The organism is Microbacterium sp. che218, assembly GCF_040436305.1.
Lineage (GTDB): Bacteria > Actinomycetota > Actinomycetes > Actinomycetales > Microbacteriaceae > Microbacterium > Microbacterium algihabitans.
The window spans coordinates 1137244-1249442 of the sequence record NZ_AP031501.1; the positions used below are offsets into that span (position 1 = coordinate 1137244).

Annotated in this window: 112 protein-coding genes, 1 tRNA gene, 1 pseudogene and 1 riboswitch (2 of these 115 only partly in view); of the genes and pseudogenes, 36 read left to right on the top strand and 78 right to left on the bottom strand. The window is 71.0% G+C overall.

The annotated features are described in order from the left end of the window. The 3 genes from ABXS86_RS05385 to ABXS86_RS05395 form a co-directional block, all read right to left on the bottom strand. On the bottom strand, positions 1–109 hold the 5' portion of the coding sequence (locus ABXS86_RS05385; protein ID WP_353665863.1) for a glycogen/starch/alpha-glucan phosphorylase. 2387 nt of this gene lie to the left of the window's left edge; only the first 109 of its 2496 coding nucleotides appear in the window; it begins with the start codon at positions 107–109; its stop codon lies beyond the left edge, outside the window. 94 nt (positions 110–203) lie between these two features. Then, on the bottom strand, positions 204–2042 hold the full coding sequence (locus ABXS86_RS05390) for a lipase family protein (protein ID WP_353665864.1): 1839 nt from the start codon (positions 2040–2042) through the stop codon (positions 204–206). An 86-nt stretch (positions 2043–2128) separates the two neighbouring features. Continuing rightward, complete coding sequence (locus ABXS86_RS05395) at positions 2129–2932, bottom strand: MerR family transcriptional regulator (protein ID WP_353665865.1); 804 nt, start codon at positions 2930–2932, stop codon at positions 2129–2131. Positions 2933–3035: 103 nt separating this feature from the next. On the opposite strand from ABXS86_RS05395, the gene ABXS86_RS05400 reads away from it, so the two are divergent. Next, complete coding sequence (locus tag ABXS86_RS05400; protein ID WP_353665866.1) at positions 3036–3845, top strand: DUF1206 domain-containing protein; 810 nt, start codon at positions 3036–3038, stop codon at positions 3843–3845. Between the two features lie 9 nt (positions 3846–3854). On the opposite strand, the gene ABXS86_RS05405 is transcribed toward ABXS86_RS05400, so the two are convergent. The 8 genes from ABXS86_RS05405 to ispG all read right to left on the bottom strand — a co-directional run bounded on the left by ABXS86_RS05405 (position 3855) and on the right by ispG (position 12232). Beyond that, positions 3855–4676: an aldo/keto reductase gene (locus ABXS86_RS05405; RefSeq protein ID WP_353665867.1), complete on the bottom strand. Its 822-nt coding sequence runs from the start codon at positions 4674–4676 to the stop codon at positions 3855–3857. A 166-nt stretch (positions 4677–4842) separates the two neighbouring features. Continuing rightward, positions 4843–6639, bottom strand: coding sequence for a proline--tRNA ligase (locus ABXS86_RS05410; RefSeq protein ID WP_307209998.1), 1797 nt, complete (start codon positions 6637–6639; stop codon positions 4843–4845). 18 nt (positions 6640–6657) lie between these two features. After that, complete coding sequence (locus tag ABXS86_RS05415) at positions 6658–7863, bottom strand: hypothetical protein (protein WP_307209997.1); 1206 nt, start codon at positions 7861–7863, stop codon at positions 6658–6660. Continuing rightward, on the bottom strand, positions 7860–8387 hold the full coding sequence (locus ABXS86_RS05420; RefSeq protein ID WP_307209995.1) for an RNA polymerase sigma factor: 528 nt from the start codon (positions 8385–8387) through the stop codon (positions 7860–7862). The genes ABXS86_RS05415 and ABXS86_RS05420 overlap by 4 nt, the downstream gene beginning before the upstream one ends. A gap of 767 nt (positions 8388–9154) precedes the next feature. Further along, complete coding sequence (locus ABXS86_RS05425) at positions 9155–9544, bottom strand: type II toxin-antitoxin system VapC family toxin (protein WP_307209993.1); 390 nt, start codon at positions 9542–9544, stop codon at positions 9155–9157. Further along, positions 9541–9777: a type II toxin-antitoxin system Phd/YefM family antitoxin gene (locus tag ABXS86_RS05430; RefSeq protein ID WP_353665868.1), complete on the bottom strand. Its 237-nt coding sequence runs from the start codon at positions 9775–9777 to the stop codon at positions 9541–9543. Before ABXS86_RS05430 ends, ABXS86_RS05425 begins: the two co-directional genes overlap by 4 nt. A 55-nt stretch (positions 9778–9832) precedes the next feature. Next, positions 9833–11020, bottom strand: a complete 1188-nt coding sequence (locus ABXS86_RS05435) for a benzoate/H(+) symporter BenE family transporter (protein WP_353665869.1) — start codon at positions 11018–11020, stop codon at positions 9833–9835. A gap of 81 nt (positions 11021–11101) precedes the next feature. Continuing rightward, positions 11102–12232: a flavodoxin-dependent (E)-4-hydroxy-3-methylbut-2-enyl-diphosphate synthase gene (gene ispG / locus ABXS86_RS05440; protein WP_144831737.1), complete on the bottom strand. Its 1131-nt coding sequence runs from the start codon at positions 12230–12232 to the stop codon at positions 11102–11104. A gap of 236 nt (positions 12233–12468) precedes the next feature. Between ispG and ABXS86_RS05445 the strand changes: the two genes are divergently transcribed. Further along, complete coding sequence (locus ABXS86_RS05445; RefSeq protein WP_353665870.1) at positions 12469–14364, top strand: anthranilate synthase family protein; 1896 nt, start codon at positions 12469–12471, stop codon at positions 14362–14364. Between the two features lie 360 nt (positions 14365–14724). Here the strand turns inward: ABXS86_RS05445 and ABXS86_RS05450 are convergent, their stop codons facing one another. Continuing rightward, entirely contained in the window at positions 14725–16041 is a 1317-nt protein-coding gene (locus ABXS86_RS05450; protein WP_353665871.1) for a M50 family metallopeptidase, read from the bottom strand. A gap of 87 nt (positions 16042–16128) precedes the next feature. Here ABXS86_RS05450 and ABXS86_RS05455 point away from each other — a divergent pair, with 87 nt between their 5' ends. Further along, positions 16129–17793 carry a Mur ligase family protein gene (locus tag ABXS86_RS05455; RefSeq protein WP_353665872.1) on the top strand — a complete coding sequence of 555 codons (1665 nt, stop codon included), beginning with the start codon at positions 16129–16131 and terminating at the stop codon, positions 17791–17793. 414 nt (positions 17794–18207) lie between these two features. Here ABXS86_RS05455 and dxr read toward each other — a convergent pair whose 3' ends face one another. Then, positions 18208–19290: a 1-deoxy-D-xylulose-5-phosphate reductoisomerase gene (dxr, locus tag ABXS86_RS05460; protein WP_353665873.1), complete on the bottom strand. Its 1083-nt coding sequence runs from the start codon at positions 19288–19290 to the stop codon at positions 18208–18210. Positions 19291–19346: 56 nt separating this feature from the next. Next, complete coding sequence (locus ABXS86_RS05465) at positions 19347–20309, bottom strand: FKBP-type peptidyl-prolyl cis-trans isomerase (protein WP_353665874.1); 963 nt, start codon at positions 20307–20309, stop codon at positions 19347–19349. A 171-nt stretch (positions 20310–20480) separates the two neighbouring features. Here ABXS86_RS05465 and ABXS86_RS05470 point away from each other — a divergent pair, with 171 nt between their 5' ends. From ABXS86_RS05470 to dhaM, 4 genes are all read left to right on the top strand, one after another. Next, the gene (locus ABXS86_RS05470; RefSeq protein WP_230704530.1) at positions 20481–21182 is read left to right on the top strand and encodes a lysophospholipid acyltransferase family protein; all 702 of its coding nucleotides are present in this window, start codon (positions 20481–20483) and stop codon (positions 21180–21182) included. A 102-nt stretch (positions 21183–21284) separates the two neighbouring features. Then, on the top strand, positions 21285–22280 hold the full coding sequence (gene dhaK, locus ABXS86_RS05475) for a dihydroxyacetone kinase subunit DhaK (RefSeq protein ID WP_144828502.1): 996 nt from the start codon (positions 21285–21287) through the stop codon (positions 22278–22280). After that, on the top strand, positions 22277–22912 hold the full coding sequence (gene dhaL / locus ABXS86_RS05480) for a dihydroxyacetone kinase subunit DhaL (protein WP_307209976.1): 636 nt from the start codon (positions 22277–22279) through the stop codon (positions 22910–22912). The genes dhaK and dhaL overlap by 4 nt, the downstream gene beginning before the upstream one ends. Continuing rightward, positions 22909–23643 carry a dihydroxyacetone kinase phosphoryl donor subunit DhaM gene (gene dhaM, locus ABXS86_RS05485; protein WP_353665875.1) on the top strand — a complete coding sequence of 245 codons (735 nt, stop codon included), beginning with the start codon at positions 22909–22911 and terminating at the stop codon, positions 23641–23643. The genes dhaL and dhaM overlap by 4 nt, the downstream gene beginning before the upstream one ends. A gap of 32 nt (positions 23644–23675) precedes the next feature. Here the strand turns inward: dhaM and ABXS86_RS05490 are convergent, their stop codons facing one another. Beyond that, positions 23676–24641: a sugar-binding transcriptional regulator gene (locus ABXS86_RS05490; RefSeq protein ID WP_144828511.1), complete on the bottom strand. Its 966-nt coding sequence runs from the start codon at positions 24639–24641 to the stop codon at positions 23676–23678. Between the two features lie 112 nt (positions 24642–24753). Between ABXS86_RS05490 and ABXS86_RS05495 the strand changes: the two genes are divergently transcribed. The 3 genes from ABXS86_RS05495 to glpK all read left to right on the top strand — a co-directional run bounded on the left by ABXS86_RS05495 (position 24754) and on the right by glpK (position 28937). Next, the gene (locus tag ABXS86_RS05495) at positions 24754–26472 is read left to right on the top strand and encodes a glycerol-3-phosphate dehydrogenase/oxidase (RefSeq protein ID WP_144828514.1); all 1719 of its coding nucleotides are present in this window, start codon (positions 24754–24756) and stop codon (positions 26470–26472) included. A 120-nt stretch (positions 26473–26592) separates the two neighbouring features. Then, on the top strand, positions 26593–27348 hold the full coding sequence (locus ABXS86_RS05500; RefSeq protein ID WP_353665876.1) for an MIP/aquaporin family protein: 756 nt from the start codon (positions 26593–26595) through the stop codon (positions 27346–27348). A 77-nt stretch (positions 27349–27425) separates the two neighbouring features. After that, positions 27426–28937: a glycerol kinase GlpK gene (glpK, locus tag ABXS86_RS05505; protein WP_353665877.1), complete on the top strand. Its 1512-nt coding sequence runs from the start codon at positions 27426–27428 to the stop codon at positions 28935–28937. Positions 28938–29133: 196 nt separating this feature from the next. Here the strand turns inward: glpK and ABXS86_RS05510 are convergent, their stop codons facing one another. Both ABXS86_RS05510 and ABXS86_RS05515 read right to left on the bottom strand, forming a co-directional pair. Next, the gene (locus tag ABXS86_RS05510) at positions 29134–29613 is read right to left on the bottom strand and encodes a hypothetical protein (protein ID WP_251504148.1); all 480 of its coding nucleotides are present in this window, start codon (positions 29611–29613) and stop codon (positions 29134–29136) included. A gap of 15 nt (positions 29614–29628) precedes the next feature. Further along, positions 29629–30099 carry an OsmC family protein gene (locus ABXS86_RS05515; RefSeq protein ID WP_353665878.1) on the bottom strand — a complete coding sequence of 157 codons (471 nt, stop codon included), beginning with the start codon at positions 30097–30099 and terminating at the stop codon, positions 29629–29631. A 135-nt stretch (positions 30100–30234) separates the two neighbouring features. On the opposite strand from ABXS86_RS05515, the gene ABXS86_RS05520 reads away from it, so the two are divergent. Next, entirely contained in the window at positions 30235–31218 is a 984-nt protein-coding gene (locus ABXS86_RS05520) for an asparaginase (protein ID WP_307209963.1), read from the top strand. A 97-nt stretch (positions 31219–31315) separates the two neighbouring features. Here the strand turns inward: ABXS86_RS05520 and ABXS86_RS05525 are convergent, their stop codons facing one another. The 17 genes from ABXS86_RS05525 to prmC form a co-directional block, all read right to left on the bottom strand. After that, on the bottom strand, positions 31316–32848 hold the full coding sequence (locus ABXS86_RS05525; protein WP_353665879.1) for an APC family permease: 1533 nt from the start codon (positions 32846–32848) through the stop codon (positions 31316–31318). A 46-nt stretch (positions 32849–32894) separates the two neighbouring features. Further along, positions 32895–33668, bottom strand: a complete 774-nt coding sequence (locus ABXS86_RS05530) for a PP2C family protein-serine/threonine phosphatase (RefSeq protein WP_251504160.1) — start codon at positions 33666–33668, stop codon at positions 32895–32897. A 131-nt stretch (positions 33669–33799) separates the two neighbouring features. Then, positions 33800–34780 (bottom strand): aldo/keto reductase, encoded by a 981-nt coding sequence (locus ABXS86_RS05535; protein ID WP_353665880.1) that lies wholly within the window; start codon positions 34778–34780, stop codon positions 33800–33802. A gap of 76 nt (positions 34781–34856) precedes the next feature. Continuing rightward, positions 34857–35561, bottom strand: a complete 705-nt coding sequence (locus ABXS86_RS05540; RefSeq protein ID WP_353665881.1) for a DUF5684 domain-containing protein — start codon at positions 35559–35561, stop codon at positions 34857–34859. Positions 35562–35668: 107 nt separating this feature from the next. After that, complete coding sequence (locus ABXS86_RS05545) at positions 35669–36418, bottom strand: YaaA family protein (RefSeq protein WP_353665882.1); 750 nt, start codon at positions 36416–36418, stop codon at positions 35669–35671. A gap of 71 nt (positions 36419–36489) precedes the next feature. Next, a complete protein-coding gene (locus ABXS86_RS05550; protein ID WP_056227136.1) occupies positions 36490–36750 on the bottom strand; it encodes a F0F1 ATP synthase subunit epsilon in 261 nt (86 codons plus the stop codon). Position 36751: 1 nt separating this feature from the next. Continuing rightward, on the bottom strand, positions 36752–38200 hold the full coding sequence (gene atpD, locus ABXS86_RS05555; RefSeq protein ID WP_144828542.1) for a F0F1 ATP synthase subunit beta: 1449 nt from the start codon (positions 38198–38200) through the stop codon (positions 36752–36754). A 22-nt stretch (positions 38201–38222) separates the two neighbouring features. After that, complete coding sequence (locus tag ABXS86_RS05560) at positions 38223–39122, bottom strand: F0F1 ATP synthase subunit gamma (protein ID WP_251504175.1); 900 nt, start codon at positions 39120–39122, stop codon at positions 38223–38225. 26 nt (positions 39123–39148) lie between these two features. Further along, a complete protein-coding gene (atpA, locus tag ABXS86_RS05565; RefSeq protein WP_144828548.1) occupies positions 39149–40780 on the bottom strand; it encodes a F0F1 ATP synthase subunit alpha in 1632 nt (543 codons plus the stop codon). Positions 40781–40841: 61 nt separating this feature from the next. Then, complete coding sequence (locus ABXS86_RS05570) at positions 40842–41630, bottom strand: F0F1 ATP synthase subunit delta (protein ID WP_353665883.1); 789 nt, start codon at positions 41628–41630, stop codon at positions 40842–40844. Then, the gene (locus ABXS86_RS05575; RefSeq protein ID WP_353665884.1) at positions 41630–42211 is read right to left on the bottom strand and encodes a F0F1 ATP synthase subunit B; all 582 of its coding nucleotides are present in this window, start codon (positions 42209–42211) and stop codon (positions 41630–41632) included. The genes ABXS86_RS05570 and ABXS86_RS05575 overlap by 1 nt, the downstream gene beginning before the upstream one ends. A gap of 34 nt (positions 42212–42245) precedes the next feature. Then, positions 42246–42479, bottom strand: a complete 234-nt coding sequence (atpE, locus tag ABXS86_RS05580; RefSeq protein ID WP_043360904.1) for a F0F1 ATP synthase subunit C — start codon at positions 42477–42479, stop codon at positions 42246–42248. A 44-nt stretch (positions 42480–42523) separates the two neighbouring features. Continuing rightward, positions 42524–43354 carry a F0F1 ATP synthase subunit A gene (atpB, locus tag ABXS86_RS05585; RefSeq protein WP_373459211.1) on the bottom strand — a complete coding sequence of 277 codons (831 nt, stop codon included), beginning with the start codon at positions 43352–43354 and terminating at the stop codon, positions 42524–42526. A 211-nt stretch (positions 43355–43565) separates the two neighbouring features. Next, on the bottom strand, positions 43566–44054 hold the full coding sequence (locus ABXS86_RS05590; protein WP_144828560.1) for a hypothetical protein: 489 nt from the start codon (positions 44052–44054) through the stop codon (positions 43566–43568). Next, complete coding sequence (locus ABXS86_RS05595; protein WP_353665885.1) at positions 44051–45226, bottom strand: MraY family glycosyltransferase; 1176 nt, start codon at positions 45224–45226, stop codon at positions 44051–44053. The genes ABXS86_RS05590 and ABXS86_RS05595 overlap by 4 nt, the downstream gene beginning before the upstream one ends. Beyond that, positions 45223–45987: an L-threonylcarbamoyladenylate synthase gene (locus tag ABXS86_RS05600; protein ID WP_251504198.1), complete on the bottom strand. Its 765-nt coding sequence runs from the start codon at positions 45985–45987 to the stop codon at positions 45223–45225. The genes ABXS86_RS05595 and ABXS86_RS05600 overlap by 4 nt, the downstream gene beginning before the upstream one ends. Positions 45988–46036: 49 nt before the next feature. After that, entirely contained in the window at positions 46037–46936 is a 900-nt protein-coding gene (prmC, locus tag ABXS86_RS05605) for a peptide chain release factor N(5)-glutamine methyltransferase (protein ID WP_353665886.1), read from the bottom strand. A 141-nt stretch (positions 46937–47077) separates the two neighbouring features. On the opposite strand from prmC, the gene cysK reads away from it, so the two are divergent. The 3 genes from cysK to ABXS86_RS05620 are packed head-to-tail and all read left to right on the top strand — an operon-like array spanning position 47078 to position 50021. Then, positions 47078–48016 carry a cysteine synthase A gene (gene cysK, locus ABXS86_RS05610; protein ID WP_144828571.1) on the top strand — a complete coding sequence of 313 codons (939 nt, stop codon included), beginning with the start codon at positions 47078–47080 and terminating at the stop codon, positions 48014–48016. A gap of 1 nt (position 48017) precedes the next feature. After that, on the top strand, positions 48018–48587 hold the full coding sequence (epsC, locus tag ABXS86_RS05615; RefSeq protein ID WP_353665887.1) for a serine O-acetyltransferase EpsC: 570 nt from the start codon (positions 48018–48020) through the stop codon (positions 48585–48587). 33 nt (positions 48588–48620) lie between these two features. Further along, positions 48621–50021 (top strand): amidase, encoded by a 1401-nt coding sequence (locus tag ABXS86_RS05620; RefSeq protein WP_353665888.1) that lies wholly within the window; start codon positions 48621–48623, stop codon positions 50019–50021. A 105-nt stretch (positions 50022–50126) separates the two neighbouring features. On the opposite strand, the gene ABXS86_RS05625 is transcribed toward ABXS86_RS05620, so the two are convergent. The 8 genes from ABXS86_RS05625 to ABXS86_RS05660 form a co-directional block, all read right to left on the bottom strand. After that, on the bottom strand, positions 50127–50720 hold the full coding sequence (locus ABXS86_RS05625) for a GrpB family protein (protein WP_353665889.1): 594 nt from the start codon (positions 50718–50720) through the stop codon (positions 50127–50129). A gap of 9 nt (positions 50721–50729) precedes the next feature. Further along, positions 50730–51806, bottom strand: a complete 1077-nt coding sequence (gene prfA, locus ABXS86_RS05630) for a peptide chain release factor 1 (RefSeq protein ID WP_353665890.1) — start codon at positions 51804–51806, stop codon at positions 50730–50732. 32 nt (positions 51807–51838) lie between these two features. Continuing rightward, positions 51839–54058, bottom strand: coding sequence for a transcription termination factor Rho (gene rho / locus ABXS86_RS05635; protein WP_353665891.1), 2220 nt, complete (start codon positions 54056–54058; stop codon positions 51839–51841). Positions 54059–54209: 151 nt separating this feature from the next. Next, positions 54210–55142, bottom strand: coding sequence for a homoserine kinase (gene thrB / locus ABXS86_RS05640; RefSeq protein ID WP_144828588.1), 933 nt, complete (start codon positions 55140–55142; stop codon positions 54210–54212). Next, a complete protein-coding gene (gene thrC, locus ABXS86_RS05645) occupies positions 55139–56221 on the bottom strand; it encodes a threonine synthase (RefSeq protein WP_307209926.1) in 1083 nt (360 codons plus the stop codon). Before thrC ends, thrB begins: the two co-directional genes overlap by 4 nt. A 1-nt stretch (position 56222) precedes the next feature. Beyond that, positions 56223–57590 (bottom strand): homoserine dehydrogenase, encoded by a 1368-nt coding sequence (locus tag ABXS86_RS05650; protein WP_307209923.1) that lies wholly within the window; start codon positions 57588–57590, stop codon positions 56223–56225. Beyond that, positions 57587–59017 carry a diaminopimelate decarboxylase gene (lysA, locus tag ABXS86_RS05655; protein WP_353665892.1) on the bottom strand — a complete coding sequence of 477 codons (1431 nt, stop codon included), beginning with the start codon at positions 59015–59017 and terminating at the stop codon, positions 57587–57589. Before lysA ends, ABXS86_RS05650 begins: the two co-directional genes overlap by 4 nt. 136 nt (positions 59018–59153) lie before the next feature. After that, positions 59154–61445, bottom strand: coding sequence for a M60 family metallopeptidase (locus ABXS86_RS05660; RefSeq protein WP_353665893.1), 2292 nt, complete (start codon positions 61443–61445; stop codon positions 59154–59156). Positions 61446–61665: 220 nt separating this feature from the next. On the opposite strand from ABXS86_RS05660, the gene ABXS86_RS05665 reads away from it, so the two are divergent. Beyond that, entirely contained in the window at positions 61666–62751 is a 1086-nt protein-coding gene (locus ABXS86_RS05665) for an ATP-binding protein (protein WP_353665894.1), read from the top strand. Between the two features lie 25 nt (positions 62752–62776). Here the strand turns inward: ABXS86_RS05665 and ABXS86_RS05670 are convergent, their stop codons facing one another. From ABXS86_RS05670 to ABXS86_RS05695, 6 genes are read right to left on the bottom strand one after another with little or no spacing between them, the layout of a single operon-like run. Continuing rightward, a complete protein-coding gene (locus ABXS86_RS05670; RefSeq protein WP_353665895.1) occupies positions 62777–63559 on the bottom strand; it encodes a DUF2993 domain-containing protein in 783 nt (260 codons plus the stop codon). Positions 63560–63562: 3 nt separating this feature from the next. Next, positions 63563–65227 carry an arginine--tRNA ligase gene (gene argS / locus ABXS86_RS05675; protein ID WP_353665896.1) on the bottom strand — a complete coding sequence of 555 codons (1665 nt, stop codon included), beginning with the start codon at positions 65225–65227 and terminating at the stop codon, positions 63563–63565. Between the two features lie 48 nt (positions 65228–65275). Further along, positions 65276–66079 carry a transglutaminase-like domain-containing protein gene (locus tag ABXS86_RS05680; protein WP_353665897.1) on the bottom strand — a complete coding sequence of 268 codons (804 nt, stop codon included), beginning with the start codon at positions 66077–66079 and terminating at the stop codon, positions 65276–65278. Between the two features lie 54 nt (positions 66080–66133). Next, a complete protein-coding gene (locus ABXS86_RS05685; RefSeq protein ID WP_353665898.1) occupies positions 66134–66628 on the bottom strand; it encodes a hypothetical protein in 495 nt (164 codons plus the stop codon). Next, positions 66625–67782: a serine/threonine-protein kinase gene (locus ABXS86_RS05690; protein ID WP_353665899.1), complete on the bottom strand. Its 1158-nt coding sequence runs from the start codon at positions 67780–67782 to the stop codon at positions 66625–66627. Before ABXS86_RS05690 ends, ABXS86_RS05685 begins: the two co-directional genes overlap by 4 nt. Positions 67783–67813: 31 nt before the next feature. Next, entirely contained in the window at positions 67814–68068 is a 255-nt protein-coding gene (locus tag ABXS86_RS05695; RefSeq protein ID WP_307209905.1) for a DUF6458 family protein, read from the bottom strand. Between the two features lie 109 nt (positions 68069–68177). On the opposite strand from ABXS86_RS05695, the gene ABXS86_RS05700 reads away from it, so the two are divergent. Beyond that, positions 68178–68384 carry a DUF2188 domain-containing protein gene (locus ABXS86_RS05700; protein ID WP_353665900.1) on the top strand — a complete coding sequence of 69 codons (207 nt, stop codon included), beginning with the start codon at positions 68178–68180 and terminating at the stop codon, positions 68382–68384. Between the two features lie 53 nt (positions 68385–68437). On the opposite strand, the gene ABXS86_RS05705 is transcribed toward ABXS86_RS05700, so the two are convergent. From ABXS86_RS05705 to ABXS86_RS05740, 8 genes are all read right to left on the bottom strand, one after another. Beyond that, positions 68438–68510, bottom strand: a tRNA-Arg gene (locus ABXS86_RS05705). A 91-nt stretch (positions 68511–68601) separates the two neighbouring features. Then, complete coding sequence (locus ABXS86_RS05710; RefSeq protein ID WP_186325384.1) at positions 68602–68772, bottom strand: hypothetical protein; 171 nt, start codon at positions 68770–68772, stop codon at positions 68602–68604. 83 nt (positions 68773–68855) lie between these two features. Continuing rightward, positions 68856–69305 (bottom strand): hypothetical protein, encoded by a 450-nt coding sequence (locus ABXS86_RS05715; RefSeq protein WP_144828624.1) that lies wholly within the window; start codon positions 69303–69305, stop codon positions 68856–68858. A gap of 65 nt (positions 69306–69370) precedes the next feature. Further along, positions 69371–69649, bottom strand: a complete 279-nt coding sequence (locus ABXS86_RS05720) for a hypothetical protein (protein WP_307209899.1) — start codon at positions 69647–69649, stop codon at positions 69371–69373. 171 nt (positions 69650–69820) lie between these two features. Further along, positions 69821–70990 (bottom strand): RtcB family protein, encoded by a 1170-nt coding sequence (locus tag ABXS86_RS05725; protein ID WP_307209897.1) that lies wholly within the window; start codon positions 70988–70990, stop codon positions 69821–69823. Positions 70991–71341: 351 nt separating this feature from the next. Further along, the gene (locus ABXS86_RS05730) at positions 71342–71695 is read right to left on the bottom strand and encodes a hypothetical protein (protein ID WP_186325385.1); all 354 of its coding nucleotides are present in this window, start codon (positions 71693–71695) and stop codon (positions 71342–71344) included. Positions 71696–71764: 69 nt separating this feature from the next. After that, positions 71765–71902, bottom strand: a complete 138-nt coding sequence (locus ABXS86_RS05735; protein ID WP_186325386.1) for a hypothetical protein — start codon at positions 71900–71902, stop codon at positions 71765–71767. Between the two features lie 38 nt (positions 71903–71940). Continuing rightward, the gene (locus tag ABXS86_RS05740) at positions 71941–72492 is read right to left on the bottom strand and encodes a MarR family winged helix-turn-helix transcriptional regulator (protein WP_353665901.1); all 552 of its coding nucleotides are present in this window, start codon (positions 72490–72492) and stop codon (positions 71941–71943) included. A 116-nt stretch (positions 72493–72608) separates the two neighbouring features. On the opposite strand from ABXS86_RS05740, the gene ABXS86_RS05745 reads away from it, so the two are divergent. The 3 genes from ABXS86_RS05745 (at position 72609) to ABXS86_RS05755 (ending at position 73657) form a co-directional block, all read left to right on the top strand. Beyond that, complete coding sequence (locus ABXS86_RS05745; RefSeq protein WP_353665902.1) at positions 72609–72989, top strand: hypothetical protein; 381 nt, start codon at positions 72609–72611, stop codon at positions 72987–72989. Position 72990: 1 nt separating this feature from the next. Continuing rightward, on the top strand, positions 72991–73326 hold the full coding sequence (locus ABXS86_RS05750) for a hypothetical protein (protein WP_307209888.1): 336 nt from the start codon (positions 72991–72993) through the stop codon (positions 73324–73326). A gap of 190 nt (positions 73327–73516) precedes the next feature. Next, a complete protein-coding gene (locus ABXS86_RS05755) occupies positions 73517–73657 on the top strand; it encodes a hypothetical protein (RefSeq protein ID WP_307209886.1) in 141 nt (46 codons plus the stop codon). Positions 73658–73673: 16 nt separating this feature from the next. Here the strand turns inward: ABXS86_RS05755 and ABXS86_RS05760 are convergent, their stop codons facing one another. From ABXS86_RS05760 to ABXS86_RS05780, 5 genes are all read right to left on the bottom strand, one after another. Then, positions 73674–74744, bottom strand: coding sequence for a spore photoproduct lyase family protein (locus ABXS86_RS05760; protein WP_307209884.1), 1071 nt, complete (start codon positions 74742–74744; stop codon positions 73674–73676). A gap of 9 nt (positions 74745–74753) precedes the next feature. Then, on the bottom strand, positions 74754–75578 hold the full coding sequence (locus ABXS86_RS05765; RefSeq protein WP_353665903.1) for a DNA-formamidopyrimidine glycosylase family protein: 825 nt from the start codon (positions 75576–75578) through the stop codon (positions 74754–74756). 2 nt (positions 75579–75580) lie between these two features. Further along, positions 75581–77071: a phytoene desaturase family protein gene (locus ABXS86_RS05770; protein WP_353665904.1), complete on the bottom strand. Its 1491-nt coding sequence runs from the start codon at positions 77069–77071 to the stop codon at positions 75581–75583. Beyond that, positions 77068–77571 (bottom strand): SRPBCC family protein, encoded by a 504-nt coding sequence (locus ABXS86_RS05775; RefSeq protein WP_353665905.1) that lies wholly within the window; start codon positions 77569–77571, stop codon positions 77068–77070. Before ABXS86_RS05775 ends, ABXS86_RS05770 begins: the two co-directional genes overlap by 4 nt. A 115-nt stretch (positions 77572–77686) precedes the next feature. Next, positions 77687–78844, bottom strand: coding sequence for a sensor histidine kinase (locus tag ABXS86_RS05780; protein ID WP_307209876.1), 1158 nt, complete (start codon positions 78842–78844; stop codon positions 77687–77689). A gap of 129 nt (positions 78845–78973) precedes the next feature. Between ABXS86_RS05780 and ABXS86_RS05785 the strand changes: the two genes are divergently transcribed. After that, positions 78974–79285 carry a hypothetical protein gene (locus ABXS86_RS05785; protein ID WP_353665906.1) on the top strand — a complete coding sequence of 104 codons (312 nt, stop codon included), beginning with the start codon at positions 78974–78976 and terminating at the stop codon, positions 79283–79285. Positions 79286–79352: 67 nt separating this feature from the next. Here ABXS86_RS05785 and ABXS86_RS05790 read toward each other — a convergent pair whose 3' ends face one another. From ABXS86_RS05790 to ABXS86_RS05810, 5 genes are all read right to left on the bottom strand, one after another. After that, positions 79353–80588, bottom strand: coding sequence for a hypothetical protein (locus ABXS86_RS05790; protein WP_307209872.1), 1236 nt, complete (start codon positions 80586–80588; stop codon positions 79353–79355). 208 nt (positions 80589–80796) lie between these two features. Beyond that, on the bottom strand, positions 80797–81120 hold the full coding sequence (locus ABXS86_RS05795; RefSeq protein WP_353665907.1) for a DMT family transporter: 324 nt from the start codon (positions 81118–81120) through the stop codon (positions 80797–80799). A gap of 10 nt (positions 81121–81130) precedes the next feature. After that, a riboswitch (guanidine-III (ykkC-III) riboswitch) is annotated at positions 81131–81195 on the bottom strand. Between the two features lie 186 nt (positions 81196–81381). After that, positions 81382–82242 (bottom strand): CPBP family intramembrane glutamic endopeptidase, encoded by an 861-nt coding sequence (locus ABXS86_RS05800; RefSeq protein ID WP_307209869.1) that lies wholly within the window; start codon positions 82240–82242, stop codon positions 81382–81384. Continuing rightward, positions 82239–82964 carry a tRNA (guanosine(46)-N7)-methyltransferase TrmB gene (trmB, locus tag ABXS86_RS05805; protein ID WP_353665908.1) on the bottom strand — a complete coding sequence of 242 codons (726 nt, stop codon included), beginning with the start codon at positions 82962–82964 and terminating at the stop codon, positions 82239–82241. Before trmB ends, ABXS86_RS05800 begins: the two co-directional genes overlap by 4 nt. 59 nt (positions 82965–83023) lie before the next feature. Then, positions 83024–83857, bottom strand: coding sequence for a DUF3097 domain-containing protein (locus ABXS86_RS05810; protein ID WP_144828668.1), 834 nt, complete (start codon positions 83855–83857; stop codon positions 83024–83026). 123 nt (positions 83858–83980) lie between these two features. On the opposite strand from ABXS86_RS05810, the gene ABXS86_RS05815 reads away from it, so the two are divergent. From ABXS86_RS05815 to ABXS86_RS05830, 4 genes are all read left to right on the top strand, one after another. Continuing rightward, on the top strand, positions 83981–86086 hold the full coding sequence (locus ABXS86_RS05815; protein ID WP_353665909.1) for a TPM domain-containing protein: 2106 nt from the start codon (positions 83981–83983) through the stop codon (positions 86084–86086). A 93-nt stretch (positions 86087–86179) separates the two neighbouring features. Beyond that, the gene (locus ABXS86_RS05820; RefSeq protein WP_144828671.1) at positions 86180–86935 is read left to right on the top strand and encodes a PspA/IM30 family protein; all 756 of its coding nucleotides are present in this window, start codon (positions 86180–86182) and stop codon (positions 86933–86935) included. Positions 86936–87006: 71 nt separating this feature from the next. Beyond that, the gene (locus tag ABXS86_RS05825) at positions 87007–87819 is read left to right on the top strand and encodes an arginase family protein (RefSeq protein ID WP_353665910.1); all 813 of its coding nucleotides are present in this window, start codon (positions 87007–87009) and stop codon (positions 87817–87819) included. Next, a complete protein-coding gene (locus tag ABXS86_RS05830; RefSeq protein ID WP_353665911.1) occupies positions 87816–88271 on the top strand; it encodes a Fe-S oxidoreductase in 456 nt (151 codons plus the stop codon). Before ABXS86_RS05825 ends, ABXS86_RS05830 begins: the two co-directional genes overlap by 4 nt. A 1357-nt stretch (positions 88272–89628) precedes the next feature. Here ABXS86_RS05830 and ABXS86_RS05835 read toward each other — a convergent pair. The 3 genes from ABXS86_RS05835 to ABXS86_RS05845 form a co-directional block, all read right to left on the bottom strand. Next, positions 89629–90093, bottom strand: coding sequence for an SIP domain-containing protein (locus tag ABXS86_RS05835; protein ID WP_353665912.1), 465 nt, complete (start codon positions 90091–90093; stop codon positions 89629–89631). A gap of 69 nt (positions 90094–90162) precedes the next feature. After that, a complete protein-coding gene (locus ABXS86_RS05840; protein ID WP_353665913.1) occupies positions 90163–90876 on the bottom strand; it encodes a tyrosine-protein phosphatase in 714 nt (237 codons plus the stop codon). Continuing rightward, entirely contained in the window at positions 90873–91379 is a 507-nt protein-coding gene (locus ABXS86_RS05845) for a carboxymuconolactone decarboxylase family protein (RefSeq protein ID WP_307209853.1), read from the bottom strand. The genes ABXS86_RS05840 and ABXS86_RS05845 overlap by 4 nt, the downstream gene beginning before the upstream one ends. A 143-nt stretch (positions 91380–91522) precedes the next feature. Between ABXS86_RS05845 and ABXS86_RS05850 the strand changes: the two genes are divergently transcribed. The 8 genes and pseudogenes from ABXS86_RS05850 (at position 91523) to ABXS86_RS05885 (ending at position 99370) form a co-directional block, all read left to right on the top strand. Further along, entirely contained in the window at positions 91523–92443 is a 921-nt protein-coding gene (locus tag ABXS86_RS05850) for an alpha/beta fold hydrolase (RefSeq protein WP_353665914.1), read from the top strand. A gap of 180 nt (positions 92444–92623) precedes the next feature. Continuing rightward, positions 92624–94135: an ABC transporter substrate-binding protein gene (locus ABXS86_RS05855; protein ID WP_353665915.1), complete on the top strand. Its 1512-nt coding sequence runs from the start codon at positions 92624–92626 to the stop codon at positions 94133–94135. After that, the gene (locus ABXS86_RS05860) at positions 94132–95082 is read left to right on the top strand and encodes an ABC transporter permease (RefSeq protein WP_353665916.1); all 951 of its coding nucleotides are present in this window, start codon (positions 94132–94134) and stop codon (positions 95080–95082) included. Before ABXS86_RS05855 ends, ABXS86_RS05860 begins: the two co-directional genes overlap by 4 nt. Then, positions 95079–95948: an ABC transporter permease gene (locus ABXS86_RS05865; protein WP_144828696.1), complete on the top strand. Its 870-nt coding sequence runs from the start codon at positions 95079–95081 to the stop codon at positions 95946–95948. The genes ABXS86_RS05860 and ABXS86_RS05865 overlap by 4 nt, the downstream gene beginning before the upstream one ends. Beyond that, positions 95945–96721 (top strand): annotated as a pseudogene (locus ABXS86_RS05870) (ATP-binding cassette domain-containing protein); the annotation flags it as partial. The gene ABXS86_RS05865 and the pseudogene ABXS86_RS05870, both read left to right, overlap by 4 nt. Before the next feature lie 215 nt (positions 96722–96936). Continuing rightward, positions 96937–97728 carry an ABC transporter ATP-binding protein gene (locus ABXS86_RS05875; RefSeq protein ID WP_307209844.1) on the top strand — a complete coding sequence of 264 codons (792 nt, stop codon included), beginning with the start codon at positions 96937–96939 and terminating at the stop codon, positions 97726–97728. A 258-nt stretch (positions 97729–97986) separates the two neighbouring features. Then, positions 97987–99045, top strand: a complete 1059-nt coding sequence (locus tag ABXS86_RS05880) for a M4 family metallopeptidase (protein ID WP_353665917.1) — start codon at positions 97987–97989, stop codon at positions 99043–99045. Then, positions 99032–99370 (top strand): protealysin inhibitor emfourin, encoded by a 339-nt coding sequence (locus tag ABXS86_RS05885; RefSeq protein WP_307209842.1) that lies wholly within the window; start codon positions 99032–99034, stop codon positions 99368–99370. Before ABXS86_RS05880 ends, ABXS86_RS05885 begins: the two co-directional genes overlap by 14 nt. Positions 99371–99567: 197 nt before the next feature. Here the strand turns inward: ABXS86_RS05885 and ABXS86_RS05890 are convergent, their stop codons facing one another. The 3 genes from ABXS86_RS05890 to ABXS86_RS05900 form a co-directional block, all read right to left on the bottom strand. Beyond that, positions 99568–100182, bottom strand: a complete 615-nt coding sequence (locus ABXS86_RS05890; protein ID WP_144828708.1) for a GNAT family N-acetyltransferase — start codon at positions 100180–100182, stop codon at positions 99568–99570. Positions 100183–100323: 141 nt separating this feature from the next. Continuing rightward, entirely contained in the window at positions 100324–101010 is a 687-nt protein-coding gene (locus ABXS86_RS05895; RefSeq protein WP_353665918.1) for a uracil-DNA glycosylase, read from the bottom strand. Continuing rightward, positions 101007–101492, bottom strand: a complete 486-nt coding sequence (locus tag ABXS86_RS05900; protein ID WP_307209836.1) for a phosphoribosyltransferase — start codon at positions 101490–101492, stop codon at positions 101007–101009. The genes ABXS86_RS05895 and ABXS86_RS05900 overlap by 4 nt, the downstream gene beginning before the upstream one ends. A gap of 97 nt (positions 101493–101589) precedes the next feature. Between ABXS86_RS05900 and ABXS86_RS05905 the strand changes: the two genes are divergently transcribed. Beyond that, positions 101590–103086: an MFS transporter gene (locus ABXS86_RS05905; protein ID WP_353665919.1), complete on the top strand. Its 1497-nt coding sequence runs from the start codon at positions 101590–101592 to the stop codon at positions 103084–103086. Positions 103087–103118: 32 nt separating this feature from the next. On the opposite strand, the gene ABXS86_RS05910 is transcribed toward ABXS86_RS05905, so the two are convergent. Then, positions 103119–103889, bottom strand: a complete 771-nt coding sequence (locus ABXS86_RS05910; protein ID WP_353665920.1) for an SDR family oxidoreductase — start codon at positions 103887–103889, stop codon at positions 103119–103121. Positions 103890–104045: 156 nt separating this feature from the next. Here ABXS86_RS05910 and ABXS86_RS05915 point away from each other — a divergent pair, with 156 nt between their 5' ends. Then, positions 104046–105368 (top strand): bifunctional o-acetylhomoserine/o-acetylserine sulfhydrylase, encoded by a 1323-nt coding sequence (locus tag ABXS86_RS05915; protein WP_251504379.1) that lies wholly within the window; start codon positions 104046–104048, stop codon positions 105366–105368. Positions 105369–105503: 135 nt separating this feature from the next. On the opposite strand, the gene ABXS86_RS05920 is transcribed toward ABXS86_RS05915, so the two are convergent. Next, entirely contained in the window at positions 105504–106202 is a 699-nt protein-coding gene (locus ABXS86_RS05920) for an SDR family NAD(P)-dependent oxidoreductase (RefSeq protein WP_353665921.1), read from the bottom strand. Between the two features lie 116 nt (positions 106203–106318). On the opposite strand from ABXS86_RS05920, the gene ABXS86_RS05925 reads away from it, so the two are divergent. After that, positions 106319–107524, top strand: coding sequence for a homoserine O-acetyltransferase (locus tag ABXS86_RS05925; protein ID WP_353665922.1), 1206 nt, complete (start codon positions 106319–106321; stop codon positions 107522–107524). A gap of 35 nt (positions 107525–107559) precedes the next feature. Here ABXS86_RS05925 and ABXS86_RS05930 read toward each other — a convergent pair whose 3' ends face one another. From ABXS86_RS05930 to ABXS86_RS05945, 4 genes are all read right to left on the bottom strand, one after another. After that, a complete protein-coding gene (locus ABXS86_RS05930; RefSeq protein WP_353666226.1) occupies positions 107560–108807 on the bottom strand; it encodes an MFS transporter in 1248 nt (415 codons plus the stop codon). A gap of 103 nt (positions 108808–108910) precedes the next feature. Next, positions 108911–109237 carry an MTH1187 family thiamine-binding protein gene (locus ABXS86_RS05935; RefSeq protein WP_353665923.1) on the bottom strand — a complete coding sequence of 109 codons (327 nt, stop codon included), beginning with the start codon at positions 109235–109237 and terminating at the stop codon, positions 108911–108913. A 40-nt stretch (positions 109238–109277) separates the two neighbouring features. Beyond that, a complete protein-coding gene (locus ABXS86_RS05940; protein WP_353665924.1) occupies positions 109278–110585 on the bottom strand; it encodes a glycosyltransferase family 87 protein in 1308 nt (435 codons plus the stop codon). Between the two features lie 79 nt (positions 110586–110664). Continuing rightward, positions 110665–111519, bottom strand: a complete 855-nt coding sequence (locus ABXS86_RS05945; RefSeq protein WP_353665925.1) for an NAD(P)H-hydrate dehydratase — start codon at positions 111517–111519, stop codon at positions 110665–110667. A 29-nt stretch (positions 111520–111548) separates the two neighbouring features. Here ABXS86_RS05945 and ABXS86_RS05950 point away from each other — a divergent pair, with 29 nt between their 5' ends. After that, positions 111549–112199, top strand: partial view of an NADH:flavin oxidoreductase/NADH oxidase gene (locus ABXS86_RS05950; protein WP_353665926.1) — the 5' portion only. It continues 408 nt past the right edge of the window; the window shows 651 of its 1059 coding nt (coding positions 1–651); its start codon is at positions 111549–111551; its stop codon lies beyond the right edge, outside the window.

Consider the following 112199-nt stretch of genomic DNA (forward strand, 5'->3'; position numbering starts at 1 on the left):
GGTTCTGCAGGAACTGCTTCGCGAAGCCGTCGACGGATGCCGCGGGGGCGACGACCGGCGCGATCGCGAGCGGGTGAGTGGGGCGCAGCTCAGCGGTGTTCTCGGGCATTCTCCGACCGTAATGAGTACGGCCCCCTCGCGCCAACGCGGAACGGGAACGACACACGATCTTCACTCCGGCGCCGTATTGAACGGGACGCGTGTCAGCGCAGGCCGCAGCCGTCGATCACCTGGTCTTTGCGCTCGATCAGCTTCTTCGTCCAGTCGTAGAGCACGGGCAGGAAACGCGATTTGGGCAGGATCGGGCGCAGGTGGTCGTAGCCCGCGTAGGTCGCCCAGCGCACGTCCTGACCCTCGGCGCAGAGCTTCGCGACGTAGTCGCGCTGCAGCTTCGGCGGGATCACCTCGTCATCGGCGCCCCAGGCCACCAGCATGGGCGTGCCCAATGGGGCGGTCATCGCGTTCTCGGCCAGTCGCTCGCCGAGTGCTCCGTCGGTGAGGTCGGCGCTGTAGAGCGGCCTGTCCTCCGACACCCCGAGGGCGGCGAGAACCGACACGACCACGCCGGGCTCGCTCGGGCAGCGCTGCGTCATCTCGAGCACGATCGATCGCGAACCTTCGGCGATGTAGTCGTCGAGGCGCACATCGGGGTACGTCTCGGAATAGGGCACCAGCACCCACGACGTGATCACCGACAGCATCGCGTTGGGCGGACCCGACAAGAGCTCCTCGGCGAGCGCGGGCGGATCGGCGACGGGGGCGACCACCGCGGTGCCGAGCACGTCGAGGCCGGGCGCGTAGTCCTTCGCGATCGCGGTGGTCCACAGCGCCGCGTGACCGCCCTGGGAGTGACCCCACACGACGGTGTCGGGCGAGAGGGTCAGGTTGGTGCGCAGTTCGGCGGTCGCGAGCACTGCGTCGAGCGACGAGCGGGCCTCGCCCTCGCCGATCAAGTAGGGATACGCCCCCGGTGCGCCCTGGCCGGAGAAGTCGGATGCCACGACCACCCACCCCGCTTTGAGCGCCTGTTCGAGGGCCGGGATCGACCACTTCGTCGCCGAGGCGTCTCGCAGGCTCGGCGCGCAGCCCTGGGCCACCCCGGTGGTTCCGTGGTTCCACACGATGACGGGTCGGGGGCCGGCGGGTGGGTTCTTGGGCATGATGACGAGCGCGCTGGCCACGGCCGGACGATCGAGCGCGTCGCGCGTGGTGTACAGGATGCGCGAGACGTCGCCGTTCTCGGGGAGTCGGCCGAGATAGGCGTCGGACCGGATGAGGCGACCATGCCCGCTCGGCACCTGCGCGGGCGGGTCGTAGAACGCATCGACCACCGGGGCGCCGTCGTCGAGCCAGTCGTTGAGCCACCATCCGCCCGCCGCCGTCGCCACGAGCACGAGAGACAGGGCGTAGCGGCCGGCCGCGGCCCAGCGGGACCGGATCACCCGTCGGCGCACCGCGCGCTGCGCGTCGAAGGGCTCCTTCCGCTGCCGCGGACGCCGCATGCCGACGACCCCGCGCCAGAACACGCCCAGGCCGAAGACGACCGTGCGCACACCGAAGACGACCGCCAGCACCAGCACCGTGACGTCGGGCCAGGTGAACGACAGCAGTCCGAAAGCGATCTGTGCGACGCCCCACGCGAGCGCGAGGATGCGCGCGCTCGCGGGACCCGCGCCGGTGGCGCGCCCCACCGAGGCGAGACCACCGATCACCAGGAGCACCGCGAGCACGGGCGGAAGGAGCTCGAGGCTGCGGCCGAGCCAGACGAGCACCGCGAGCCCGGCGACGATCCACGCGGCCGAGACCGCGCGCTGCCACCAGCCCGCGGGACGCCCCACGAGCTCGACGATGCCCATGACCACGGCGCTCGCGCCGACGTAGACGCCGAGCAGTACGAGGGAGGTGAGCGGGCGCGAGACGATGAGCACGCCCAGGGCCACCACGATCGCCCCGACCAGCAGCAGCACCCGCGGCGGCGCGTTGCGCACGAGCGCCGGGAGGGCGTTCCACCGGCGCAGGTGCGGTCGGCGGGTCGCGGGCATCAGGCAATGATAAGCATCGCCGCGCGACCCGCCGGGCGGCCTCCGCGTGCGCTACCGGGCACCGTGCCGCGCCCGGCGCCGTACGGTCAGGCGGTCGCGACCGGCTGCTGCAGCTCGGTCACCCAGTCGGATTGATCGTCGGACTCGGCCCGCACGTACAGCTCGCGGCACGGACCCGCGGGAACGAATCCCCGGGCGAGGATCTGGGAGTGGATCGACTGCCAGCTCTCGGAGATCCCGTCCATGGGGCCCAGGTGGATGCCGCAGACCGCCTGATCAACAGCGGGCAGGTCGACGAGGTCGAACCCCTCGCGCGCCGCTCCGCCGTACACGTACCCCGCGACGATCTCGAGCCCGTCCTCGACCGCGGTGTACTGCGCGATCGGGGTCTCGAGTGCGCCGGCGACGCCGCCGATGACCGCCGCGACCTCGTCGAAGGCCGGACCGACGATGTCGGCGACCGCCGCCGACGAGGGGGCGATCGCGCGCCGGGCCGCCAGGCGGACGGCGGGGAGGGGCTTGTTGATGGTCTCGATCTCGCGCATGCGCTTCTCTCTTTCGATCAGATGGAGACGCCGCTCCACGTCGACGAGTCGAGCGGCTGCGATCCGGTGCTCTCGCTCGACCTCTGCGCGACGCGCGTGCAGCAGACCGGCGATGCGGTCGGCATCCACCCCCTGATCGAGGATGAGGGCGACGTCGTCGAGGCCGAAACCGAGCTGGCGCAGAGCCACGATCCGGTGCAGCCTCTCGAGCTGCGACGGGTCGTAGGAGCGGTAGCCGCTGAACTCGTCCACGTGCGCGGGCACGAGCAGACCCGCCGTGTCCCAGTGCCGGAGCATCCGGTGGGTCACCTGGCCGATCTGCGCGAACGCTCCGATGGACAACATGCTCTCCGTTATCCCCCCTCACACGGTGTCAGGGTCAAGCATCGCAGGAGCCGCTCCGCGCAACCGGTGCGGACCGGGGCGCCGCACCACGTACGGTTCGATGGTGTCCACCCCCGCCCGCGCCGCCGCTCGAGATGCGGAGGCCAACCCCGCGTTCCGTGTCGCCGCGCGCGCGGGGTATGCGGCCAACGGCATCCTGCACCTGCTCATCGGCGGCCTGGTGATCGCGGTCGGCCTCGGTGCGAAGGAGGACAGCGATCAGACCGGGGCGTTCCGCGCGGTCGCCGCCGCGCCGCTCGGGGCCGCCGCGCTGTGGGCACTGGCCGTCGGACTCGTGGCCCTCGGCGCCTGGCACCTGCTGCAGGCGTTCGCGCCGCGTCACCTCTCGGTGTGGCGCCGCATCGGCCGGATCTTCACCGAGGCCCCGCAGGGCCTCGTCTTCGTCGCGATCGGGCTCGTGTCGGCATCCGTCGCCCTGGGCGCCCGCCCGCGCGCCGAGCAGGCGGCCGAAGACCTCAGCCAGGGCATGCTGACCTGGCCGATCGGCGGATTCGTGCTCGGCGTGGTCGGTCTCGCGGTGGGCGCGGTCGGCGTCGGCTTCGTCTGGATGGGCCTGCGCCGGTCGTTCCACTCCAAGGTGCGCACGCCCGCGGGCCCCGGCGGCTTCGCCCTCACGGTGCTCGGTGTCGTCGGATTCGTCACGAAGGGCGTGGCCCTGTTGATCGTGGGTGTGCTGGTGGTCGTCGCCGCCGTCACCGTCGAGCCCGACACGGCGGGCGGGCTCGACGGAGCGACCGCCGCTGTCGTGGCGCTGCCCGCCGGTCCTCTGCTCGCCTGCCTCGTCGGTGTGGGATTCCTCGCGTACGGCGTCTTCACGGTCTTCCGCGCGCGCTACGCGCGGCTCGACGCCTGAGCTCGGGCCTCAGTCGAGGTCGGGGTTGCGGCCCGTGCGCTCGCCCGTGTCGAGGGTGGCGATGACGGCGCGGTCGTCGTCGTCGAGCGTGAAGTCGAAGACGTCGCCGTTCTCGCGGATGCGGTCGAGCGACACCGACTTCGGGAACACCACGAGGTCGCGATCGAGGTGCCAGCGGACGACGACCTGGGCCGGCGTCTTGCCGTATTTCTCGGCGATGCGGGCGAGCACGGGCTCGTCGAGCAGGCCGCCGCGCGCGAGCGGCGCCCACGACTCGGTCACGATGCCGTTCGCGACGTGCCAGTCGACCAGCTCGTTCTGCGGGAAGCGCGGGTGCAGCTCGACCTGGTTCACCGCCGGCAGCAGCCCGGTCTCGTCGCGCAGGCGCTCGAGGTGCACGACCGAGAAGTTGCTGACGCCGATCGAGGTCGCCCGTCCCTCCTGCTGCAGGCGCTGGAGCGCCTTCCAGGTGTCCACGTAGCGGTCGGCGCTGGGGATCGGCCAGTGGATGAGGTACAGGTCGACCCGGTCGAGACCGAGCTTCGCGGCGCTGGCGTCGAAGGCTCGCAGCGTCTCATCGAACCCCTGGTCGTCGTTCCACACCTTCGTGGTGACGAACACCTCGTCGCGCTCGAGGCCCGAGGCGCGCAGCCCCTGGCCGACCTCCGTCTCGTTGCCGTAGAGCGCAGCCGTGTCGATGTGGCGGTATCCGGCGGCGAGCGCGCCCTCGACGAGACCGGCGGTGACCTCTGCGGGCACCTTGTACGTGCCGACGCCGAGCTGCGGGATGGTGGAGCCGTCGCTCAGCGACAGACGGGGTGCGGCGATCATGGCATCCACGCTACCGAGTCGTCCGCGCGTGCCCAGGGCCTCTTGACCACCCGCCCCGGCTGCCGCGTCGAAGACCGCGAGACTGCATCTCGCTGACGAGTCGGTTGCGACCTGCAACAGTGTCGTCAGCGAGATGCAGTCTCGCGATGAGGGGCGGGGCGAAGGCTCAGCGGGTCAGCGCCGCCACGGCATCCGCCGTCGACACCGTGTCGCGCACCCCCGTGCGGCGGTCCCAGAGCTCGACCTGACCCTCGGCGGCGCCGCGACCCACGATGAGGATGCGCGGGATGCCGACGAGCTCGGCGTCGCCGAACTTCACGCCGGGCGACACCTTGGGGCGGTCGTCGTAGAGCACGTCGAGGCCGGCTGCCTCGAGCTGGTCGGAGACGGATGCCGCGAGCTCGAACGCCACGGCGTCGCGGCCGGTCGCGACCACGTGCACGTCGAACGGGGCGACGGACTCCGGCCAGATGAGGCCCTTGGCGTCGTTGTTGAGCTCGGCGATGATCGCGAGGATGCGGGTGACGCCGATGCCGTACGAGCCCATCGTGACGGTGGCGAGCTTGCCGTTCTCGTCGAGCACCTTGAGCCCGAGAGCCTCGGCGTACTTGCGGCCGAGCTGGAAGACGTGGCCGATCTCCATGCCGCGGGCCAGCTCCACCGGGCCGGAGCCGTCGGGGGCGGGGTCGCCCGCGCGCACGGTCGAGACCTCGACGACGCCGTCGCCGACGAAGTCGCGGCCGGCGACGAGCGAGTGCACGTGCTTCTGGTCGATGTTGGCGCCCGTGATCCACGCCGTGCCGTCGACCACGCGGGGGTCGAGCACGTAGCGGATGTTCGTCGCCGACTCCTCGCCCAGCACCGGACCGGTCGGCGACCAGGGGCCGATGTAGCCCTTGACCAGCAGCGGGTTCCTGGCGAAGTCGGCCTCGGTGGCCGCTTCGACCTCGGCGGGGGCGAAGGCGACCTCGACGCGCTTGTCGTCGACGTCGCGGTCGCCGGGAAGGCCCACGACGACGAGCTCGCGCGTGCCGTCGAGGTGCGTCAGGGCGAGCACGACGTTCTTGAGCGTGTGCGCGGCCGTCCACTGGGTGGCGTCGGCGGTGGCCGGGCCCGCGATACCGGGCGCGGGGGCTTCGAGGTGCGCGTTCGCGTGGTCGACGAGGGTCGCGATCGTCGGGGTGTTCGGAGAGTCGAAGATCACGGCCTCGGGCTGACCCTCGATCGGCAGCGACTTGGGAACGACGGTCGTGAAGGCCTCGACGTTCGCCGCGTACCCGCCGGCCGAGCGCACGAAGGTGTCTTCGCCGATCGGGGTCGGGTGCAGGAACTCCTCCGACTTCGACCCGCCCATCGCGCCGGCGTCGGCGGCGACGATCACGTACTCGAGACCCAGGCGGGTGAAGATGCGCTCGTAAGCGTCGCGCTGAGCCTGGTACGAGGCGTCGAGACCGGCATCCGTCGCGTCGAACGAGTACGCGTCCTTCATCGTGAACTCGCGGCCGCGCAGGAGGCCGGCGCGGGGACGCGCCTCGTCGCGGTACTTGTCCTGGATCTGGTAGATCGTCAGCGGCAGGTCCTTGTACGACGAGTACAGGTCCTTCACCAGCAGGGTGAACATCTCCTCGTGCGTGGGCGCGAGAAGGTAGTCGGCGCCCTTGCGGTCCTGCAGGCGGAACAGCGCGTCGCCGTACTCCTCCCAGCGTCCCGTGACCTCGTACGGTTCGCGGGGCAGCAGCGCCGGGAAGTGCACCTCGAACGCTCCGGCGTTCGCCATCTCCTCGCGGACGACGGCCTCGATCTTGGCCTTGACCCTCAGACCCAGAGGGAGCCACGCGAAGACGCCCGGGGCGTTGCGACGGATGTAACCGGCGCGCACGAGCAGGCGGTGGCTCGTGACCTCGGCATCCGAGGGATCTTCGCGGAGCGTGCGGAGGAAGTAGTTCGACAGACGGGTGACCACGAGAGACGAGTCTAGGCCTCAGCCGTAGACGCCCTCGAAGAGCAGCTCGGCGATGCTCTTCACCGCCGCGGGACGATCATCCTCCGTCATGGACCAGGGCAGGGCGACGCGCACCCAGTTCCCGTCGACTAGAACGTCCGCGTAGTAGACGGTGCCCCCGCCCAGCGGCCCATCGCTGAGTCGCGCGGCGTCGGTCGTTCGCCCGCCGGTCGCCGAAATCGGCTGGCCGGTGACCGCGGCGTCGAAGGCCCACTCGCCGCCCGGCAGCCAGGTCACGCGAACCGACTCCGTGTCGAGATCGTTCGTGGCACTCGCGGGGTAGTAGTGGCAGAGAGGTGCGTCCCAGTAGCCGTCGAGCATCCATGCCTGCACGCTCCATCCTCCCCACCCGTCTTCGACGGATTTGAGGTCGGGGATGCCGACGATCGGTCCCAACCGTTCCGGAGGAAGGACCGTCGCGCACTCACCCGGGAGCGCCCTCGACCCGGTCGGCGGGACCCATCGCGAGGCGGATGGCGGAGACGCGCGGATGAGATCGCCGATCTGCGAGGCCGCGACCGCGCTCAGCGCGTCGTCCTCGGGCGTTCGCCCGACCTCGCCATCCGAGGTTCCCACGACGGAGAGGAAGGCGCCCTCGATGAGTTCGCACGGGAACTCGGCGCTACAGGTGTCGCCGAGCACGGCACGATGATGCTCCACGACGCCCTCGGCGTCGGGAACGATCGAAACCTCCGCCGAGCGCCCGTTGAGCTCACCGAACTCGCAGTAGAGCGCGCCCGCCTGCTCGAAGGAGTCCTGCATCGGCCCGGGCAGCCAGGCGTTCCCCGTGAGACGCGGAATCGTGGAAGCGATCTCGGGCACCTCCCCACCGAAGAACGACGCGACGAATGGAGCCACGTCGGCGCAGCCGAACGAGAAGCGCGACGCGGGTTGTGCCACGATCCGAGCGGGCGGCGCCGTCGGGGTCGGAGTCGGCGAGGCCGTCGGGGTCGGCACCGGCGCCACGGTGGCCGTGGGGCTGGGCGACGGGGTGTTCGCGATCGGCGGTGCGCTGAGCGTCGTCGTGGCCGCCACTCCCCCGGCGAGCGCGACCACGAGCAGGGCCGCGACGGATCCGGCGATCCAGGCGCCGCGGTGGGCACCCGCGGGCTTGATGTCGCGGGCTCCGCCCACGATGCGGGCGCGCAGGGCGGCGCGCTCGTCGGGTGTCAGCTGGTCGTTCATGCCCGGACCCCTTCCAGCGCGAGCTCGTCGCGCAACTTCGCCTTCGCGCGGGACAGCCGCGACTTCACCGTTCCGGCCGGAATGCCGAGTGCCTGAGCGATCTCGCGCTCGGGGTAGCCCTCCAGCACCGACAGCACCACGACCGCCTGTTCGCGCTCGGGCAACCGCTTGAGCGCCGAGAGCACTCCGCTGTCGTCGTGTCCCGACGTCGCGGTCGCCGCGACCGGTGCGCGATCGAGCAGGGCGCGATACCTTTTGCTCGAGCGCTCGAGGTTCCGCGCGCAGTGGGCGACCGTCGTCAGCAGCCACGGCAGGGGCGACCCGTCGACCAGACGCACCGAGGCGCGCTTGCGCCACAGCTCGAAGAACGCCACGGTCACGGCGTCTTTCGCGTCCTCCCGATGGGTCAGCAGGCGCGACGCGTGTCGGAACAGCCGCGCGTCGTACCGATCGAACAGCGCGGCGAGCGCGAGCTCGTCGCCTTGGCGCACCCGGGTCCACAGCCCGGCGTCGTCGTCATCCACACTCTGTAATGTCCACGATCCGTCGATCGGTTCACGACCGACGCGGCGGTTTTGATAACGAAAAGGTGACGGCTCCGTCGCTCTCGAGACGGCCGTGCTCGCGCGTCACGTGCGATCACGAACGGAGGGGACCGATTCGCCATCGCGCTTCGGCCCCCTCCGTCGCTCCTCTATCGACGCGAGCCGGTCCGTCGTGCGGTCCGCGCCCGGCGAACGGCCATCAGGGTCGCCCCGCCGCCCAGCAATAGCAACGCAGCCGTCACCGGTCCGGCTGGCGCGGCATCCGTTCCCCTGACCGCGAGGGCACCCGCCGGCGATCCCGTGGCCGGGGCGGAGGTCGGCGTGGCCCCTGCCCCACCCGTGCCGGCACCCGCACCGGGACCGGTGCTCGACGACGGGCTCGGCGTGGGCGTCGGGCCCGGCGCGGCTTCCACGGTGAACACGGCGCGCGCCACCTCCGCGCGGCCGGCGCACCAGCGACCCCGTCGACGTCAGCGTCAGGGCGAGGACGACGAGAAGACCGGCTCGGGTGCGGGCCGGGCGTCCGGAGGTCGAGCGGGACATGGAGCCACCTCGGGTGCGGGGGATCGGAAGGAGAGCGACGGCGTGCACCGGGCGTTCGCCGGATCGCCGCGGGCTCATGAAACCACTCGGAGAGAGTCACGCCCTCCGACGAAGCACAGAAGTAGTCGAGCATTCACCAGCTCTCGCGGCAGAATCACCTCCCTGCGCTCGGGCTCACAGGAAAAAGTCCGACCGCTCACGTCTCACCACTGAACGGCGAGGCCCGCCAGCCGAGAGAACGCCTCGTCGCTGCTGAGAAGCGTGAGGGACTCCACCATCGCCTGCGCGGCGAGCATCCGGTCGAACGGGTCACGATGGTCCCACTGCAGGGCTCCAGCGAGGAGCGCGTGCGTCTCATCGATCGGGAGCCTCTCCGCGCCGAGGCGATCGAGATGGCGTGCGTAGCCCCCGACGAGCGCGTCGGCGTGCGGGAGTTTGCCGATCCGCTGCTTCGTCGAGATCTCCCACGCAGAGGCCGCCGACACGACGATCGTCGACGACGGGTCGGCGAGGATCGTCGATGAGGCCGGGCCGAGGCGATCCGGGGCGGTCAGCGCCCAGAGAAGCGTGTGCGTATCGAGCAGATACCTCACGCACCGACCTCCCAGGCGGAGAGCTCCCCTTCGGGCAGGGGGTCGGAGAACGACTCCGGGATCGCATAGGCCACGAAGCCCAACTCCCGCTCTGCCGGCGGCTCGACGGCGACCAGCCGCGCGGCCGGGGTATCACCCCGCGCGATGACGACCTCGTCGCCGCGTTGCACGGAGGCGATGAGGGCGGACAGATGCGTCTTGGCGTATTGCACCTTCACTCGCGACGTCTTCATTCGATCAGGCTCGCACCCACCTCCGACATTGGTCAACCACACTTGGTCAATCGGCTCACGCGTCGCGACGCCGCCCCGCGTGCAGCACGGTGCGCACCACGAGCCCCGCCAGCAGGGCCCAGAACGCCGCGCTGACCCCGACGACGGCGATCCCGGATGCCGCGACGAGGAAGGTCACCACGGCGGGCACCCGCTCGCCGGGATCGTCGATGGCCTGCTGCACGGCCGAGCCGAACGCGCCGAACAGGGCCACGCCGGCCACCGCGGGAATGACTCCCGCGGGGGCGAGCAGCACGATCGCCGCGAACGCCGCCGACAGCGCGCCGAGCACGAGATAGGTGCCCCCGGCCGACACTCCGGCGACCCAGCGCCTCTTCGGGTCGGGGTGCGAGTCGGGACCGGCGGCGATCGCCGCGCTGATCGCGCCGAGGTTCATCACGTGCCCGCCGAAGCCCGCGGCCGCGGCCGAGCCGAGGCCGGTGACGAGCATCGCGGGGCGCCACGGGATCGTGTACCCGAGGCTGCGCATGACCGCGACGCCCGGCACGTTCTGCGACGCCATCGTCACCACGAACAGGGGCAGCCCGATGCCCACCACGGCGCCGAGGGTGAGGGTCGGGGCGGTGAACTCCAGATGCGGCAGCAGGGAGGCGGCATCCGCGTTCACGCCCGTCCGCGCCAGCTCGATCGCGACCACGACGATCGCGGCGACGAATGCCAGCGGCACGGCCCATCGGGGAAGAACCCGCGAGGCGATCAGCCACACGATGAGCACCGGCGCGACGCCCCACGGGTCGTCGACGAGGCCGACGAAGGGCGCGACGCACAGCGGCAGCAGCACCCCCGCGAGCATCGCCTGCGCGATCGAGGGCGGGATGCGTGCGATGAGCGCCCCCAACGGCGGGAACAGCGCCGTGCACAGGATCAGCGCCGCGCACACGAAGAACCCGCCCACCACGGCCGACCAGCCGCCGTCGACCGCACCGGTGGCCGCGAGCAGCGCGACACCCGGCGTCGACCACGCCACGGTGATCGGGATGCGATACCGCGACGCGAGGATCACGCAGCCGACGCCGACCACGAGGGTGATCGCGAGCAGACCGCTCGCCGCCTGCGCGGGCGAGGCGCCCACCGAGCGAAGACCCGTCAGCACGACGGCGAAGGTGCTGGTGAAACCGACCAGGGCGGTGACGACCCCGGCGATGAGGGGACGAGCGAGGGAGGCGGTGGGAGTCTCGGTCATGAGAATCCCGACGCTATCGGACCGCGGGGGTCGCGCCCGGACGCGGGTGCGTTCGGCGGCCGGGCGTCGCGCCCGGGTGAATCAGGCCGTGATGACCTGGGCCGTCCCGGTCGCGGCATCCGGACCCATCTCGGCAGCGAGGCGGTTCGCCTCGGCGATGAGGGTCGCGACGATCTCGCTCTCGGGAACGGTCTTGACGACCTCTCCCTTGACGAAGATCTGGCCCTTGCCGTTGCCGGAGGCCACACCCAGGTCGGCGTCGCGCGCCTCGCCGGGTCCGTTGACGACGCAGCCCATGACGGCCACGCGCAGCGGGACGGTCATGTCCTTGAGACCCTCGGTCACGTCGTCGGCGAGCGTGTACACGTCGACCTGGGCGCGACCGCACGAGGGGCACGAGACGATCTCGAGCTTGCGCTCGCGCAGGTTCAGCGACTGCAGGATCTGGTGGCCGACCTTGACCTCTTCGGCCGGCGGGGCCGACAGCGAGACGCGGATCGTGTCGCCGATGCCCTCGGACAGCAGGATGCCGAAGGCGGTGGCGCTCTTGATCGTGCCCTGGAACGCGGGGCCGGCCTCGGTCACACCGAGGTGCAGGGGCCAGTCCCCCCGCTCGGCGAGCATGCGGTAGGCCTTCACCATGACGACGGGGTCGTTGTGCTTGACCGAGATCTTGAAGTCGTGGAAGTCGTGCTCTTCGAACAGCGAGGCCTCCCACACGGCGCTCTCGACGAGGGCTTCGGGCGTGGCCTTGCCGTACTTCTCGAGCAGGCGACGGTCGAGCGATCCGGCGTTGACGCCGATGCGGAGGGAGACGCCGGCGTCTTTCGCGGCCTTGGCGATCGCGCCGACCTGGTCGTCGAACTTGCGGATGTTGCCCGGGTTCACGCGCACCGCGCCGCATCCGGCGTCGATCGCCTGGAAGACGTACTTCGGCTGGAAGTGGATGTCGGCGATGACCGGGATCTGGCTCTTCTTGGCGATGATGTGCAGCACGTCGGCATCGTCCTGCGAGGGAACGGCGACGCGCACGATCTCGCATCCGGATGCCGTGAGCTCGGCGATCTGCTGCAGCGTGGCGTTGATGTTGGTGGTGGGCGTCGTGGTCATCGACTGGACGCTGACGGGGGCGTCGCCACCGACGAGCACCTTGCCGACCCGGATCTGACGGGTCTTGCGACGAGGCGCGAGGGTCTCCGGCACGCGGGGCATTCCGAGGTTCACAGCAGGCACGGGCTCAGCCTACGCCGCCCGCACCGCACGGGGCCTGAACCGCCGCCGAGAGCCCCCTGTGGTAGGTTCGGCGCCATGCATGCACCCCTGTCTTGGTGGCCCACCGTCTAGGCGGTGAGCACGCATGCGCAGACCGCCCCTCCCCTGGAGATCCGGGCGGTCTTGTTGTTTCCGGCGGCCGCTTTGGACCCACGATCACAGACGGAAGTACCTCGATGACCGGGCCCGACCCCTCCACCCTGCTCGCCGACCTCGCGGCGGAATCCGCCCCCTTCGCCCTCATCGCCCGTGACGGCGAGTCGGTCGAGGTGCTCACCGGCGATGTCGTCGATGTCGAGCTGCTCGCCGACATCCCGCTGATCGACGCGTCGGGCGCGCCGCGCGAGGTGCTCGCCCTCGTGCCGTACCGCCAGGTACGCGAGCGCGGGTTCGTCTGCCACGACGACGGCGCGCCGCTGCGGTGCCTCGTGATCGACGAGCGGGTGGCCCTGCCGCGCGCCGAGGCCATGACCGCCCTGCCCTCCTCCCCCGTGCCGCTCGACGACGCCGGCTTCGACATCGCCGACGAGGACTACGCCGACATCGTGCGCCGCGTCATCGCCGACGAGATCGGCCGCGGCGAGGGGGCCAACTTCGTGATCCGTCGCGACTTCGTCGCCGGCGTCGACGTCGACCCGCGCGTGGCCGCCCTCACGTGGTTCCGCGCGCTGCTCGAGCACGAGAAGGGCGCCTACTGGACCTTCGCGGTCGTGACCGACGGGCACATCGCCGTGGGCGCGAGCCCCGAGGCGCACGTGAGCGCGAAAGACGGCATCGTCACGATGAACCCCATCTCGGGCACCTTCCGTCACCCCGCCGGCGGGGCGACCGCCGAGACCCTCGCGGAGTTCCTGCGCTCGACCAAAGAGACCGAAGAGCTCTTCATGGTCGTCGACGAGGAACTGAAGATGATGAGCGCCGTCTGCAGCGACGGCGGACGCATCACGGGCCCGCACCTCAAGGAGATGTCGCGCCTGACCCACACCGAGTACATGCTGCGCGGCCGCAGCGACCTCGACCCGCGCGACATCCTGCGCGAGACGATGTTCGCCCCCACCGTGACCGGCTCGCCCATGCAGAACGCGTGCACGGTGATCGCGCGCCACGAGACGACGCCGCGCGGGTACTACTCCGGCGTCGCCGCCCTGTTCACCCCGAACGGCAACGCCGAGGGGCCCACGCACGACCTCGACGCCCCGATCCTCATCCGCACGGCCTATCTGGTCGACGGACGCCTGCGCGTGCCGGTGGGAGCCACCCTCGTGCGCCACTCCGACCCCTACGGCGAGGTCGGCGAGACCCATGGCAAGGCCGCCGGCGTGCTCGGCGCGATCGGCGCCATCCCCCGCGACGCGCCCGCGGCCCCCGCCGACGCCGACCCCGACGCCCCGGCCGCCGCCCGTCGGCCGCTGGCCGAGGATCCCGCGATCGCCGAGCTGCTGGCATCCCGCAACGAACGCCTCGCGCCGTTCTGGATGAATCCGCAGGACCCCGACGGATCCGGCCCCTTCGCCGGTCGCACCGCCCTCGTGGTCGACGCCGAGGACCGCTTCACCACGATGCTCGCGCACCAGCTGCGCCACCTCGGCCTCGACACCCGCATCGTCCACTGGTCGGAGGCTTCGGATGCCGACGTCGACGGCGCCGACCTCGTCGTCTCCGGCCCCGGTCCCGGCGACCCGCGCGACGACAGCGCGCGGATGAGCGCGATGCGCCACGTGGTCTCGCGGCGGCTGACGAACGACGCCCCGTTGCTCGCGGTGTGCCTCAGCCACCAGATCCTCGCCGACCGGCTCGGCCTCGACCTCGCCCCGCTCGCGCAGCCCCACCAGGGCCTGCAGAAGAGCGTCGACGTGTTCGGCGAGCCCGCATCGATCGGGTTCTACAACACGTTCACGGCACGGGCGACGGATGCCGCGGCCCCGGGCGTCGACATCGCCGCGGATGCCGAGACGGGCGACGTCTACGCGCTCCGGGGCCCCGGCTTCGCGAGCGTGCAGGGGCACCTGGAGTCGATCCTGTCGCGCGACGGCATGCGCACGCTCGAGCGTCTCATCGCCCACGCACTCTGACGGGCGCGGGCTCCGCCGCCGAGGTGGCTGAGCCCGTCGAAGCCCCGCCACCCCGCACAAGGTGGCTGAGCCTGTCGAAGCCCCCGCCACCCGCAGACCTCCCCGCCGAGGTGGCTGAGCCCGTCGAAGCCCCCGCCACCCGCGAACTCCCGGACCCTTCGACACGCTCAGGGACCTCTGCTCCAAGGTGGCTGAGCCCGTCGAAGCCCCCGCCACCCGCTCGCCCGCGGCCCGCTCCAAGGTGGCTGAGCCCGTCGAAGCCCCCGCCACCCGCGAACTCCCCGGCCCTTCGACACGCTCAGGGACCTGTTCCAAGGTGGCTGAGCCTGTCGAAGCCCCCGCCACCCGCGGCGCGAGACGCTAGAGCAGCTGCACCGGGTTGAAGACGTCGGCGAGGAACAGCACCCCGCCCATGCCCACCAGCAGCACGACCACCACGAAGGTCAGGGGCACCAGCTTCGTCGCGTCGACCGGGCGGGCGACCGTGCCGCGCAGGCGCGCGAACCAGCGCTTGATGCCGTCCCACAGAGCGACGACCACGTGACCGCCGTCGAGGGGCAGCAGCGGGATGAGGTTGAACACGAACAGCGCGATGTTCAGCGCCGCGAGCAGACCGATGATGGCGCCCACGCGGTCGAGGATCGGCGCGTCGATGGCGGCGAACTCGCCGGCCAGGCGCCCGGCGCCGACGACGCTGAGCGGACCATTGGGGTCGCGCGGCTGGCCCGTGAACAGGTCGACGGCCGTGTCGTAGACGCGCACCGGAAGCTGCGTCATGATCTGCGCGACGCTGCCCACCTGCTGGATCGTCGCCTCGGGACCGGCCCAGATCGGCTGCGGAACCAGAGTCTGCTGAGCGGTGAGCCCGGCGAAACCGAGGGTCTCGTACTCGGGCGCGCCGGACGCGTCGGTGACGGCCTTGCCCTGCGCGTCGGTGACGGCGCGGTCGGTCTGCGCCGGCGTCACACTCACCGTCTGCTGGGTGCCGGCGCGGTCGATGACGACCGACAGCGCCTGGCCCGGCGACTTCTGGATGATCGCCGCGGCTTCGGCGAACGTCGACACCGGGGTCCCGTCGACCGTCACGATCTTGTCGCCAGGCTGAATGCCGGCGGCGGCGGCCGGGGCGACGGGGTCGGTCGAGGTGCAGTCGGTGCGGTTGTCGCTGGCCGGGATCACGCACTGCGACACCGCCGCGACGGTCGTGGTGGCCGTGGCCACGCCGATGCCGCTGAGTGCGATGGCCGAGAGCACGAACGCCAGGATGAGGTTCATGATCGGTCCGCCGAGCATGACGATGATGCGCTTGTAGACCGGCAGCTTGTAGAAGACGCGATCGTCGGCCGCGATCAGCGTCTCGGCGTTCGCGTCGCGGGCGTCCTGCACCATCGTGGCGAAGAAGCGCGAGCGCTTCTTCTCGGGGGCGCCGTCGTCGGGGGCCGGCGGGTACATGCCCGCCATCGAGATGAATCCGCCCAGGGGAAGCAGCTTGAAGCCGTACTCGGTCTCACCGATCCGCTTGGACCACAGCGTCGGTCCGAAGCCGATCATGTACTGGCCCACGCGCACGCCGAAGAGCTTGGCGGGCAGCAGGTGTCCGATCTCGTGCAGCGCGATCGAAACGGCGAGTCCGACGACGAGCACGACGACGCCGATGAGGAACGCGATCGCAGTCACCCGCCGACGATACCGCCGCGGGCCTTTGAACCGCCCGTGCGGCCGCGATGCGGTGTCTGTGCGACCCCGGATGAGACAATGGTGGGGATGTCCTCCGACGCCCCCTCGAACCTGCCGCCCGTCCTCCGACCGGAGCGTCCGCCCCGCCGCGACCTCGCCGAGCTCGCCCGCCGCTACGGCGTGCGCACCGTGGGAGAGGTCGAGGGCACGACCCTGACCGGCATCACGCTGGCCACCGCCGATCTGCGCACGGGCGAGGCCTTCGTGGCGATCCGCGGCGTCAACCGCCACGGCGCGGAGTTCGCCGCCACCGCCGCCGAGCGCGGCGCCGTCGCCGTGATCACCGACGACGCGGGCGCCGAGATCGCCGCCCCCACGGGGCTTCCCATCGTCGTGGTCGACGACCCGCGCGCGCTGCTCGGCGACCTGTCGGCCTGGGTCTACGGCACCGGCCCCGACGACCGGCTTCCTCAACTGCTGGCGACCACTGGCACCAACGGCAAGACGAGCGTCTCGCACCTGCTCGAGGGCATCCTCGGCCAGCTCGGCGTCGTGACCGGACTGTCGTCGACCGCCGAGCGCCACATCGCGGGTGAGGTCATCGTCTCTCGACTGACCACGCCCGAGGCCTCGGAGTTCCACGCCCTGCTCGCCCTCATGCGGGAACGCGGCGTCGAGGCCGTCGCCGTCGAGGTCAGCGCCCAGGCCCTCACCCGACACCGCGTCGACGGCCTCGTCTTCGACGTCGCGGGCTTCACCAACCTCACCCACGACCACCTCGACGACTACGCCGACATGCGCGAGTACTTCGAGGCGAAGCTCCCCCTCTTCCGCCCCGACCGCGCGCGCCGCGGTGTGGTGTGCCTCGACTCCGCCTCGGGCGCCGAGATCGCCGCGCGGGCCGAGATCCCCGTCGTGACCATCGCGACCCCGGCCATCGCCGAAGACGCCGCCTCCGCGGCATCCGCCGATTGGACCGTCGAGATCGTCGACGAGCGCCAGGAGGGCACCGAGTTCATCCTCAGCGACGGCAAGGGTCGCTCGTTGACCACCGTCGTGCCCGTGATCGGCCGGCACATGGCCGCCAACGCGGGCCTCGCGATCGTCATGCTGCTCGAGGTCGGCTACACCTGGGAGCACGTGTTCAGCACCCTCGACGGCGAGCGCATCGACGCGTCGCTGCCGGGTCGCACGCAGCTCGTCTCTGGGCCCGAGGGTCCCGCGGTGTACGTCGACTTCGGTCACTCCCCCGACGCCTTCGAGAAGACGCTCGCCGCCGTGCGCCGCGTCACGCCGGGCCGGGTCGTCATGCTCTTCGGTGCCGACGGCGACCGCGACGCCACGAAGCGCCACGACATGGGGCGCACCGCGGTCGAGGGCAGCGACATCCTCATCGTGACCGATCACCACCCGCGTCACGAGAATCCCGACACGATCCGCGAGGTGCTCGTCGAAGGCGCTCGTCGTGCGCGTCCGGATGCCGAGATCCACGAGTTCACCCCGCCCGAGCGCGCGATCCTCGAGGCCGTGAAGCTCGTCGGCGAGGGCGATGCGATCCTCTGGGCCGGCCCCGGGCACCAGGACTACCGCGACATCCGCGGTGTGCGTACGCCCTACTCGGCACGCGAGCTGTCCCGCCGGGCCCTCCGGGCCGCCGGCTGGGCCGTTCCCGACCCCCAGTGGCCCGTGCCCTATCCGGCCGACAGCACGCCGTCGTCCGACCCCGAGCGCCCGGTCGACTTCCCCGCCTGAGAACGCGAGGCGGCCCCCTTCGCACGCGAGGTGGCTGAGCCTGTCGAAGCCACCGGCACCGACGGACGCGCGAACGCAAGGTGGCTGAGCCCGTAGAAGCCACCGGAGCAAACGGACGCGCGAACGCAAGGTGGCTGAGCCCGTCGAAGCCCCCGGCACCGACGCACGCCCGAACGCAAGGTGGCTGAGCCCGTCGAAGCCACCGGCACCGACGCACGCCCGAACGCGAGGTGGCTGAGCCCGTCGAAGCCACCGGGGTGAGCGCACACCCGAACGCGAGGTGGCTGAGCCTGTCGAAGCCACCGGGATCTATGCACGCCCGGTCCCTTCGACAGGCTCAGGGACCTCCCGAACGCGAAGGTCCAACGCGCGCCCGGTCCCTTCGACAAGCTCAGGGACCTCCCACCCCCGGGGTCAGCGCGCGGCGATGATCTCGTCGGCCGTGCGGCGCGCCCAGGTCTCGGCCTCGGCGAGCGAGGCGCGCGTGAGATGCGCCGGCGCCTCGTGGCGGTCGACGACGCGCTCGATCAGCTCGACGATGTCGAGGAAGCCGAGGCGCCCCTCGTGGAACGCGTCGACGGCCTGCTCGTTCGCGGCGTTGAACACGGCGGGGTAGGTCGCGCCCGCGCGTCCGACGCGCTTGGCGAGCGCGACCGAGCCGAAGGCCTTCTCGTCGAGCGGCTCGAAGGTCCACTGCGAGGCGCGGGTCCAGTCCAGGGGCACTCCGACGCCGGCGACGCGGTGCGGCCAGTCGAGACCGAGCGAGATGGGCAGGCGCATGTCGGGCGGCGATGCCTGCGCGATCGTCGAGCCGTCGACGAACTCGACCATCGAGTGCACGATCGACTGCGGATGCACGGTGACGTCGATGCGGTCGTAGTCGACGTCGAACAGCAGGTGCGCCTCGATCACCTCGAGGCCCTTGTTGACGAGGGTCGCGGAATTCGTCGTGACAACGCGCCCCATGTCCCACGTCGGGTGGGCGAGCGCCTCGGCGGGGGTGACGTCGACGAGCTGATCGCGCGAGCGTCCGCGGAAGGGGCCTCCGGATGCCGTGAGCACGAGCCGACGCACTTCCGACGCCTCTCCCGAGCGCAACGCCTGCGCGATGGCCGAGTGCTCGGAGTCGACGGGGACGATCTGCCCCGGGGCCGCGAGCGCGGTGACGAGGTCGCCGCCGACGATCAGCGACTCCTTGTTGGCGAGGGCGAGGGTGCGCCCCTCTTCGAGCGCGGCGATGGTGGGGCCGAGCCCGACCGAGCCGGTGATGCCGTTGAGCACCACGTCGGCCTCGACGTCGCGGACCAGCTGCTCGGCCTCGACCGCGCCGAGGGCGAGGTGCGCGACGCCGAACTCGCGGGCCTGCGCCTCGACGCCGGCACGGTCGCTGCCGGCGGCGAGGCCCGCGACTTCGAAGCGTTCGGGGTTGGCACGGATGACGTCGAGCGCCTGCGTGCCGATCGAACCGGTGGACCCGAGGATGAGGACGCGGCGCATCCCGTCAGCCTACCGAGCCGGTGCCGGTCGGGTGCGGGCGCCGGACGCGGGCCTGCTTATCCGGCGGCGGTCGCGTGCTGGACGCCGAGGATGTCGACGACGAAGACGAGCGTGGAGTTCGCGGGGATCTCGCCCTGAGCCTTGTCGCCGTAGCCCGAGGCGGGCGGGATCACGACGACGACCTGCGAGCCCACGGTCTGTCCCTCGAGCGCCTGACGGAAGCCGTCGACCACCTGGTTGGTGACGAACTGGGCGGGCTCGCCGCGCTGCCAGCTCGAGTCGAACACGGTGCCGCCGTCGTACAGCGCACCGGTGTACTGCACGATGACCTGGTCACCGGGGTTGACGACGTCGCCGGTGCCCTGGCGGAGGTTCTCGATGCGCACGTCGGTGGGGGCCGGGGCGTCGGGCATCGTGATGGTGGGGGCACCCGAATCGTCGAAGGTGACGGTGGGCATGCCGTCGACGGGGGCGACCTCGGCGCCGTCGGCGCTGGTGGGCAGCTCCGAGATCGCGTCGGCGACCAGCACGAAGGCGGGCGAGCCCTCGCCGAGCGTCCCGGCGGGGAAAGACGAGACCGTGCGCGCGCCGATGTTCTCGCACTCGAGGGCGGCGCCGAAGATCTGCTGCGAGTTGATCAGGGTGTCCATGCCGGCGGGCGCGGTGTCGAGCGACTGCAGCTGCACCTGGCCGGAGGCCGCGTCGATGAGCGTGTAGTTCGCCTTCAGCACGTCGCCGGCCTTGACCTGCTGGCCGGAGCCCTCGACGAGGGTCGTGCGCTGCAGCTCGGTGGGGGCGTACCCCGAGGGGAGGGTCACGTTCACCTTGCCCTGGAAGTCGCCGGAGACGACGAGGCCGTCGGGCGCCGGAGCGTCCGTCAGAGCGCTCTGGCACTGGCCGGCGTCGGCGGAGGCCGTGGCATCCGGAGTCTCCGCAGCGTCGGGCGAGCCGGTGCACCCGGCCAGCAGCAACGCCGCGGCGGCGGCGACGGACAGGGAAGCGATCGGGCGGAAGCGCACAGGTGACCTCTCGAAGAAGACGGGGAAGCTCCATCCTCGCGTATCCGGCTTTGGCGGGGCTGAGAGAGCGGTGCTGATCGCCCTATGCACACGCGGGCATGCTGCGGCGAGTAGCCTCGTCGAGTGAGTTCCGACGTGCCCGCCGAGACCCCCGCCGCACCGCCGCAGCAGATGGGCGCGGCCTACGGCCTGGGGCGGTTCTTCATCGCCCCCCTTGCCCGCGCCGTCTACCGGCCCCGCATCGAGGGGCGCGAGAACGTCCCCCGCACGGGACCGGTGATCTTCGCGAGCAACCACCTGTCGTTCATCGACTCGATCGCCATTCCCGTGGCCGCTCCCCGCCCGGTGCACTTCATGGCGAAGTCGGCGTACTTCGAGAAGTGGGCCTCGCGGCAGTTCTTCACGGCCATCGGGGCAATCCCGGTCGAGCGCGGCGCCGGCCAGAAGGCGCTCGACGCCCTCGATCAGCAGCGCGCGTTCCTCGACGACGGTCGCGCTGTCGCGCTCTATCCCGAGGGCACCCGCTCGCTCGACGGCCGCCTCTACAAGGGCCGCACCGGGGTCGCCTTCCTCGCCCTGCAGACGGGAGCCCCGGTCGTTCCGGTCGGGCTGATCGGCACCGACAAGGCCATGCCCGTGGGGGCGAAGTTCCCGAGCACCTCCGAGCGCATCACGGTGCGCTTCGGCAAGCCGCTCGATCTCTCGCCGCACGGCCCCGCCACCTCGGGGCGCGCGCGCCGCGGCGCCACCGACGAGATCATGGCGGCCATTCACGCCCTCAGCGGGCAGGAGCTCGCGAACGCGTACAACGAGGCTCCCGCGCAGAACCCCCTCGAGCGCATCAAGCAGGTGCTCCCCCACGAGCGTCTCTGACGAAGCTGCTCCTCTCGCGCACCGACCCTTGACGTGACGCCGCGCGGCGACCAGGGTCGTGACTGACGGCCCGAACCGTCGACGCCACAACGAGGAGGCAGCGTGAAGAAGTTCGTCAACGACCCCGCGAACGTGCTGGCAGAGGCCCTGCGCGGCATCGAGGCAGCGCACCCGGATCTGCGGGTGGATGCCGAGAACCGGGTCATCCTGCGGGCCGAACCGACCCGCGCCGGCAAGGTCGCCCTCGTCTCGGGCGGAGGCTCCGGCCACGAACCGATGCACGGCGGATTCGTCGGGCGCGGCATGCTCGACGCCGCCGCCGCAGGAGAGGTGTTCACCTCCCCCACCCCCGACCAGGTGCTCGCGGCGACGCAGGCCGTCGACTCGGGCGCGGGCGTGCTCCACATCGTGAAGAACTACACCGGCGACGTTCTCAACTTCGAGATGGCGGCCGAGCTCGCCGCGGGCGAGGGCGTGCAGGTCGAATCCGTCGTCGTGGCCGACGACGTCGCGGTCACCGACTCCACCTGGACCGCGGGTCGCCGCGGCACGGGCACCACCGTCATCCTCGAGAAGGTCGTGGGAGCCCTCGCCGAAGAGGGCGCCGATCTCGCCGCCGTCGCCGCCCTCGCGCGCCGCGTGTCGGAGGCCGGTCGGTCGATGGGCGTCGCGCTCACCAGCTGCACGGTCCCCGCCGCGGGGCGGCCCACCTTCGAGCTGCCCGACGACGAGATGGAGGTCGGCGTCGGCATCCACGGCGAACCCGGCCGTTCGCGCGTCAAACTGGCATCCGCTCACGAGATCGCGAAGCTCATGGTCGACCCGATCGTGCACGACTTCGGCGAGGCCGTGGGCCCGGCGATCGTTCTGCTGTCGGGTCTGGGCGGCACCCCGCTCATCGAGCAGTACCTGCTCTACGGTGAGATCGCCCCGCTGCTGGCCGAGGCGGGCGTCGACGTGCAGCGCGTGCTCATCGGCGACTACATCACGAGCCTCGATATGGCGGGCGCCTCGCTCACCGTGGTGAAGGCCGACGACGAGATGATCCGGCTGTGGGACGCGCCGGTCGTCACCCCCGGCCTGCGGTGGGGCGCATGAGCGACGCCGTCTCGACCGACGACCTCGTCGCGTGGATCCGCGCGTTCCGCGACGCCGTGCACGAGCACAAAGACGAGCTGACGCGGCTCGACTCCGAGATCGGCGACGCCGACCACGGCTCGAATATGGCGCGCGGTCTCGACGCGGTCGTCGCCAAGCTCGACCCCGTGCCGGCCACCGCGGCCGACCTGTTCAAGACGGTCGGGATGACGCTCGTCTCGTCGGTGGGCGGGGCGAGCGGGCCCCTCTACGGCACGCTCTTCCTGCGCATGGGTCCGCCCCTCGCGGGTGAGGGAGAGGCGGATGCCGCAGCGCTCGGCGCCGCATTGCGCGCGGGCGTCGAGGGCGTCGTCGCCCGCGGCAAGGCCGAGCTCGGCGACAAGACCATGATCGACGCCCTCTCCCCCGCGCTCGACGCGTGGGACGCCGCCGCCGCCGACGGACCGGCCACCGCCGCGCGCGCCGCCGCCGACGCCGCAGCGCGCGGGCGCGACGCCACCGAACCGCTCGTGGCGCGCAAGGGCCGCGCGAGCTACCTCGGCGAGCGCAGCGCCGGACACGTCGACCCGGGCGCGACCTCGGCGACCCTGCTGCTCGAGGCGTTGCGCGACACGCTGGCGGGCGCGGAGTGATCGGCATCGTCGCGGTCTCGCACTCGCGCGCGCTCGCGGAGGCCGCGGTGCATCTGGCCCTGCAGATGGGCGGAGACCAACCGCCCGCGGTGCGCGTGGCCGCGGGCGGGCCCGACGACGATCTGGGCACGGATGCCGTGGCGATCGCCGCGGCCATCGACGAGGCCGACTCCGGAGACGGGGTGCTCGTGCTAATGGACCTCGGTTCGGCGATCCTCAGCGCCGAGACGGCGGTGGAGTTCGTCGCGGCCCCCGAGCGCGTACGACTGAGTCCCGCGCCGTTCGTGGAGGGCCTCGTCGCCGCGGTGGTCACGGCCGCGGGTGGGGCCGATCTCGCCGCGGTGGCGGCGGAGTGCGCCACCGCGGGCGAGGCAAAGCGCCGTCAGCTCGGCGACGAGGCGTCGACGGTTCCGGATGCCGCGCCCCCGGCATCCGTCGATGACACCGCCGGAGACTCGCTGTCGTTCGAGGCAGTCGTACCGAACCCCTCGGGGCTGCACGCCCGGCCGGCCGCGACGTTCGTCAAAGCCGCGTCGCGCTTCGGCGCCGAGGTGCGCATCGCCGACCTCGACACGGGGAGCGCCGAGGTGTCGGGGCACAGCCTGCTCGCGCTCATGGCCCTCGGTGTGCGTCAGGGCTCGCGCGTGCGCGTCAGCGCCTCCGGGCCGCAGGCGCGGCAGGCGCTCGACGAACTGCGGGCGCTGATCGACGACGGCTTCGGCGAGCGCTGATCGGGGCGTTCCGGCCCGTGGGTGCCCGCGGGTCAGCGGGTGACGGCGAGGAGCCGGCGCGCGAGGGACTCCTCGACGACGAGCTCGGTGATCAGTCCCGCGGCGAGCGCTCCGCGCAGTCCGTCGAGCTTCGACAGGCTCGACACGACGCAGAAGCGTCGCGGGATGCGCCGCACCGTGTCGAGGTCGGGTCCGCTGGAGCGCGCGTTGAGCTCGGGGATGTCGCTCGACCCGTCGGCACGGTAGAACACCGTCGCGCAGTCGCCGACCACGCCTTCGCGCTCGATGACCGCGCGGTCGCGCTCGTCGAAGTAGTCGCCGCTGTACACGTGCGAGGGGACGTCGGCGTGGGGCGAGCCGAGCCCGAACACGAACAGGCCGACGCGCTGCTGGATCTCGAGCACCGAGCGCACCGACCGTTCGCGCCACATGGCCTGCTTCGTGCGGGGGTCGTCGAAGAGCGCCGGCACCGGGAATTGGTGCACCGACGACGACCACGCCGCACCGAACTTCGACAGGATCTCGCCCGCGTAGGGGATGCCGGAGGTGCGCACGTTGGCGGCGCCGTTCATCTGCACGATGTGCGTGTCGTGCACGTCTTTCTGCGGCACGTGGCGCGCCATCGCCGACAGGGTCGAGCCCCACGCGACGCCGACCGTCATCGACGACTCCACCCGCTCGGCGAGGATCCGGGCGGCCGTCAGGGCCGTGCGCTCCAGGCGCTCGGCCTCGGAGGTGCGCGCGGGAGTGGGCACGATGTGCGCCGTGATGCCGAACCGGTCGGCGATGCGCTGGGCCATCTGACCGCGGGCGTCGTCGGGCGGGCTGATCGAGATGGTCACCAGTCCCACGTCGCGCGCGTGCTGGAGCAAACGCGACACCGATGAACGCGACACCCGCATCTCGTGCGCGATGGCGTCCATCGTGAGGTCTTGCATGTAGTAGAGCTGCGCCGCGCGCAGCGCGTCGCGGGAGCGCTCTTCGGCCTGTGTGGTCATGGTCTTCTCACCCGCATGAACACCATTGTGCACGTTTGTTCAAGGGGCTTGCAACAACGTGCAGACAAGCGCAATCTGGTCGGCGTACCAACTACGAAAGGTCGCAGTCGACATGTCGTCCCCTACTTCTTCGCTCCGCGCCGACGTCCAGGCGCTCCGTGACGCCGAAGACCTCGACGTTCTCATCATCGGTGGGGGCATCAACGGCCTCGCCACCCTCCGCGACCTCGCGCTCCAGGGCGTCAGCGTCGCCCTCGTGGAGCGGGGCGACTTCGTGTCGGGCGCCTCCTCGGCCTCCAGCCACATGGTGCACGGCGGCATCCGCTACCTCGAGAACGGCGAGTTCCGTCTCGTGAAAGAGGCGGTCACCGAGCGCAACGACCTGCTCAAGACGGCCCCCCACTACGTCAAGCCGCTCGAGACGACCATCCCGATCTACAAGACGTTCTCGGGAATCCTCTCGGCGCCCTTCCGCCTGCTCGTCACGCACGGCCGCGGCAAGCCCAACGAGCGCGGCGCTCTGCTGATCAAGGTGGGCCTCATCATGTACGACACCTTCTCGCGCGACGGTGGCTCGGTTCCCCGCCACACCTTCCTCGGCAAGAAGAAGTCGCTGCAGGCCCTCCCGCAGCTCAACCACGACCTGCGCTACACCGCGACCTACTTCGACGCGTCGATGCACGACCCCGAGCGCATCGCCCTCGACGTGCTGCGCGACGGCATCGAGGCCGGCGGCGGCCGCACCCAGGCCGTCAACTACGTCTCGGCCGTCGGCGCCGACGCCAACGGCGTCCGCGTGCGCGACGAGGTCTCCGGCGAGGAGTTCAGCGTCAAGGCGAAGGTCGTGCTCAACACGGCCGGCCCCTGGACCGACCTCGCCAACTCCGCCATGGGTCTCGACACCAAGTTCATGGGCGGCACCAAGGGCTCGCACATCGTGCTCGACAACCCCGAGCTGCTGGCCGCCACCGGCGGACGCGAGATCTTCTTCGAGCACTCCGACGGCCGCATCGTGCTGATCTACCCGCTCAAGGACCGCGTCCTCGTCGGCACCACCGACATCGACGCCGACCCTTCGAAGCCCGTGGTGTGCACCGACGACGAGATCGAGTACTTCTTCGACCTCATCGGCCACGTCTTCCCGAAGGTGGGCGTGGACCGCTCGCAGATCGTCTACACCTTCAGCGGCATCCGCCCCCTCCCCCGCCACGACGACACCGCGCCCGGCTTCGTCTCGCGCGACTACCGCATCGTCGAAGACGAGGTCGCCGGCGTTCCCGCGATGAGCCTGGTCGGCGGCAAGTGGACCACCTTCCGCGCCCTCGCCGAACACCTCAGCATGAAGACGCTGCAGAAGCTGCGTCGCCCGCACCGCGTGAGCACCCAGGGTCTCGCGATCGGTGGCGGCGCCGGCTTCCCCGCCACGCCCGAGCAGCGTCGCCGCTGGGTGTCCGCACGCACGAATGCGCACTCCGGCGAGATCGTCGAAGCCATGCTCGAGCGCTACGGCACGCGCGCCGACGCCATCCTCGCCGCGCTCCCCACGGAGCCCACGCCCGTCCCCGACGCGCCCGGCTACTACCGCGAGGAGCTCGCCTGGATCGCCGCGAACGAGCAGGTCGTGCACCTGATCGACGTGCTGCTGCGCCGTACGCACCTCGCCTTCGTCGGCGGCATGACCGAGCGGACCCTCCGCGAGGTCGCCGAGGCCGTCGCCGAGCCGCTCGGATGGGACTCCGCCCGCGTCGATGACGAGGTCGCCCGTTCGACGGAGATCCTGCGCTCCGCGCACCGCGTGGATCTGGCACAGGCCGGGGTCGCTCGAATCTGAGAGAACGTGCGGGCGCGCCGACTATTGTGCGCCCGCACGTGACCCATAGGTTCGGATCACCGAGCCGCATCACGCTCGAGCCGATGGAGGCCGAGCAGTAGGAGAAAGGTCGATGACGACATGCAAGATGTGAACCTGGGGCTGTACTTCCTCTCGGAGGTGGTCGGAACCGCGATGCTCATCGTCTTGGGCTGTGGTGTGGTGGCCAACGTGGCCCTCGCCAAGACCAAGGGCAACGGCGGCGGAACCCTGATGGTCAACTGGGGCTGGGGCCTGGCGGTGTTCGCCGGTGTCATCGTCTCCGCGTACTCCGGAGCACAGCTGAACCCCGCCGTGTCGATCGGCCTGCTGGTGGCCGGCAAGATCGGCATCGCGCAGTTCTTCGTGGCCGTGGCCGCGCAGCTGGTCGGTGCCATCATCGGTGCCGTGCTCGCCTGGGCCTCGTACAAGCAGCACTTCGACGACGAGCCCGACCCCGCCGCCAAGCTGGGCGTGTTCTCGACGGGCCCCGCGATCCGTTCGTACGGCTTCAACTTCCTCACCGAGGTCATCGCCACCTTCGTGCTGGTCTTCGTGATCTTCGGCTTCGGCGACTACGGCGTGGCCGACATCGGCGTCCCGGGCGGCATCGGCGGCCTCGCGGCCGTGCCCGTCGCCCTGCTCGTGGTCGGTATCGGTGCGAGCCTCGGTGGCCCCACCGGCTACGCGATCAACCCGGCCCGTGACCTCGGCCCGCGTATCGCGCACGCCATCCTCCCGATCAAGGGCAAGGGCTCCAGCGACTGGGGCTACGCCTGGGTGCCGGTCGCCGGCCCCCTCGTCGGTGGTCTGCTCGCGGGTCTGCTGGCCCCCGTGCTGCTCGGCCTCGGCACGTAACACCTCCGCGAGGGCGTCACCCGGCGCCCCCGCCTTCCCTCTCCACCTCTCACTGATTCAGACAAAGGAGTCCATCCATGGCTGACTACGTCCTCGCCATCGACCAGGGCACGACCTCGACGCGCGCGATGATCTTCGACAAGTCCGGGAGCGTCGTCTCCGTCGGGCAGAAGGAGCACGAGCAGATCTTCCCGCGCGCGGGATGGGTCGAGCACGACCCCGCCGAGATCTGGCGCAACACCCAGGAAGTGATCGGCCTGGCCCTCAGCCGCGCCGACATCACCCGCCACGACATCGCCGCCGTCGGCATCACCAACCAGCGCGAGACCGCGGTGGTCTGGGACAAGAACACCGGCAAGCCCGCGTACAACGCCATCGTCTGGCAGGACACGCGCACGCAGTCGATCGTGGACCGTCTCGCCGACGGCGACCCCGAGCGCTACAAGAGCATCGTCGGCCTGCCGCTGGCGACCTATTTCTCGGGCACCAAGATCGTGTGGATCCTCGAGAACGTCGACGGGGCCCGCGAGAAGGCCGAGGCCGGCGACCTCATCTTCGGCACCACCGACTCCTGGGTGCTGTGGAACCTCACCGGCGGCATCGACGGCGGCGTGCACGCCACCGACGTCACGAACGCCAGCCGCACGCTGTTCATGGACCTCGAGACCCTCGAGTGGCGCGACGACATCCTCGCCGACTTCGGCGTTCCGCGCTCGATGATGCCCGAGATCCGCTCTTCCTCCGAGGTGTACGGCACGGTCGAGTCGTCGTCGCTGCTGCGCGAGACGCCCATCGCCGGCATCCTGGGCGACCAGCAGGCCGCGACCTTCGGTCAGGCCGCCTTCGATCCGGGCGAGAGCAAGAACACCTACGGCACGGGCAATTTCCTCATCTTCCAGACGGGCGAAGAGATCGTCCACTCGAAGAACGGTCTGCTCACCACCCTCGGCTACAAGCTCGGCGACCAGCCCGCCCGTTACGCGCTCGAGGGCTCGATCGCGGTGACCGGTTCGCTGATCCAGTGGCTGCGCGACCAGCTCGGCATCATCTCCTCGGCCCCCGAGGTCGAGGCGCTGGCCAGCTCGGTCGACGACAACGGCGGCGTGTACTTCGTGCCGGCGTTCTCGGGCCTGTTCGCCCCGTACTGGCGTCCCGACGCCCGCGGCGCGATCGTCGGCATGACCCGTTACGTCAACAAGGGCCACATCGCGCGCGCTGCGCTCGAGGCGACGGCCTTCCAGACGCGCGAGGTGCTCGACGCGGTCAACGCCGACTCCGGTGTCGACCTGGCCGAGCTCAAGGTCGACGGCGGCATGACCGCCAACGACGCGCTGATGCAGTTCCAGGCCGACATCCTGGGCGTGCCGGTCGTGCGTCCGGTCGTCGCCGAGACCACCGCTCTGGGCGCCGCGTACGCCGCGGGCCTCGCGGTCGGCTTCTGGGACAACCTCGACGACCTGCGCGCCAACTGGCAGGAAGACAAGCGCTGGGAGCCGAACCTGGACGGCGGCGAGCGCGACCGCGAGCTGCGCCTGTGGAAGAAGGCCGTCACCAAGTCGATGGACTGGGTCGACGACGACGTGCTGTAAGCATCTCCGAACGAGACGGAACCCCGTCGGCATCGCGCCGGCGGGGTTCCGTCTTTCTTCGTGGGGGGCTGAGCCCGCCGAAGAGCCGAATGCAGCAGGAGGTCCCTGAGCCTGTCGAAGGGCCGCCCGCACCCGTCGCGAGGCCGCCCGTCGAAGGGGGTCCCTGAGCCTGTCGAAGGGCCGGATGCCGCCGTCGTCAGCGCTGCGGCTTGGGGAACGCCGCACGCACGGGGTCGGACTGCAGGTAGTCCGAGACGCCGATGAGCAGGATCGCGAAGAGGATCTGTTCGGTCACGACCCAGAAGGGATACAGCCCCGGGATCGCCGCGAGCACGAGGGCCACGATCGGGAAGATGCGACTGAACAGCTGCAGGCGCCGGAACGCCCAGTACCACCCGGCACGGGCGCGCCAGAGGAAGTAGAACAGCGTCGTCGTGATGGCGAGGACCACCAGGCACCGCATCCACACCGCGAAGCCGACGTCGTCGCCGTTCAGCGTCATCACCAGCGCGATGACGACCGTCGCGACGCCGAGCACGAATCCTGCGGCCAGCAGCAGCGTGATGGCCCGGAAGGCACGGCGCACCTTCGGGTCATCCGAGACGTCGACGCGGTGATCGGCCTGCCGCCCGCCGGCCAGGCGGTCGAGTCGGCGCAGGGTCGGTTCGAGCTGCATCCGCTCACTCTACGATCAGCCGATGGTGACCTCGGGCTCGTGGTGCACCGGGAAGTTGACGGAGTTGGCGATGAAGCACCACTCCCGCGCCTGCTTGTGCGCGGCGAGAGCCGCCTCGACCATCGACTCGTCGGCGACGCGCACGCGCGGGCGCAGCGTCACCTCAGTGAAGGCTCCCCCGCTGTTGCCGTCCTCCTGCAGGGTCCCCGAGGCGTCGTCCTCGTACCCGGTCACGACGACCCCCGTCGTGACGCACGCGTGCAGGTACGACAGCAGGTGGCATTCGCTGAGGGCGGCGAGCAGCAGCTCTTCGGGGTTCCACTTGGCGGGATCGCCGCGGAAGGGCTTGTCGGCGGATGCCGCGATGGCGGGCTTGCCGTCGACCTCGAGGGTCACGGCGCGGTCGTACTCGCGGTACCCGCTCGTGCCGGTGCCCCGGTCGCCGGTCCAGGTCGAGCGCAGGCGGTAGTGGTGCTCTCCGTTCATGCCTCCAGTCTGCCCCTCTCCGTCGCGTGCGTCGCCGGAATCCGCCGCTTCGAGGAGGCGGGAGGCGACGAATCCCGGCGACTCGCACCGGAGTCCACCCGGGGGCGGAGGGACCCTGCGCGATACGATGAAGGGATGCCCGCCACGCCCCCCGCCTCCGTCGAACTCGCCGTCGTCGATCGCAACGGATTCGTCGAATCACGCCACTTCGGCGTCGCCGTCGTGCTCGCTCCCGACGGCACCGAGAAGATCACCCTCGGCGACGCGTCGGCGCCGTTCCTCCCGCGATCGAGCATGAAGCCCCTGCAGGCGCTGGCGTGCCTGTCGGCCGGAGCCGATCTCGCCGACGAGCGGCTCGCGATCTCGATGGCGAGCCACTGCGGCACCGACCGCCACGCCGAGCTCGCCCGCGACATCCTGCAGTCGGCCGGTCTCACCGAAGACGACCTCGGCTGCCCCGCAGCGTGGCCCACCGACACCGCCTCGCGCGACGAGCTCGTGCGCGATCACGGCGCCCCGTCTCCCCTGCGCATGAACTGCTCGGGCAAGCACGCCGCGATGCTGCTCACGTGCGTCGCCAACGGCTGGTCGACGACCGACTACCTCGACCCGCAGCACCCGCTGCAGGTGCACATCCGCGAGGTGCTCGAGCGTCTCGTGGGCGAGCGCATGACGACCACCGCGATCGACGGCTGCGGCGCCCCCGTCTACGCGATGAGCATGGTCGGCCTCGCGCGCGCGATCCAGCGCATCGCGACCTCGTCGGAGCGCTCGCCCTTCGCCCTGCACCGCAGCGCCGGCGCTCTCGTGCGCGCCGTCAAGGACCACCCGTGGACCATCGACGGTCCGGGCCGCCCCGACACGATCGTCATCGAGCGCCTCGGGGTGTTCTCGAAGATGGGCGCCGAGGGCGTGCAGGTCATGACCGCGCCCGACGGCACGACCGTCGCGCTGAAGATGTTCGACGGCTCCAACCGCGCCGCGCACGCCGTGGCGCTCCGTCTCCTCGAGCGCGCCGGATCCCTGACCCCCGAGGCGGTCTCCGACACCCTCGCGCTGCTGCCGCTGACGGTGTCGGGCGGCGGAGGCGTGGTCGGCTCGATCCGCGCCGTCGTCTGAGCCCTGTCGCACCGCGCTTCGCGGGACGACCGCGAGCACGTGCACGGCCGCCGCACGGCATCCGCCCGCCCTCTCGGAGAGCGGATGCCGTGACGGCTCAGATTCCGCCGTCGACCGACCGCGGGTAGGCGATCGGCTCGTCGGGCACGAGCACCTCGGTCTCGCGGTTGAGGCTCTCGCCGCGGAAGAAGGGCCTCGACCCGGGGAAGGCGAACCACACGAGCATGAGAACGACGCCGATCGCGAGGGCGCCGATGCCCACGACGAAGGTGCCGCCGATACCCAGCAGCACGGTGTTGCCGTACTCGGGGTCGTACATGTCGATCGCCGACTGGACGAACGCGTAGGTCAGCATGAGCGCGCCCAGCAGCGGAAGGATGCCGCGGTAGATCAGGCTCTTCGCCGACGAGAAAAGCTCGCGGCGGTAGTACCAGACGCACGCGTACCCGGTCATGGCGTAGTAGAACGCGATCGCGAGCCCCAGCGACAGGATCGAGTCCTGCAGGATGTTGTCGCTGATGAGTGTCATGCCGATGTAGTACAGGCTCGCCACGATGCCCATGACGAGCGTCGAGAACGACGGCGTCTTGAACTGCGGATGCACCGTCTTGAACCGCTCGGGCAGCGCCTTGTACGCCGCCATCGCGAGGGTGCCACGGGCGGTGGGGAGGATCGTGGTCTGCGTCGACGAGACGGCCGAGATCAGCACGGCGACGATCAGCAGCCAGCCGAACGGGCCGAAGAGGCCGTCCTTGAGGGCGAGGAAGACGTCGTCGGCGTTGTCGGGGTTGGCCAGGCCCGCCCCGTCCTCGCCGACCCCGGCGTACATCATGGCGGCGACGGTGACGGTGACGTAGGTGCCGAGCAGGATCACCGTCGTCAGAAGCGCCGCCCGACCGGGGATGCGCTTGGGGTCTTTGGTCTCTTCGTTCAGCGCCAGGCACGTGTCCCAGCCCCAATAGATGAACAGCGCGAGCAGCACGGCCTCGGTGAAGCCGCTCCAGTCGGTGAACCCGAGCGGGTTGAACCAGGCGAAGTCGAAGGGGGTGGGGTTCGGAGCCGTGCCGTCGAAGAACTTCCACAGCGCCAGCACCACGAACAGGGCGAGCACGAGGTACTGCACCGCGAGCAGGACGTTCTGCAGCTTCTCGCCGATCTCGACACCGCGGTAGCTGACGTAGGTCATGGCCGCGATGAAGGCGACTCCGGTGGCGGTCACCAGCGGCACGTTCTCGGCGAGAGAGCCGTCGCCGATCAGCGACCACAGGTAGATGCCGGCGATCTGCGAGAGGTTGGCGAGCACGACCATGCCGGCCACGGCGACGCCCCACCCGCCCATCCAGCCGACCCACGGACCGAACGCCTTGGTCCCCCACGTGAACGTGGTGCCGCAGTCGGGGATCTCGTTGTTCAGCTCGCGATAGGCGAAGGCGATGAACAGCATCGGCACGAACGCGACGACGAAGGCGATCGGCGCTTGAGCGCCCACGGCCAACACGACGAATCCGAGGGTGGCGACGAGCGAGTACACGGGGGCGGTGGATGCCAGACCGATCACGGTCGAGCCCCACAGGCCCAGGGTGCCGGTGGCCAGGCCCTTGCCGGCCGTCCGTTCGGGTGCGGAGGTCATATGCCGAACGTAGAATCCGCGGCCAGCCGCGGTCAAGAGCGGATTCTCAGGAAGAGCGGCGCGCGACGTCGAGCACGACGATGGTGATGTTGTCGCGGCCGCCGTTCTCGAGCGCTGCGGCCATCATCGCCTCGACGGCCGCGGCGGGGTCGGCGTTGTTGTCGAGGAAGTGGCGGATGCCGAAGTCGGTGAGCTCTTTGGTCAGCCCGTCGGAGCAGATGACGAAGCGATCGCCGTCGAGCACGTCGAGGCGGAGGTAGTCGGGCTTCACGCTGTCGCTCGGACCCACCGCGCGCGTGATGACGTTGCCGTACGGGTGGTTCTCGGCCTCTTCGGGACTGAGACGCCCGGCGGCGATCAGCTCCTGCACGACCGAGTGGTCCGTCGTGACCTGCACGATCTCGCCGTCGCGCAGCAGGTACACCCGGGAGTCGCCGATGTTCAGCGTGACCCAGTGCGGCTCTTCGGTGTGCGTCTCGAGATAGAGACCGGTGAGCGTCGTGCCGGTTCCCTCGTCGGTGGTCTCGGGGTGGGCGACGATGTCTTTGACGGCGCGCGAGAGGGCCTTCTCGATGTTCTTCGTCGAGACGCTCTGGTTGTCGACGACCGCGCGAAGGCGGTCGACCGTGCTCGCGCTGGCGATCTCGCCGCCGAGATGCCCGCCCATGCCGTCGGCGACGACGAACAGGGGGTACTCCGCGAGGACCGCGTCTTGGTTGACTTCGCGGCGACGGCCGGTGTCGGTGCTGGCCGCCCACGACAGGTCGAGCGTCGCGCCGTCGAGAGAGACGGTACGCGTGTGGGTGGTCACCTCGGGCACGAACGATCCTCCGGTTGGCCGACAGCTTCGCCGGCGGAAACGCACGGCCCTGTCATCTTAGTCGACCAGGGCACGCGAACCGCGGATACGCGGGCGCGTGGCATGACGGATGCGGCATCCACCGTCGACGTTCACCCGGCCGCGGGGTCGGCGGGCAGGGGCAGGATCTCCTCGAGCTCGGCGATGTCGGCCGCGCTCGGTGTCCACGCGGTCGCCGCGGCGGCGTTCGCGCGGACCTGCTCGGGGCTCGTCGCGCCCGCGATGACGCTCGAGACGACCGGGTGCGCGAGGAACCATCCGAACGTGGCCTCGAGCATGCTGATCTCGCGCGCGTCGCAGAACGCCTGGTACCGCTCGAGCGCGTCCCACGGGGCGTCACGCCACAGGTGCGGGCGCTGACGCATGATGCGGCTGCCCTCGGGGCCACCCTCGCGCGTGAACTTGCCGGTCAGCAGACCGTTGTGCAGGGGGAAGAAGGGGAAGAACCCGAGCCCCCACCGCTCGGCGGCCGGGAGCACCTCGCGCTCCGCCGCGCGCGCCAGCAGGCTGTACTGGTTCTGCGCCGAGACGAAGCGCACTCCGGATGCCGCGTACTCGGCCTCGGCGATCTGCCACCCCGCGAAGTTGGAGTGGCCGACGTAGCGCACCTTGCCCTCGCGGACGAGATCCGCTAGGGCGTCGAGCGTCTCGTCGACGGGCGTGGAGGGATCGGGGGTGTGCAGCTGGTACAGGTCGATCCGGTCGGTGCGCAGGCGTCGCAGGGAGTCCTCCACCGCCCGACGGATGTGCGTGCGCGAGCCCTTCGCGCCGCCGGCGACGGGCGGGGCGAAATCGGCGTGCCCGAACTTTGTCGCGAGGACGACCTCGTCACGGCGACCCTCGAGCGCCTCCCCCATCAATGTCTCGGACAGGCCAAACTCGCGGCCATACATGTCGGCCGTGTCGAGGAACGTGACTCCCGCGTCGATCGCCGCGTCGAGCACCGCGCGCGTTCCCTCGAGCGTTTCGGTGGCGGTTCCCGCTCGTCCGAAGTTGTTGCACCCGAGTCCGATCGCCGAGACGCGGAGTCCGGAGCGGCCGACGGGACGGAGGGGCAGGTCTGCGGGGGTCATCCCTCCACGCTAGCGGCGGGAACGGCGAAGGGCTCCCCGCGGGTGCGAGGAGCCCTTCGTGAACGAGGCCGGTGGGTCAGACCACGGGTCCGGCCGGCGGGGGCGGGGGCGTGGTGCCCGTCGCCGGCGGCGGCGGAGTCGTGCCGGTGGCCGGCGGGTTGTACGACTGCGGGGCGGGCGGCGGCGGCGTGCTGCCGTAGCCGGGAGCGCCGTAGCCGGAGCCGCCGACGCCCGGGCCGCCGTTGCCGGAGACCTGCTGGGTCGGCTGCACGGGGATCCCGTTCCACACCGTCTTGTCGGCGAGGAAGGAGTTGGCCCAGGGGGCGGGGCGAATGGCGGGGTTCCACGGGTTGCTGCCGAACGCGAGGATCGCGAGGAAGATCCACTGCCCAAGGGGGCCGAGGATGAACAGCAGCAGGATCGGCCACTCACGACCGAACTTCGCGTTGACGCGGTACGACACCATGATCAGCGCGACGACGATCGCGATGCCGGCCAGGAAGTTCAGGATCGGAATCGCCGCCGCCACGACCAGGGCCAGGATGACCCACGGCGAGAGGTCGCCCAGCTTGGCGAAGACCATGTAGTTGTAGATCGGGACCCAGGCGCGCCACTTGCCCTGGACGCCTGCCTTGTCGAAGATGCGCATCAGCAGGAATGCACTGATGACGTACCCGGCGATGGAGAACAAGAAGATGAACAGGTAGACGATGCCGAGCAGAGCGGCTTCGGCTCCACTCGTCGTCCCGTAGTCGCTGTAGGCGAGATAAGAAGTGTTCACGAGGTTCCTCTCGTACGGAGTCGTGCGCGTCGCGCGGCACCGGCGGGGCTTTCCCGCGACTCACATGGTAGCGAAGCTGTGACTTTCCTGACAGGGGTCGGGCGATGTCATACAATCAGCGCGATCTCGCCGGCCCCCGCGTCCTGCAGCGCCCACCCTGCCGTTCGAGCCCACTCGCGGAAAGCCCCAAGGCTCTCGATGCGAGGCCGGGTCAGCGCCAGGGACCGCACGAGGTCGCCCTTCGCGTGCTTGTTGAAGTGGTTGAGCGCTCGCACGGCGCCACCCTCGCCGGGGGTGACCACGCGCACGTACACCGAGGGGACCTCGGGCGGCACCGGCCCGAGAGCGGCATAGGCCTCCGACCGCAGGTCGAGCACGAAGTCGGGCCGCAGCGCTGCGAGGGCGTCGCTCACCGCGCCCGCCCACACGCGTCGCAGCGGGGGAAGCCCCGGGATCGACGTTCCCGCGGCCAGTCGATAGGCCGGGATCCCATCGAGCGCCCCAACCGGTCCGAAGGGCGCCGAGTGGATCATGACGTGCTCCCCCAGCCATGCGCGGGCGTCGGCATCGAGGCCGGCGGCATCCAGGGCATCGAAGAGGACGCCCGTGTACCGATCGATCGCCGGCATGGTCGCGGCGGTCCGCAGCGCCGCGTCGTCGGCGACCTCGTGCCGACGCTTCTCGCTGAGCTTCAGCACCCGCGCGGCGAGGTCCTCGTCGGCCGCCAGGGCCACGAGCGCGTCGACCACCGTGTCGCGGGGGCCGCGCAACGTCGGCAGGGCCAGCCCCTCGAGGTCGAGAGCCAGGCCCTCACCGCCGGGGCGCTTCGTCTCGGACGGGGGAAGCAGGACGAGCATAGGTTCTCCGGAGAAACAGCGACGCGCGCCGCCCGGAGAACCGGGCGACGCGCGTCAGCGATGAAGCGGCGTCAGGAGACGAGAGCGGCGTTTCCGGCGACGATGGTGAGTTCGTCGTCGGCCATCGACAGGAATCCGTCCTCGGCGTTGGCCAGGATCTTCGTGCCGTCGGTGCGGGTGATGCGCACCTCGCCCTGGGCGAGGATCGCCAGCACCGGCTCATGCCCCTGCATGAAGCCGATCTCACCCTCGACGGTCTTGGCGACGACCAGCGTCGCCTCCCCCGTCCACACCTCGGCGTCTGCCGACACCAGGCTCACGCGCAACGACATGTCAGCCGTTCTCCTTCTGGATCTGCGCCCACTTGGCCTCGACGTCGTTGATGCCGCCGACGTTGAAGAACGCCTGCTCGGCGACGTGGTCGAAGTCACCCTTGACGATCGCGTCGAACGACTCGATGGTCTCCTTGATCGGGACGGTGGAGCCCTCGACGCCGGTGAACTTCTTGGCCATGTACGTGTTCTGCGAGAGGAACTGCTGGATGCGACGTGCGCGCGACACGACGATCTTGTCCTCTTCCGAGAGCTCGTCGACACCGAGGATCGCGATGATCTCCTGCAGTTCCTTGTTCTTCTGGAGGATCTGCTTCACGTCGGTGGCGACGCGGTAGTGGTCGGCACCGATGTAACGCGGGTCGAGGATGCGGCTCGTCGAGGTCAGCGGGTCGATGGCCGGGTACAGACCCTTCGACGCGATCTCACGCGACAGCTCGGTGGTGGCGTCGAGGTGCGCGAACGTCGTCGCGGGGGCCGGGTCGGTGTAGTCGTCGGCGGGCACGTAGATCGCCTGCAGCGAGGTGATCGAGTGGCCACGCGTCGAGGTGATGCGCTCCTGGAGCACACCCATCTCGTCGGCGAGGTTCGGCTGGTAACCCACGGCGGAGGGCATGCGGCCGAGAAGCGTCGAGACCTCGGAACCGGCCTGCGTGAAGCGGAAGATGTTGTCGATGAACAACAGCACGTCCTGCTTCTGCACGTCGCGGAAGTACTCCGCCATCGTCAGGGCCGAGAGGGCCACGCGCAGACGCGTTCCCGGCGGCTCGTCCATCTGGCCGAATACGAGGGCCGTCTTGTCGAAGACACCCGCCTCTTCCATTTCGCCGATGAGGTCGTTGCCCTCACGGGTGCGCTCGCCGACACCGGCGAACACCGACACACCACCGTGGTCCTGCGCGACGCGCTGGATCATCTCCTGGATAAGGACGGTCTTGCCGACACCGGCGCCACCGAACAGACCGATCTTTCCACCCTGCACGTAGGGGGTCAGGAGGTCGATCGACTTGATGCCGGTCTCGAACATCTCGGTCTTCGACTCGAGCTGGTCGAAGCTCGGCGCCTTGCGGTGGATGCCCCAGCGCTCGGTGACCTCGATCGTCTCGCCGGGGGCGCCGTTGAGCACCTCGCCGGTCACGTCGAAGACCTTGCCCTTGGTCACGTCGCCGACGGGCACCGAGATGGGGCCGCCGGTGTCGCGCACTTCCTGGCCGCGGACCATGCCGTCGGTGGGCTTGAGCGAGATGGCGCGGACGAGGTCGTCACCGAGGTGCTGGGCGACCTCGAGGGTGATCTCGGTCGACTGGTCACCGATGGTGATCGTGGTCTTCAGCGCGTTGTAGATCTCGGGGATCGCGTCATGCGGGAACTCGATGTCGACGACCGGGCCGGTGACGCGCGCGACGCGTCCGACGACGGCCGCGTCGGTCTTCTCGGCGGTGAGGCTCATGGCTTCTTCTCTCCTTGGGAACTTACTTGCCGGATGCCAGGGCATCGGCGCCGCCGACGATCTCGGCGATCTGCTGCGTGATCTCCGCCTGACGCGCGTTGTTGCGCAGGCGGGTGTAGTCGGTGATGAGCTTGTCGGCGTTGTCGCTGGCCGACTTCATCGCCTTCTGCGTCGCGGCGTGCTTTGCCGCCGACGACTGCAGAAGGGCGTTGAAGATACGGCTCTGCACGTATACCGGCAGGAGCGCATCGAGCACGGTCTCGGCGTCCGGCTCGAACTCGTAGAGCGGGTAGACCTCGGCCTGAGCCGGCGCCTCGTCCGCCTCGAGGACCTCGAGCGGGAGCAGGCGCACCGATTCGGGCGACTGCGTCATCATGCTCACGAAGCGGTTGTACACGAGGTGGATCTCGTCGACACCGTCGTTGTCGCCGCCGGCCCGGTAGGCCTTCAGCACGGCATCCGAGATCGCCTCCGCCGTCGAGAACTGCGGAGTATCGGTGTCGCCGACCCACTGCTCGATGCTCGGCATGCGACGGAACTGGAAGTACCCGACGGCCTTGCGACCGACCAGGTAGAAGACGACCTCTTTGCCCTGCGACCGCAGCAGCTCGGCCAGCTCGAGAGCCTCACGGAGGATCTGCGAGTTGAACGCGCCGGCGAGGCCGCGGTCGGAGGTGAAGACCACGAGGGCCGAACGGCGGATGTTCTCGCGCTCGGTCGTCAGCGGGTGATCGACCGAGGAGTGCGTGGCCACCGCGGAGACGGCGCTCGTGACGGCTCGCGCGAAGGGAGATGCCGCACGCACACGCGCCATCGCCTTCTGAATGCGCGACGCCGCGATGAGCTCCATCGCCTTCGTGATCTTCTTGGTCGTCTGAGCAGAAGAGATCTTCTGCTTGTAGACCCGCAGTTGTGCGCCCATGATTTACGTCCTCGTGTCGTCGCTACTCAGCGACGGCCCTTGACGATTCGCTCCTGATTGACGTCTTCGGCTTCGGCGGCGTCGACCTTCTCGGCACCGACGACGCTGGTGTCCTGACCCGGCTGGAACTCCTTCGAGAAGGCATCGACGTGCTTCTCGAGCTCGGCGAGCGTGTCGTCACCGAGCACGTTGGTCTCGCGCAGGGTGTCGAGCACGGTCGAGTTGCGACGGAGGTAGTCGAGCAGCTCGCGCTCGAAGCGGAGCACGTCGGAGACCTCGACGGTGTCGAGCTTGCCGTTGGTTCCGGCCCAGATCGAGACGACCTGCTCCTCGACGGGGTACGGCGAGTACTGGGGCTGCTTGAGCAGCTCCGTCAGGCGCGCGCCACGGGCCAGCTGACGACGCGAAGCCGCGTCGAGGTCGCTCGCGAACATCGCGAAGGCCTCGAGCGAGCGGTACTGCGCGAGCTCGAGCTTCAGGGTTCCGGAGACCTTCTTGATCGACTTGACCTGAGCGTCACCACCCACGCGCGACACCGAGATACCCACGTCGACCGCGGGACGCTGGTTGGCGTTGAAGAGGTCGGACTGCAGGAAGATCTGGCCGTCGGTGATCGAGATCACGTTGGTCGGGATGTACGCCGAGACGTCGTTGGCCTTGGTCTCGATGATGGGCAGGCCCGTCATCGAACCGGCACCGAGCTCGTCGGACAGCTTCGCGCAACGCTCGAGCAGACGCGAGTGCAGGTAGAAGACGTCGCCGGGGTACGCCTCGCGGCCCGGCGGGCGGCGCAGCAGAAGCGAAACGGCACGGTAGGCCTCGGCCTGCTTCGACAGGTCGTCGAAGATGATCAGGACGTGCTTGCCGCCGTACATCCAGTGCTGGCCGATGGCCGAACCGGTGTAAGGGGCGAGGTACTTGAAGCCGGCGGGGTCGGAGGCGGGGGCCGCGACGATGGTGGTGTACTCCATCGCACCGGCGTCCTCGAGCGCGCCCTTCACCGAAGCGATGGTCGAGCCCTTCTGACCGATGGCGACGTAGATGCAGCGCACCTGCTTGTCGACGTCGCCCGACTCCCAGTTAGCCTTCTGGTTGATGATCGTGTCGATCGCGATGGCGGTCTTACCGGTCTGGCGGTCGCCGATGATGAGCTGACGCTGGCCGCGGCCGACGGGGATCATGGCGTCGATGGCCTTGATGCCGGTCTGGAGGGGCTCGTGCACGCTCTTGCGCTGCATGACGCCGGGCGCCTGGAGCTCGAGGGCACGACGACCCTCGATCGCGATCTCGCCGAGACCGTCGATCGGGTTGCCGAGCGGGTCGACGACGCGGCCGAGGAAGCCGTCGCCGACGCCGACCGAGAGCACCTCGCCGGTGCGGGTGACGCTCTGGCCCTCTTCGATGCCGGAGAATTCGCCGAGCACGACGACACCGATCTCGTTCTCGTCGAGGTTCTGGGCGAGGCCCAGCGTGCCGTTCGCGAAGCGGATGAGCTCGTTGGCCATCACGCCCGGGAGGCCCTCGACGTGAGCGATGCCGTCGGCCGCGTCGACGACGGCGCCGACCTCGGTCGCCGCAGCGCCGGTGGGCTCGTAGGCGGTGACGAAGTCCTTCAGCGCGTCACGAATGACGTCGGGGCTGATAGAGAGATCTGCCATTGTCTTCCTTCGTTCGTGGGGCACTGGGCCCCCAGATCCACGCCCACTCGGGCGGAAAGTCTTAGCCTGCGATCCGCTGGCGGAGGTCGGCGAGACGTGCGGACACGCTCGCGTCGATGACGTCGTCGGCGACCTGCACGCGCAGTCCGCCGAGGACCGAGGTGTCGATCACGGTGTTCAGCGTGATGGCCGAACCGTAACGCGCGCTGAGAGCGTTCTGCAGGCGCGTCTGCTGGTCGGCGTTCAGCGCCACGGCCGTGTAGACGGTCGCGACGATGCGCGAACGCTGGTCGGCGACGATGCGCTCGGCGCGGCGCAGCAGGGCGCGCACGCGACGACCGCGTGCCAGCCCGACCAGCGACGACACGATGAGCTCGGTGCCCGCGCTCGTGCGGCCGCCGAGCAGCTTCGACACCAGTGCGCTCTTCGCCGACGCGTCGCCGAGGCGACCGCCGAGGGCGAGTTCGAGCTCACCGTTCGAGGCGACCGTGCGCGAGAACGCGAACAGTTCAGACTCGATGTCGGCCGACTCGGCGACGGAGGTCGCCTGGACGGCGAGCTCCTCGAGTCCTTCGATGAACTCGCCGGCGTTCGACCAGCGCTGCTGCGCGGCGCTGCTGAGCAGCGACACGGTCTGGGGCCGGTACGACGGTCCGAAGACCGCCGAGACGAGCCCCGCACGCGCCGCGGGCGGCACCGACGAGTCGGACAGCGCGCCGCTCAACTGCGCCGAACCGCTCACGGCACCGACGGCCGCGAACAGTTCGCGCGCGACGTCGAGATCGACGCCCGAGGTGGAGGCCAGGGCCTCCGCGGTCGCGGTCCGCGCCTGAGTGGTCGCGCTGCCCATCAGTTACCCACCGGTCCCTGAGCCTGTCGAAGGGTTTCGGAAGCCTCGAGCTCGGCGAGGAAGCGGTCGACCACGGCTTTGGCGCGCGCGTCGTCCGTCAGGGTCTCACCGATGACGTTGCCCGCGAGGTCGACCGCGAGGGTCCCGACCTCGGAGCGCAGCTGGACGAGGGTCGACTGACGCTCGGCCTCGATCTGCGCGTGAGCGGAGGCGGTGATGCGCGCAGCCTCTGCGGCGGCGGTCTCCTTCGCCTCGGCGACGATCTTGCGACCGTCCTGAGTCGCGCCCTCGCGGATCTCACCGGCCTGCTTGCGCGCCTCGGCGAGCTGAGCGGTGTACTCCTCGAGCGCGGCCTCGGCCTGGCGCTGGGCCTCGTCGGCCTTGGCGATGTTGCCCTCGATGGCGGCACTGCGCTCGTCGAGCAGCTTCGCCATGCGGGGCAGAGCGACGCGCCACACCACGACCACGATGATGATGAAGCACACCAGCGACCAGACGATGTCGTACGCCGCCGGGAAAAGCGGGTTCGGCGGCGCCTCGCCCGCGGGTTCCGCGGCGAGAGTGACAAGAGCGTTCAGCATCCTGTCTCCTTACAGTGAGTCGAGAGCGGCCGGATCAGGTGAAGATGAAGCCGGTCGCGATACCGATGAAGGCGAGCGCCTCGGTGAAGGCGATACCGATGAACATCAGGACCTGCAGGCGGCCCGCGAGCTCGGGCTGACGGGCGACACCCTCGATCGTCTTGCCGACGACGATGCCCACGCCGATGGCGGGGCCGATGGCGGCGAGGCCGTAGCCGATCGTGGCGACGTTACCGGTGACCTGGGCGAGAACCGTAGTTGCGTCCACGGGTTTTTTCCTTTCGTTGGGTGGCTCGGCGTGCGCCGGGCCGCTCAGTGCTCTTCTGCGACCGCGAGCTGGATGTAGACCGCGGTGAGGATCGCGAAGACGTACGCCTGGAGGAAGGCGACGAAGATTTCGAACAGGGTGAAAGCGAGACCGAAGGCGAGGGAGCCGGCGCCGAGCGCGATCCATCCGCCGCTGAGGCCGAACACGAAGAACTGGGTGGCCGAGAAGAACAGCACCAGCATGAGGTGGCCGACGACCATGTTCATCAGCAGTCGCAGCGTCAGCGTGACGGGGCGGATGATGAAGGTCGAGAGGAACTCGAGCGGGACGATGATGATGTACAGCGGCCACGGCACGCCCGAGGGCAGCAGGGCGTTCTTGAAGAAGCCGCCGGGGCTCTTCTTGATGCCGGCGTAGATGAAGGTCGCGTAAGCGACGATCGCGAGCAGCATCGGCACCGCGATGACGCTGGTACCGGCGATGTTCAGACCCGGGATCACGCCCGTGATGTTCATGAACAGCACCATGAAGAAGATCGTGGTGAGGATCGGCAGGAACCGCTTGCCGTCTTTGCGGCCCAGGATGTCTTCGGCGATGTTGACGCGGACGAAGTCCAGGCCCATCTCGACGATGCTCTGGAAGCGGCCGGGGACGATCTTCATGCGGCGGGTGCCGACCACGAGGAAGATCACCAGGACGGCGGTGGCGAGGAACTGGACCAGGTTGATGCGCGTGATCTCGAACGGCGCACCGAAGATGAACAGCCCCGGGAAGGTGATGACCGCGTCAGGGAAGAACTCCGAAATGGACGGCGGGTGGAATTCCGCACCCGCAGACGCGAAGTTCGTGATCAGGGTCGCAGCTTGAGTGGACAGCGCTGGCTCCAGCTTCGGGGCATCGGTGTGAACCGTTGCGACGATGGTCGGTGAGAGTACCCGAAGTGCGAACCTGGAGAAGATTTCCCATCGCGGGTGGGTACTTATGCAACCCTATCAAACTCCCGGCGGATCCATGAGTCCGGGCATCCGATCGTCTCGCCGCCGGACTAACGTGCACGGCTGCGGCGAGCGGTGGGTTATGGGCGATTCAGTCCCGTCGGTCGCCCGCATCGGGGTCGGTCGGAAGGGTCACATCGCTCGCGCTCGGGATGCGCATGCGCAGCAGGACCACGACGTCGACGGCGAGCGAGGCGATCACGCTGACCACGAGGGCGACGTAGAAGACGACCGGGTCGACCCAATCCTGTCCGCGCAGCACGACGATCGCGACGATGAAGAGCACGAGCTTCAGCAGCCAGCCGCCCAGCACGATGCCGAAGAAGATCGGCACGTAGAGGGGGTCGCCGAACCAGCGGTTGGCGATCAGGATGCTGGTGGCCGTCACCGCGAGGAAGATCGCGCTGACCGCGACGCCGGCCAGCGCGCTGCCGAGGCCACCCGCTCCCCCGACGAGGAAGCCGACGACGCCGCCGATCACGAGGAGCGCGAGGGTCACGAACCCTCCCCAGACGAGCGCCGTGCGCAGCACGGGAGTGCTCGAGAGGGGACGACGATGGGCGGGGGCGGTGCTGCTCATGAGGGGGACTCCGGTCGGGTGGGTCGGGGGCGCCGCGCGAGGCGGCGCAGACGATGCTGTGAGGGCAGGAGGGTGAGGACCGCGCACGCGACGACGCCGACGACTCCGAAGGCGATGCCGAAGGCGTAGTCGCCGGGCCAGCTCTGCTGCGTGCCGATGTACATCAGCAGGAACGCCAGGCTCACCACGGCGGTCCAGCTGTAGAAGATCAGCACGGCGTCGCGGTCGGAGTGGCCCATGTCGAGCATGCGGTGGTGCAGGTGCTTGCGGTCGGGTGAGAAGGGCGAGCGCCCGGCCCACTGGCGACGGGCGACGGCCAGGCCGAAGTCGAGCAGCGGCAGCAGCACGATCACGACCGGGAGCAGGATCGGGATGAACGCACCGAGGAGCTGCGAACGGCCGATCTTCTCGGGGTCGAGCACCGCGGGGTCGAGCTGACCGGTGATGGCGACGGCCGAGCTGGCCATCAGCAGGCCGAGCATGAGAGCCCCGGCGTCGCCCATGAAGAGCTTGGCGGGGGTCCAGTTCATCGGCAGGAAGCCGAGGCACGCCCCCACCAGCACCGCCGCGATGAAGGACGCGAGGTTGAAGTAAGTGCTGGCGCCGGTGTCGCGCACGAGCAGGTAGGAGTAGGCGAAGAACACGCCGTTGGCGATGAGGCACACTCCCGCGACGAGGCCGTTCAACCCGTCGATGAAGTTGACGGCGTTCATGACCACGACCAGGGCGAACACCGTGAGCAGGAAGCTCACCCAACTCGAGCCCACCGTCAGCGCTCCGATGGGCAACGACAGGATCTGCAGTTGCCCGAACCAGGCGATGACGCCGGCGGCGATGAACTGCGCGCCGAGCTTGATCATCCAGTCGAGGTCCCACAGGTCATCGGCCACTCCCACCAGCACGATGAGCAGCACGGCTCCGAGCAGAGAGAGCACGGGGACCGGATCGGTCCAGAAGATCGCGAAGTAGGGGTTGCGGCTCGACAGCGCGAACGCCGCGACGACACCGAGGAACATCGCCACCCCGCCGAGGCGCGGCGTCGGCGTCTTGTGCACGTCGCGATCCCGGATGCCGGGATAGAGCTTGAACCGCAGAGCGAGCTTCCACACCACCCACGACAGCGCGAGCGTCACCGCGGCCGTGAAGAGGATGGTGAGGAGGTATTGGGTCACGGACCCGGCGCCTCGGCATCCGGGGTCGCGTCGGCGATCGGCGTGGCGTCGGACGACGCGGCGGCGGATGCGGAAAGGGTCGGGCCCTCGTCGACCGGGTCGGGCTCGAGCAGGTCGCCGAGCACGGCACGCAGGCGATCGCGCGAGATCGCGCCCTCGCGCAGCACGCGCACCTGCGGCTCGGCGCCGCCCACGAGCGTCGTGGCGTCGATGATGGTGGAGGCGACGCCGGTCTCGCTGGGACCCGCGTCGAGGTACGCCGCGACGCTGTCGCGCAGCATGTCGCGCGCGGAGTCGATGTCGACGGCCGCCGGACGACCGGTCAGATTGGCGCTCGAGACGGCGAGGGGGCCGGTCTCCTCGAGCAGCTCGAGCGTGAGCTTCTGCGCGGGCATGCGCACCGCGACGGTGCCGTGCGTGTCACCGAGGTCCCACGACAGCGAGGGCTGCGCGGGCAGGACGATGGTGAGCCCGCCGGGCCAGAACTCGCGCACGAGGTCGTCGACCGCGGGCGGGATCTCGGCGACGAGCGCGCGCAGGGTGGCGACGCCCGGAACGAGCACGGGCGGCGGCTGCTGGCGACCGCGGCCCTTCGCCTCGAGCAGACCCGCGACGGCGCGCGCATTGAACGCGTCCGCGGCGATTCCGTAGACCGTATCGGTGGGGAGCACGACGAGTTCGCCTCTGCCGATCGCCTGACGCGCATGGCGCATCCCGGACAGCAGTTGCGACTCGTCACGGCAGTCGTAGACGGGAGACATGTCGGGCCACAGTCTAGTCGGGCCGCGCGGGAGCCGTGATCGGCCGCGATCAGGGACGGACGGCCGTCGTCGCGCGGTCGCGGGTGGTCAGGTCGGGGTGCGTCGCGGCCGATCTCCAGCCGTCGGCCGAGAGGATCGCGCGGATCGCCTCCCCCTGCCACTCGCCGTGCTCGATGACGATCGTGCCGCCCGGGTGCGCGAGGCGCAGACCCACACGACTGAGCGTGCGCACGGCATCCAGCCCGTCCGGTCCTCCGTAGAGCGCGGCGGGAGGGTCGTACAGCCGCACCTCGGGGTCGCGCGGGATGGCGTCGTCCGGAACGTACGGGGGGTTGGATGCCACGACCGAGACCGTGCCGTCGAGCTCGGGGAACGCGTCGGCGAGGTCGATGAAGGCGAGCTGCAGGTTCTGCGCGCCGATGCGGGCGAGGTTGAGCTTGGTCCAGACGAAGGCGTCGACGGAGTTCTCGGCGGCGAAGACCCGGGCGTGCGGGACCTCGGTGGCGAGAGCGAGGGCGATCGCTCCGCTCCCGGTGCCGAGGTCGACGGCGATGGGGGCATCGGATGCCGCGACGCGCAGCGCGTCGATCGCCAGCTGCGCCACCATCTCGGTCTCGGGGCGCGGCACGAACACCCCCGGCCCGACGGCGAGCTCCATCGCGCGGAAGGGCGCGAGGCCGGTGAGGTGCTGCAGCGGCTCGCGGGCGCAGCGTCGGTCGACGAGGGGCGCGAGGGCGCGGACGGCGAACTCCGGCATCCGGTCGCCGCGGATGGCTGCGGCCTGAACTCCCCCGCGCGAGGTCTCGAGCACGTGGCCGACGAGCAGTTCGGCGTCGACCTGTGCGTCGGGGATCCCGGCGGAGGCCAGTCGGGCGGCGGTCGCGCGCACCGTCTCGACGACGCTCGTGGCGGCGGGGGCGGGCGCGGGCGCGGAAGCTGTCTCAGGCATGACGGGAGTCGAGTTTAGTCGTGCGGGTCGCGCCCCTGCCGGGCCGCCTGCGCGCATCCTGCCGCACGACGTCACACAGGCGTCGGTGTCGGAGGGCTCACCTAGGATGATCGCGACCCGAACGACGGCGAAAGGCGAGCCATGCCCGGCATCCACCCCGACATCACGACAGCTTTCGGCGACACTCCGCTGGTGCGCCTGAACCGCGTCGCCGAAGGCACCGACGCGCAGATCCTGGCGAAGCTGGAGTTCTACAACCCCGCCTCGAGCGTCAAGGACCGCCTGGGCATCGCGATCGTCGATGCGGCCGAGGCCTCGGGCGAGCTCAAGCCCGGCGGCACGCTGGTGGAGTCCACCAGCGGCAACACCGGCATCGCCCTGGCCATGGTCGGCGCCGCCCGCGGCTACAAGGTCATCCTCACGATGCCCGCCTCGATGTCGAAGGAACGCCGGATCCTGCTCAAGGCGTTCGGCGCCGAGCTCGTGCTCACCGACCCCACCAAGGGCATGTCGCACGCCGTCGACGAAGCCAAGCGGATCGTCGCCGAGACCCCCGGCGCCGTCTGGGCACGTCAGTTCGAGAACGAGGCCAACCCCGCGATCCACCGCAAGACGACGGCCGAAGAGATCCTGCGCGACACCGAGGGCAAGGTCGACTACTTCGTCGCCGGCATCGGCACGGGCGGCACCATCACGGGTGTCGGTCAGGTGCTCAAGGAGCGCGTGCCCGGGGTCAAGATCGTGGCCGTCGAGCCCGCCGACTCCCCCGTCCTCACCAAGGGCCACCCCGGCCCGCACAAGATCCAGGGCATCGGCCCCAACTTCGTGCCCGCGATCCTCGATCGCGACATCATCGACGAGGTCATCGACGTCGAGTTCGACGACGCCATCCGCCTGGCCCGCGAGACCGCGGCGAAAGACGGCATTCTCGTCGGCATGTCGTCGGGTGCCGCCATCTGGGCCGCCCTCGAGGTCGCGCGTCGCCCCGAGGCCGCGGGCAAGAACATCGTCGTCATCATCCCCTCGTATGGCGAGCGCTACCTCTCGACCGCTCTGTACGAGCACCTGCGCGAAGACTGACGTGGGGGTCCTCTCGCGAATCCGCGAAGACGTCTCCTCCGCCAAACTCCGCGATCCCGCGGCGCGCGGCGCGCTCGAGATCGCCGTGCTCTACCCGGGTCTTCACGCCGTGTGGTCGTACCGCGTCGCGAATCGCCTGTGGCGGCGGGGTCTGCGCTTCCCCGCGCGGGCCCTGTCGCAGGTGACCCGGTGGCTCACGGGCATCGAGATCCACCCCGGAGCCACGATCGGGCGCCGGTTCTTCATCGATCACGGCATGGGTGTCGTCGTGGGCGAGACGGCCGAAGTCGGCGACGACGTGATGCTCTATCACGGCGTCACTCTCGGCGGTCGCCAGCGCGAGGGCGGCAAGCGCCACCCCACGCTGCACGACGGGGTCGCCGTGGGCGCGGGGGCCAAGATCCTCGGTCCCATCACGCTCGGTGCGCGTTCCGTGGTCGGAGCCAACGCCGTGGTGACGCGCGATGCGCCCGCCGACAGCGTGCTGGTGGGGGTGCCGGCCACGGCCCGCACGCGCCGCGGGGGCGAAGACACCCGTGCGCTGCTGACCACGCCCGAGTACTGGATCTGACCGCCTGCGCCGGCATCGCCGTAGGCTCGGACAATGCCCCGCCTGCACGACCTCCCGCTCGTGGCCCAGGTCGACGGACTCCGCAGCGGTGACCTCTCGCCCGCCGAGCTGACGACCCACTACCTCGATCGCATCGACCGCCACCGCGGTCTCGGAGCCTTCGCCGAGGTGACTCCGGATGCCGCGCTCCGACGGGCGGCCGACCTTCGCCGGCCGGCCGACGGATCGCTGTGGGGCATTCCGCTGGCAGACAAAGACCTGGTCGCCCGCGCCGGCGTGCCGACGCGGTACGGCTCGCGCGCGCGGGTCGACCACGTGCCCACGGCATCCGATCCCCTCGCCGCGGCGCTCGACGCCGCCGGAGCGATCAACGTCGGCAAGACCAGCACCTCCGAGTTCGGCCTCACCGGGTTCACCGAACCGCTGATCCACGACCCGGCGCGCGATCCCTGGCGCCTCGCCGCGAGCGCGGGCGGCTCGAGCGGTGGGGCGGCGGTGGCCGTCGCGGCGGGACTCCTCCCCGCGGCCGTCGGCTCGGACGGCGGCGGCTCGATCCGCATCCCCTCGGCGACCGTGGGCGTCGTGGGCCTCAAACCCTCGCGGGGGCGGCTGCCCATCGGCTCGGGCTTCGACTCCCCCGACGGGCTGTCGGTCACGGGACCGATCGCGCGCACGGCGGAAGACGCGGGCCTCCTGCTCGACGCCCTCGTCGGCCTCGCCCCCTTCTCGTACGCGACGGCCGCCCCCGGAGCCGGCCCCTTCGTCGACGCCGCCCGACGCGACCCCGGCCGACTTCGGCTCGGGGTCACCACCGTCTCGCCGTGGGACGACGATGAGGACATCGTCCTCGACGCAGACGCCCGCGCGGCCTTCGACACGGCCACCGCCTGGCTCGACGACGCCGGGCACGCGGTGGCGGATGCCGATTGGCATCCGTTCGGCTATGCCGAACTCTTCCATGTGCTCTGGCGGGCGAGTGCCGCACGCATTCCGCTGAGCGACGACGATGCCGAGCTCGTCGAGCCGCTCACCGCGTGGCTCGTGCAGGAGGGGCGTCGCCTGCCGGCCCTCGACCTGCTCGGCGGACTCGCGGCGGCCCGGGCCTTCGAGCGTCGCACCATCGCCGACTTCTCGGCCTTCGACGCCGTGCTCACCCCGGCTCTCGCGCAGCCGCCCCAGCCCGTCGGTTCGTACGCGGGGCACAGCCCCGAGCGCACGTTCGCGATGCAGGTCGAATACGCGCCGTATTCGAGCTTCGTCAACGTGGCGGGCCTTCCCGCGCTCACGATCCCGGTGACGGCGGATGCCACGGGCCACCCCGTGTCGGTGCAGCTCGTCGGCCGCCCGGGGGGTGAGGCGACGTTGCTGTCGCTCGCCGCTCAGCTCGAGGCGCGCCGGGGCCCGCTCCCCCATCCGCCCGCCTGGGACGTCTGACGCTCCCCGCGACACAGCGCAGGAGATCCGGCCTCCGTGCGGCGCCGGCGCCGGTCTGCGGACGGGTGACGTCCGCGGATCCTGCGTTGTGGTCTCGGGATGATGTCAGGGCAACAGGCCGGCCGCGGCGAAAGCGCGGGCGTATATCTCGCGGATCACACCCTCTTTGCGGGTGTTGTACTCGCTCATCAAGCCATCGGCCGCGACAGCGCGCTTGACCGCGGCGTACCGCTCGCGATCGGCCTCGTCAGCGCGCAGCCAATCGCGGAAGATGCGGTGCCGTGCGGCCTCGGGGCTGTCGGGCGGCCACACGTGCAGGTTGGCGGCCGGCTCGGCCGAGACGAGGCAGCGGTGCCCGAGCCACCACGGCTCGCGCACGCGCAACACGAAGCCGAGCGCCTCGAGGGCCGGCACGTAGGCGTCCTCGTCATCGGTGTCGGCGACCGTCAGGTCGATGTCGATGACCGGTTTGGCGGCCAGCCCCGGCACCGACGTCGACCCCACGTGGTCGATCCTCAACGCGCGCTCCCCGAGCGCCGCCGCGATGCGCGCACGGATCGTCTCGAAGAGCTCGGGCCACGCGGCATCCGGATCCACGATCTCGATGTGCCGCGCCTGCTCCGCGACGCCGACCCACGGCGAGAGTCCGGGCGGGGGCGGGGTGTCGTCGAACGACACGATCTGGGCGGCGGTGAGCACCACCCGAGCTTAGGAGTCGGCGAGGGCCGCGAGGCGCGCTTCTTCGTCGGCCGTGATCGCCGACTCGATGATCGGGCCGAGGGCGCCGTCCATCACCTGGTCGAGGTTGTACGCCTTGTATCCGGTGCGGTGATCGGCGATGCGGTTCTCGGGGAAGTTGTAGGTGCGGATGCGCTCGGAGCGATCCATGCCGCGGATCTGCGACTTGCGCGCATCGGCGGCGACCGCGTCGCGCTCCTCCTGCTGCTTGGCGAGCAGGCGGGCGCGCAGCACGCGCATACCGGCCTCGCGGTTCTGCAGCTGCGACTTCTCGTTCTGCATCGACACGACGATCCCAGTGGGAACGTGGGTGATGCGCACCGCGGAGTCGGTCGTGTTGACCGATTGACCACCCGGACCCGATGAGCGGAAGACGTCGATCTTCAGGTCGTTCGGGTCGATGCCGACCTCTTCGGGCTCGTCGACCTCGGGGAAGACCAGCACGCCGGTGGTGGAGGTGTGGATGCGCCCCTGCGACTCGGTGGCGGGCACGCGCTGCACGCGATGCACTCCGCCCTCGTACTTCAGGTGCGCCCAGACACCCTGCGCAGGGTCGCTCGAAGATCCCTTGATCGCGACCTGGACGTCTTTGTAGCCGCCGAGGTCGGATTCGGTGCGTTCGAGCAGCTCCGTCTTCCAGCCCATGGATGCCGCGTACTGCAGGTACATGCGCAGCAGATCGGCCGCGAAGAGGGCGCTCTCGGCCCCACCCTCGCCGCCCTTGATCTCCATGATCACGTCACGGGCGTCGTCGGGGTCGCGCGGGATGAGCAGGCGTCGCAGTCGCTCCTGCGTCTCACCCACGCGCTCCTCGAGCGCCGGAACCTCTTCCGCGAAGGCGGAGTCCTCACGCGCGAGCTCGCGAGCCGCCTCGAGGTCGTCGGACGCCGCGGTCCACGCTTCGTGGGCCGCGACGATCCGCGACAGCTCGGCATAGCGCCGGTTGACGCGCTTGGCGCGCGCGGCGTCCGCGTGCACGGCCGGGTCGGAGAGCTCCTCCTGGACGGCCTTGTGCTCCTCGAGCAGTCCGCGGACCGACTCGAACATGGCGGGTTCCGACATCGCGCCTCCCGCCCCGATCAGCGGATGCTGTTGTCGTCACCGCCGCGCGCGGGCGCCGGGATCGACTTCTGCATCTGCACGAGGAACTCGACGTTCGACTGGGTCTCCTTGAGCTTGCCGAGCACGACCTCGAGGGCCTGCTGGGGCTCGAGGCCGGCCAGAGCGCGGCGGAGCTTCCAGGTGATCTTGACCTCGTCGTTCGACAGCAGCATCTCTTCGCGGCGGGTGCTCGACGCGTTGACGTCGACGGCCGGGAAGATGCGCTTGTCGGCGAGCTGGCGGTTCAGGCGCAGCTCGCTGTTGCCGGTGCCCTTGAACTCCTCGAAGATCACGTCGTCCATCTTGGAGCCGGTCTCGACGAGGGCCGTGGCGAGGATCGTGAGCGATCCGCCGTTCTCGATGTTGCGCGCGGCGCCGAAGAAGCGCTTGGGCGGGTACAGCGCCGAGGCGTCGACACCGCCGGAGAGCACGCGGCCCGAGGTGGGGGCGGCGAGGTTGTACGCGCGGCCGAGGCGGGTGATCGAGTCGAGGAGCACCACGACGTCGCGGCCGAGCTCGACGAGACGCTTCGCGCGCTCGATGGCCAGCTCGGCGACCGTGGTGTGGTCTTCGGCCGGACGGTCGAACGTCGAGGCGATGACCTCGCCGCGCACGGTGCGCTGCATGTCGGTGACCTCTTCGGGCCGCTCGTCGACGAGCACGACCATGAGGTGGACCTCGGGGTTGTTCGTCGCGATCGCGTTGGCGATCTGCTGCAGCACGATCGTCTTACCGGCCTTGGGGGGCGCGACGATCAGGCCGCGCTGGCCCTTGCCGACCGGGGCGACCAGGTCGATGATGCGCTGCGTGAGCTTCTCGGGACCGGTCTCGAGGCGCAGACGCTCCTGGGGGTACAGGGGCGTGAGGTTGTTGAACTCGACGCGCGTGGCGGCGTCGTCGACCGACAGACCGTTGATCGAGTCGACCTGCACGAGCGCGTTGTACTTCTGACGGCCCTGCTGCTCGCCCTCGCGGGGCTGCTTGATGGCGCCGACGACGGCGTCGCCCTTGCGGAGGTTGTACTTCTTGACCTGACCGAGCGAGACGTAGACGTCGCTCGGGCCGGGCAGGTAGCCGGTGGTGCGCACGAACGCGTAGTTGTCGAGCACGTCGAGGACACCGGCGATGGGGACGAGCACGTCGTCTTCGCCGATCTCGGTCTCGAACTCGTCGCCCGTGGTGGTCTGGCCGCGGCGCTTGTTGCGCTGACGGTTGCGGCTGTTGGCCGCGCCGCCCTGCTGCTGCTGCGCCTGCTGGCCGTTCTGGACGTTGTCACGCGGGCCAGCATCACGCTGGCCGCCATCGCGCTGGCCACCGTCGCGCTGTCCCGCGTCACGCTGCGCACCGTCGCGCTGGCTGCCCTGCGCGCCGTTGTCGCGAGCGTTGTCGCGACCGCTCTCGCGCTGGCCGCCCTGCTGCTGCGGGGCCTCGGCCTCGTCGGCGGCGGGCTGAGCGGCGTCGGTCTTGTCGGCGTCGGTCTTGTTGCGGTTGCGGTTGCGCGAGCGGCTGCGGCCACGGCCACGGGCCGGGGTCTCGTCGGCCTGCTCGGCACCGTCGGCGGGCGCGGCGTCTGCCTGCTCGGCATCGGTCTGCTCGGCGTCGCCCTCGGCGGGCACGGCGTCGGCTGCGGGAGCCTCGGCTGCGGCAACCTCGGTGGCGGGAGCCTCGTCGACCGCGGGGGTCTCGGTGCTCGCGTCGGCCTCGGCGGCCACGTCGGCGGCCGTGGTGACGGGGGTGGTCGCGGTCTCGTCGGACGCGGCCTCGGCGGCGGCTGCCTCAGCAGCGGCCTTCTCCTCGGCGGCGGCGGCTTCGGCGGCGGCCGTCTCTTCGGCGGTCGCGCTCTTGGCACGGCGCGGGGCACGCTTGCGCGGGGCGCGCGCGGGCTTCTCGACCGGCGCTGCCTCCTCGGCGGCGGGCTCTGCGGCGGCCTCGGCGGCGGGCGCCTCCGCAGCGGCGGGCGCGTCGGCGACCGTCTCGGCCGGGACCTCGGCGGCGAGAGCGTCATCGGTGAACAGTGCCTCGGGGGCGGCGTCGGCCGGGGCCTCGGCGGCCTCCGGGGCCGCTTCGCCCTCGGCCGCAGCGGGCGCGTCGGTCTGTTCGGTGTCGGTGCCCTCCACCGCAGCCGTGGGCTGCTCTTCGGTGGGGGTCTCGGCGCCCTCGGGCGCGTCGACGGGCTGGGTCTCGGAGATGGACTCCACGAGTGCTCCTCAGGATGAAACGTGATCAGATCGCGCGTCGTCGTGCAGATCGCAGACGACGGACACCAGCGGTTCGGGAGACTGCAGCCGATACCGGGTTCGCGATGTGTTGCGGATTTCGCAGGTGGTGCAGAGGCTCAGATTCGCGAATTTACGCGGAACCCTCTGCGTTTTTCACTGTACCACCCTTGACGTCGACGGCGAGCATGAGCGCCTGCCACGGGGTGTCGACGACGGATGCCATAAGATCCGCGGCCGCGAGTCGCTGTCCCGGCCCATCGGCGAGCACCAGCACGCTCGGGCCGGCACCGGACACGACCGCGGCATATCCCTCCGCACGGAGGGCGCGCACCAGCCGGTCGGTCTCGGGCATGGCCTGTGCGCGGTAGTTCTGGTGCAGCTTGTCTTCGGTGGCCGCCATCAGCAGCTCAGGGCTCTGGGTCATCGCCGCGATCAGCAGCGCCGAGCGCGAGACGTTGAACACCGCGTCTTCACGCGGCACCTGCAGTGGCTGCAGACTGCGCGCGACCGCCGTCGACATCGTGAAGCTCGGCACGAGCACCAGGGGCGAGACACCGCGGTGCACGATCAGCTGCTTGTGCTGGGGGCCGGCGGCATCCATCCACGCGATCGTGAGACCGCCGAACAGCCCGGGGGCCACGTTGTCGGGGTGGCCCTCCATCTCGGTCGCGAGGCGCAGCAGGTCGACGTCGCTGAACGCGACCTCGCCCTCGAGCAGACCCTTCGCGGCCAGGATGCCGGCGACCACGGCCGCACCGGACGAGCCCATGCCCCGCCCATGCGGGATGACGTTGTGCGCGGTGAGGCGGAGCCCCGGCAGGGTGCGGCCGACCGAGGCGTACGTGTGCGCCATCGCGCGCACGACGAGGTGCGACGCATCGCGCGGCACCTCGGCGACCCCTTCGCCCTCGACCTCGATCTCGAGGCGGTCGCCCTCGAGCTGCTCGACGACGAGTTCGTCGTAGACGCTCAGTGCGAGGCCGAGGGTGTCGAAGCCGGGCCCGAGGTTCGCGCTGGTGGCGGGGACCCGGACGGCGACCCGACGGCCGGGGCCTGAGCTCACGCGGTCACCGGCTGCAGGTCGAGCACGGAGGCGACCTCCGAGGTGGCGGCGTCGACGACGGTCGGCTGCACGTCGGTGCCGTCGGACTTGCGCAGGGCCCACTGGGGGTCCTTCAGGCCGTGGCCGGTGACGGTGAGCACGACCTTCGCGCCGGCGGGCACGATGCCGGCCTCGGCGCGCTCGAGCAGACCCGCGACGCTGATGGCCGAGGCGGGCTCGACGAAGATGCCCACCTCGCCGGCGAGGATCTTCTGCGCCTCGAGGATGCGGGCGTCGTCGATCGCGCCGAAGTAGCCGTCGGTGGCCTCGCGGGCCTCGAGGGCGAGATCCCACGACGCGGGGTTGCCGATGCGGATGGCGCTGGCGATGGTCTCGGGCTGCTTGACGACCTCGCCGCGCACGAGCGGGGCGGAACCCTCGGCCTGGAAGCCGAACATGCGGGGCACACGCGTGGCGACGCCGCGGGCGGCCTCTTCGCGGTAACCGCGCGAGTAGGCGGTGTAGTTGCCGGCGTTGCCGACGGGGATGAAGTGGAAGTCGGGGGCGTCACCGAGAACCTCGACGACCTCGTAGGCGGCGGTCTTCTGCCCCTCGATGCGGTCGGGGTTCACCGAGTTGACCAGGTGCACCGGGTAGTGGTCGGCGAGCTCGCGCGCGATCTCGAGGCAGTCGTCGAAGTTGCCGCGGATCTGAATGAGCCGGCCGTTGTGCGCGACCGCCTGGCTGAGCTTGCCCATGGCGATCTTGCCCTCGGGCACGAGCACCGCGGCGGTGATGCCGGCGTGGGCGGCGTAGGCCGCCGCCGAGGCCGACGTGTTGCCGGTCGAGGCGCAGATGACGGCCTTCGCGCCGTGCTCGACGGCGCGCGAGAGGGCCACGGTCATGCCGCGGTCCTTGAACGAACCCGTCGGGTTCATGCCCTCGTACTTCACCCAGACGTCGGCGCCGGTGCGGCGCGACAGCGCGGGAGCGGGCAGCAACGGAGTGCCGCCCTCGCCCAGGGTGACGACGGTGGAGGCGTCGGTGACACCCAGACGGTCGGCGTATTCGCGGAGGACTCCGCCCCAAAGGTGTGCCATGTCAGTTCCCTTCCACACGCAGCACGGAGACCACGCGCTCGACGACGCCGCTCGCGGCGAGACGCTCGACGGTCTCACTCAAATCCTGCTCGCGGGCCTTGTGTGTTCCGATGACCAGGCGGGCCGATCCCGCGCCGGTCGCTGAGCCTTCTGCTTCGTTCGCTGAGCCCGTCGAAGCGACGGCGTCGGAAGACGCCTCGATGACGGTCTGCTCGACGGTCGCGATCGACACGCGACCTTCGCTGAGGATGCCCGCGACGGTGGCCAGCACGCCCGGCTGGTCGTCGACCTCGAGCGTGATCTGGTAGCGCGTGATGACGTGCCCGATCGGCACGGCGGGCAGGTTGGCACGGGTCGACTCGCCCACGCCGATGCCGCCGGCGATGTGGCGGCGCGCGGCCGAGACGACGTCGCCGAGCACGGCCGAGGCGGTCTGCACGCCGCCGGCGCCGGCGCCGTAGAACATCAGGTCGCCCGCGGCCTCGGCCTGCACGAAGACGGCGTTGTTCGCGCCGTGGACGCTCGCCAGCGGGTGCGTGCGTTCGACGAGCGCGGGGTACACGCGCACCGAGATCGACTCGCCGCCGCCGTTCTCGCCGGCGAGGCGCTCGCACACGGCGAGGAGCTTGATGACGTAGCCCGCGTGCCGGGCCGACTCGATCATCGCGGCGTCGACCGTGGTGATGCCCTCGCGGTGCACGGCGTCGAGCGGGACGGTGGTGTGGAAGGCGAGGCTCGCGAGGATCGCGGCCTTCTGCGCGGCGTCGTAGCCCTCGACGTCGGCGGTGGGGTCGGCCTCGGCGTACCCGAGGGCCTGCGCCTGGGCGAGCACGTCGCCGAAGTCGGCGCCCTCGGTGTCCATGCGGTCGAGGATGTAGTTGGTCGTGCCGTTGACGATGCCCATGATGCGCACGACCCGGTCGCCGGCGAGCGAGTCGCGCAGCGGCCGGATGATGGGGATCGCACCCGCGGCGGCGGCCTCGTAGTAGACCTCGGCGCCCACCTGGTCGGCGGCCTCGAAGACCTCGGAGCCGTGCGTGGCCAGCAGCGCCTTGTTGGCGGTGACGACGTCGGCGCCCGAAGCGATCGCGTGCAGCACCTGCGTGCGGGCGGGCTCGATGCCGCCCATGAGCTCGATGACGATGTCGCTTCCGACGATCAGGGTGTCGGCGTCGGTGGTGAACAGCTCGCGCGGCAGGTCGACGTCGCGCTTGGCGTCGAGGTCGCGCACGGCGATGCCGGCGAGTTCGAGCTTCGCTCCCGCGCGGTCGGCGAGCTCGTCGCCATGCTTGAGAAGCAGGTCGGCGACCTGCGAGCCGACGGCGCCGGCGCCGAGGAGCGCCACGCGGAGCGTGCGGTAGTCGGTCATTCGGTGTCTCCGTGGGGTGTTTTCGTGGGGGCGGATGCCGGGATCCCGGCGTCGCGCGCGAGCAGGTCGTGGATGCTCTCGCCGTGGACGATCACGCGGGCCCGACCGTCGCGCACGGCGACGACCGGCGGACGCGGGGTGTAGTTGTAGTTGCTCGCGAGCGAGAAGCAGTAGGCGCCGGTGGCGGGGACGGCCAGCAGGTCGCCCGGGGTGACGTCGCCGGGCAGGTACTCGGCATCCACCACGATGTCGCCCGACTCGCAGTGGTGGCCGACGACGCGCGACAGCGCCGGGGTCGCGGGGCTCGTGCGCGAGACCAGTCGCGCCGAGAAGTCCGCACCGTAGAGGGCGGGCCGGGCGTTGTCGCTCATGCCGCCGTCGACGCTGACGTAGGTGCGGTCGAGGTCCTCACCCGCGGTGACGGTCTTGACCGTGCCGACCTCGTAGAGGGTGATGCCGGCCTGACCGACGATGACGCGGCCGGGCTCGGTGGCGACGTCGGGCATCGGGATGCCGCGCACCGCGCACTCGTCGGCGATGGCGTCGACGATGCCGTCGGCGATCTCCTCGATGGGCTTCGGGTCGTCGACCGAGGTGTACGAGATGCCGAAGCCGCCGCCGACGTTGAGCAGGGGGATCTCTCCCCCGGCCAGCAGGTCGGCGTGCAGGTCGACGAGGCGTGCGGCCGACTCGCGGAAGCCGGAGGAATCGAAGATCTGCGAGCCGATGTGGGCGTGCAGACCGACGAAGCGCAGGCTGGACAGCTCGCGGATGCGGGCCACGGCTTCGGCCGCCCCCTCGAGCGAGAAGCCGAACTTCTGGTCTTCGTGGGCGGTGGCGAGGAACGCGTGGGTCTCGGCGTGCACGCCCGTGCGCACGCGCACGAGCACCGACTGCACGGCGCCGCGACGCTCGGCGATCGCGGCGAGACGCTCGATCTCGATGGGGCTGTCGACGACGACCGAGCCGATCCCCACCTCGACGGCGCGTTCGAGTTCGGACACGCTCTTGTTGTTGCCGTGGAAGCCCAGACGTGCCGGGTCGGCACCGGCGGCGAGCGCGACCTCGAGCTCACCGCGCGTGCAGACGTCGACGGCGAGTCCCTCGTCGACGACCCAGCGCACGACCTCGGTCGAGAGGAACGCCTTGCCGGCGTAGTACACGCGGGCCCGGATGCCGTGGCGCGCGGCCGCGGCGTCGAAGGCGGCGCGAGCGCGACGCGCGTGGGCACGCACTTCGTCTTCGTCGAGCACGTAGAGGGGGGTGCCGAAACGGTCGCGGAGGTCGAACACCGACACCCCGCCGACCTCGACGGAGCCGTCGGCGACGCGGTGTGCGGACGAGGGCCAGACGGAGGCGACGAGCTCGTTCGCTTCGGCCGGGGCGGTGAGCCAGGCGGGCACGAGCGCGGAGTGCGAGGCGGACACAGGGGGACCAATCGGGTTTGCGGCGACGCGACGGCCGCGGATCACGGCTCCCACCCGCGCGGAGAGTCACGCGGCGGGCAGTCCTTGCAGTCTAGGGCACGTCGTATGCCGCACCTTTCCCACGCCGGGCCGACGGTCACACCACGAAACGCCCCCCTCGGATCGCGAGGGTCTGCGGCCGCGTGGTCACCGCGTCGACCCGGACGCTGTCGCGGTACACGCGCACGCGGTCGACCTCCGCGGCGTTCACGACGAGGGCGAAGCCGTCGGCCACGGGGAAGCCGTCGAGGGCGGTCACGACCTTGTCGTGCGTCTCGTCGCCGTTCACCGACACGCTCACGAGCTCGGCGCCGTCGGCATCCGTCAGGGTGAGCTCGTAGTAGAGCCGCCCCTGGAAGTAGTAGTCGTGCGGGCGGATGCCGGTGGAGGTCGCGGTCAGGTGGGTTCCGTCGCGACTGATCCCGACCCACCCGGCGAGCCAGTCCATGATCCCGACGAACTGCAGTCCCGAGGTGACGTTGACCGGTGCGGTACGCCACAGCGCCTCGAGCGTGCCGTCGGCGCTTTGCAGCACCACCGTGACGCGGCCGTCGGTTCCGACGTCGTTCGCCGTCGACTCGGCGGCGACGACGGCGCTCGTCGCCCCGCCCAGCGTGGACAGGCCGGTCACGCGACCGGACGAGCCGTCGTGCTCGCCCAGGTCGATCGTCCCGTCGACGAGCGAGAGCGATCCGACGGGGAGGTCGTAGCCGACGGCGCGCTCCACGACCGCGTCGTGGGAGTCGACGGCCGCCCAGATCGGGTTCTGCAGCGCCGGGTACGCCGAGAGGGACGACAGCACGGATGCCGACAGGGGCACGCCCCACTCGGTGAAGAACGGACCCAGGTCGCGGTCGGCGACCCGCGACGCGATCTCGGCGAAGAGGTCTTTCTTGTCCTGGTCGGGCTCGGGCATCGACAACCCGCGGATGCGCCGTACGCGGTACTCCTGGTTCAGCGCGGGATAGAAGGCGTCGCCGAAGGATCGGCGGAGCTGTTCGAACAGGTAGAGGCCGAGGAACGGATCGTCGGCGGTCAGCTGCGCGTGGTCGCGCTCGTCGACCGGGCGGGCGAGGTACTGCGCGGCGCGGTCCTTGCGGTCGGCCTCGTCGTCGAGACGGTTCTCACCGGTCAGCCGGTTCTGCAGGGCGAGGGCCGAGATGTTGACGGTGACCTCCATCAGCCCGCTCCACCGGTAGGCCGGCGCCTGGAAGGTGTGACCGACCTCGTGCCAGATCCCCCAACTGTCGGTGTCGGTCAGCAGGGTCTCGCTCGCCCCGGTGTCGACCTGGAAGCACACCCACTGGCTCGTCGCGAACGCCCACCCGCCGCCGGAGTCGGGCCCGCCGAAGTACACGCGACCCGGGTTCTCGCGCGCGGCCCCGACCGCGGCGCGCGAGAGCCCGTAGACGTCGCAGGTGTACGCCACGACCCGGTCCAGACGCAGGACGACGTCGGCCGGATCCCACGCCACGCCACGCGACGCCAGGTCGTCGACCACCCGTCGCTGCACGTCGGCGAAGGCCCGCTCCCCCACCAGCGTCACGGCCGGGGCGGCCGACCACGCGGCGAGCTGGGCGGCGAACTCGTCGGGCTTGGTCTGATCCTTCACCCACACCGGGTGCGGGGCTCCACCGGAGATCGTCAGGGCTCCGGAGCGTTCGGTGGAGCCGTTGCGGACGAAGACGAGGCCGTCCTGGGGCGCCGTGATGCTGTGCGCACCCGGCGACAGGGCGATCACGCTGAGGTCCTGCTGCTGTCCCGCATTGAAGGCGCGCCACGGTCCACGAACCCCGATCACGAGCGACATGCCGGCGGGCGCGTCGGCTGCGACGACGACGTCGAGCGCGTCGCCCGCGAAGACGTACCGCCCGGTCGGCTGCAGGTCGCTGTGGGCGAACTGGCGGTTCTCGACCGCGGCGACATCGTCCTGACTCCCGTGCGGGAGCGCGATCACACGCGTGGTCGCGCCCGAGGAGTCGTGCGTCGAGGCCCGCGGCGCCCGCACCTCGATGGCGCAGCTCGCGGTTCCCGACGCGGCGGCCACCGAGAGGGTGCCCCCGCCCGCTGCGGCGTCGCCGCGGACGCGCAGTGTCGTCTCGTACACCCCCGTCGCGTCGGTCAGACCCGCGGGCTGGTCGATGACCCCCTGGTCGGGCTCGCCCAGCGCGAGCACGACGGGTCGTCCTGCGAGCGGCGCGCCGTCGTCGGGGCTCGTGACGCGCACCGCGACCACCTCGTCGGGATAGGCCCACGCGGGCGAGGTCGTCACCGTCCAGCCGCGCACGGCGCTCGAGGTCGACGCGGGCGCGGCCGCGACGGCAGCCACTGCGGGGACGGCCCAGGCACCGGCGGCGAGCACGCTGCGACGGGTGAGGGGGATGCTCATCGATCGGCCTCCGGATCGGGGTCGGCCCGTCGCGGGAGATCCGGCGGGCGCGGGGCAGCGTACGGCCGGGCGCTCCGCGCGCCCCGCCCGCGCCTCGCCGGGACACTCCCCCGAGCGCGGACCAAAGAAGCGCCACCCACGGGTGAGGCCGCGGGCGATGCGCGGGCACCCCCTCCGGGCCGGCGACGGCCGCGGGCGGACCGCGACCTAGGGTGGCCCGGTGTCGTCCTGCCCCACCGTGCCCCCGCTCCTCGTCGACGCCGTCGGATCACGCGTGGCGATCGACCATTCCGGGCTCGACCCCGACGCACGGGCCGCGGTCGAGAGCGCGTGGCGCGACGCCCGCAGCCGCGACGCCGTTGCTCCGGACGCCACCGTCGTCGCCGACCCGTCGATCTCTCGCGCGCGCATGCTCTCCGACCTGTCGAGCGCCGTCACGCAGGCCGCGATCGGCGCCGGGCGCGGAAAGCGCTGGATGCTGCACGCGGCGGGCCTCGCGGCATCCGACGGACGGGTGATCGTGCTGGTCGGCGCCTCGGGCGCGGGCAAGACCACCGCGACGCGCACCCTCGCCCGTCGATGGGGCTACGTCTCGGACGAGACGGTCGGCATCGACCTCGACGGCACCGTGCACCCGTACCGCAAGCCGCTGTCGATCATCACCGACGGCCACGAGGTCAAAGTGCAGCGCGCCCCCGGCGACCTCGACCTGCGCGGGCTCGAATCGACCCGCCTGCGGGTGGGCCGCATCGTGCTGCTCGACCGCCGCGCCGGCCTGCGGCGAGCCCGGCTGGTGCCCGTGTCGCCGGCCGAGGCCCTCACCGCCTGCGCCCCGCACTCGAGCGCGATCACCTCGCTGCCGCGGCCGCTCCACGCGATCACGCGTCACCTCGACGCGACCGGCGGCGCACTCCGGGCGGAGTACACCGAGGCGGAGCAGCTGCTCGCACTGTGCGACGACCTCGACCTCGCGGCCGCGCCGATCGAACGGCCCCCGCTCGACGACGTTCCGCTGCAGGTCGCAGAGGCGGCGGGGGGCCCGCGATATCGGCTGGCGGATGCCGTGGACTCCCTGTCGTTCGACGACGGGCGCCTCGCCGTGCTCACCGCCACCTCCGCGGGGGCGGGCACCCTGCGCGTGCTGGCGGGGCTGGCTCCTTCGCTGTGGAAGGCCGCCGACGGCGCGACGCTGGACGCACTCGAGGACGCGGTGATGCACGGGCTCGGCGACGAGACGGCGGGTCCCGCGGTGCGCGGCATCCTGGATCAGCTCGTCCAGGCCGAACTGCTGCACGTCGAGGCCTGACGCGCCCACGGCGCGCGGGAGCGGCTCAGCCGCAGCTGCCGTCGGCCTGCAGCGCGGGGTCGTCGAGGATGCCGCCGGCGACGTCGAAGGTCGCGACGAGGTCCTGCCCCTGCACGGTCGCCGAGGTGAGCGTGAGCCCTGCCGGAAGGCGATCGGCGATGCACAGGGTCTGCGTCTGCACCAGCGGATCGGCGACGCCGCCGAACTGACCGCGGAGGGTGTCGGCGTCGATCGCGTTGCCGCCCACCGAGAAGGCGGAGGGCGTGAGGGTCAGGTCGCCCTCGGCCGCACCGGGAGCCACCGTGGCCCCGATGGGGATGGCGATGCCGAACAGCGACAGCGAGGTCTCGAAGGTCACGTCAGGGGCGGCCACGGTGACGGTGCCCGAGGGGAAGTCGGGGATCTGCGCGAGCAGCGACCGCAACTGGTCCTGGTCCACCCGCACCGAGGCGACTCCCCCGTCGGCCGCCGACGCGCCAGAGACGGGGACTCCGCGCAACTCCACGCGCACGTCCCCGGTGATGGGGCCGAGCGTGACGTCGTCGGACGACACCGTGACGTCGTCGAGCCGCCCCGTGATGACCTGCGGCAGCACGAGGCCGCTGAGCTGCACGTCGACGTCCTGATCGGCGGGGAGACCGACGTTCTTCACCACGAGCGTGCGGACCGTCCCGGTCACCACCGAGCGCGCGATGAACTCCGCCGCCACGACCGCGGCGACCAGCAGCACCACGACCACGACGAGCACCGCGATCCACCGCCCGCGACGGCGGCGGGGCGCTCGGGCGGGGGCCGCGGCGTCGGTCATCGGTTACATCCGCTCCGGAGCGCTGACGCCCAGCAGGGTCAGGCCGTTGCGCAGCACCTGGCCGGTCGCGTCGTTCAGCCACAGACGCGTGCGGTGCACCGGCTCGACCGGCGCGTCGCCCTGCGGGATCACGCGGCAGTTGTCGTACCAGCGGTGGTAGAGACCCGCGAGCTCCTCGAGGTAGCGCGCGACGCGGTGCGGCTCGCGCACCTCGGCGGCGTAGGCGAGGATGCGCGGGAACTCCTGCAGCGCGCCCAGCAGAGCCGACTCGGACTCGTGAGCGAGCAGCTCGGGCGCGAACTCGGACCGCTCGACCCCGGAGGCGTGCGCGTTGCGCGCGACGTTGTGCGTGCGCGCGTGGGCGTACTGCACGTAGAACACCGGGTTGTCGTTCGTGCGCTTCTGCAGCACGTCGAGGTCGATGTCGAGGTTGGAGTCGGCCGAGCTGCGCGTGAGGGCGTAGCGGGCGGCATCCACCCCGACGATCTCGACGAGGTCTTCGAGCGTGACCACGGTGCCGTTGCGCTTGGACATGCGCATCGGCTGGCCGTCGCGCACCAGGTTGACCATCTGGCCGATGAGCACCTGCAGGTTGACGTAGGGCTGATCGCCGAAGGCGGCGCACATCGCCATGAGGCGCTGGACGTAGCCGTGGTGATCGGCGCCGAGCATGATGATGCAGCGGTTGAAGCCGCGCTCGCGCTTGTTCAGGTAGTAGGCCAGGTCACCGGAGATGTAGGCCGGGTTGCCGTCGGACTTGATGACGACGCGGTCCTTGTCGTCGCCGAACGCCGTCGAGCGCAGCCACGTGGCGCCGTCGGCCTCGAAGATGTGCCCGAGCTCGCGCAGGCGGGCGACGGCGCGCTCCACCGCACCCGAGTCGTGCAGGTCGTTCTCGTGGAAGTACACGTCGAAGTCGACGCCGAACTCGTGGAGCGACTGCTTGATCTCGCCGAACATGAAGTTCACGCCGAGCTCGCGGAAGGCCTCCTGCTTGGCATCCGCGTCGAGGGCGTCGATGTCGCCGTCGTACGCCTCTGCCACGCGCTTCGCGATGTCGCCGATGTAGGCGCCGCCGTAGCCGTCTTCGGGGGTCGGGTCGCCCTGGTGCGCGGCGACGAGGCTGCGCGCGAAACGGTCGATCTGCGCGCCGTGGTCGTTGAAGTAGTACTCGCGGGTGACCTTCGCACCCTGCGACGCCAGGATGCGCGCGAGGGCGTCTCCGGCCGCGGCCCAACGGGTGCCCCCGAGGTGGATGGGTCCGGTGGGGTTCGCGCTGACGAACTCGAGGTTGATGATCTCGTCGCTGCGCGTCTCGTTCGTGCCGAACGCCGCGCCCTGGTCGACGATGAGCTTCGCCAGCGCGCCCGCCGCGGCGGCGTCGAGGCGGATGTTGATGAAGCCCGGGCCGGCGACCTCGACGCTCGCGACGCCGTCGACGGCCTCGAGGCCCGCGGCGATCTCGGCCGCGAACTCGCGCGGGTTCGCCCCGACGACCTTCGACAGCTTCAGCGCCGCGTTGGAGGCCCAGTCGCCGTGGTCGCGGTTCTTCGGCCGCTCCAGCGGCAGATCGGCGGCGGTCAGCCCCGCCGACGAACCCTCGCGTCGCGCCTCGGCGAGCGGAGCGATGACGGCGAGAAGGGCGACGGAGAGGGCTGCAGGATCCATAACCCTGCAATTCTAGGCGGAGCGGACGGCCCGACCCTCCGTTCGCCCTCAGGCGATCTGCACCAGGACCCGGTGGTCGTCGGGCCCGACGGGGGCCTCGTCTTCGAGCACCGCATCGACGCGCATGCTCTCGAGGCCGACGTACCCGCCGTGATAGCTGAGGAAGGCGCAGTCCGCGGCGTCGCGCCCCGTCGCGATGCGCACCAGCGACCGGCGGTCCGACAGGCGCGTCGCGTCGATGACGTGCCACTGTCCGTCGAGGTACGCCTCGGCGACCGCGTGGAAGTCCATGGGCACGAGGCCCGGCGCGTAGCAGGCGGCGTAGCGGGCGGGGACGTCCATCGCGCGCAGCAGGGCGATCACGAGATGCGCATAGTCGCGGCAGACGCCCTGACCGCTCGCCAGCGTGGTGACGGCACTGTCGGTGCCGAGGCTGAGCCCGGGTGAATAGGTGACGGTGGATGCCACGAACTCCGATACCGCGTCGATGAGGTCGGCGCCGGCCAGTCCGCGGAACTGCCGGCGGGCCTGCCCGAAGACCTCGTCGGACTGGCAGTACCGACTCGGACGGAGGTAGGCGATGGTGTCGAGCGCGCTCGTCGCCGGCGGCGTCGCGCGCGCGTCGATGACGGCCTCGTAGCGGATGCTCAGCGGACCCTGGTCGCCGGTCAGCCGGTGCAGACGACTCCCGGCGGCGTCGACGAGCTCGGTGGCCGCCCACGTGAGGTCACCCCTCGAGAAGGTCAGCGTCTCCTCCGAGAGGGGCACGCCGCGCGCGGCGGTGATCTGGAAGATGAGGTCGACGGACGTCCCCAGATCGAGGTCGAGTTCGGCGGTCACGCGGCGCGGCACCGAGCAATCCTCGCACGCGGTGCGCACCGCGCGGGCCGCCGCGACGAGCGGGGTTCAGCCCTTCTTGCCCGGACCACCGCCGGGCCCGCCGCCGTCCTTGCCGGGACCCTTGCCGTTGCCGTTGTTCCCGGGCTCGGGCGCCTTGTCGGCGGGGCCGTCGTTCGACGAATCGTCGCCACCGTCGTCGGTCACCGTGTCCTGCTGATCGTCGGTCCCGGACTCGGTGGTCTGCGAGGGCTCCGGTGTCGGGGTCGACGCCGGTGCCGGCACCAGCGAGGTGAGGTCGGCGCGAACGGTGGCGATGCGCGTGAGGATGGCGTCGGCCTCGTCGGCCGTGATCTCCCCCGCGTCGCGGCGCGCCGTGACCTCGGCCTCGAGGGCGTCGAGGCTCGTCAGGGCCGTCGAGTAGTCGCCCGTCGAGGCCTGCTTGGCGACCGTCTGCACGCTCTGCTGCCACGCGGTCGGCGTCGCGGCGGGCGGAGTGCAGCCCGCGAGGACGAACGCCGCCGCGACGGTCACGACGACCGCGGGAAGGGCGCGGCGCCTCACGGGGCTACCTCGTCGTAGAGGTCGTTCATGTGCTGGTCGAGGGGCTGCGGCAGTGTCGGCAGAGCGGGTTCGCTCGCGGCGCCCGTGTTGGTCATCGCGACGGCGGCGGTGATTCCCCCCGCGAGGAGGACGACGGCGACGACCGCGCCGATGATCAGCGTGCGCCGCGAGGGGCGCCGGTCCGACCGCGACTCCTTCGCCCCACCCGCATTGCGAGGCGACGGTTCGAAGACGCGCGTCGGCGCGGTCGACCCGGGCAGGGTCCGCGTCTGCGCGGCGGCCTCCGTCGAGGGCGGCGGCACCGCCACGTCGGACAGGGTGCGCAGCGCGACGATCAGGCCCGTGGCATCCGGTCTCTCGCTCGCTTCGATCGCCGTCATGCGCTCGAGCACCTCGCGCCACGCACCGGGGAGGTTCGCGGGCAGGTCGGGGGCCGAGACCAGTCGGGCCGCGAGCGCCTCGTGCGGCGTGCGCGAGCCGAACGGACGCGAGCCCGTGAGCGCCTCGAGCAGCACCAGGCCCAGCGAATACACGTCGCTCGCGGGGGCGGCGGGCATGCCACGCGCCTGCTCGGGGCTGAGGTAGGCGGCGGTGCCGATGACGGTGTCGGCCTTGGTCATGCGCGTCGCACCGACCAGGGAGGCGATGCCGAAGTCGGCGAGGGTGGCCCGCGGCATCTCGCCGGTGTGGGCGGCGGGGCGGATGAGGATGTTCGACGGCTTCACGTCGCGGTGCACGATGCCGCGCCCGTGGATGACCGCGAACGCCTCGGCGACCTCACGGCCGATGCGCGCGACCTCCGGGCCGGGGAGCGGTCCGCGCTCGATGCGCTCCGCGAGCGTGGGCCCCGCGATCAGCTCCATCGCGAGGTACGCCGGAGTCGCGTCGAGCTTCGCGTCGTAGAGCGTGACGAGCGAGGGGTGCGAAAGAGACGCCAACAGCCGGATCTCGGACCGCACCCGCGCCACATCCGAGGGGTCGGCACCGTCGCCGTCGATGACCTTGAGCGCGAGCGTGCGCTCGAGCGCGGTGTCGACCGCCTCGTAGACGCACGCGTAACCGCCCCGGCCGAGGGTACGGCCGAGACGGTAGCGACCGTCGAACAGATCGTCGACGGCGGGGTCGTAGGCGACGGTGGGTGTCGGTTCGCTCATGGGTGTCCTCCGGGGCGGCGGCCCCGCCGCGTCACACGAGGGGGTCGTTGTCGGAGCGCGTGGTCGACCGGGTGACCTGCGCGCCCCCGACGCCTTCGGTGCGGGTGACCGTGTCGGTTTGGCGACGACGCACGAGCAGCACCACACCGATGAGGAAGACGACGACGCCCGCACCCATCATGATGTAGCCGATCGTGGTCAGGTCGACGAACTGGTTGGGCAGATCCACCGCGAACGCGAGGATGGCGCCGATGACGAACAGCGCGATGCCGGCTCCGATGCTCATGATGAACCCCTTTCGAAGGTGCCCCCAGCATGGCAAGGACGGGGCTGATGCCGTATGCGCTTGACAACGGCTGTCAAGAGCGGTGCGGCGCCCGGCACGGGGGTGTGACATGGATGCCATGAGCCAGAACGACGTGACCACCCGATCCAACCGCGGCCAGTGGGAGAACTCCGTGGAGGGACGCCCCGAACTCTCGGCGAGCTTCTCGAGCCGGGAGGAGGCGGTCGATCAGGGTCGCGCCGTCGCCGACGAACTCGGTTCGCAGCACCTCGTCGAAGACGCCGAGCCGACCGGAGCCGTCACCGACGAGGGCTGACCCCCCGGGGAACGACGAAGGCCGCGATCGATGCGATCGCGGCCTTTTCTCGGTGCCCCCGACAGGAATCGAACCTGCGACCTTTGGTACCGGAAACCAACGCTCTATCCCCTGAGCTACGGAGGCGGACCGGTCAAGGCTATCACCGCGCCCGGCGCCGCTCCGACGCGGATCGATGCCGCGGGGCGGGCTATCGCGCCACCCCGCGGCATCCGGATCACTCGTCGCCGATGACGCCGATGCCGGTGGCCTGGTGGTCGGCGTTGGGGTCGTCCTTCGACGGCGCCTTGGCCTCTTCGTCGACGTCGTTCTCCTGGCTGGGCTTGACCGTGTCGTCGTCGCCGAGGTCGGCGGCGTCGTCGGGGGTGGAGTTCTGCTGGTCGCTCATGCGGGTCCCTTCGTCGCGTGGACCCCCAGCCTCGCAACCGCGACCCGGCGGAGGCACCGGCTTGACCGCGACGGCCGCCGGCTCTAGCGGCCGAAGAGCCCGCGCACGCGTCGACCGATGGCCTGCGTGAGGATGACCTGGCGGCCATTCACATCGACGGTGAGCGTGGAGCCGGCCAGGCCCCGGCCGCGCACCGGCTCGGCGTCACCGCGCACGTAGGCCTCGGCGACGTCGACGTACACCGCGAGCAACTGCGCGCTCTGGTCCTTTGACGAGTTCGCATCGACGATCTGCACCCGATGGCCGGTGTCGGTCTCGACCGAGAACCAGCGCGACCCGGGGGTCGACACCAGCGCCCACCTGTCACCGCGGGCAAACCGCGCCCACGCGGCGCCGTCGCGCAGCTCGGTCGTCACCGCCAGATCGGCCTGCGCGAGCGCGAGCACCTCGAGCATGGCCAGCGCCTCGGCGGCGGTGACGTAGTCGCCGCGGTCGGCGCTCAGCCCACCCCACTCGAACCGGCGTTCGCTCATGCCGTCGCCTCCTCGCCGCACGCTCTCGACAGAGCGTAACCCCGCTCGCGACGGCCGGCGTCGACTCAGGCGGGCCGCAGGCTGTCGTCGGGGTGCAGGCTGCGCAACGGCACGGAGCCGTCGACGATCGCCTGCAGAGCTCGCGGGCTGACCTCGAGCTCGGCCGAGATGGTCTCGATCGCGGCTCCCGACGACACGGCTTCGCGCAGGGCCGTCTCGGCCTCGCGGGAGGCGGCGTCGACCTCCCCCGCCGAGCTGAGGACGAACGCCGACAGGCGTTCCCTCGCGAGACGGATCCACGCGCGCTGTCGTTCTCGCCGGTCGGCGACCTGCGGTGGTGACACGGACTCAGGTGACATGGTTCGCACTCCAGGGGGAAGTGACGGCCCGCGCGGCTTCGCGAGCTCGCTTCCATGCTCACCGACCGAGGACGATCCCGCATCCTCCGGAAGAACGACATTCGGAGGATCGCAGACGGATGCCACGGGCGCTCGCTCGCGCCCGTGGCATCCGGTTCAGTCGCCCTTCACGTTGACGATCTGCCGCAGCACGTGTCGCACGCTCACCAGGTCAGCGGCGTCGGCCATGACCCGGTCGATCGGCTTGTAGGCCTGCGGGATCTCGTCGAGGAAGGCGTCGGTGTCGCGGTACTCGATGCCGCGCATCGCCTCACGCAGCTGCTCGTGCGTGAAGGTCTTGCGCGCAGCCGACCGGGAGTACTCCCGGCCCGCCCCGTGCGGCGACGAGTTGAGCGACACCGGGTCGCCCCTCCCCTCCACCACGTATGACGCGGTGCCCATCGACCCCGGGATCAGGCCCGGCCGACCTTCGTCGGCCATGATTGCGCCCTTGCGCGAGACCCACACCCGCTTGCCGAAGTGCATCTCGGACTCGGTGAAGTTGTGGTGGCAGTTGATCCGCTCGCGCTCTTCGACAGGGGTGTCGAGGAACCGACCGAGCTGGTTCGCGACGCGGTCCATCATCTCTTCGCGGTTGAGCAGCGCGAAGTGCTGGGCCCACCGCAGCTCGCGGATGTAGCGGGAGAACTCCGGCGTGCCCTCGACGAGGTAGGCGAGGTCGGGATGCGGCAGCTCGATCCACCACTGCGTCGCCAGGCGCTGCGCGACACCGATGTGGTGCTTCGCGATGCGGTTGCCGATGCCCCGCGACCCGGAATGCAGGAACATCCACACGTCGTCGTTCTCGTCGAGCGAGATCTCGATGAAGTGGTTGCCGCTGCCGAGCGACCCCAGCTGATGACGCCAGTGCCCCGCGTACGACGCCGGGTCGAACTCGGCCTTCTCGGCGCGGTCTTCGAGCTCGGCGATGCGCGGTTCGGCGGTCGCGACGATCTTGCGGTTGTCGCGGCCGGCCGACAGCGGGATGGCGCGCTCGATCTGCTGCCGCAGCTCGGACAGGTCGCGTCCGTCGAGGTCGGCGGCCGTGAACTGCGTCTTGACGGCGATCATTCCGCAGCCGATGTCGACGCCGACGGCGGCGGGCATGATCGCCCCGAGCGTGGGGATGACCGAGCCGACCGTCGCGCCGAGGCCGAGGTGGGCGTCGGGCATGAGGGCGATATGGGGGTGGATGAACGGCATCCGCGACGAGGTGCGGGCCTGTTCGACGGTCTTGTCGTCGATCAGGCTCGCCCACGACACGAGTCGTTCGGTGAGCTTCTGCATGATTCCTTTCCTTCGTGCGATGACGTCGTGCGGGTGGCCCGCAGACGTCGCGGGAGCGGCCTCGGATCGAGACGACTCCCCCACGAGGGAAAGAGAAAAGCCCCGACCTGACGGTGCGGGGCGTGAGCGGATGAGCTCTAGACGACCGGCGCCGGAGGGTACGACGAGAGAGGGAACGACTTGTTCGTTCCCTGCTGCTCCTGACGCAGATCGCGCATGGCGGTCATCGTCTCGTCCTCTCGGCCTTCCGTGCCGGCGGCACGGACTTGCGAACATAACGGATGCCGCCGCGGCGGGCAAGCATCGATTCGTCGCTCACCCGCGCGGCAGCGGAAATCACCCGGTGTGCCCTCAGGCCTGCGTGGGCTGATCGAAGTCCCAGTCGATGGGCTCGTCGTCGGCGTGAGGATCGGGGTCGACGGCGCGCAGGTGCGGTCGGGGGAACAGCCGGTGCTCCTTCAGCTCCTTCGCGGCGTGCGAGAAGTCGGGCTGCTCGTCATCCCACTCGAGGGGTGCCGACAAGACGTCGTTGCCGACGCCGATCACGAGCTCGGCCTGTGCGACCTTCTTGTCGTCGGTCACGATCGGAATGCTCACGGCCTCGGCCTGGCCCTCCTTGGCGACCGCCGCGGTCAGCTCGACCAGTGACGCCGCGACGTCATCGGTGGTGATCACGGTCTCGCCGGCATAGGTCACGCATCGCATGTACCCACACTGCGACCTCGCGTCCGCCGACGCCGGTGGGTTGCCTGGGAACGTCCCGTGCAGTACGGCTCAGTCGCGACGCTGCGTCGTGCGGAACATGGCCTCGTCGAGCTCGAACCACACCGCGCGCACGGTGTCGAACTCGCCGAAGGGCGCGGGCTGCGGGTCGCTGAGGGAGAGGCGGTAACCGCGGGGCAGATCATCCACGTGCTGTCCGTCGCGCGGGCCGCCGACGAGCACATAGATCACGGCGAATGGACCGCCGGGGTGTCGACCGCGACGCCGTCGACGGCGTCGCTCATGCGCTGCAGGAACGCCACGACCGCTGCGGACTCGTCGGGCGTCATGTCGATGACGGCGGCGAGCATGCGGTCGTGCATGTTGCCGAGCGTCTGTCGCACCTCGGCGTGAGCGCGCGGGGTGGCCTGGATGAAGATGCTGCGGCGGTCGTCGGGGTTGTTCGACCGCGTGATGTGCCCCGACCGCTCGAGACGGTCGAGGATCGCCGTGGTCGACGCCGTGGAGAGCCCGAGATACCTCGTCAGCTCCCCCGGCCGCACCCGCCGCGTGGAGTCGCGAAGCAGGTAGCGGAGCACGAGCAGTTCGTTCTCGCCCATCGACATGGAGTCGCGGGTACGACGACGCATCGCCACCTCGGCGGCACGGTAGATGCGCAGAGCCTCGAGCACCGCTTTGCTGCGGTGTCGTCGATCGCTCGGCTCGTCTCCGTACCAGTAGGTGACCTCGTCGGCTCCCGTGGGCGTGAGTCCGCGGGACGTGGTTTCGACGTCTGTCATGACACACTCCTCCCCGCTCTTCCCGGAACTGTACACCGGAAATAATAGTTAGACAAACTAGTTACTAATCGAGTATGTTCTAAGCACAGCTAATCGCTTCCGAAGGGAGTTCCCCCATGGGCCACCTGTACTACGGCACCGCGACCGAGTCGATCCAGATCCCGGACCGCCTGCTCTCCCACCTCAAGGTCGTCGTCACGACCAAGCTCCGCCGCAGCGAGAGCTTCACCCTCAGCTGGACGCACGTCGACGGCACCCCCGGCCGCTCCACCCTCTGGCTTCAGCCGGCGATCCCGATGCGTTTCGTCTTCGACAGCGCCGAGCCCGAGACCCTCAACGCCACCGTGCTGAAGAACATGGCCGACATGGCCAACTCCTCCGCCGGCCTGGTGGTCGACCTGCACGTCGACATCCCCACCAGCGAGGCGTCGCCTCGCGTCAGCCCCTCGCGGACGACGGCGCCTGCGCGTCGCCGCTCGCTGTCCGTGGCGGCCTGAGATGACCACGGCATCCATTCCCTCCACCCTCAGCGCCGCTCGCGTGCTCTGGGCCAACGTCGACACCGGATTCTGGGTCGCTCACCGCGGCGGCGAGTACTTCGGCTGCGTCGACGCCGTCTCGGGCGGGTATGTCTCGCGCGACGCGCACGGCATTCCGATCGGTCGCTACGACGCCCTCAGTGCCGCCAAGGCATCGCTGCGCACCACCTCCCACCCCGCGAATACCGCCCGTCGACACCGTTTCGAGCGGGCGAGCGTGCTGACGGCGACTGCGGTCGGCGGCACCGCCCTGGCTTTCGCCCTGACCGCCGGCGCCCTCGCGCCGCTGCTGTGATCGCGATGGGCGACATGGACCTGCGCGACGACGCCGACGACTTCGAGGATGCGGCGACCGCCGACTTCCGCGAGCGCTACGGCGTCACCCCGCTCTGACTCCCGACGCGTCCGAAGAGGCGCGTCGACCCCCTTGTCACCCGGGCGCCCGCGTGCGAGCGTCGCCGATACGTCGAACTCGAGGAGAAGCGATGACCACCCACGACAAGAGCACGCCCGACAACGACTCCGCCGGCGCGGGCAGCGAATCGCCCGAAGAGGGCGCGGCCGCCCAGCACGACGCCGACGAAGCGGCGACGACCGAGGGCTCGCCTGCCGGCGACATCAGCTGAGCGCCTCAACGCGTCGTCAGAAGGCGTAGCGCACCGGACAGTACGGGAGTTTGCGGGCCACCAGCTCCGTCAGCGCGGCGACGCTCTGCGCCTTCAGCGGGTGGCGATAGCGCACGTTCGTCGCGCCGTTCTGCGACACCTTCTCTTCTTGGACCTCGGGCGTCCACAGCAGGTCTTCGCCCTTCGGGTGCCACCCGAGGTTGACCTCGTGAAGCGCCTCGTTGTGCGTGAGGAAGATGATCTCGCACGCGAGCTGCGCCTTGGCGCGCGCGTGCAGCGCCGCGTCGAGCTCGTCGAACAGCTGCGCCCAGTCGGCGAGCCAGGTGGGCGTGAGAATGACGGGCGAGAAGTTGACGTGCACCTCGAAGCCCGCGTCGACGAAATCGTTGATCGCGGCGATGCGCTCCGAAATGGGCGTGGTCCGCAGGTCGGTGACGCGGGCCGTGCCGGCCGGCATGAGCGAGAACCGCACGCGGGTGCGACCCGCGGGATCCCAGTCGAGAAGATCGCGATTGACGAACTTCGTCGCGAACGACGCCTTCGCCGTCGGCATCATGCGGAACAGGTCGCACACGTCGCGGACGTTCTCGCTGATCATCGCGTCGACCGAGCAATCGCCGTTCTCACCGATGTCGTACACCCACGCGTCGGGGTCGCACTGGTTCGGCTCGGTCTTGGCCCCGCGCGCCGCCACATGGCGCGCGAGGTGGCGCGAGATCTGCTCGACGTTGGCGAACACCGTGATCGGGTTGCTGTAGCCCTTGCGTCGCGGAACGTAGCAATAGCTGCAGGCCATCGCGCACCCGTTCGAGAGCGACGGCGCGATGAAGTCCGCCGAGCGGCCGTTCACCCGCGTGACGACGCTCTTCTTGACCCCGAGCACGAGCGCCTCGGTCTTGATGCGCACCCACCGGGCGACGTTGGTCTCGTCGCCGTGCACTTCGGGGATCTGCCAGTGCGAGGCGATCGGCACGACGTCGGCCTCGGGCCAGCGCGCCACGATCTCGCGCCCGCGTTCGAGCTCGAGAGCGGCGTCTTCGGCGTAGATGCGGGTGACCCGCAACAGGTTCTCGCGTTCGACGGCCATGGTTCCGTTCTACCCGCGACCTCCGACATCGGCCCCCTCGGGCACCGACTGGCACCGCGGACACCACCACGTGCGACGCTGCTCGGGATCGTCTACCACCTCATCGCGCACACGCACGCGCGTGCCGCAGCGCAGGCAGGGCCGCCCGGCTCGTCCAACCACCCAGTGGGAGGAGCCCTTGCGCGCGTTCCCCGTGGTCACCTGATACATCCCGGGAACCGTCGCCGAGACGCGCAGGCACCGCGCCGCCAGCTCCACGAGGGCGTCGAGGTCGGTCGCCCCGATGGGTGCGAAGGGGTGGATGCCGCGGAGGAAGGCAAGCTCGTTCACCCACAGGTTGCCGAGGCCGGCGATCAGCGACTGGTCGAGCAGCGCCGCGACGAAGGGCCGCGACGGATGCACCGACAGGCGCCGCACGGCTTCGGCGGCGTCCCAGTCGTCGCGCAGTGGATCCGGCCCGAGGAAGCCGACGACGTCGACCTCGCGGCCCGTGGGCACCAGGTCGACCACGGGGAGATCGAGGCCCCACACCTCGCGCCCGTCGTCGAGGCGGAACCGCACGCGCGCCTTCTCGCGCACCGCGGTCGGCAGTGTCCGGCCCGCGCGAGTGATGGTCCAGCTCCCCTGCATCCGCAGGTGGGTGTGCAGCGTCGACCCGTCGTCGAACCGCGTCAGCAGGTGCTTCCCGTGGGTGTCGTGGTTCCGGATGCCGAGACCCGCCAGGCTCCAGCCCGCGGCGTTGCCCGAACGGAGCTCGCCGTCGGCGATGCGCGCTCCCCGGGTGGCCGCGTCGAGACGTCGGCGCAGCCGGAAGACGCTGTCGCCCTCGGGCACGGCTACGACGCCGAGGAGGTCGCCGCGTGCAGCTGGTCGTCGCGCGGAGCGAGGTCGGGACGCAGGCGCGTGCCGAACTCGTGGCGCAGGGCGCTCAACGCCGCGTGCCATCCGGCCAGACCGTGGACGCCCGGGCCGGGGCTGGTCGACGACGAGCACAGGTAGACGCCCTTCATCGGGGTGCGCCACGGGTCGGGGCTGTAGATCGGACGCCCGAGCAACTGCGTCAGGTTCGGAGCGCCGGCCGAGATGTCACCGCCGGGGAAGTTGGGGTTCCACGCCTGGATGTCGGTCGCGGTGCGCGACGAACACGCCAGCACCGTGTCGCGGAAACCGGGGGCGAAGCGCTCGATCTGGCGGACGACCGCCTCTTGCCGATCGGCCGGGCTTCCCGACGGCACGTGCGTGTAGGCCCAGAGCACGTGCTTGCCCTCCGGCGCCCGGGTGGGGTCGAACAGCGTGGGCTGAGCGGCCAGCACGTAGGGCGCGTCGGGCAGATCGCCGCGGGCGACGGCGTTCTCGGCCGCCGCGATCTCGGCGCGCGTGCCGCCGATGTGGATCGTCCCCGCGCGGGCGACGTCGGGCTGGGCCCACGGCACCGGATCCGAGAGGGCGAAGTCGACCTTGGCCACCCCGCCGCCGTAGCGGAAGCGCTCCAACTGACGGCGGTACAGCTCCGGCATCCGCTCCCCCGCCATCTTCACCAGTGCACGCGGAGTGGTGTCGAGCAGCACCGCACGCGAGGGCGGGAGTTCGTCGAGCGAGGTGACCTCGACACCGGCGTGCAGCATTCCGCCATGCGCGCGGATGTCGGCGATCATGGCATCCGCGATCGACTGACTGCCGCCCACGGGGATCGGCCAGCCTCGTCCGTGCCCGTACGTCGCGAGCACCAGGCCGGCCCCACCCGCCGCAAGACTCGGCTGGTGCAGGATCGTGTGTGCCGAGACGCCGGTGATCATGCTGGGCACGACGTCGTCGCGGAACCTCGCGTTCCACCACGGGCCGCCCTGCTCGAGAGCGCGCAGGCCGAAGAACACGGCCGCGAGCGGGTCGCCCGGAATGCGCAGCAGCGCGTTGCCGGTGAAGTCGGCGACCCCGCGGAGGTGCTCGACCAGAGGGCGCATGAGGCGTTCGTAGGCGGGGCCGTCGACGCCCAGCCCCTCGGCCGCCCGGGCCAGGTCGCGGTAGGCGAGGCCCGCGCGCCCGCCGTCGAGCGGGTGCGCGTACGACACCTCCGGAACGATCAGCGGCACGCGGCGCTCGAGGCCGAACTCGCGGAAGAACCACGACTCCAGGGCCAGCGGGTGCACGGCCGACCCGACGTCGTGGCGGAATCCGGGGAGGGTGAGCTCGGCCGTCGACGCCGCTCCCCCGAAGGTCTCGGCCCGCTCGTACACAGCGACCGACAGGCCCGCCCGGGCCAGGGTGACCGCCGCAGCCAACCCGTTGGGGCCCGACCCGACGACGACGGCGTCGTAGCTCTCGCTCATCGCTGGATCGACTCCCTCTCGGCCGTGGATTCGAAGCCCGCCGCCGCAGCGCCACCCGTCGTTCCGGGTGCGCCGCCCTCGGCGAGATAGGCGAGCCGGTGCAGCGTCTCGGCGTTGCGGTAGCGCGTGATCGCATCGAACACGGTGTCGGGCAGAAGCGTCGTCGGGCCGGTCACCGGCTCCTCCTGGATGCGGACGACGCACGCATCGCCCCGCGCCTTCACGTCGATCGCGACGCGCGCGACCCCGATCGGTCCGCCGTGCGGCTCGAGGACCGCGCGGCGCGGTGGGTCCCACTCGCGCATCACGGTCGTGTCGTTCACCACGAGTGGCCACGACCCGAACGAGTGGTGCAGGGTCGCCCCCTCGGCGGGCCACTGCTCCGAGACGTCGCGCATGCGGGAGGTCCCGACCACCCACAGCGGGTACAACCAACCGTTCGCTAAGACGCGGAACACGTCGTCGGGTGTGCAGCGCAGCAGGCGCACGTTGCGGGCCATGGGTCGCTCCTCCTCGTCGACGGGGGCGGGCTCGCGCCCGGCACGGCCTACGCTACGGCCCCGTCCGCTCTCGTGGCACGGAGGTTGCGCCCCGGCGCGTCGCGGGATATCGGGCTCAGGCGGCCGCGGGCAGCACGAACCAGGCGCGCGTGCCGCCGGCGGGAGACTCGTCGAGGCCGATCGACCCGTGGTGCGCCTCGACGATGCGCCGGCACGTGGCCAGACCGATGCCGATGCCCTGCACCTCGGCGCCGTGACCGCGCTGCATCGGTTCGAACACCCGCTCGCGCTGGTCTTCGGAGACCGCGTCGCCGTTGTCGTCGACGTTCACGCGCCAGCCGTCGGGAAGGGTCTCGACGCTGATCACGATGCGCGGGACCCGGTCTGCGGCGACGGTGAACTTCACGGCATTGGCGATGAGGTTCTGCAGCAGCACGCGCAGCAGGGTGTCGTCGGCGCGGACCTGCGTCGACGTGTCGACCGTCACCTCGGCCCCGGCGCTCACGACGGCGCCGTCGAGGTCTTCGAGCACGGCGTCGACCGTCTCGGCGACGTCGACCTGGGTGATGTGCGGTCGCGCCCCGCCCATCCGCGCGAAGTCGAGGAGGTCGGTCACCATCGACGTCATGCGCCCGGCGGCGGCCTCCGCGCGCGCGAGCGACTGCGCCGCGCGCGGGGCGTCGACCATCTCGGGGCTGTCGGCGGCGAGCTCGAGGAAGCCGGCCAGAGCCGTCAGGGGGTTGCGCAGATCGTGACTGACCTGCACCGCGAAGTGCTCGAGTTGCTCGTTCGACTCGATGAGATCGCGCTGCACCCGCCGCAGTTCGAGGACGTCGATCACCTGGTGGGCGAGCAGATCGAGGGCCCGACTACTGGCATCCGACAGCTCTCCGACCTCGGTATCGAAGACGCACAGCGTGCCGATGGCCACCCCGGCCGGCGTGATGAGCGGGCTCGAGGCGTAGAAGCGCGTGAACGCGATCTCGCCGGTGACGAAGGCGTTCTGGGCGAAGCGGGCATCGAGTCGGGCATCGGGGACGACAACGCGACCGGGGGTGCTGATGACCGCCGCGCACATCGAGTCTTCCCGCGCGCACGACGCGGCCTGGATGCCGACGGCCGCGACCTGGTGCTGCATGCGGTCGTCGATGATGTTGATGACCGCCGTCGGCACTCCGCACACGGTCGCGGCGAGCTCGACGAGACCCTGCAGGTCGGGTTCGGAGGGTTCGCCGACGAGGCGGTACTGCGCGATCGCCTCACGCCTGCTCACATCGTGTGCCGTGGACACGTCGTTCCCCCGATCTGGTTCCCGGGAAAGCCTACTGGTCGGCGGTTACACCGCGGCCGTCCGAAGCGAAAGGGGCTCGCGCCATCGTCTCGCAGCGCCGAGAGTCGGGGCATGAGCACTCCGTCCTTCCCCCAGACCCCGTCCGAGCCCACGCCGCCGAACCCGTCGGAGCCGCTCGCCCCGACGCCGTCGGAACCGACCGTCCCCTCCCCGGCCGAGCCGGATCCGGCACCGAGCGCGGAGACGTCGTCACCGGCTGCCGCGGCCTCGGCGGGCCGCGACGGCGGAGCGACCGATGACTCCGAACCCGGCGCTTTCGCCACCGACGACGCCGACGCCGTGGGATCGGCCGAGATGGACGCCGACAACGCCGTCGAGCAGGACATGATCGACGCGGTGGACCCGGGCGGGCGCCCCGACTGATCGATCCTCGACGCGAAAAAGGGCGGTGCCTTTCGGCATCGCCCTTTTTCGTCCGCTCAGATGAGGATCACGGGTTGCCGCGGGTCCACAGCAGCAGGATCGCCACGGCCTGCAGCACGAGGCATCCGACCAGGATCGCCGTGCGGCGGCGCGGCGTCGACGACCACCGCTCGTCTCCCAGCAGCGGCGCCATCGGCATGAGCAGACGGAACGTGCTCTGCTGCGGGAGGAACACCGCGAAGATGTAGACGGCGTAGCTGAAGCCGTAGGTGACGACCATCAGGCCGAGCTTGCGCACCGGCCGCGACCACATGAGCGCCGCGAACGCGACGAGCAGGGCGATCACGAGCACGATGCCCACGAAGCCGAGGTGCGTTCCCGCCTGGCGGAACCACGGCGTGAACGGCGTGAACTCGTCGTTACCGACGTAGTCGAGCCACCAGCCGAGCTCGGTGCGGATGTAGGCGTTGTGGGTGCCTGTGACGTACTGCGCGATGTGGTTCCACGACAGACCCGCCACGGCGATCACGAGACCCGACGCCATGAGCGAGGCCCACTCGCGCACCGGGAACGGATCGACCTTGCGACGGAAGAACCGCACGAGGAAGACGATGCCCAGCGCGAGACCCAGGGCGAGCACGCCCGGCCGCGTGTACGCGGTGATGAGCCCGATCGGCAGGATCCACAGGTAGCGCCGCTTGATGGCGAGCAGCATGCCCGCGAACATCAGCAGCATGAACAGGCCCTCGCTGTACCCGATGACGAAGAGGAACGACATCGGGGCGAAGGAGAAGAACACCAGAGCCCACCAGGCGGCCTGCGGCTTGGTGACCGTGCGCATCAGCACGAACAGCAGCCACGTGGCGCCGAGGCTCGCGCCCAGGCTCATCATCACCGACACCGGCTGCCACCCGAGACCGGTGGCGCCGGAGATCACGCGGATCATGGTCGGCCAGACGGGGAGGAACGCCCAGTTGTTCGGGAGGATGTCGCCCGAGACATTCATGGGCAGCGACATCGGGTAGCCCTGGGCGGCGATCTGGCCGTAGCGGTCGGCGTCCCACCCGGTGAGGTAGTCCCAGAAGGTGCCGAGGCGCTCGCTGTCGGGCCCGAAGCCCCAGCGTGCGGCCTTGGCGATCGAGTAGAAGCCCCACAGCATGCCGAAGTTGACGACGCGGGCGATGGCCCAGAGGATCAGCACCTTGGTGAAGGCACCGCGCTCGATCGGGACGACGCCCTCGGGCTTGCGCATGACGTCGCGTCCGTACTGGACGAGGGCACGACCGAGGCGCGAATCGCGCACTCGATCGAGGCGGCGCTGTCGCCCGATGACGGGTGACGGGCGTGTCGCGGGGGCAAGCTCGCTCGGCGGTGCGCTCACTCGGAACCTTTCACAGGGGAAGACATGGGCGAGTGACGACGGTGTCTGGCCCGGACAAGTGCAATTGGGTCGGATCGTACCGGATGAAACCGAACGTTCCCTCCGGTTGACTTTCCGCGAAATGCCCTGATCAGTGGGTGTCGCCCACGAGCTTCAGACCGATCACGCACCCCACCAGACCGAGCACCAGCAGCACCTTCACCACCGAGACCGCCTCCGTGCCGCCGATCATCGCCACCACGACGGTGAGAGCTGCGCCGATGCCCACCCAGACCGCGTACGCGGTGCCGGTCGGGATCTCGCGCATCGCGAAGGCGAGACCGCCCATGGATGCCACGAGGGCGACGCCGAAGATCACGCTCGGCCAGAGCTTGGTGAGGCCCTCCGAGCGCCCCAGGGCGGTCGCCCAGACGGCCTCGAGGATTCCGGACAGGATGAGGACGATCCACGACATGACGGTGCTCCTTGGCCAGTCTTGTCGCAGTCCGGGTACTGATCCGTCGTCCGGGGACGCGGGTCGGCGTCCGTCTCCCAGGGTAGCGAGCCGACCTGGGCAGGACCCGGGCACCGCGGCATCCGCCCCTCCGGCCACGCATAAACGCTTCCCACGCGCATAAACGCGCTGTGCTCGCGTTTATGCGCGCCGATCGCGTTTATGCATGTCACGGCGACGCGACCTCGACCGGACGAAGCGGCCGGGTGCCGGCATCCGTGATCAGATCAGGAAGATGGATGCCGAATCCGGGTTGTGCGCGTGCACGAGGACCCCGAAGACGACCGCGTCGAACAGCAGATGCACGGTCACCACGTACCAGAGCGAGCGGGTCTTCAAGAAGAGGAAGCCCTGCACGATCGCGAACGGGATCGTGAGCAGCGGGCCCCACGCCTGGTAGCCGAGCTCCCACAGGAACGACACGAACACGACAGCCTGCAGCAGATTCGCCGTCAGGTCGGGGAAGTGCCGGCGCAGCAGCACGAAGACCGTGCAGATGAAGAAGAGCTCGTCCCAGATGCCCACCGCGCCGACCCCGACGAACAGGCGGGCGATGAGGTCGCCCGTGACCACCTCGGGCCAGTTGCGATAGACGCCCGAGGTGATGAAGTAGAACGGCAGGATCAAGTAGCCGAGCACGATCACTCCGCCGAGCCAGGCCCACTGCCACCAGGTCCAGCGGCCTCCCCCGCGCCACGGGAAGCGGATCGCGTAATCGCGGTAGACGAAGCGCGAGATCACGTACGGCACGACGACGGCCCCGCCGAGGGCGAGGGTGAAGCGCACGAAGGCAGCGTTGTCGAGCTCGGCGTGCAGCGGGATCAGGCTGACGATGAACTGACCGATCGCGATGAGCGACACATCGCGGGCGATGCTCGGCTCCTCACCGCGGGCGAGGGCGACGCCGCCCAGGCGATCGACGAGCACGGCGGATGCCACGGCGAGGGCGAGCAGGATCCACCCGAGCCACACGATCTGCACGACGAAGAGCGCGGGGGCGGCGAGGCACACCGCGAGCGCCGGGATCAGCTTGGGCGTCCACGTCGAACGCTCGCGGACCGGCACCGCGGTGTGCGCGGTCACGGCGAGACCCGCGTGTAGGTGAGGTCGCGGATGTCGCGGCCGACGCGCAGACCCTTCTGCTCGAAGGCGGTGAGCACGCGCCCCTCGAACCGCTCGGCCCACTCCCCGTCGAACGCCCGCTCGAAACCGGGGGCGTCGTCGAGCACGTCGCGCATCTGGTCGGCGTAGTCCTGCCAGTCGGTCGCGAGGCGCAAAGTGCCGCCCGGGCGGATCGCCTGCGCGGCGATGCGCGCGAAATCGGGGGCGACGAGGCGCCGCTTGGTGTGCTTGTTCTTGTGCCACGGGTCGGGGAAGAACACCCACAGCTCGTCGACGGACGCCGCGGGCAGCAGGTGCTCGAGAGCCTCCGGCGCGTTGGCCTCGACCAGGCGGAGGTTCTTCACGCCCCCGCGGTCGGCGTCGAGCATGGTGCGGGCCAGCCCCGCGGTGAACACCTCGACGGCGAGGAAGTCCGTGTCCGGATGGGCAGCGGCGGCGGAGACGATCTGATGGCCCTGGCCGGAGCCGATCTCGACGACCAGGCGGGCCGTGCGGCCGTAGACCGCGGCGGGGTCGACGGCGGTGCCCGGCTTGACGCTGGTCTCGGCGGCTGCGCGCTCCACCGGCAGCAGGTAGAACGGCGAGAGCTCGGCCCAGGCGCGATCCTGCGCCTCCGACATGCGGCCGCTGCGCCGCACGAACGACACCGGCTTGTCGCGGAAGACAGGGGCGGCGGTGTTCATGCCGTCCAGGCTAGAGGGGCGGTCGCCGGGAATGTGCCGAACGGGCACCTTGCGGCCGCTCACGGGACGGTCACGAAGTCGATGAGTTCCTCGACGCGGCCGAGCAGGGCCGGCTCGAGGTCGCGGAATGTGGTGACCTTCGACAGGATGTGCTGCCACGCGCGGGCGGTGTCGGCCTGCTCCTCGGCGGGCCAGCCCAGGGCGCGGCAGACGCCCACCTTCCACTCGATGCCGCGCGGCACCTCGGGCCACGCGGCGATGCCGAGGGCGCGGGGCGTGACGCACTGCCACACGTCGACGAAGGGGTGGCCGACGATGCGCACGTGCGCGCCGTGGCGGCCGCGGGCGATCTTCTCGGCGATGCGCGACTCCTTGGAGTTCGGCACGAGGTGGTCGACGAGCACGCCGTACCGGCGCTCGGCGGTGGGCGGCTCGGCGTCGAGCTTCTCTTCGAGCAGGTCGACGCCCTCGAGGAACTCCACGACCACGCCCTCGGCGCGCAGGTCGGCGCCCCACACCTTCTCGACGAGTTCGGCGTCGTGCTTGCCCTCGACGAAGATGCGGCTCGCGCGGGCGGTGCGCGCGCGCTGGTCGGCCGCGGCGAACGAGCCGGAGGCCGTGCGCGTGCGCCCCTTCGGCGCGGCCGCGGGTGCCTTCAGCACCACGGGCTTGCCGTCGACGAGGAAGCCCCCGCCGAGCGGGAACAGCCGGCGCTTGCCGAAGCGGTCCTCGAGCTCGACGTTCATGCCGTCGATGCGGGTCACCGCCCCGACGAAGTCACTGCCGGCGACCTCGACGACGAGATCGGCGGATGCCGCGACCTCGGCGGGCGTGATGCGTCCGGCGTCGCGCCACCCGCGGGCGAGCACGTCGGTGCCGTAACGGTCGTCCATGGTGTACCTCCGAGCGTTCGAGCCTAGGCGGCGCCCGCGTGCGCTCACAGCGGACGCGCCGCTCCTTCCCCGGTGTCGGCGGTCGTTTGTAGGGTGGAACCTCCGGCCGCCGAAGGGGGATGCATGCGAAAGCCGATGCTGGCTCGTGCGATCTGCGTCGTGATGCTCGCGCTCATCGGCGTGATCGCGGCGCCGCTGAGCGCCTCGGCCGTGCCGCCGCCGTCGCTGGGGTCGAGCTTCGTGCTCGACGACGTCAACGCGCTCACCGACGCCCAGGAGGCCGAGGTGCAGGCGAAACTGCTCGCCCTGTCCGACCAGACGGGTCTCGACATGTGGGTCGTCTACGTCGATTCCTTCACCAATCCCACCAGCGCGGCCGACTGGGCGAACGAGGCCGCCAACCGCAACAACCTCGGCCCCCACCAGTACCTCCTGGCGATCGCGATCCAGGGCGACACCTTCGAGTACTACCTCTCCGGCGACGTCGACGGCGGGGAGCTCTCCGCCGACCAGCTCGCCTCGATCGAGCAGGACCGCGTGCAACCGGCGCTCGAGGCCGGCGACGACGCCGGTGCCGCGATCGCCGCGGCCGACGGCATCCGCACCGCCCACGCGCAGGCCGGGGGCAACAAGCCCGCTCCCCCGCCGACCCCCGCGACCCAGAACGGCCCCGCCATCGTTCCCGTCGTGCTGGTGGGCGTGCTGCTGCTCGCCATCGCGGGCGGTCTCATCTTCTTCGCGGTGCGACGACGACGCGCCGCCGCGCAGGGCGGATCGACCGCCGCCCCGGCCGAGAGCGTCGACGAGCTGCGCCGCCGCGCCGGGTCGGCCCTGGTCGCCACCGACGACGCGGTCAAGACGAGCGAGCAGGAGCTCGGATTCGCGCGCGCCCAGTTCGGCGACGAGGCCGCCGCCCCCTTCACCGACGTGCTCGCACAGGCCAAAGCCGATCTCGACCGGGCGTTCTCGATCCAGCAGCAGCTCGACGACAGCACCCCCGAGACCCCCGAGCAGCAGCGCGCGGGCTACGCCGAGATCCTGCGCCTGTGCACCTCGGCCGACGAGGCTCTCGACGCCAAGGCCGCGGCGTTCGACGAGCTGCGCGCCCTCGAGGCCGACGCCCCCGCCGCCCTGGCCGCCGCCCGGGAGCGACGCACCGCCGCCGAGCATGCTCTGAGTGCCGCCGACGCCGAGAGCACGCGGCTCGCGACCCTCTTCACCGACGAGGCACTCGCGCCCGTCACCGACAACCCGGCGCAGGCGCGGGCGCGGATCGCCCTGGCGACCGAGCAGGAGGGCGCGGCCGATGCCGCCCTCGCCGCCGGGCGCACCGGCGAGGCCGCGGTGGCGATCCGGGCGGCCCAAGCGGCGATCGCTCAGGCCGAGACCCTCGAACGAGCGATCACGACGCTCGGCACCGACCTCGCCGCGGCCCAGCAGACCGCGGCTTCCCTTCGGGCCGAGGTCGAGGGCGACCTCGCCGCCGCCGCGGCGCTCCCCGACACCGACGGTCGCATCGCCCAGGCCATCGCCTCCACGCGGGCCCAACTCGATGCCGCGCGTGCCGCCGCGAGCGGTACCCGCACCGATCCCCTCCGCGCCGTGCAGGCCCTCCAGCAGGCGAACGGCACCATCGACGCGGTGCTCGACGCCGCTCGCGACGAGGCCGAACGTCGTCGCCGCGCCGAGTCGCAGCTCGAGGCCACGCTGACGCAGGCGCGTGCCCAGGTGCGCGCCACCGAGGACTTCATCGCCGCGCGCCGCGGTGCCGTCGGACCGACCGCGCGCACGCGCCTGGCCGAGGCGGGCGCGGCGCTCGTGCAGGCCGAGCAGATGCGACAGACCGACCCCGTCACGGCACTGGCCGCCGCGCAGCGCGCGGCGCAGTTGGCGGGCGAAGCGGGATCGCTCGCTCAGAACGACGTGGGCGCCTTCGGCGGCTCGGGGGGCCTCGGCGGCGGAGGCGGAGGCGACCTGATGGGCGCCATCCTCGGCGGCATCGCCGTCAACTCGGTGCTGGGCGGCGGCCGCCGCGGCGGCTTCGGCGGAGGTGGCCTCGGCGGCGTTCTCGGCGGACTGGGCGGAGGCTTCTCCGGCTCGGGGCGCTCGAGCGGCGGCGGCTTCGGCGGAGGGTTCTCCGGCGGCGGTCGCTCCCGCAGCGGCGGGGGCGGCGGGTTCTCCGGCGGGGGTCGCAATCGCGCCGGGGGCGGACGAGGAGGACGCCGCTGATCCACCCCCTCGCGGAGCATCGCCCGATCACAGAGAATTCGTAGCAACCGCCACCAGACTCGACGTCGTCGCCTTCTGAAAGGAACACACCGCATGGCCAAGCAGTCCATCTTCGGTCGCATCTCGACCCTCGTCCGCGCGAACATCAACGCGCTCCTCGACCAGGCCGAGGACCCGCAGAAGATGCTCGACCAGCTCGTCCGCGACTACTCGAACTCGATCGCCGACGCCGAGTCGGCCATCGCCGAGACGATCGGCAACCTGCGTCTGCTCGAGCGCGACCACCAGGAGGACGTCCAGGCGGCCGCCGAATGGGGCAACAAGGCCCTCGCCGCCAGCCGCAAGGGCGACGAGCTGCGCGCGTCCGGCAACGCGAGTGAGGCCGACAAGTTCGACAACCTCGCCAAGATCGCGCTCCAGCGTCAGATCACCGCCGAGAGCGAGGCCAAGGCGGCCGAGCCGACCATCGCCTCGCAGACCGAGGTCGTCGACAAGCTCAAGGACGGCCTCAACGGCATGAAGGGCAAGCTCGAGCAGCTGCGGGGCAAGCGCAGCGAGCTGCTCGCCCGCGCCAAGGTCGCCGAGGCCCAGAACAAGGTGCACGACGCCGTCAAGTCGATCGACGTGCTCGACCCCACGAGCGAGCTCGGCCGTTTCGAAGACAAGATCCGCCGCGAAGAGGCCCTTGCCGCCGGCAAGCAGGAGCTCGCCGCCTCGAGCATCGACGCGCAGTTCAACGCGCTCGAAGACGTGGGCGAGCTCACCGAGGTCGAGGCGCGCCTGGCCGCGCTGAAGGTCGGCGGCCCCCAGCGCGCCGCGATCGACGCGCCGAGTCCCGACCAGGTCTGACAGACACGCGAGAGTGCATCGCCCGGACTCCGGGCGGTGCACTCTCGTCACACGTGCGAGGGAAGCCGCCCATGACCCGATTCATCGTCGCCCCGCAGTGGCAGGGCTCGTCGTCGTCCCGCGCGATGCAGCTGATCGACGGGGCCGAAGCCATCGCGGGCGACCTCCCTCGCGCCGCGACCACCCTGCTCGAGGCCCCGACCGAGGCCGGCGACGCACAGGGCTCGCGGATCCATCGCATGAGCGCTCTGGTGCGTATGCGGCAGCGCATCGAAGACGCCGTCCGCTCGGCCGACGAGACGGCGATCGTGGTCGGCGGTGACTGCGGCGTCGCCCTCGGGGCCGTCTCCGCCGTGGCCGGCGACGACCTCGCGGTCGTCTGGATCGACGCGCACCCCGACCTCAACACCCCCGACTCCTCCCCCAGCGGCGCCTTCACGGGCATGGTGCTGCGCGGCATCGTGGGCGAGGGCGAGCCGCTGCTGCGCCTCGAACCCGGGATCGACCCCGCGCGCCTCGTGCTGGTGGCCACGCGCGCGTGGGATCCCGAAGAAGAGGCCTTCGTCGCGGCGCACGGCATCACGGTCGTCTCCGCCGAGGAGCTCTCCTCCCCCGACTTCCTCGCCGACGCGGTCGCCGCGACCGGCGCGAGCCGCGTGCACGTGCACGTCGACCTCGACGCTCTCGACCCGGCCGAGATCGGCGGCGTCGCGCAGGCCGTTCCCTTCGGCGCCCGCACCGCCGACGTCGTGGCATCCATTCGTCGCCTGAAAGAGACGACGCTGCTCGCGGGAGCCACCCTGACGGAGTTCTCGCCCGCGTCGCCCGCCGTGGCCGTCGACGACCTGGGCACGATCCTGCGACTGATCGGAGCCCTCGCGTGAGCCCGATCCCCCGCCCACCCGCCGGATGGCGCGAGCGCGCCGACACGGCTGTGGCCCGCGGTCGCCGGTTCGACCGCTTCATCCCGGCGGCGTTGCTCGACTCCCGCGTCAGCCGGGTGGGCTACTGGTACGGCTGCACGGTCGGATGGGTGTGGGGCTCGATCTGGAGCACCGGACGCATCGAGAAGCGCCACGGGCTCTGGGTGTTCCGCGGGCTGCCGTCGTGGACGTTCCCCCGCGGCGGCGTGTGCGTGGGCGGATGCTTCCTCACCGGCGACGACCGCCCGAGCGACGCCGTGCTGGGCCACGAGGCCGTGCACAAGCGCCAGTGGCAGCGATACGGCTTCCTCATGCCGCTGCTCTACGGGCTGGCCGGGCGCGATCCCCTGCGCAACCGCTTCGAGATCGAGGCGGGACTCGCCGAGGGCAACTACGTGCCGCGCGGGAGTTGAGCGGCCGCGGCGACTTCGACTGGCTCAGCCACCTCGCGGTGCACAGGTCCCTGAGCTTGTCGAAGGGCCCGAGACCCGCAGTGGCCCGGTAGCTTCGACAGGCTCAGCCACCTCGCGCCGCACAGGTCCCTGAGCTTGTCGAAGGGCCCGAGACCCGCAGTGGCCCGGTGACTTCGACAGGCTCAGCCACCTCGCGCTGCACAGGTCCCTGAGCGTGCCGAAGGGCCCGGTACCCGCGGTGGCCCCGGTGGCTTCGACAGGCTCAGCCACCTCGCGGTGCGTAGGTCCCTGAGCGTGTCGAAGGGCCCGAGACCCGCGGTCGTCCCGGTGGCTTCGACAGGCTCAGCCACCTCGCGGTGCGTAGGTCCCTGAGCGTGTCGAAGGGCCCGGTACCCGTGGTTGTCCCAGTGGCTCCGACAGGCTCAGCCACCTCGCGCTGCGTAGGTCCCTGAGCGTGTCGAAGGGCCCGGTACCCGTGGTTGTCCCAGTGGCTCCGACAGGCTCAGCCACCTCGCGCTGCGTAGGTCCCTGAGCTTGTCGAAGGGCCCGGTACCCGCGGTGGCCCCGGTGACTTCGACAGGCTCAGCCACCTCGCGCCGCACAGGTCCCTGAGCTTGTCGAAGGGCCCGAGACCCGCAGTGGCCCGGTGACTTCGACAGGCTCAGCCACCTCGCGGTGCACAGGTCCCTGAGCTTGTCGAAAGGCCCGGTACCCGTGGTTGTCCCGGTGGCTTCGACAGGCTCAGCCACCTCGCGACGCACAGGTCCCTGAGCTTGTCGAAAGGCCCGGTACCCGTGGTTGTCCCGGTGGCTTCGACAGGCTCAGCCACCTCGCGACGCACAGGTCCCTGAGCGTGTCGAAGGGCCCGGTACCCGCGAAGGACCCGGTGGCTTCGACAGGCTCAGCCACCTCGCGCTGCGTAGGTCCCTGAGCGTGTCGAAGGGCCCGGTACCCGTGGTTGTCCCAGTGGCTTCGACAGGCTCAGCCACCTCGCGGTGCACAGGTCCCTGAGCTTGTCGAAGGGCCCGGTACCCGCGGTGGCCCCGGTGGCTTCGACAGGCTCAGCCACCTCGCGCGGCACAGGTCCCTGAGCTTGTCGAAGGGCCCGGTACCCGCGGTGGCCCCGGTGGCTTCGACAAGCTCAGCCACCTCGCGCTCCACAGGTCCCTGAGCTTGTCGAAGGGCCCGGTACCCGCGGTGGCCCCGGTGACTTCGACAAGCTCAGCCACCTCGCGCTCCACAGGTCCCTGAGCTTGTCGAAGGGCCCGGTACCCGCGGTGGCCCCGGTGACTTCGACAGGCTCAGCCACCTCGCGCGCCGCACGGGTCCCTGAGCGTGTCGAAGGCTCCGGTACCCGTCAGCGGGCGGTCGAGAGACCGAAGCGCTCGGGCGTGTGGATCGCCTGCGGGTCGACGCCGTGGCGCGCGACGAGTTCGTCGACGATCTCGGCCGTGCCCAGGTAGCCGCCGAGCAGCACGACGCGGGTGGCGTCGTCGTCGCAGCAGAGCATCTCTCCGGCCCAGCCCGACACCGCACGGGTGAGGGCCTCGCCCGGGGCGCAGCCGCGGCCGGTGCCGGGGGCGCCGCCGCGACGCGAGCGGTCGAGCCAGCTCAGCGTCATGCGGGCGGGGGCGGCCACGCGGCCGATCCACGACTCGTCGGGCACCTCGATGAACACGCGGCCGGTCGAGCAGATCGGCAGGGTCGCGAGCAGGGCCTCGAGTTCGGCGAGCGAGTTCTCGTCGGCGGTCACGAGGTGCTGAACACGGGTGTGCCGCGACGCGCGGCAGGCGGCGTCGTTGTGCTCGGTGGAGGTGGCCATGATGACCTCCACTATACCCGCAGTGAAGGGTTGCCTAACCTTGGTCTCGGCTGATGATCCACGCGTGGATCATGCCACCAGCACCTCGCGCAGCCGCTCGAGCTCGGCATCCGTCATGCCGTGGGCGCGGAGATAGCCCGTCGGTGACCCGAACTCGCGGTCGAGGCGATCGAGCAGAGCCCGCATGGCGCGGGCGGGCGAACGCGTGGCCAACTCGTCGGCGTGCACGTTGTCGGGGTGCAGGGCGCGGATCGCGGCGCGCACCCGCTCGGTGCGCGCGACCGGCAGCAGCTGCTCGGTGCGCGCGTAGTCGGCGATCACGGCCTCGCGGTCGACGCCCGCCGCGGCGAGCGCCACCCCGATCGTGACTCCCGTGCGGTCTTTGCCGACGGTGCAGTGCACGAGCACGGGCTGGGCGGTCAGGATGCCGCGCACCACCGCCACCACGCGGTCGGCCGAGTCGTCGACGATCGAGGAGTACAGCTCTTCGAGGCTGACGTCGCGTTCGAAGAACGACGCGACCGACCCCAGGAACAGCGGCTCGTGCTGCACCTCGACGGGGAGGTCGTCCAACCGGCTCGGATCGTTCGCGAGCTCGGCTTCATCGCGCAGATCGATGATGCGGCGGATGCCGAGGGCCCGGAGATCCGCGATGCCGGTGTCGTCGACCTGCACGAGGTTGCCCGAGCGGAAGAGCACCCCCGAGCGCGTGGTGCCGTCACCGGCGGGGAGTCCTCCGACGTCGCGGAAGTTCGAGGCCCCCGAGACCAGCGAGCCGGTCACGCCGTGCCGTCCGCGTGCACGTGCGGGGCGGCCGGGGCCGAGGGGCGCGGCGGCACGGGGTACCGACCGGCGATGGCGACGCGGTTGAAGGCGTTGATGGCCACCAGCACCCAGCTGAGCGCGACGTACTCCTGCTCGCTGAGGATGCCGCCCGCCTGGTCGTACACCTCGTCGGGGATGCCGTCTTCGTGGATGAAGGTGAACGACTCGGTCAGCTCCAGCGCGGCGCGCTCGCGCTCGTCGAAGACGCCCGACTCGCGCCAGGTGGCGATCTGCGCGATCACATCGGCGTCGAGCCCGGCGGCGACCGCGGCATCGACGTGCACGCGCACGCAGTAGGCGCAGCCGTTCAGCTGCGAGGCGTGGATCTGCACGATCTCGCGCATCCGCGCGTCGATGCCCGCCTCAGCGGCGAGGCGCCCGACGGTCGATGAGAACGAGCGCAGCGCCGCGTAGGCCTCGGGAGCCGATTTCGACAGGTGCACGCGCCGTTCTTCGCCCATGGCCACAGCCTACGGCGACCCCGCGGGGCCGGGGTATGGCGTTCGCCGAGTCCACGGCATCCGCTCACCCGGGGTGTCCCCCGCGGCGGTGCGGCCGCGCGACGGCGGTGGCGGCGGAGGCCGCACGGTGACAGGCTGGACGGATGCCCGAGCTCGACGAGTTCTCGTTCCTTCCCGCCCAGGCCGCCGATCTCGGCCGTGAGGTCGCCGCCGTCGAACGCGTCGACCTGACGCTCGCCGATGACCGCCGGCTCAGTGCCCTGCGGTGGGGCGACGCCGATCCCGTGGTCACGCTGCTGCACGGGGCGGGGCTCAACGCCCACACGTGGGACACGACGCTGCTGCACCTCGGCGTCCCCGCGCTCGCCCTCGACCTCCCGGGGCACGGCGACTCGTCGTGGCGCGACGACGCCGCGTACGTGGCGCGCGTGCTCGCCCCCGACGTGATCGCCGCCCTCGAGGCGTGGACGAGCGGTCCGCAGGTGCTGGTCGGGCATTCGCTGGGCGGTCTCACGGCCGCCGCGGTCGCCGCCGCGCGCCCCGATCTCGTGTCGCGTCTCGTGATCGTCGACATCACCCCCGGCGTCGACCCGAGCGCGGGACCCGCTCAGATCCGCGCCTTCTTCGCGGGCCCGACCGACTGGGCCTCGCGCGACGAGCTCGTCGAGCGCGCCCTGTCGTTCGGCCTCGGCGGCTCGCGCGAGGCGGCGGCGCGGGGCGTCTTCCTCAACTCGCGCGTGCGCCCCGACGGCCGGGTGGAGTGGAAGCACCACTTCGCGCACCTCGCCGCCGCCGCGGTGAACGCCGGAGCGGATCCTTCGACCCCCGACGCCGTGCGCGCGGTGCTCGCGAGCACGGGATGGGACGACCTCGAGGCCGTGCGCGCGCCCGTCACCCTCGTGCGCGGCGAGCGCGGGTTCGTCACGGCACCGGATGCCGAGGACTTCGCCCGGCGCGTGCCCGGGGCGAGCGTCGCGACCCTGTCGACCGGGCACAACGCCCAGGAGGAGGATCCGGCGGGCCTCGCGGAGCTCCTGCGCGCCGCGGTCGAGGCGGCACGCTGACTGCGACCCTCCGGTCGGCCGGGCCGCGCCCGCGCCGGTGGGCTCTGCGCCCCGCGTCACACGCCGTCGCGCACCGTCACAGACGACGGCAAGGGAATGCGGGTGAAAGTAGGCTGTTGCCACCCCTGCACGGCATCCACAGCACTCGGATGCCTTCGGCCTGCGAAAGGACACCCCGCAATGCTGCGCCGCACCGCCCTCGCCACGAGCGCGCTCCTCATCGGAGCTCTTCTGCTCACCTCGTGCACCGGCACCGACACCTCCCCCGCCCCGACGGGTGAAGCCGACCCGAACGCCACCCTCACGGTGGGTCTGAGCCTCGAGCCGACCAACCTCGACATCCGCCACACCAGCGGCGCCGCGCTCGAGCAGGCGCTCATCGACAACGTCTACCAGGGTCTGGTCACCCGCAACGGCGACGAGAACAACGCGATCGTCCCCGCCCTGTCGACCGCGTGGACGATCTCGCCCGACGGCCTCACCTACACCTTCACCCTGCGCGAGGGCGTGACCTTCCACGACGGCAGCGCGCTGACCGCCGACGACGTCGTCACCTCCCTGCAGACGACGAAGGACGACGCCACGATCCAGAACAGCGCCGACCTGGCGAACGTGGCATCCATCTCCTCCCCCGACGCCTCGACCGTCGTCGTCACCCTCGCGCAGCCGAACATCGACTTCCTGTTCGCCCTCACCGGCCGCGCGGGGCTCATCTTCAAGAACGGCGACACGACCAACTTCCAGACCTCGGCCAACGGCACCGGTCCCTTCCGCGTGGAGTCCCGCAACGTCGGCCAGAGCGTGACGCTCGCGCGCTACGACGGCTACTGGGGCGACAAGGCCGGCGTGGCCGAGGTCGTGCTCGACTACATCCCCGACCGCAACGCCGCCGTCAACGCCGCCGTCGCCGGCGACCTCGACGTCCAGCTCGAGGTCGACCCCGAGCTGCGCGGACAGATCGACGGGACGAACAACTTCACGATCGATTCCGGTCTCACCACCGACAAGGGCACGCTCGCGTTCAACAACGCCAAGGCCCCGCTCAATGACCAGCGCGTGCGCGAGGCGCTGCGCCTGGCGATCGACCACGACGCGCTGATCCAGACGCTCGGCTCGGGCGAGACCCTGTCCGGCCCGATCCCGCCGCTCGACCCCGGGTACGAAGACCTCTCGGGCAGCATCTCGTACAACCCCGACCGCGCGCGCGAACTGCTCGCGCAGGCCGGCGCCGAGAACCTCAACCTCACGCTGACGATCCCCAACGTCTACCCCGGCTCGATCTCGACCTTCCTCGTGTCGTCGTTCGCCGACGTGGGTGTCACCCTGCAGGTCAAGCAGGTCGACTTCACGGCCTGGCTGCAGGACGTCTATACGAACAAGGACTACGACCTCAGCTTCGTGCGCCACGTCGAGGCCCGCGACTTCGGCAACTGGGCGAACCCCTCGTACTACTTCGGCTACGACAACGCCGAGGTGCAGGGCCTCTACGCCCAGGCGCTGGCGACCACCGACGAGCAGCAGTCCTCCGACCTGCTCGCCGAGGCCGCGCGCATCGTGAGCGACGACGACGCCGCCGACTGGCTGTTCCTCTCGACGCCGCTCACCGCGGTCGGCACGAACGTGGCGAACTTCCCGAAGAACTCCCTCAACGTGCGACTGCCGCTGTCGGCTGTGACGGTCGCGTCGGAGTGATCCGTTACGCGCTGACACGGCTGGGCCTGCTCGTTCTGGGCCTGGCCGTGGCCAGCGTGCTGATCTTCGTCTCGCTGCGGGTGCTCCCCGGCGACGTCGCGCAGGTGATCGCCGGGACCCAGGCCACCCCCGAGCAGATCGCCGCCCTGCGCGCGAGCCTCGGACTCGACGCTCCCCTGTGGACGCAGTACGCCGACTGGATCGGCGGTCTGCTGCGCGGCGACCTCGGCACCTCTCTGCTCACGGGGACGTCGGTGAGCGCCGAGCTGATCGACAAGGCACGGGTCACCGTGCCCCTGTCGATCATGTCGCTGACGATCGCGCTGCTGATCGGCATCCCGTTCGGCGTGCTCTCCGCCCTCGGGCGTCGTCGCGCGGCGGGTGCGGCCCTCAGCGTCGCCGCGCAGGCGTTGGCGGCGGTGCCGGTGGTGTGGGCGGGACTCATGCTCGTGGTGGTGTTCGCCGTCTGGCTCGGGTGGTTGCCGCCCCAGGGCTTCCCGCGCGCGGGGTGGAACGACCCCGCCGCGGCGTTCCGCGCCCTCGTGCTGCCCGCGCTGACCATCGGTGTGATCGAGGGGGCGATGCTGCTGCGGTTCGTGCGCAGCGCGACACTGCAGGCGATCGGCCAGGACTACGTGCGCACGGCCGCCGCGAAGGGCCTGACCCGCACGCGCGCTTTGCTCAGCCACGGGCTGCCCAACGTGGGGCTCTCGGTCATCACGGTGCTGGGGCTGCAGATCGCGGGGATCATCGTGGGAGCCGTGGTCATCGAGCAGCTGTTCACGCTGCCGGGCGTGGGCCGCATGCTCGTCACCGACGTCGCCTCGCGCGACCTGCCCAAGGTGCAGGGCGAGCTTCTCGCGGTGACCGGCTTCGTGCTCGTCGTGGGCTTCGTGGTCGATCTCGCGCACCGCCTGATCGACCCTCGACAGAGGGAGGCCGAGTGAACACCCTGAAACGCCTCTGGGGGCTGGGCACCGGCCGCTTCGGGCTCGTGATCGTGCTGCTCGTGCTGCTCGCTGCCGCAGTCTCGCTCGTGTGGACACCGTTCGACCCCGCCGCCGTCGACGCCCGCGCGCGGTGGACCGATCCGTCGTGGCCCCACGTGCTGGGCACCGACGACAGCGGCCGCGACATCGCCAGCCTTCTGCTCGCCGGCGCCCGCACGACGGTGGTCGTCGCGGTCGGGGCGGGAGTCGTGGCATCCGTCATCGGCATCGCCCTCGGCGCGCTCGGCGCGCTCACGACTCGGTGGGTGCGCGAGAGCGTCTCAGTGCTCGTCGACATCCTCATCGCCTTCCCGGTGCTGATCATCGCGATGATGATCTCGGCCGTGTGGGGCGGGTCGCTGTTCGTGGTCATCTGGTCGGTGGGCATCGGGTTCGGCGTCAACGTCGCCCGCGTCACCAGGCCCGAGCTGCGCCGCGTGCTGCACAGTGACTTCGTGCTCGCCGGGCGGGCGAGCGGGCTCTCGACGTGGCAGAACCTCACGCGCCATCTGCTTCCCAACGTCGCGCCCGTGTTCATCGTGCAGCTGTCGTGGGGCATGGCCGTGGCTGTTCTCGCCGAGGCGGGACTGTCGTACCTCGGTTTCGGCGCCCCCGTCACGCAGCCGTCGTGGGGCGTGCTGCTGAACAGCTTGCAGCCCTACATCGCCGTGCACCCGCTGACGGTGGTGTGGCCGGGCCTGGCGATCACCCTGACCGTGCTCGGACTCAACCTGCTGGGCGACGCCCTGCGCGAGGCGGCCGACCCGACGCTCGCCGAGCGCGCGCCGTCGGCACGGACGCACGTTCCGGGGGTGGTCGCATGAGCCTCGAGGTGACCGACCTGCGCATCGAGATCGGCGGCCGGGCCGTCGTCGACGGCATCTCGTTCGCGGTGCCCGACGGCGCACGCGTGGGGCTCATCGGCGAGTCAGGCTCGGGCAAGTCGCTGACCGCCCTCGCCATCCTCGGGTTGCTGCCCGACGGGGCCGTGGCCTCCGGCAGCGTGCGGTGGAACGACCGCGAGATCCTCGGACTCCCCGACCGCGAGCTCGCGCGCCTGCGCGGCGACGACATCGGCATCGTCTTCCAGGAGCCCCGCACGGCGCTGAACCCCATCCGCACGGTGGGCAGACAGATCGGCGAGTCGGTGCGGATCCACGAGAAGGTGTCGAAGCGCGAGGCCCTCGCCCGCGCGGTCGTCGAGGCCGAGCGCGTGGCCCTCCCCGACCCCGAACGCCTCGTCTCGCGCTACCCGCATCAGCTCTCCGGCGGCCAGCGTCAGCGCGTCGCGATCGCGATGGCCCTCGCGTGCCGCCCGCGCCTGCTCATCGCCGATGAGCCGACCACCGCCCTCGACGTCACGATCCAGGCCGGGATCCTCTCTCTGCTGCGCTCCCTCGTGCACGACGCGGGCATGTCGCTGGTGTTCATCACGCACGACCTCGCGGTGCTCGCGCAGGTGGCCACGCACGCCGTCGTGCTCGAGCACGGCCGCGTCGTCGAACAGGGCGCTGTCGAGGCACTGCTGCGCGCGCCGTCGTCGCCCGTCACGCAGGCCCTGCTGCGCGATGCGACCGCGACGCTGTGGCATCCGGAGACCGGCACCCCCACCGCGATCCCGGATGCCGCGACGCCCCGGCCGGCGCGGGGCTCGGCCGAACGGCATCCGGAATCGACCCCGGATGCCGCGGACCAGGGCTCCGCGCCGGATGCGGGCGCTCGTCGTCCCGACGCGACCCCGGCGGGTCCGGCCGCCGCCCAGGATGCCGGCCGGCGGCCGCCCGAGACCGGGCCGGACGAGGAGGACACGCCGTGAGCGAGACGCTGATCCGAGCGCGGGGAGTGTCGCGCACCTACCCCGCGCCGCGCGGCAAGGGGTTCGGCCGCCCCGAGCGCACTGTCGGGCTGAGCGACGTCGACGTCTCGGTGCGGGAAGGCTCCGCCGTCGGGATCATCGGCGAATCGGGCTCGGGCAAGTCGACGCTCGTGCGCCTGCTGCTCGGACTCGACGTGCCCACCGCCGGCACCATCGAGGTCGAGGGACGCCCCGTGGATGCGCGCGGATCTGCGCGCTCGCTGCACTGGCTGCGCCGCACCACCGGCATCGTGTTCCAAGACCCGTACGCCTCGCTCGACCCGCGCATGAACGTCGAGCGCATCGTCGGCGAGCCGCTGTGGGCGCTCGGGATCGAGGGCGACCGCCGTGCCCGCGTGCGCGAGGTGCTCGAGCAGGTGGGCCTCGAGGCCGATATGGCCGCGCGTTTCCCGCACGAGTTCTCGGGCGGTCAGCGCCAGCGCATCGCCCTGGCGCGCGCGATCGTGCATCGGCCGCGGATCCTCGTCGGCGACGAGCCGCTCTCGGCCCTCGACGTCACGGTGCGCGCGCAGATTCTGCGCCTGCTGGCGCGTCTGCGCACCGAGGAGCAGCTGACCCTCGTGCTCGTCTCGCACGACATCGGCGTGGTGCAGAACGTGTGCGACCAGGTCGTCGTGATGAAAGACGGTCGCATCGTCGAGCAGGGGCCCACCGAGAAGGTGCTGTTGCAGCCGCAGGCGGCGTACACGCGGCAGCTGCTCGCGTCGATTCCGACACTGCCGGCCTGACGCTCCGCCGCGGCGGTGGCACTGGCGCTGCCGGGACTGACGCTGTCGGGATCGGTGCGAGGGCCGCGATCGCCGCGAGGTGCCGGTCACGAGAACAGGAAGACGTCGCCGGAACAGGCGGTTCCGGCGCGGATCGTCCTGTTCTCGGCGCCGTTCCTGTTCTGGTGACGGATGCCGGCGGCCCGGCCGTTCGGGACAGTCGCGCACGCGCCGATCAAGGGATCCCGCGATGTCGGAGGTCGGCGCTACCCTCGGCGCATGACCCCCGGTATCGTCCCCCCGTTCCTGCTCGACCGACTCGCCTCCACCGATGACCCGCGCATGGCGCGGGCCGCCGAGGCGGCGCGAAAGACCCTCGCCGTGCCGCGCCCGGCACGACCGACACGGTCGCGCCTGCGACTGTCGATCGAGGGCGACACCCTCGTGGCAGAGACCGGGCCGGCGCCCGATCGCATCATCTCCGACGCGGCGAACACCGAGAACCTGCCGGGCCGTCGCGTGCGCAGCGAAGACGACGCCCCCTCGGGCGACACCGCCGTCGACGAGGCCTACGACGGCCTCGGCGAGACCTATGACTTCTTCTGGGACGCCTTCGCCCGCGACGGCATCGACGCCGCCAGCGGGTCGCTGCTGGCCACCGTGCACTTCGGCGACGACTACGACAACGCGTTCTGGAACGGCGAGCGCATGGTCTTCGGCGACGGCGACGGCGACGTGTTCGTCGGGTTCACGCGGTCGCTCAGCGTGATCGCGCACGAGCTCGGTCACGGCGTCACCGAGGCCTCCGGCGGGCTCGAGTACCAGGGGCAGTCGGGCGCGCTCAATGAGTCGCTGTCCGATGTGTTCGGCGCCCTCGCCGAGCAGCACCACCTCCGTCAGAGCGCCGACGAGGCGTCGTGGCTCATCGGCGAGGGCATCTTCGCCGCCGCCGTGCAGGGCGAGGCCCTGCGCTCGATGAAGGCGCCGGGCACCGCCTACGACGACGACGTGCTCGGCACAGACCCGCAGCCGGCGCACATGCGCGACTACGTCGAGACGAGCGACGACAACGGCGGCGTGCACATCAACTCCGGCATTCCCAACAAGGCCTTCTACCTCGCCGCCACCGCCCTCGGCGGGTTCGCGTGGGAGCGCGCCGGCCTCATCTGGTACCGCACGATCACCGCCGGCACCCTGTCGCCCACCGCCGACTTCTCGGCGTTCGCGACCGCCACCCTGTCGGCTGCGGCCAGCGAGTACGGTGAGGAGTCGGAGGAGGTCGCCGCCGTCCGCGCCGCGTGGGCCGGGGTCGGCGTCGAGGAGGATGCCGCAGCCTGACACCGAAGACGACACCGAGAGCGCGGGGCGCTTCGTCGTCCTCGTCGTGCGCTCGGGCGGTCTCGCGGGCCTGACGAAGCAGTGGCGGGCCGAGCCCGACCCCGCGGGTGCCCCGCATTGGCGCGCGCTGGTCGAGAGCTGTCCGTGGGACGCCGCCGCCGAGCCCTCCCCCGGAGCCGACCGCTACAGCTGGCGCATCGAGGTGCACCACGGCGACAAGGCCGTGCACGAGGTGCGCCTCGGCGACACCCAGGTCGCGGGCCCCTGGCGCGCGCTCGTCGACGAGGTGCGCCGCGTCGCGCCCGCGACGCCGGTTCGCCGGTAGCCGCTGGCTCAGCCCCCTCGCATCAGAGGTCCCCGAGCGTGTCGACGGGGCCGGTACCCGCTCGGCGACCGGCGGCTTCGACAGGCTCGGCCACCTCACACGCGGCAACCAGAGGCTTCGACAGGCTCAGCCACCTCGCACGCGGCGACCGGTCGCTTCGACAGGCTCAGCCACCTCGCATGCGGCGGCGGAGCGGGTCAGCCGAACAGCCGCCGACGGGGCTTCTTCTTCGAGGGGATGCTTTTCTGCAGGTACACCACGCCCAGCCAGCGCCCGAACTTGAAGCCGACGCGTCCCATGCGTCCGACCTCGGTGAAGCCGAGCTTCTCGTGCAGCGCGATCGAGGCATCGGCGCCCTTGTCGCTGATCGCGGCGACCATCTCGCGGATGCCGAGCTCCTGGCAGGCCGCCAGCAACGCCTCGAGCAGCGCGCGACCGAGCCCCTTGCCCGCGGCCGCCTGACCGAGGTAAATCGAGTTCTCGACCGTGTAGCGGTACGCCGACTTCGACTGCCACGGCTGCACGAGGGCGTAGCCGAGGATCTGTCCGCTCGGCGACTGCGCCACGAGGAACGGCAACCCGAGCTTGTCGAGCGTGGCGTACTTGTCGCGCCACTTCGCGATCGACCACGCCTTCTCGTCGAAGGTCACCACGGAGTTGCGCACGTAGTAGTTGTAGATCTCGCGGATGTCGGGGATGTCGGCGGGGGTGGCCGGACGGATCTCGTACGAGAACGGACGCTCGGGCGCGGGCGTCTTGCGCAGGTGCGCGGGCAGACGGCGACGGCTCTTCTCGTACTCCTCTTCCAGCACCCCGCCACTCTACGGGCGTCGCCGTTTCGCGCGTGTGACGTCGCGCGTGCGTCGACGAGGCCGGATGCCGGGACCCCGGCCCGACGAGTCAGTCGCCGCCCGCGGCATCCGCTCGCTCCGATCAGAGCGTCGGGGCCCCGCTTACGCCGGAATGCGCCAGTCGACCGCGTCGGCACCCTGCTCCTCGAGCAGCGCGTTGACGCGCGAGAAGGGACGGGAGCCGAAGAAGCCGCGGCTGGCCGACAGCGGCGAGGGATGCGGAGACGTCACGATCGCGGTGTCGCCGAGCAGCGGCGCGAGCCCCTGGGCGTCCTTGCCCCACAGCACCGCCACGAGCGGGGCGTCGCGCGCGACGAGGCAGCGGATCGCGTGCTCGGTCACGCGCTCCCAGCCCCAGCCGCGGTGCGAGGCCGGAGCGCCGGGCGCCACGGTGAGCACGCGGTTCAGCAGCATGACCCCCTGCGCCGACCAGGCCGAGAGGTCGCCGTGCGCGGCCGGGGCGATCCCGAGATCGTCGGAGAGCTCGCGGTAGATGTTCGACAGGCTGCGCGGCAGCGGACGCACGTGCGGATCGACCGCGAACGACAGGCCGATGGGGTGCCCGGGCGTGGGATACGGGTCCTGACCCACGATGAGCACGCGAACCGCCTCGAGCGGCGTGCGGAACGCGCGCAGCACGAGATCGCCCGCCGGAAGGTACGGCGCGCCCTCCGAGCGGAGCCTCTCGCCGAGCGCGGCGATGTCGGCGGCCACGGGTTCGAGGGGCTGCACCCACGAGCGATCGATCAGACCGGCATCCGCCAGCTCGGTCAGCGTCTTGGCGCTCACGCCGCGTCTTCCTCCTGCACGGAGCCGAGGTGCGACCAGGGGAACTCGATCCACAGCGAGGTGTCTCGCCACGAGAAATCGGGCGCGATGATCGTCGTGGGCTTGGTGTAGATCACCGCGGAGCGGACGTCCGCACCGTGACGGTTCAGCAGCTTGACGGCGAGATCGAGCGTGCGGCCGCTGTCGGCGACGTCGTCGACGAGCAGCACGCGCCGGCCGGAGAGGTAGGTCAGATCGAGGGCGGGCGGGAGCACCTCCGGAGCGTCGAGCACGGTGCCGACACCGGTGTAGAACTCCACGTTTAGCGCTCCGCAGTTCTTCGCGCCGAGGCCGTAGGCGATCGCGCCACCCGGGAGGAGTCCTCCGCGTGCGATGGCGACCACCACCTCGGGCTCGAACCCGTCCGCGACGATCGCGCGCGAGATGTCTCTCGTGGCGGCACCGAACTCGTCCCAACTCAACCGTTCGCGTTCCTCAGCCACGCGGGCCCCTCTCGTCGTCTCCGCTCACTTTAGAGCCCCGTCGAGACCCCTCCGCACGGCGTCCGACGCCGTCGCCGGGCGGTGCTACTCTCGCGCCATGTCGCGCGTCTCCGGCGCGGTCTCACGGGTGCGGTCGTCCGCGCTGGGCGTGACCGCGGGCTTGATCGGTTGGTTCGTGCTGGTGGAGCTCGCCAGCGGGATCCTTCAGGGTTTCTACATCCCCCTGCTGCCCGATATCGTGACGCACCTCGGCATCCGCGACGCCGACGTCAACTGGTTCGAGGCGGCGCAGCTGCTGCTGGGAGCTCTCGTGCTCCCCGTGCTCGCCAAGCTCGGCGACATGTTCGGACACAAGCGGATCCTGCTCTTCTCCGCGATCGCCACGGCGGCGGCGAGTTGGGCGCTGGTGTTCGCCGACTCGTTCGCGACCTTCCTCGTCGCGTGGGCGTTCCAGGGGCTGTACATCGTGTGGCTGCCCCTGGAGATCGCGTTGATCTTCGATCGCGGTCGACGACAGGAACGCGGGATCTCGCGGACCCGCCGCGCCGCGGGCCTCCTGGTCGTCGGGCTTCAGCTCGGCGGCATCGTCGGGGCGCTCATCGCCGGTCGAGTCTTCGCCGCGACCGGCGGCGACCTGAAGCTGTCGCTGATCATCCCGCCCGTCGTCGTCACCCTCGTCTGTCTCGCCATCTGGCTGGGCGTGCCGGAATCCGAGCCCGTGGCCGGGGAGCGTCGACTCGACGTGCGCGGGTTCGTCATCCTCGCCGGGGCCCTGCTATGCATCACGGGCGCCCTCTCGTTCGTCCGCCTTCCCGCCGGCCCCGGCCCCGTCGTCATCGTCGGGCTGCTGATCGTCGGCGTGATCCTGGGCATCCTCTTCGTACGATTCGAGCTGCGGCAACGAGACCCCGCGATCGACATCCGCATGCTCCGACGCCCCGAGATGTGGCCCGTGCAAGCCACCTCCTTCCTCGTCGGCATCAGCCTGCTCGGCGCCCAGGGGCCCCTCGTCACGTATGCCGGCACCGACCCCGCCCTCGGCTACGGACTCGGACTCGACGCAACGCAGCGATCAAACGTCGTCGGCGCCTACCTGCTCTCGCTGATCGTCGGGGCGGTGCTGTTCACCGTCACCTCCCGCCGAGCCAGCCCCCGCGTCGTGCTCATCGGTGCAGCCGCTCTCGTCGGCATCGGGTACGCGCTCCTCCTGCCGCTGCACGACGAGCTGTGGCAATTCCTCGCCAGCCTGTCGATCGCCGGAATCGGCGCGGGTGCACTCGTCGCCGCGATGCCCGCCGCCGCGGCCGCGGCCGCACCGCGTGGGCAGACCGGCGTCGCCTCGGCGACGACGAACACGACCAAGACCATCGGCGGCACCATGTCGTCGGCGATCTTCGGCGTGGTGCTGGCCGGCGGTGCGGGCACGGCGCTGGGCACGGCCGCCCCCTTCGCGGGGTACGTCGCGGTGTGGGTCATCTGCAGCGCGGGAGGCGTGCTGGCCGCGGTGCTGCTGTTCTTCGTGCCGAAGGTGGCGTTCGCGGATGCCGCCGAGGCCGAGGTCGCAGCCACCGCAGCCCGCGGCGACGTCGCCTGAGCCCGCGGCATCCGCCCCCGGACGGCGAGCGGTCAGCGGGTCTTCAGCGGACCCCGCGCCAGCAGGTGCTGCGCCGACTGCGCGACGGGGCGCACCGTGACCAGGTCGAGGTTGACGTGGCCCGGCGCGTCGAGCGCGTAGGCGATCACGTCGGCCACGTCATGGGCCGACAGGGGCGCCTCGACGCCCTCGTAGAGCTTGTCGGCGGCGTTTTTGTCTCCGCCGAGGCGGTTGAGCGTGAACTCCTCGGTGCGCACCATGCCCGGGGCGATCTCGATCACGCGGAGGGGTTCGCCGTTGAGCTCCTGGCGCAGCGCGTGCACGAGCATCGCCTCACCCGCCTTCGCGGCGTTGTACCCGCCGCCGCCGGGGTAGGCCGTCTGCGCGGCCGTCGAGGTGACGAAGAGCAGGTCGGCGTGGCCCTCGTGGTCGGCCGCGCGGCGCAGCTGCGGGAGGAGGGCCGCGGTCAGCCGCTGGCTCGAGAGCACGTTCGCCTCGAACATCCAGCGCCAGTCGTCGGCCGCGCCGTCTTCGATGCGGTCGCTGCCGCGCGCGCCGCCGGCGACGTGCACGAGGGCGTCGACGCCGCCCGTCTCATCGAGCCACGCCGCGAGGGAGGCGACGGCGTCGGCATCGGTGAGGTCGGCCGCGTGAGCCACGATGCCGGTCTCGGCCTCGAGCGCGTCGAGACGCTCGGCCCGACGGGCGACGCCCACGACCTCCCATCCGCGCTCGCGGAGCAGGCGTGCTGTCGCCTCTCCGATTCCCGAACTGGCCCCGGTCACCACTGCACGTCGCGTCATGGCATCCACGCTAGCGCCCTCCTCCGACACCGCCGTCCGCGTCGTGCGGGGCGCTGTTACGGCCTGTGTCCGGGGCGCTTGTCGGTGTCTGAGGTCATCCCTACGCTCGCAGCAGGCCATGGCGACCGCCCGGCCTCCAGAAGCTGAGGAGCAGTCATGTCGGCACCCGAGAACTGGCGTTTCGAGACCAAGCAGATCCACACGGGCGCTCAGCCCGACCCGGTGACCAAGGCCCGCGCCACCCCGATCTACCAGACCACCTCGTACGTGTTCGACAACGCCGACCACGCCGCGAACCTGTTCGCGCTGGCCGAGTTCGGCAACATCTACACGCGCATCCAGAACCCCACGCAAGACGTCGTCGAGCAGCGCGTCGCGGGCCTCGAGGGCGGCACCGGCGCCCTCCTCGTCGCCAGCGGCCAGGCGGCCGAGACCTTCGCCGTGCTCAACATCGCGCAGGCGGGCGACCACATCGTCTCGTCGAGCTCGATCTACGGCGGCACCTACAACCTCTTCAAGTACACCCTCGCCAAGCTCGGCATCGAGACGACCTTCGTCGAGAACCAGGACGACCCCGAGGAGTGGCGCGCGGCGGTGCGCCCGAACACCAAGCTGTTCTTCGCCGAGACCATCGGCAACCCCAAGATCAACGTGCTCGACATCCGCTCGGTCGCCGACATCGCGCACGAGGCCGGCGTGCCGCTCATCGTCGACAACACGATCGCGACCCCGTATCTCATCCGCCCCTTCGAGCACGGCGCCGACATCATCGTCCACTCGGCGACCAAGTTCCTCGGCGGGCACGGCACCACGATCGGCGGCGTCATCGTCGACGGCGGCACCTTCGCGTGGTCGGAGCACTCCGACCGCTTCCCGGGCCTCACGACCCCCGACCCCTCGTACCACGGCGCCGTCTACACCCAGGCGGTCGGCGACGGCCTCGCCTACATCATCAAGGCGCGCGTGCAGCTGCTGCGCGACCTCGGCGCCTCGATCGCCCCGCAGAGCGCGTGGCAGCTGATCCAGGGCATCGAGACCCTGTCGCTGCGCATCGAGCGCCACGTGCAGAACGCGCAGGAGATCGCGGAGTGGCTCGAGTCGCACCCCGACGTCGCGACCGTGAACTACTCGGGCCTGCCGACCTCGCCCTGGTACGCCGCGGCCAACAACTACGCCCCCAAGGGCGTCGGCGCGGTGCTGTCGTTCGAGCTGAAGGGCGGCGTCCAGGCGGGCCGCGAGTTCGTCAACTCGCTGAGCCTGTTCAGCCACCTCGCCAACATCGGCGACGTGCGCTCGCTCGTGATCCACCCGGCATCGACCACGCACTCCCAGCTCACGCCCGAGCAGCAGCTCACCGCCGGTGTGACCCCGGGCCTGGTGCGCCTGTCGGTGGGGCTCGAGAACATCGACGACCTCAAGGCCGACCTCGACCAGGCCCTCGCCGCCGCGCGTCGCCTGTCCGAGGCCGCCCGCGCCTGAACCGCACACGCCGAACGCCCCGTCCCGGTCCGCCGGGTCGGGGCGTTCGCGCGTATGCGGACTCGCGTGAGGGGCCGGAATGTGTCGCCCAGCCGCGCGCGAGGCGACAGGAACCGACCCCTCACGCGGAGGCGGTCACACCTTCTGTCGCGGCCGCAGGCTGCCCAGACCCCCGTCGACACCGAGCACCTGGCCGGTCATCCACGCGTTCTCGGGCGCGAGCAGGAACTCCACGGCGCGCGCGACGTCGTCGGGCTCGCCGAGGCGACCGAGCGGGTGCATGGCCTCCGACACCTTGCGCGACATGTCGCTCGCGGTGAGCTTCTCGGTCAACCGCGTCTGCACGAGGCCCGGGGCCACGGCGTTCACGCGCAGCCCGTGCGCGGCGTAGCTCGCGGCGGCCGACAGCGTGAGGCCGATGACCCCGGCCTTCGCGGCGGCGATGCCGTCGTGGTTCGGAAGACCCGCGAGGGCCGCCGCCGACGACACCAGCACCACCGCTCCCCCGTCGCGCATGTGCGATCCTGCGGCGCGGACGGCGGCGAACGCCGTGGTGAGCGAGGCCGCGATGAGCTCGTCGTACTGCTCGCGCGAGGTGAGGTGCGCGGGCTTGAGCAGCATCGAACCCGCGAGCACCGCGATGCCGTCGAGCTCGCCCGCCTCGCCGACGACCCGGTCGACGGCGTCGAAGTCGGTGGCATCCAGGGTGAAGTCGGGTTCGATCCGCGAGGAATCCCGCGCGGTGGTCACGACACGGTGTCCCGCGCCCTGCAGTCGTTTCGCCGTCGCCTGACCGATATCGCTCGAGGCCGCGATGAGGAGGAAGTTCGCCATGCCGGGATCATGACGACCGCACCCAGGAGAAAACGGGTTCTTGACAACCCTTGTCGACGTGCTGCGGAACCGTAACAGTCCGGTCGACCCCTCCGACACCGGAGAGAATGGATGCCATGGACTGGCAGATCTCCGAAGACACGGTGCCCTCGGCCCCGGTGACGGAGGCGGACGCCCGCTCCCTCCTCGGCCGGCCCCCCGCGACCGGAGCGTGGCGCGACGGCGACCCCGTCGGCGACCGCCGCTTCGCCTCGTTCGGCGAATTCCGCACCGAGACGGGGGGCTCGCTCCCCGGCATCCGTCTCGCGTACGAGACCTGGGGCGAGCTCTCGCCCACGCGCGACAACGCCGTGCTGATCCTGCACGCCCTCACCGGCGACAGCCACGTGCGCGGAGCGGCCGGACCCGGACACGCCACCGCCGGTTGGTGGAGCGACCTCGTGGGCCCGGGGGCCGCGATCGACACCGACCGCTTCTTCGTGGTCGCCCCCAACATGCTGGGCGGATGCCAGGGCTCGACCGGTCCTGCGAGCATCGCCCCCGACGGGTATGAGTGGGCCTCGCGCTTCCCCTACCTGACCATCCGCGACCAGGTGTCGGCGCAGGCGCTGCTGGCCGATCAGCTCGGCATCGACAGCTGGCACGCCGTCGTCGGCGGCTCGATGGGCGGCATGCACGCGATCGAGTGGGCCGTCGGTCACCCCGACCGCGTCGAGCGCGCCGCGATCCTCTCCGCCCCGCCGATCACGACGGCCGACCAGATCGCGCTGAACTCCGTGCAGATGGACACCGTGCGCATGGACCCCCGCTTCGCCGGCGGCGAGTACTACGACGCGGGCGACGGCGACGGCCCGCACCGCGGTCTGGCTCTCGCGCGCCGCATGGCCCTGCTCAACTACCGCAGCCCCACCGAGCTCAACTCGCGCTTCCAGCGTTCGTGGCAGTCGGGGGTCAGCCCGCTGGGCCGCGGCGGACGCTTCGCGGTGGAGTCGTACCTCGACTTCCACGGCAACAAGTTCACCCGTCGCTTCGACGCGAACAGCTACCTGACCCTCGTCGAGGCGATGAACTCGCACGACGTCGGCCGCGATCGCGACGGCGTGGACGACGCGCTCGGCCGCGTCAACGCGACCACGCTGGTGCTCGGGATCGACAGCGACCGCCTGTTCCCCATCGACGGCCAGCACCGCATCGCCCGCGGCATCCGGAACACCCTCGACGGCGACGCGGCGGTCGTGCTCTCGAGCGACTTCGGCCACGACGGCTTCCTGATCGAGACCGCCGCGGTGGCGACGCACCTCCGCCGCCTCTTCGCGAGCTGAGGATCCCGGCGCACCGCCCGGCTCGCCCTCCCGCGTCAGCGCTGCGTCGGGATCGAGCCGGTGATGGCGGTCTGCGCGGCTTCGGCCGCCGGCATCCGGTGCGAGGGGTGCCGGCCACTGCGGTCCTCCACGCGGTAGGCGACGAACGCCACGGCGAGTCCGCCGATCGCGAGCACGACGCCGACCCACGCGGGGGCGACGAGCCCGAGGCCCGCGGCGATCGCGAGACCGCCGAGGAACGCGCCGAGGCTGTTGCCGATGTTGAGCGCCGAGTGGTTGAGGGCCGCGGCGATCGACTGGTTGTCTTCGGCGACGTCCATCAGACGCGTCTGGATCGACGGGCTGAGCGCCGAGCCGCAGAACGCCACGAGGAAGGCGAACAGCACGAGGCTCACGATCCAGCCGGCAGTAAGGGCGAGACCGACGGATGCCACGCCCAGGGCGATCAGCCCGACGAAGAGCCAGAACCGCAGGTCTTTGTCGGCGAGCGCGCCTCCGACGATGTTGCCGATGGTCATGCCGATCCCGACGATGACGAGCACGACCGACACCGCCCACTCGGGCTGGCCGGCGACGTCGGTGATCATGGGCGCGATGTAGCTGTACATGGCGAAGAATCCGCCGAAGCCGACCGCGCCGATGCCGAGGGCGAACCACACCTGGCCGATGCGGAACACCCGCATCTCATCGCGCAGGCGTCGTCCGGGGGTTCCGGGGTGCTTCGGCACGAAGAACGCGATGCACACCGTCGCGAGGGCGAAGATGCCCGCGACCACGGCGAAGGCGGCGCGCCATCCGACCTGCTGGCCGAGCAGGGTGCCCAGCGGCACGCCGACGACGTTCGCGATCGTGAGGCCCGTCAGCACGAAGGCCACGCCCTTGGCGCGGTTGCCGGGGCCGAGCACGTCGGCGGCGACGAGGGCGCCGATGCCGAAGTACGCCCCGTGCGGGAGTCCGGCGAGGAAGCGGGATGCCGCGACCAGCTCGAACGTCGGGGCGATCACGGTCAGCAGGGTGAAGAAGGCCAGCGCTGCGGCCAGCACGATCATCACGCGGTGGCGCGGGAAGCGCGCGACCGAGCCCGCGATGGTGGGGGCGCCCACCACGACGCCGAGGGCGTAGAGCGAGATGAGCCACCCGGCCTGCGCGATCGCGTCGTCGGGCGACGCCGCGTAGGCGGTGGGCAGCAGGTCGCGGCCGATGTTGGGCAGCAGGCCCATCACCACGAATTCGGTCATGCCGATGCCGAAGCTGCCGATGGCGAGAGAAAGGAGCGCCCGCATCGCCGCACCTCTCGAGGTCGTCGAAGAGGTCACCAGGCGATGCTAGCCGTGACGGCGGCGCGGGTCGAATCGTTTCGGGACCCGGGAGTGGCGCCCGCGGGGTTCAGTCCTCGCGACGCTCCAGCGCGTCTTCGAGGCGCTCGATCTTCCCGTCGATCTCGCCGGTGCGGCCGGGGCGGATGTCGGCCTTGAGCACGAGCGACACGCGCGATCCGTAGGGCATCACGGCATCCGTCGCCGCTTTCACCATGGCGAACACCTCGTCCCACTCCCCCTCGACCTCGGTGAACATCGAGGTCGTGCGGTGCGGCAGCCCCGACGCGCGCACCACGGCGACCGCGGCGGCGACGGCGTCGTGCACCGAGGCGTCGGGGTTCTCGGCGGCGAGGGTGCCGACGCCGGAGGGGGCGACGGAGAAGGCGATGAGCATGCTCCGAGCCTACGGCGGCGACCCTCCGGGCGGAACGGGGTCAGCGCGCGGCGGGCACGCGCGTCGGCAGGGGCCGGCGACCCGTGACGATCTCGCGCAGCCCCGCGGGCGGACGCACGCGGCCCACCGGCACGCGCACGACCCGCACGATCGCCCACACCAGCAGCACGAGGCCGAGAACGTTACGCGCCTCGAGCACGAACACCGGGAAGGGGTTCGGGTGCTGGGCCATGAGCCCGTCGTACATGAGCGGGTACATCCACTGCGTGAGGGCGGCGATCACGAGGGTCATCGCGGCGAAGCCGTACCAGCGTCGCCGGTCGATCATCAGCCCGAGCACGACGGGGGCGAACAGCCACACGTAGTACTGGGGCGAGCCGACCTTGTTGAGGGCGATGAACGCCGTCACCAGGGCGAGCGAGAGCGGCGGGAAGAGGCTGAGGAAGGTCGCACCGCGACGCATCTTCAGGACGCCGACCACGGCGACCCCCGCCATGACGAGCAGCATGATGGGCGTCATCGCGGCGATCAGGGGCTCGGCTCCCGGCCCCGTCACCTGGAAGGTCAGCACGTCGCCGTCGTAGTACACCTCGTTGCCCGGCACGTAGAAGGCCGCGAGGAACATGTAGACCGCCCCGACCGGCGCTTCCATCTGGATGCCGCGGGTGGTCTGATCGCCCACGAAGCCGAAGACGAACGGGGCGCCGCCCAGGGCCACCACGGCGACGATCGTCACGAGCGAGACCGCGACCGCGCCGTAGACGAGGGCGAGGCGCCGACGGATGGCGACGAGACCGGCGGCGAGGATCGCGGCGGGCCAGACCTTCATCCACACGGCGACCGAGAGAAGCACGGAGGCGAGGAACGGGCGCCGCAGCATCCAGATGCCGCCGAGGATCGCGAACGGTACGGTGATGCCGTCGATGCGGTAGAGGCCGACGGGGCCGACCAGCAGGATCGCGGCGAGCCAGAACCATGCGGCGAGCACGCGGCCGGTCGAGCGGCCCTTGCCCACGAGGATGACGAAGGCGACGAGGTTGAACAGCGACACGGTGATCGCCCACGCGGGGGTGTACCCGGTAAACCAGGCGAAGATCCACGCGAAGGTCATCGGCAGGAAGGCGAGCTGCGGGTAGATCCACTTCTCGGTGATCCCGGGCCACTGCCAGGTGTCGCTGCGGGTGCAGGAGGTCACGTCGATGCCGCCGAACAGGGCGCAGCGCGACCACGGTTCGTACACCAGGTACACGTCGCCCATCGGCTCGTTGGGCTGCTGGTAGCCCAGGATCCCCACCACGACGTGTACGGCGACGAACGCGATCAACAGGGGAACGACACGCCTCAACACTGCTTCATCCTAAGCGGGCGGCTCCCCCGGCCCCCGACGAGCCCCCTCGGCCCGGCCGGCGGGACCGTCGGCGGGGCCCTCAGTCGTGGTCGTCGGAGAGCACGGATGCCACGACCCGCGGCAGCGCCTCGGCGACGTCGAGCGCGGTCAGGGGTCCCCCGTCGGCTCCGCTGTCCCGCGAGGCCCGACTCCCCGCGGCTCCGTGCAGCCACGCCGCGGCCGCCGCGCACTGGGCCAGATCGTCGAGGCCGTCGCGCCCGTCGGCGACGGCGCCGGCGACCACCGCGCCGAGCACTCCGCCGAGCACGTCGCCCGTGCCGGCGGTCGCCAACCACGGCGTGCCCGCACTCACCCGTCGGCTGCGCCCGGCCGCGGCGACGATCGTGACCGCGCCCTTCAGCAGCACGACCCCGCCGAACGCGGCCGCCGTCTCGAGGGCAGCCGCCTCCCGCTCGTCGTCGTCGCCGATCGCGGCGGAGGCGAGCCCGAGGGCCTCGCGCAGCCGCGTGAGCTCGCGGGCGTGCGGCGTCACGATCACGGGTGCGCTCGCGGCCGGCACCAGATCGAGGGCACCGGCGTCGACCACGACCGGCAGATCGCCGTTCAGGATGCCGCGCAGGGCCGCCGTCTCGGCCGCGTCGCGCTCAGCGGCATCCGTCCCCGATCCGATCACCCACGCCTGCACGCGCCCGTCGGCGGTCACGGTCTCGGGTCGGCGCTGCAGCACGAGATCCTGCGCGCGCTGCGGCCCGAGGTAGCGGACCATGCCCGTGCCGGTGCGCCACGCGGCCTCGACGCCGAGCACCGCGGCGCCCGGATAGCGGGCCGATCCGGTGCGCAGTCCCACCACTCCGCGGGAATACTTGTCGTCGTGCGCGGTTGGCCTCCGCAGTGCCCGGGCGGCATTGCGCCCGCTGAACTCCATCGCCGTCATGGCGTCACCCTAGAACGCGAAGGTCCCCCATGAGCGCCCTCTTCACTCCTCTCACGATCCGCGGTATCGAGCTGCGCAACCGCCTGTGGGTCTCGCCCATGTGCCAGTACAGCGCCGTCGACGGAATGCCGAACGACTGGCACCACGTGCACCTCGCGCAGTTCGCCGCCGGCGGGGCCGGCCTCGTGATCGCCGAAGCGACGGCCGTGTCGCCCGAGGGCCGCATCTCGCCCGACGACACGGGCCTGTGGACCGACGCGCAGGCCGACGCCTGGTCGTCGATCGTGGCGGCGATCCGCGCGCGCGGATCCGTGGCCGGGGTGCAGCTGGGCCACGCGGGCCGCAAGGCCTCGACCACCTCTCCCCTCACGGGCGGGCGCGGCACGGTGTCCGTCGAAGACGGCGGCTGGAGCACCGTCGCCCCGTCGGCGATCGCCTACGACGCGTTCGCCGAGCCGGTCGCCCTCGACGCGCGCGGCATCGAGAAGGTCGTCGACGACTTCGCCGATGCGGCCCGTCGCGCCGTCGCCGCGGGCTTCGAGGTGCTCGAGGTGCACGCCGCCCACGGCTACCTGCTGCACCAGTTCCTCTCGCCCCTGACCAACCACCGCGACGACGAGTGGGGCGGCTCGTTCGAGAACCGCGTGCGACTGCTCGTGCGCGTGACCGAGGCGGTGCGT

Coding starts and splice junctions, on each gene's coding strand:
- ABXS86_RS05390 (WP_353665864.1), bottom strand. CDS start 2,042: ATGCCCGCGACCCGCCGACCGCACCTGCGCCGGTGGAACGCCCTCCCG.
- ABXS86_RS05395 (WP_353665865.1), bottom strand. CDS start 2,932: ATGTTGTCCATCGGAGCGTTCGCGCAGATCGGCCAGGTGACCCACCGG.
- ABXS86_RS05405 (WP_353665867.1), bottom strand. CDS start 4,676: ATGATCGCCGCACCCCGTCTGTCGCTGAGCGACGGCTCCACCATCCCG.
- ABXS86_RS05415 (WP_307209997.1), bottom strand. CDS start 7,863: ATGAACGACCAGCTGACACCCGACGAGCGCGCCGCCCTGCGCGCCCGC.
- ABXS86_RS05430 (WP_353665868.1), bottom strand. CDS start 9,777: ATGAAGACGTCGCGAGTGAAGGTGCAATACGCCAAGACGCATCTGTCC.
- ABXS86_RS05435 (WP_353665869.1), bottom strand. CDS start 11,020: ATGACCGAGACTCCCACCGCCTCCCTCGCTCGTCCCCTCATCGCCGGG.
- ispG (WP_144831737.1), bottom strand. CDS start 12,232: ATGCCCCGCGTGCCGGAGACCCTCGCGCCTCGTCGCAAGACCCGTCAG.
- ABXS86_RS05445 (WP_353665870.1), top strand. CDS start 12,469: ATGACCGGGCCCGACCCCTCCACCCTGCTCGCCGACCTCGCGGCGGAA.
- ABXS86_RS05455 (WP_353665872.1), top strand. CDS start 16,129: ATGTCCTCCGACGCCCCCTCGAACCTGCCGCCCGTCCTCCGACCGGAG.
- dxr (WP_353665873.1), bottom strand. CDS start 19,290: ATGCGCCGCGTCCTCATCCTCGGGTCCACCGGTTCGATCGGCACGCAG.
- ABXS86_RS05470 (WP_230704530.1), top strand. CDS start 20,481: ATGGGCGCGGCCTACGGCCTGGGGCGGTTCTTCATCGCCCCCCTTGCC.
- dhaL (WP_307209976.1), top strand. CDS start 22,277: ATGAGCGACGCCGTCTCGACCGACGACCTCGTCGCGTGGATCCGCGCG.
- ABXS86_RS05490 (WP_144828511.1), bottom strand. CDS start 24,641: ATGACCACACAGGCCGAAGAGCGCTCCCGCGACGCGCTGCGCGCGGCG.
- ABXS86_RS05495 (WP_144828514.1), top strand. CDS start 24,754: ATGTCGTCCCCTACTTCTTCGCTCCGCGCCGACGTCCAGGCGCTCCGT.
- ABXS86_RS05500 (WP_353665876.1), top strand. CDS start 26,593: ATGCAAGATGTGAACCTGGGGCTGTACTTCCTCTCGGAGGTGGTCGGA.
- glpK (WP_353665877.1), top strand. CDS start 27,426: ATGGCTGACTACGTCCTCGCCATCGACCAGGGCACGACCTCGACGCGC.
- ABXS86_RS05510 (WP_251504148.1), bottom strand. CDS start 29,613: ATGCAGCTCGAACCGACCCTGCGCCGACTCGACCGCCTGGCCGGCGGG.
- ABXS86_RS05515 (WP_353665878.1), bottom strand. CDS start 30,099: ATGAACGGAGAGCACCACTACCGCCTGCGCTCGACCTGGACCGGCGAC.
- ABXS86_RS05520 (WP_307209963.1), top strand. CDS start 30,235: ATGCCCGCCACGCCCCCCGCCTCCGTCGAACTCGCCGTCGTCGATCGC.
- ABXS86_RS05525 (WP_353665879.1), bottom strand. CDS start 32,848: ATGACCTCCGCACCCGAACGGACGGCCGGCAAGGGCCTGGCCACCGGC.
- ABXS86_RS05535 (WP_353665880.1), bottom strand. CDS start 34,780: ATGACCCCCGCAGACCTGCCCCTCCGTCCCGTCGGCCGCTCCGGACTC.
- ABXS86_RS05545 (WP_353665882.1), bottom strand. CDS start 36,418: ATGCTCGTCCTGCTTCCCCCGTCCGAGACGAAGCGCCCCGGCGGTGAG.
- ABXS86_RS05550 (WP_056227136.1), bottom strand. CDS start 36,750: ATGTCGTTGCGCGTGAGCCTGGTGTCGGCAGACGCCGAGGTGTGGACG.
- atpD (WP_144828542.1), bottom strand. CDS start 38,200: ATGAGCCTCACCGCCGAGAAGACCGACGCGGCCGTCGTCGGACGCGTC.
- ABXS86_RS05560 (WP_251504175.1), bottom strand. CDS start 39,122: ATGGGCGCACAACTGCGGGTCTACAAGCAGAAGATCTCTTCTGCTCAG.
- atpA (WP_144828548.1), bottom strand. CDS start 40,780: ATGGCAGATCTCTCTATCAGCCCCGACGTCATTCGTGACGCGCTGAAG.
- ABXS86_RS05570 (WP_353665883.1), bottom strand. CDS start 41,630: ATGGGCAGCGCGACCACTCAGGCGCGGACCGCGACCGCGGAGGCCCTG.
- ABXS86_RS05575 (WP_353665884.1), bottom strand. CDS start 42,211: ATGCTGAACGCTCTTGTCACTCTCGCCGCGGAACCCGCGGGCGAGGCG.
- ABXS86_RS05590 (WP_144828560.1), bottom strand. CDS start 44,054: ATGAGCAGCACCGCCCCCGCCCATCGTCGTCCCCTCTCGAGCACTCCC.
- ABXS86_RS05600 (WP_251504198.1), bottom strand. CDS start 45,987: ATGTCTCCCGTCTACGACTGCCGTGACGAGTCGCAACTGCTGTCCGGG.
- prmC (WP_353665886.1), bottom strand. CDS start 46,936: ATGCCTGAGACAGCTTCCGCGCCCGCGCCCGCCCCCGCCGCCACGAGC.
- cysK (WP_144828571.1), top strand. CDS start 47,078: ATGCCCGGCATCCACCCCGACATCACGACAGCTTTCGGCGACACTCCG.
- ABXS86_RS05620 (WP_353665888.1), top strand. CDS start 48,621: ATGCCCCGCCTGCACGACCTCCCGCTCGTGGCCCAGGTCGACGGACTC.
- prfA (WP_353665890.1), bottom strand. CDS start 51,806: ATGTTCGAGTCGGTCCGCGGACTGCTCGAGGAGCACAAGGCCGTCCAG.
- thrC (WP_307209926.1), bottom strand. CDS start 56,221: ATGGCACACCTTTGGGGCGGAGTCCTCCGCGAATACGCCGACCGTCTG.
- ABXS86_RS05650 (WP_307209923.1), bottom strand. CDS start 57,590: ATGACCGACTACCGCACGCTCCGCGTGGCGCTCCTCGGCGCCGGCGCC.
- ABXS86_RS05660 (WP_353665893.1), bottom strand. CDS start 61,445: ATGAGCATCCCCCTCACCCGTCGCAGCGTGCTCGCCGCCGGTGCCTGG.
- ABXS86_RS05670 (WP_353665895.1), bottom strand. CDS start 63,559: ATGACCGACGCCGCGGCCCCCGCCCGAGCGCCCCGCCGCCGTCGCGGG.
- argS (WP_353665896.1), bottom strand. CDS start 65,227: ATGGATCCTGCAGCCCTCTCCGTCGCCCTTCTCGCCGTCATCGCTCCG.
- ABXS86_RS05690 (WP_353665899.1), bottom strand. CDS start 67,782: ATGAGCGAACCGACACCCACCGTCGCCTACGACCCCGCCGTCGACGAT.
- ABXS86_RS05695 (WP_307209905.1), bottom strand. CDS start 68,068: ATGAGCATCGGAGCCGGCATCGCGCTGTTCGTCATCGGCGCCATCCTC.
- ABXS86_RS05700 (WP_353665900.1), top strand. CDS start 68,178: ATGGATGCCATGAGCCAGAACGACGTGACCACCCGATCCAACCGCGGC.
- ABXS86_RS05710 (WP_186325384.1), bottom strand. CDS start 68,772: ATGAGCGACCAGCAGAACTCCACCCCCGACGACGCCGCCGACCTCGGC.
- ABXS86_RS05715 (WP_144828624.1), bottom strand. CDS start 69,305: ATGAGCGAACGCCGGTTCGAGTGGGGTGGGCTGAGCGCCGACCGCGGC.
- ABXS86_RS05725 (WP_307209897.1), bottom strand. CDS start 70,990: ATGCAGAAGCTCACCGAACGACTCGTGTCGTGGGCGAGCCTGATCGAC.
- ABXS86_RS05730 (WP_186325385.1), bottom strand. CDS start 71,695: ATGCGATGCGTGACCTATGCCGGCGAGACCGTGATCACCACCGATGAC.
- ABXS86_RS05740 (WP_353665901.1), bottom strand. CDS start 72,492: ATGACAGACGTCGAAACCACGTCCCGCGGACTCACGCCCACGGGAGCC.
- ABXS86_RS05745 (WP_353665902.1), top strand. CDS start 72,609: ATGGGCCACCTGTACTACGGCACCGCGACCGAGTCGATCCAGATCCCG.
- ABXS86_RS05750 (WP_307209888.1), top strand. CDS start 72,991: ATGACCACGGCATCCATTCCCTCCACCCTCAGCGCCGCTCGCGTGCTC.
- ABXS86_RS05755 (WP_307209886.1), top strand. CDS start 73,517: ATGACCACCCACGACAAGAGCACGCCCGACAACGACTCCGCCGGCGCG.
- ABXS86_RS05760 (WP_307209884.1), bottom strand. CDS start 74,744: ATGGCCGTCGAACGCGAGAACCTGTTGCGGGTCACCCGCATCTACGCC.
- ABXS86_RS05770 (WP_353665904.1), bottom strand. CDS start 77,071: ATGAGCGAGAGCTACGACGCCGTCGTCGTCGGGTCGGGCCCCAACGGG.
- ABXS86_RS05775 (WP_353665905.1), bottom strand. CDS start 77,571: ATGGCCCGCAACGTGCGCCTGCTGCGCTGCACACCCGACGACGTGTTC.
- ABXS86_RS05785 (WP_353665906.1), top strand. CDS start 78,974: ATGAGCACTCCGTCCTTCCCCCAGACCCCGTCCGAGCCCACGCCGCCG.
- ABXS86_RS05795 (WP_353665907.1), bottom strand. CDS start 81,120: ATGTCGTGGATCGTCCTCATCCTGTCCGGAATCCTCGAGGCCGTCTGG.
- trmB (WP_353665908.1), bottom strand. CDS start 82,964: ATGAACACCGCCGCCCCTGTCTTCCGCGACAAGCCGGTGTCGTTCGTG.
- ABXS86_RS05810 (WP_144828668.1), bottom strand. CDS start 83,857: ATGGACGACCGTTACGGCACCGACGTGCTCGCCCGCGGGTGGCGCGAC.
- ABXS86_RS05815 (WP_353665909.1), top strand. CDS start 83,981: ATGCGAAAGCCGATGCTGGCTCGTGCGATCTGCGTCGTGATGCTCGCG.
- ABXS86_RS05820 (WP_144828671.1), top strand. CDS start 86,180: ATGGCCAAGCAGTCCATCTTCGGTCGCATCTCGACCCTCGTCCGCGCG.
- ABXS86_RS05825 (WP_353665910.1), top strand. CDS start 87,007: ATGACCCGATTCATCGTCGCCCCGCAGTGGCAGGGCTCGTCGTCGTCC.
- ABXS86_RS05835 (WP_353665912.1), bottom strand. CDS start 90,093: ATGGCCACCTCCACCGAGCACAACGACGCCGCCTGCCGCGCGTCGCGG.
- ABXS86_RS05845 (WP_307209853.1), bottom strand. CDS start 91,379: ATGGGCGAAGAACGGCGCGTGCACCTGTCGAAATCGGCTCCCGAGGCC.
- ABXS86_RS05850 (WP_353665914.1), top strand. CDS start 91,523: ATGCCCGAGCTCGACGAGTTCTCGTTCCTTCCCGCCCAGGCCGCCGAT.
- ABXS86_RS05855 (WP_353665915.1), top strand. CDS start 92,624: ATGCTGCGCCGCACCGCCCTCGCCACGAGCGCGCTCCTCATCGGAGCT.
- ABXS86_RS05880 (WP_353665917.1), top strand. CDS start 97,987: ATGACCCCCGGTATCGTCCCCCCGTTCCTGCTCGACCGACTCGCCTCC.
- ABXS86_RS05885 (WP_307209842.1), top strand. CDS start 99,032: ATGCCGCAGCCTGACACCGAAGACGACACCGAGAGCGCGGGGCGCTTC.
- ABXS86_RS05905 (WP_353665919.1), top strand. CDS start 101,590: ATGTCGCGCGTCTCCGGCGCGGTCTCACGGGTGCGGTCGTCCGCGCTG.
- ABXS86_RS05910 (WP_353665920.1), bottom strand. CDS start 103,889: ATGACGCGACGTGCAGTGGTGACCGGGGCCAGTTCGGGAATCGGAGAG.
- ABXS86_RS05915 (WP_251504379.1), top strand. CDS start 104,046: ATGTCGGCACCCGAGAACTGGCGTTTCGAGACCAAGCAGATCCACACG.
- ABXS86_RS05920 (WP_353665921.1), bottom strand. CDS start 106,202: ATGGCGAACTTCCTCCTCATCGCGGCCTCGAGCGATATCGGTCAGGCG.
- ABXS86_RS05925 (WP_353665922.1), top strand. CDS start 106,319: ATGGACTGGCAGATCTCCGAAGACACGGTGCCCTCGGCCCCGGTGACG.
- ABXS86_RS05930 (WP_353666226.1), bottom strand. CDS start 108,807: ATGCGGGCGCTCCTTTCTCTCGCCATCGGCAGCTTCGGCATCGGCATG.
- ABXS86_RS05935 (WP_353665923.1), bottom strand. CDS start 109,237: ATGCTCATCGCCTTCTCCGTCGCCCCCTCCGGCGTCGGCACCCTCGCC.
- ABXS86_RS05945 (WP_353665925.1), bottom strand. CDS start 111,519: ATGACGGCGATGGAGTTCAGCGGGCGCAATGCCGCCCGGGCACTGCGG.